Source organism: Opitutaceae bacterium, assembly GCA_041395105.1.
Taxonomy (GTDB): domain Bacteria; phylum Verrucomicrobiota; class Verrucomicrobiia; order Opitutales; family Opitutaceae; genus B12-G4.
Map to the genome: position 1 here is coordinate 1 of JAWLBB010000009.1, position 115,343 is coordinate 115,343.

At 61.1% G+C, this 115,343-nt stretch carries 80 protein-coding genes and 1 tRNA gene (1 of these 81 running past the window's edge); 43 read left to right on the forward strand and 38 right to left on the reverse strand.

The window, feature by feature from the left end; all coding sequences use genetic code 11:
- From R3F07_18580 to R3F07_18605, 6 genes are all read right to left on the reverse strand, one after another.
- On the reverse strand, window positions 1-372 hold a 372-nt coding region (locus tag R3F07_18580; GenBank protein ID MEZ5278395.1), incomplete at its 3' end, for an IPT/TIG domain-containing protein.
- Between the two features lie 96 nt (window positions 373-468).
- Window positions 469-639 carry a hypothetical protein gene (locus tag R3F07_18585; protein MEZ5278396.1) on the reverse strand — a complete coding sequence of 57 codons (171 nt, stop codon included), beginning with the start codon at window positions 637-639 and terminating at the stop codon, window positions 469-471.
- An 81-nt stretch (window positions 640-720) separates the two neighbouring features.
- Window positions 721-2,778 carry an SUMF1/EgtB/PvdO family nonheme iron enzyme gene (locus tag R3F07_18590; protein MEZ5278397.1) on the reverse strand — a complete coding sequence of 686 codons (2,058 nt, stop codon included), beginning with the start codon at window positions 2,776-2,778 and terminating at the stop codon, window positions 721-723.
- 202 nt (window positions 2,779-2,980) lie between these two features.
- Window positions 2,981-3,883 (reverse strand): TIM barrel protein, encoded by a 903-nt coding sequence (locus R3F07_18595; protein ID MEZ5278398.1) that lies wholly within the window; start codon window positions 3,881-3,883, stop codon window positions 2,981-2,983.
- Window positions 3,884-3,912: 29 nt separating this feature from the next.
- On the reverse strand, window positions 3,913-4,983 hold the full coding sequence (locus R3F07_18600; GenBank protein MEZ5278399.1) for a Gfo/Idh/MocA family oxidoreductase: 1,071 nt from the start codon (window positions 4,981-4,983) through the stop codon (window positions 3,913-3,915).
- A 241-nt stretch (window positions 4,984-5,224) separates the two neighbouring features.
- On the reverse strand, window positions 5,225-6,613 hold the full coding sequence (locus tag R3F07_18605; GenBank protein MEZ5278400.1) for a sialidase family protein: 1,389 nt from the start codon (window positions 6,611-6,613) through the stop codon (window positions 5,225-5,227).
- A 159-nt stretch (window positions 6,614-6,772) separates the two neighbouring features.
- On the opposite strand from R3F07_18605, the gene R3F07_18610 reads away from it, so the two are divergent.
- Window positions 6,773-8,056, forward strand: a complete 1,284-nt coding sequence (locus R3F07_18610) for a serine hydrolase domain-containing protein (GenBank protein MEZ5278401.1) — start codon at window positions 6,773-6,775, stop codon at window positions 8,054-8,056.
- A gap of 75 nt (window positions 8,057-8,131) precedes the next feature.
- Here the strand turns inward: R3F07_18610 and R3F07_18615 are convergent, their stop codons facing one another.
- Window positions 8,132-8,968: a patatin-like phospholipase family protein gene (locus R3F07_18615; protein MEZ5278402.1), complete on the reverse strand. Its 837-nt coding sequence runs from the start codon at window positions 8,966-8,968 to the stop codon at window positions 8,132-8,134.
- A 218-nt stretch (window positions 8,969-9,186) separates the two neighbouring features.
- Between R3F07_18615 and R3F07_18620 the strand changes: the two genes are divergently transcribed.
- The 3 genes from R3F07_18620 to R3F07_18630 are packed head-to-tail and all read left to right on the forward strand — an operon-like array spanning window position 9,187 to window position 10,013.
- On the forward strand, window positions 9,187-9,384 hold the full coding sequence (locus tag R3F07_18620; GenBank protein MEZ5278403.1) for a hypothetical protein: 198 nt from the start codon (window positions 9,187-9,189) through the stop codon (window positions 9,382-9,384).
- 30 nt (window positions 9,385-9,414) lie between these two features.
- On the forward strand, window positions 9,415-9,810 hold the full coding sequence (locus R3F07_18625) for a hypothetical protein (GenBank protein ID MEZ5278404.1): 396 nt from the start codon (window positions 9,415-9,417) through the stop codon (window positions 9,808-9,810).
- Complete coding sequence (locus R3F07_18630; protein MEZ5278405.1) at window positions 9,807-10,013, forward strand: helix-turn-helix transcriptional regulator; 207 nt, start codon at window positions 9,807-9,809, stop codon at window positions 10,011-10,013. The genes R3F07_18625 and R3F07_18630 overlap by 4 nt, the downstream gene beginning before the upstream one ends.
- Before the next feature lie 77 nt (window positions 10,014-10,090).
- Here the strand turns inward: R3F07_18630 and R3F07_18635 are convergent, their stop codons facing one another.
- Both R3F07_18635 and R3F07_18640 read right to left on the reverse strand, forming a co-directional pair.
- Window positions 10,091-10,969, reverse strand: a complete 879-nt coding sequence (locus tag R3F07_18635; GenBank protein MEZ5278406.1) for a phytanoyl-CoA dioxygenase family protein — start codon at window positions 10,967-10,969, stop codon at window positions 10,091-10,093.
- A 232-nt stretch (window positions 10,970-11,201) separates the two neighbouring features.
- Window positions 11,202-12,659, reverse strand: coding sequence for a hypothetical protein (locus R3F07_18640; protein ID MEZ5278407.1), 1,458 nt, complete (start codon window positions 12,657-12,659; stop codon window positions 11,202-11,204).
- Between the two features lie 631 nt (window positions 12,660-13,290).
- Here R3F07_18640 and R3F07_18645 point away from each other — a divergent pair.
- Together R3F07_18645 and R3F07_18650 are read left to right on the forward strand one after the other, a co-directional pair.
- Window positions 13,291-13,836, forward strand: a complete 546-nt coding sequence (locus R3F07_18645; protein ID MEZ5278408.1) for a hypothetical protein — start codon at window positions 13,291-13,293, stop codon at window positions 13,834-13,836.
- A 258-nt stretch (window positions 13,837-14,094) separates the two neighbouring features.
- On the forward strand, window positions 14,095-15,147 hold the full coding sequence (locus R3F07_18650) for an alcohol dehydrogenase catalytic domain-containing protein (GenBank protein ID MEZ5278409.1): 1,053 nt from the start codon (window positions 14,095-14,097) through the stop codon (window positions 15,145-15,147).
- A gap of 129 nt (window positions 15,148-15,276) precedes the next feature.
- Here the strand turns inward: R3F07_18650 and R3F07_18655 are convergent, their stop codons facing one another.
- Window positions 15,277-15,519 (reverse strand): hypothetical protein, encoded by a 243-nt coding sequence (locus tag R3F07_18655; GenBank protein ID MEZ5278410.1) that lies wholly within the window; start codon window positions 15,517-15,519, stop codon window positions 15,277-15,279.
- Window positions 15,520-15,720: 201 nt separating this feature from the next.
- Here R3F07_18655 and R3F07_18660 point away from each other — a divergent pair, with 201 nt between their 5' ends.
- The 4 genes from R3F07_18660 to R3F07_18675 all read left to right on the forward strand — a co-directional run bounded on the left by R3F07_18660 (window position 15,721) and on the right by R3F07_18675 (window position 20,642).
- Window positions 15,721-16,770 (forward strand): SMP-30/gluconolactonase/LRE family protein, encoded by a 1,050-nt coding sequence (locus R3F07_18660; protein MEZ5278411.1) that lies wholly within the window; start codon window positions 15,721-15,723, stop codon window positions 16,768-16,770.
- A 65-nt stretch (window positions 16,771-16,835) separates the two neighbouring features.
- The gene (locus R3F07_18665; protein MEZ5278412.1) at window positions 16,836-17,936 is read left to right on the forward strand and encodes an SGNH/GDSL hydrolase family protein; all 1,101 of its coding nucleotides are present in this window, start codon (window positions 16,836-16,838) and stop codon (window positions 17,934-17,936) included.
- Window positions 17,937-18,032: 96 nt separating this feature from the next.
- A complete protein-coding gene (locus R3F07_18670) occupies window positions 18,033-19,490 on the forward strand; it encodes a saccharopine dehydrogenase C-terminal domain-containing protein (GenBank protein ID MEZ5278413.1) in 1,458 nt (485 codons plus the stop codon).
- A gap of 12 nt (window positions 19,491-19,502) precedes the next feature.
- Complete coding sequence (locus R3F07_18675; protein MEZ5278414.1) at window positions 19,503-20,642, forward strand: type III PLP-dependent enzyme; 1,140 nt, start codon at window positions 19,503-19,505, stop codon at window positions 20,640-20,642.
- Window positions 20,643-20,711: 69 nt separating this feature from the next.
- Here the strand turns inward: R3F07_18675 and fdhF are convergent, their stop codons facing one another.
- The gene (gene fdhF, locus R3F07_18680) at window positions 20,712-23,429 is read right to left on the reverse strand and encodes a formate dehydrogenase subunit alpha (protein MEZ5278415.1); all 2,718 of its coding nucleotides are present in this window, start codon (window positions 23,427-23,429) and stop codon (window positions 20,712-20,714) included.
- Window positions 23,422-25,089 carry an NADH-ubiquinone oxidoreductase-F iron-sulfur binding region domain-containing protein gene (locus R3F07_18685; protein MEZ5278416.1) on the reverse strand — a complete coding sequence of 556 codons (1,668 nt, stop codon included), beginning with the start codon at window positions 25,087-25,089 and terminating at the stop codon, window positions 23,422-23,424. The genes fdhF and R3F07_18685 overlap by 8 nt, the downstream gene beginning before the upstream one ends.
- Before the next feature lie 383 nt (window positions 25,090-25,472).
- On the opposite strand from R3F07_18685, the gene R3F07_18690 reads away from it, so the two are divergent.
- Window positions 25,473-26,858 carry a class II fumarate hydratase gene (locus tag R3F07_18690; protein ID MEZ5278417.1) on the forward strand — a complete coding sequence of 462 codons (1,386 nt, stop codon included), beginning with the start codon at window positions 25,473-25,475 and terminating at the stop codon, window positions 26,856-26,858.
- Window positions 26,859-26,972: 114 nt separating this feature from the next.
- On the opposite strand, the gene lpxD is transcribed toward R3F07_18690, so the two are convergent.
- Window positions 26,973-28,001: a UDP-3-O-(3-hydroxymyristoyl)glucosamine N-acyltransferase gene (gene lpxD / locus R3F07_18695; protein ID MEZ5278418.1), complete on the reverse strand. Its 1,029-nt coding sequence runs from the start codon at window positions 27,999-28,001 to the stop codon at window positions 26,973-26,975.
- Between the two features lie 496 nt (window positions 28,002-28,497).
- On the opposite strand from lpxD, the gene R3F07_18700 reads away from it, so the two are divergent.
- Window positions 28,498-28,995 carry a hypothetical protein gene (locus R3F07_18700; GenBank protein MEZ5278419.1) on the forward strand — a complete coding sequence of 166 codons (498 nt, stop codon included), beginning with the start codon at window positions 28,498-28,500 and terminating at the stop codon, window positions 28,993-28,995.
- Between the two features lie 253 nt (window positions 28,996-29,248).
- Here R3F07_18700 and R3F07_18705 read toward each other — a convergent pair whose 3' ends face one another.
- Window positions 29,249-29,980 carry a carbonic anhydrase family protein gene (locus R3F07_18705; protein ID MEZ5278420.1) on the reverse strand — a complete coding sequence of 244 codons (732 nt, stop codon included), beginning with the start codon at window positions 29,978-29,980 and terminating at the stop codon, window positions 29,249-29,251.
- 349 nt (window positions 29,981-30,329) lie between these two features.
- Between R3F07_18705 and R3F07_18710 the strand changes: the two genes are divergently transcribed.
- From R3F07_18710 to katG, 3 genes are all read left to right on the forward strand, one after another.
- A complete protein-coding gene (locus tag R3F07_18710) occupies window positions 30,330-30,848 on the forward strand; it encodes a hypothetical protein (GenBank protein MEZ5278421.1) in 519 nt (172 codons plus the stop codon).
- Between the two features lie 105 nt (window positions 30,849-30,953).
- On the forward strand, window positions 30,954-31,382 hold the full coding sequence (locus R3F07_18715) for a Fur family transcriptional regulator (protein ID MEZ5278422.1): 429 nt from the start codon (window positions 30,954-30,956) through the stop codon (window positions 31,380-31,382).
- Between the two features lie 114 nt (window positions 31,383-31,496).
- Window positions 31,497-33,701, forward strand: coding sequence for a catalase/peroxidase HPI (katG, locus tag R3F07_18720; GenBank protein ID MEZ5278423.1), 2,205 nt, complete (start codon window positions 31,497-31,499; stop codon window positions 33,699-33,701).
- A 178-nt stretch (window positions 33,702-33,879) separates the two neighbouring features.
- Here the strand turns inward: katG and R3F07_18725 are convergent, their stop codons facing one another.
- A complete protein-coding gene (locus R3F07_18725) occupies window positions 33,880-34,488 on the reverse strand; it encodes a DUF1684 domain-containing protein (protein ID MEZ5278424.1) in 609 nt (202 codons plus the stop codon).
- A gap of 417 nt (window positions 34,489-34,905) precedes the next feature.
- On the opposite strand from R3F07_18725, the gene R3F07_18730 reads away from it, so the two are divergent.
- The 3 genes from R3F07_18730 to R3F07_18740 all read left to right on the forward strand — a co-directional run bounded on the left by R3F07_18730 (window position 34,906) and on the right by R3F07_18740 (window position 38,721).
- The gene (locus R3F07_18730; GenBank protein MEZ5278425.1) at window positions 34,906-35,844 is read left to right on the forward strand and encodes a formylglycine-generating enzyme family protein; all 939 of its coding nucleotides are present in this window, start codon (window positions 34,906-34,908) and stop codon (window positions 35,842-35,844) included.
- Between the two features lie 13 nt (window positions 35,845-35,857).
- On the forward strand, window positions 35,858-37,393 hold the full coding sequence (locus R3F07_18735; GenBank protein MEZ5278426.1) for an exo-alpha-sialidase: 1,536 nt from the start codon (window positions 35,858-35,860) through the stop codon (window positions 37,391-37,393).
- 122 nt (window positions 37,394-37,515) lie between these two features.
- The gene (locus R3F07_18740) at window positions 37,516-38,721 is read left to right on the forward strand and encodes an IS481 family transposase (GenBank protein ID MEZ5278427.1); all 1,206 of its coding nucleotides are present in this window, start codon (window positions 37,516-37,518) and stop codon (window positions 38,719-38,721) included.
- A gap of 165 nt (window positions 38,722-38,886) precedes the next feature.
- On the opposite strand, the gene R3F07_18745 is transcribed toward R3F07_18740, so the two are convergent.
- Window positions 38,887-40,728, reverse strand: a complete 1,842-nt coding sequence (locus R3F07_18745) for a sulfatase-like hydrolase/transferase (GenBank protein ID MEZ5278428.1) — start codon at window positions 40,726-40,728, stop codon at window positions 38,887-38,889.
- A gap of 463 nt (window positions 40,729-41,191) precedes the next feature.
- On the opposite strand from R3F07_18745, the gene R3F07_18750 reads away from it, so the two are divergent.
- The 5 genes from R3F07_18750 to R3F07_18770 are packed head-to-tail and all read left to right on the forward strand — an operon-like array spanning window position 41,192 to window position 46,496.
- Complete coding sequence (locus R3F07_18750; GenBank protein ID MEZ5278429.1) at window positions 41,192-42,313, forward strand: DUF6599 family protein; 1,122 nt, start codon at window positions 41,192-41,194, stop codon at window positions 42,311-42,313.
- Between the two features lie 17 nt (window positions 42,314-42,330).
- Window positions 42,331-43,338 carry a DUF362 domain-containing protein gene (locus R3F07_18755; protein ID MEZ5278430.1) on the forward strand — a complete coding sequence of 336 codons (1,008 nt, stop codon included), beginning with the start codon at window positions 42,331-42,333 and terminating at the stop codon, window positions 43,336-43,338.
- Complete coding sequence (locus R3F07_18760) at window positions 43,335-45,065, forward strand: 4Fe-4S dicluster domain-containing protein (protein ID MEZ5278431.1); 1,731 nt, start codon at window positions 43,335-43,337, stop codon at window positions 45,063-45,065. The genes R3F07_18755 and R3F07_18760 overlap by 4 nt, the downstream gene beginning before the upstream one ends.
- Entirely contained in the window at window positions 45,062-45,265 is a 204-nt protein-coding gene (locus tag R3F07_18765) for a hypothetical protein (protein MEZ5278432.1), read from the forward strand. The genes R3F07_18760 and R3F07_18765 overlap by 4 nt, the downstream gene beginning before the upstream one ends.
- A 13-nt stretch (window positions 45,266-45,278) precedes the next feature.
- The gene (locus tag R3F07_18770) at window positions 45,279-46,496 is read left to right on the forward strand and encodes an aldo/keto reductase (protein ID MEZ5278433.1); all 1,218 of its coding nucleotides are present in this window, start codon (window positions 45,279-45,281) and stop codon (window positions 46,494-46,496) included.
- Between the two features lie 47 nt (window positions 46,497-46,543).
- Here the strand turns inward: R3F07_18770 and R3F07_18775 are convergent, their stop codons facing one another.
- Window positions 46,544-48,394, reverse strand: coding sequence for a glycoside hydrolase family 44 protein (locus R3F07_18775; protein MEZ5278434.1), 1,851 nt, complete (start codon window positions 48,392-48,394; stop codon window positions 46,544-46,546).
- 459 nt (window positions 48,395-48,853) lie between these two features.
- Between R3F07_18775 and R3F07_18780 the strand changes: the two genes are divergently transcribed.
- The 5 genes from R3F07_18780 to R3F07_18800 all read left to right on the forward strand — a co-directional run bounded on the left by R3F07_18780 (window position 48,854) and on the right by R3F07_18800 (window position 56,516).
- Window positions 48,854-49,552 (forward strand): hypothetical protein, encoded by a 699-nt coding sequence (locus R3F07_18780; GenBank protein ID MEZ5278435.1) that lies wholly within the window; start codon window positions 48,854-48,856, stop codon window positions 49,550-49,552.
- 97 nt (window positions 49,553-49,649) lie between these two features.
- Window positions 49,650-50,561, forward strand: a complete 912-nt coding sequence (locus R3F07_18785) for a phytanoyl-CoA dioxygenase family protein (GenBank protein MEZ5278436.1) — start codon at window positions 49,650-49,652, stop codon at window positions 50,559-50,561.
- A gap of 840 nt (window positions 50,562-51,401) precedes the next feature.
- Window positions 51,402-52,556: a hypothetical protein gene (locus R3F07_18790; GenBank protein MEZ5278437.1), complete on the forward strand. Its 1,155-nt coding sequence runs from the start codon at window positions 51,402-51,404 to the stop codon at window positions 52,554-52,556.
- Between the two features lie 966 nt (window positions 52,557-53,522).
- Window positions 53,523-54,698, forward strand: a complete 1,176-nt coding sequence (locus R3F07_18795) for a DUF4143 domain-containing protein (GenBank protein ID MEZ5278438.1) — start codon at window positions 53,523-53,525, stop codon at window positions 54,696-54,698.
- 78 nt (window positions 54,699-54,776) lie between these two features.
- Window positions 54,777-56,516: a B12-binding domain-containing radical SAM protein gene (locus R3F07_18800; GenBank protein ID MEZ5278439.1), complete on the forward strand. Its 1,740-nt coding sequence runs from the start codon at window positions 54,777-54,779 to the stop codon at window positions 56,514-56,516.
- Here R3F07_18800 and R3F07_18805 read toward each other — a convergent pair.
- The gene (locus tag R3F07_18805; GenBank protein ID MEZ5278440.1) at window positions 56,495-57,058 is read right to left on the reverse strand and encodes a 2'-5' RNA ligase family protein; all 564 of its coding nucleotides are present in this window, start codon (window positions 57,056-57,058) and stop codon (window positions 56,495-56,497) included. The two genes, R3F07_18800 and R3F07_18805, sit on opposite strands and share 22 nt — an antisense overlap.
- Window positions 57,059-57,117: 59 nt before the next feature.
- Window positions 57,118-58,545 (reverse strand): pyruvate kinase, encoded by a 1,428-nt coding sequence (gene pyk / locus R3F07_18810; protein ID MEZ5278441.1) that lies wholly within the window; start codon window positions 58,543-58,545, stop codon window positions 57,118-57,120.
- A 150-nt stretch (window positions 58,546-58,695) separates the two neighbouring features.
- On the opposite strand from pyk, the gene R3F07_18815 reads away from it, so the two are divergent.
- The 3 genes from R3F07_18815 to R3F07_18825 all read left to right on the forward strand — a co-directional run bounded on the left by R3F07_18815 (window position 58,696) and on the right by R3F07_18825 (window position 62,590).
- On the forward strand, window positions 58,696-60,015 hold the full coding sequence (locus R3F07_18815; GenBank protein ID MEZ5278442.1) for a hypothetical protein: 1,320 nt from the start codon (window positions 58,696-58,698) through the stop codon (window positions 60,013-60,015).
- 65 nt (window positions 60,016-60,080) lie between these two features.
- Window positions 60,081-61,133, forward strand: a complete 1,053-nt coding sequence (locus R3F07_18820) for a fatty acid desaturase (protein ID MEZ5278443.1) — start codon at window positions 60,081-60,083, stop codon at window positions 61,131-61,133.
- 275 nt (window positions 61,134-61,408) lie between these two features.
- On the forward strand, window positions 61,409-62,590 hold the full coding sequence (locus R3F07_18825; protein MEZ5278444.1) for an enolase C-terminal domain-like protein: 1,182 nt from the start codon (window positions 61,409-61,411) through the stop codon (window positions 62,588-62,590).
- Window positions 62,591-62,780: 190 nt separating this feature from the next.
- On the opposite strand, the gene R3F07_18830 is transcribed toward R3F07_18825, so the two are convergent.
- Entirely contained in the window at window positions 62,781-65,912 is a 3,132-nt protein-coding gene (locus tag R3F07_18830; GenBank protein MEZ5278445.1) for a hypothetical protein, read from the reverse strand.
- A 134-nt stretch (window positions 65,913-66,046) separates the two neighbouring features.
- A complete protein-coding gene (locus R3F07_18835; protein MEZ5278446.1) occupies window positions 66,047-68,032 on the reverse strand; it encodes a heparinase II/III family protein in 1,986 nt (661 codons plus the stop codon).
- A gap of 179 nt (window positions 68,033-68,211) precedes the next feature.
- Here R3F07_18835 and R3F07_18840 point away from each other — a divergent pair, with 179 nt between their 5' ends.
- From R3F07_18840 to R3F07_18855, 4 genes are all read left to right on the forward strand, one after another.
- Entirely contained in the window at window positions 68,212-69,087 is an 876-nt protein-coding gene (locus R3F07_18840; GenBank protein ID MEZ5278447.1) for an NAD(P)-dependent oxidoreductase, read from the forward strand.
- A gap of 65 nt (window positions 69,088-69,152) precedes the next feature.
- Complete coding sequence (locus R3F07_18845; GenBank protein MEZ5278448.1) at window positions 69,153-69,731, forward strand: hypothetical protein; 579 nt, start codon at window positions 69,153-69,155, stop codon at window positions 69,729-69,731.
- 10 nt (window positions 69,732-69,741) lie between these two features.
- Window positions 69,742-70,800 carry a hypothetical protein gene (locus R3F07_18850; protein ID MEZ5278449.1) on the forward strand — a complete coding sequence of 353 codons (1,059 nt, stop codon included), beginning with the start codon at window positions 69,742-69,744 and terminating at the stop codon, window positions 70,798-70,800.
- Window positions 70,801-70,815: 15 nt separating this feature from the next.
- On the forward strand, window positions 70,816-72,705 hold the full coding sequence (locus R3F07_18855) for a hypothetical protein (GenBank protein ID MEZ5278450.1): 1,890 nt from the start codon (window positions 70,816-70,818) through the stop codon (window positions 72,703-72,705).
- A 183-nt stretch (window positions 72,706-72,888) separates the two neighbouring features.
- Here the strand turns inward: R3F07_18855 and R3F07_18860 are convergent, their stop codons facing one another.
- The 4 genes from R3F07_18860 to yajC form a co-directional block, all read right to left on the reverse strand.
- On the reverse strand, window positions 72,889-73,032 hold the full coding sequence (locus R3F07_18860) for a hypothetical protein (GenBank protein ID MEZ5278451.1): 144 nt from the start codon (window positions 73,030-73,032) through the stop codon (window positions 72,889-72,891).
- A gap of 146 nt (window positions 73,033-73,178) precedes the next feature.
- Window positions 73,179-74,894 carry a single-stranded-DNA-specific exonuclease RecJ gene (recJ, locus tag R3F07_18865; protein ID MEZ5278452.1) on the reverse strand — a complete coding sequence of 572 codons (1,716 nt, stop codon included), beginning with the start codon at window positions 74,892-74,894 and terminating at the stop codon, window positions 73,179-73,181.
- Between the two features lie 9 nt (window positions 74,895-74,903).
- Window positions 74,904-77,450 (reverse strand): protein translocase subunit SecD, encoded by a 2,547-nt coding sequence (gene secD / locus R3F07_18870; GenBank protein ID MEZ5278453.1) that lies wholly within the window; start codon window positions 77,448-77,450, stop codon window positions 74,904-74,906.
- 81 nt (window positions 77,451-77,531) lie between these two features.
- Window positions 77,532-77,858 (reverse strand): preprotein translocase subunit YajC, encoded by a 327-nt coding sequence (yajC, locus tag R3F07_18875; protein MEZ5278454.1) that lies wholly within the window; start codon window positions 77,856-77,858, stop codon window positions 77,532-77,534.
- A gap of 93 nt (window positions 77,859-77,951) precedes the next feature.
- Here yajC and speA point away from each other — a divergent pair, with 93 nt between their 5' ends.
- Both speA and R3F07_18885 read left to right on the forward strand, forming a co-directional pair.
- Window positions 77,952-79,910: a biosynthetic arginine decarboxylase gene (gene speA / locus R3F07_18880; protein MEZ5278455.1), complete on the forward strand. Its 1,959-nt coding sequence runs from the start codon at window positions 77,952-77,954 to the stop codon at window positions 79,908-79,910.
- A complete protein-coding gene (locus R3F07_18885) occupies window positions 79,907-80,830 on the forward strand; it encodes a PfkB family carbohydrate kinase (protein ID MEZ5278456.1) in 924 nt (307 codons plus the stop codon). The genes speA and R3F07_18885 overlap by 4 nt, the downstream gene beginning before the upstream one ends.
- A 1-nt stretch (window position 80,831) precedes the next feature.
- On the opposite strand, the gene R3F07_18890 is transcribed toward R3F07_18885, so the two are convergent.
- From R3F07_18890 to metK, 3 genes are all read right to left on the reverse strand, one after another.
- Complete coding sequence (locus R3F07_18890; GenBank protein ID MEZ5278457.1) at window positions 80,832-82,505, reverse strand: NADPH-dependent assimilatory sulfite reductase hemoprotein subunit; 1,674 nt, start codon at window positions 82,503-82,505, stop codon at window positions 80,832-80,834.
- Between the two features lie 346 nt (window positions 82,506-82,851).
- A complete protein-coding gene (gene ahcY, locus R3F07_18895; protein ID MEZ5278458.1) occupies window positions 82,852-84,270 on the reverse strand; it encodes an adenosylhomocysteinase in 1,419 nt (472 codons plus the stop codon).
- Between the two features lie 29 nt (window positions 84,271-84,299).
- Window positions 84,300-85,466, reverse strand: a complete 1,167-nt coding sequence (gene metK / locus R3F07_18900) for a methionine adenosyltransferase (GenBank protein ID MEZ5278459.1) — start codon at window positions 85,464-85,466, stop codon at window positions 84,300-84,302.
- Between the two features lie 205 nt (window positions 85,467-85,671).
- Between metK and R3F07_18905 the strand changes: the two genes are divergently transcribed.
- From R3F07_18905 to R3F07_18915, 3 genes are read left to right on the forward strand one after another with little or no spacing between them, the layout of a single operon-like run.
- A complete protein-coding gene (locus tag R3F07_18905) occupies window positions 85,672-86,076 on the forward strand; it encodes a response regulator (protein MEZ5278460.1) in 405 nt (134 codons plus the stop codon).
- A 6-nt stretch (window positions 86,077-86,082) separates the two neighbouring features.
- The gene (locus R3F07_18910) at window positions 86,083-86,289 is read left to right on the forward strand and encodes a hypothetical protein (GenBank protein ID MEZ5278461.1); all 207 of its coding nucleotides are present in this window, start codon (window positions 86,083-86,085) and stop codon (window positions 86,287-86,289) included.
- Between the two features lie 58 nt (window positions 86,290-86,347).
- Window positions 86,348-88,051: a GspE/PulE family protein gene (locus R3F07_18915; protein ID MEZ5278462.1), complete on the forward strand. Its 1,704-nt coding sequence runs from the start codon at window positions 86,348-86,350 to the stop codon at window positions 88,049-88,051.
- Window positions 88,052-88,303: 252 nt separating this feature from the next.
- Here the strand turns inward: R3F07_18915 and R3F07_18920 are convergent, their stop codons facing one another.
- A complete protein-coding gene (locus tag R3F07_18920; GenBank protein ID MEZ5278463.1) occupies window positions 88,304-89,983 on the reverse strand; it encodes a hypothetical protein in 1,680 nt (559 codons plus the stop codon).
- A 276-nt stretch (window positions 89,984-90,259) separates the two neighbouring features.
- Between R3F07_18920 and R3F07_18925 the strand changes: the two genes are divergently transcribed.
- Window positions 90,260-91,330 (forward strand): glycoside hydrolase family 172 protein, encoded by a 1,071-nt coding sequence (locus R3F07_18925; GenBank protein ID MEZ5278464.1) that lies wholly within the window; start codon window positions 90,260-90,262, stop codon window positions 91,328-91,330.
- A gap of 186 nt (window positions 91,331-91,516) precedes the next feature.
- Here the strand turns inward: R3F07_18925 and R3F07_18930 are convergent, their stop codons facing one another.
- Window positions 91,517-91,699 carry a CPXCG motif-containing cysteine-rich protein gene (locus R3F07_18930; GenBank protein ID MEZ5278465.1) on the reverse strand — a complete coding sequence of 61 codons (183 nt, stop codon included), beginning with the start codon at window positions 91,697-91,699 and terminating at the stop codon, window positions 91,517-91,519.
- An 83-nt stretch (window positions 91,700-91,782) separates the two neighbouring features.
- On the opposite strand from R3F07_18930, the gene R3F07_18935 reads away from it, so the two are divergent.
- Window positions 91,783-91,859, forward strand: a tRNA-Arg gene (locus R3F07_18935).
- Window positions 91,860-92,006: 147 nt separating this feature from the next.
- Here the strand turns inward: R3F07_18935 and R3F07_18940 are convergent.
- A complete protein-coding gene (locus tag R3F07_18940) occupies window positions 92,007-92,966 on the reverse strand; it encodes an ABC transporter permease (protein MEZ5278466.1) in 960 nt (319 codons plus the stop codon).
- A gap of 115 nt (window positions 92,967-93,081) precedes the next feature.
- Complete coding sequence (locus R3F07_18945) at window positions 93,082-94,566, reverse strand: sugar ABC transporter ATP-binding protein (GenBank protein MEZ5278467.1); 1,485 nt, start codon at window positions 94,564-94,566, stop codon at window positions 93,082-93,084.
- A 212-nt stretch (window positions 94,567-94,778) separates the two neighbouring features.
- Here R3F07_18945 and R3F07_18950 point away from each other — a divergent pair, with 212 nt between their 5' ends.
- The gene (locus R3F07_18950) at window positions 94,779-95,252 is read left to right on the forward strand and encodes a peptidylprolyl isomerase (GenBank protein ID MEZ5278468.1); all 474 of its coding nucleotides are present in this window, start codon (window positions 94,779-94,781) and stop codon (window positions 95,250-95,252) included.
- A gap of 39 nt (window positions 95,253-95,291) precedes the next feature.
- On the opposite strand, the gene glgB is transcribed toward R3F07_18950, so the two are convergent.
- From glgB to R3F07_18980, 6 genes are all read right to left on the reverse strand, one after another.
- On the reverse strand, window positions 95,292-97,514 hold the full coding sequence (gene glgB / locus R3F07_18955; protein ID MEZ5278469.1) for a 1,4-alpha-glucan branching protein GlgB: 2,223 nt from the start codon (window positions 97,512-97,514) through the stop codon (window positions 95,292-95,294).
- Between the two features lie 121 nt (window positions 97,515-97,635).
- The gene (locus R3F07_18960; protein ID MEZ5278470.1) at window positions 97,636-98,724 is read right to left on the reverse strand and encodes a helix-turn-helix transcriptional regulator; all 1,089 of its coding nucleotides are present in this window, start codon (window positions 98,722-98,724) and stop codon (window positions 97,636-97,638) included.
- 273 nt (window positions 98,725-98,997) lie between these two features.
- Window positions 98,998-109,719 (reverse strand): carboxypeptidase regulatory-like domain-containing protein, encoded by a 10,722-nt coding sequence (locus R3F07_18965; GenBank protein MEZ5278471.1) that lies wholly within the window; start codon window positions 109,717-109,719, stop codon window positions 98,998-99,000.
- A gap of 110 nt (window positions 109,720-109,829) precedes the next feature.
- Window positions 109,830-110,690 (reverse strand): LuxR C-terminal-related transcriptional regulator, encoded by an 861-nt coding sequence (locus tag R3F07_18970; protein MEZ5278472.1) that lies wholly within the window; start codon window positions 110,688-110,690, stop codon window positions 109,830-109,832.
- A gap of 280 nt (window positions 110,691-110,970) precedes the next feature.
- A complete protein-coding gene (locus tag R3F07_18975; GenBank protein MEZ5278473.1) occupies window positions 110,971-113,055 on the reverse strand; it encodes a tetratricopeptide repeat protein in 2,085 nt (694 codons plus the stop codon).
- Between the two features lie 287 nt (window positions 113,056-113,342).
- Window positions 113,343-115,343, reverse strand: the 3' portion of a protein-coding gene (locus R3F07_18980; GenBank protein MEZ5278474.1) for an RHS repeat-associated core domain-containing protein. It continues 10,590 nt past the right edge of the window; only the last 2,001 of its 12,591 coding nucleotides appear in the window; its start codon lies off the right edge, out of view — the gene reads right to left on this strand; it ends in the stop codon at window positions 113,343-113,345.

A 115,343-nucleotide genomic window follows, 5' to 3' on the forward strand; every position in this document is an offset into this window, starting at 1 on the left:
CAGATCGTAGTCCGAAAAGTCCGGCGGCAATTCCGATTCGTAAACAACGGCCATGGGCCGCGTCAGGATGAAAGCGCGTTCGCTGCGGATGGATTGAGTGCCGTCGCCGACCACAAAGAACCCGCTGGTTGCTCCGGTGGGGATAGTCACTTCAATCGCGGTCTCGGTGATGGACGCAACGGTCAACGCGGTGCCGTGCAGAGTAACCGTGTAATCACCCTGCGGGTCGAAGCTGTCGCCCCCTATTGTGACCAGGGTACCGACCGGCCCGTGTTGCGGCTCAAGTGCGACCGGCCCGAATCCGACGGCACTACCAGCGGTCGCGAGAGCCAGAATCGCCAGGAATCCGGATCTTTTGCGTGTTGCGACCATGTCCAATCCGGAAAGCGAACCCGCGGCGATAAAGCGACCCCCCTCTTCCCTTCACCGGACGATGATCGTAAACAGCGGGAGGGCAATCCCAAATTCTCAGCCCTGCGTTTCAGACGGAGGAGGTCCTGACGGACGGGATGCGGCCGGCAGGGACCAGAGCATGATCGCCGTGGCGATGTCGACTTTGTTGGCGGCCTGGCCGTAAAGAGAGAGGGCGGAAAAGCTGCGGCGGAGGTGGAGCTCGGAAAGGACCGGATCGTCTTTCACGATGTCCTTGAACCTCCAGAGAGGTACTGAACGGCCACTCGCGGGCCGCGCTTCCAGATCCCACAGGTGCATTGGCCGGATTCAGGTCTCGATTGTCGGAAGCGTCTCCAGCCACTTGAGGTTGAAGCGATAATGCAGGCAGCTGTTCACCAGGTGAATGACGCCGTCCGGGGTCTGCAGGGTGCAGGTGTAACCTCCCGGTTCAGCGTGGGTGGCATCCATCCGGAAAAAGTGATGGTGCCCACCACCGAACATCCGGCGCCCCGGGCCCCCGGGAGTGATCAGCCTCCGGACCGGCCAGGTTTCGCCTTCGTCGTAGGAGACCGCGGCATAGAGCCCGAAACCCGTGTATTCACGGCCGGAGGCGGCCCGAAAGTTCCAGCCCTTCAGACTGACCGAAACCGGCGTGTCCTCGCCCGCCTCGGAAGGGACCGGGGCAATGCGGCTGTGCCCGGTTTGCGTCTGCTCACTGGTGTAGGATACAAAAAGAAGCGGGCCTTCGCGGAGCCGGAGGAGGGACGGCCGTTGGCCGAACCGGATCTTTGGAAACGGACTGCGCGAGTAAGTCCAGCCGGCACCTCCGTCCCGCGACCGGCTGAAAATCAGGTTTCCGTCAATCTCAGCCCGCCGTCCGACCCCGAGAAATGAGCCGTCCCGAAGCCCGACGGCCACCCCGTGCGGGCCCGCAATGGCACCGGCTGTCATTCCCTCCCGGCCAAGATTTTCCAGGTGGTGATTGATTCGCGTCACTTCCGACCAGGACTCGCCCTCGTCGGAACTGCGGTAAAGCGCCGTTGCCCCGCAGTTGCCGGTCAGCGCCGGGTCCGTTTCCCAGTAATCGGCCGGCTGGTAGATGGCACCGTCCGGACCACGGAACATGATCATGTGGGCGGGCTGTCCCGGCCTCACCGTCGGAAGGACCATCCTCGGCTGCGACCAGCTGCGCCCGTTGTCCTCGCTGAAACTCGCCATGACCGGCGCCGTCGACCAGTCGCCCTGTGGCGCCAGGTTGTTCAACCAGATCAGCCGGCCCCGGCCATTATGCCAGAGTGAGGAGCTGCAGAGCTCGCGGTCCGCCGCCACGAAAAACCGCGAAGGTGGATCGTAACGGTCGGCCCCGGCCCGCAGGCGCGCCGCGAGGATCGCAGTAGTGCGGCAACCGTCCCGCGCGGCACTCCACCAAAGGGTGAGGATGTCACCGTTCGGGCACCAGGCGGCCGTCGGGCAGTGATTGGTGGCGTAGAAAGACAGCCCCGGGCGTTCGCTGAGCGGAGGCGGCGTGGCAAACGACAGAATCTCACCGAACCACGGCTGGTCCGGAGGCGGGCCGCCCGACCAGTCGTGAACAGCCTGGACCACGTCACGCTGCCAGAGCGGCTCAACCATCGTCGTCGGTCGGGTCGCGGGCAGGTCGGCACAGACCACCCGGAACCCGATCCGCTCGTGCCGGAAGGCCGCGACCGTGCTGGTCCGGTTCCCGCAACGCAGGATGGCGGGCGGGTCTTCATCGGATCCCCCTCGGACCACCCGGGTCAGGCTGGTCGACGGCCCGACCGGATCCACCAGATCGCCTCCCGGGTAATCTCCATACCCGTCGAGGCACCATTCCTCGACATTGCCGTGCATGTCGTGGAGCCCCCAGGCATTGGGTGGGCATCGCCCGACCCGGCGGGACCGCCGGTCAAGGGCGTCTTCCGCCAGGTCCTGTCCGCCATGGAAGTGGGTGTTCGACCCGGCCCGGCAGGCGTATTCCCATTCCGCCTCCGTCGGGAGGCGATAAGTCCTCCCCTCCCGCGCACTCAGCCATGCGCAGAATGCCGTCGCTTCATCCCAGCTGACCCCACCGACCGCCGCGTCGTCCTCCGGGTTCCACTCCGTCCGGGGATGATCGGGATCATACTGCGCGTACTGCTGGTTGGTGACCTCCGTGGCGGACATCAGGAATGGCCGGGTGATCGTCACCCGGTGAACGGGAGCTTCGTCGGTTTCGCCGCCGGTCAATGCGGCCATCGGCAGCGTTCCACCGGCCGCACCAAGGACCTGATCATGATACTGCTGCCAGGTTCCATCAAAGACGGCCCCGCGCATGAAGGACCCGGCCGCAACCGGCACCAATTCCATGCCCAGTGAATTCTTCATCTTCGAATCCCGATCGAGGAACTCAGACGGTCGACTTCATCCCCAAGGCAGACGGATAAAAACCCGACCGAACAACCGGGCATCAAACCGCCTGCCTGGTTTCATCAGACCACTCATCAACCCGGCCAGAGTCGGGAACAGGAAAACAGACGGCAACCACAAACGACAAAGCCCGACCCCCTGGCCTTGCCCGACCGACAATTCAGGATTCCACGTAATACGGATTCAGCGCGGGGTTGCGCTGGTAGCGGTCATGAACCTCCCGGATATATTCGATCGAGCGTTTGGCGGTCAGATAGCCATCACCGCCCAGGTCGTAAGCTTGCGAGACGATCGGGCCGGTGTAGCCGCGCGACCAGACGAGGCCGAGCGCGGCGGCGATGTCGATGTTGCCGTCGTCGAGCGGACGGGTGCGGAAGGGTTCGGCGGGCTTAGGCCAGCCGTTGAGCAACGCAAAATAGCCGAGACGCTCCATGCCGGGCTGCGCCATGACGTCGTGCAGGTCGGCTACGCCCGGGTGAAAATGCGAGTGAAAAAGTGCGATACCGGGTCTGATCACTTTCGCGCCGCTTTCCTGAATCGCGCGCAGTTGCGCCGCCGGCGTGTCTATCATGAACCAGATGTGGTTGTAGAGATTGCCGCTGAGCCCGCGCAGGGCGAGATGGTCGTCGACTGCCTTCAACATGCGCGCCGTGCGCTCCCAGTGGCGCGCCTCCGCGCGGGAGGAACCGGCATCCCGGTAGTCGGGAGTCGAGCGACCCACAGGGTTGCTCATGATGGTGAAATTGACGAAGGCCTGCGGGTCAATGAGTGCAAGCCGGTCGATGATGCGCCTGGCGCGACTGACCTCGGCGTCGAACGTCGCGCAGTCCTCGTCGGCAATCCCCTTGGACACGACATACATGCCGGCCCGCTTGAGACCGCTGGCCTTGAACGCAGACGACATCTCGCTCCAGGTCCGGTCGTCGTCGGGCTCGGTGGGGTGGAATTCGAAGCCGTCGTAACCGGTGTCGGCCGCGATGGCCAGGCGGGTGCGTATCGGATACTGTCTCCGATGCATCACGAAGTGATTGTTGAAGAGGATGAGTTGGTTGGGGAGGCTCATGGGATGGTGATCCGGCCGGGGTGTCGAGGCTACTGCGCCACGCGCACCGCCTGCCGGGTGCGGGCGGATTCGATCATCGCGTCGTAGACACCGTGGATGCGGAGGTTGTCGGCCAGTGTGTTTGTCGGCTGGCGGTCCTCGATGATGGCGCGACTGAGATCGCGGATTGAATAGAGCATGGTATCGGTCCAGTTGGGCAGCGTGGCCTCGGGCAGGGTCACCGTCTTCAGGTCCTCCGCTCCTTCGTAGGCGTGGAAATGCAGGCCCTGCTTTGCGCCCAACGGTACAAAGCAGGCGTCAAAACCACCCCGGGTGCCGCGAAACTCGATATTGTGCCGGTCGGGGCCGTGCTCGGAGGCGCGCCGCTCCCAATGAATCGTCAGCCCATCGTCGCAAATGATCTCGACCGCCATCCAGCCGTCCACGTCGAGGCAGGGCGGCACGCGTTCGGCAGTCAGCGGGAAATAGTTTCCCTTGGTGGCGAAGACCACGGTCGGACGGAAGTAACGGTCCAGCACATAGCTCAACCAGGCGAGGTCGTAGACGCCCCAATCGAAGGAGATGCCGCCACCGTTTCTCTTCGGATCGTTGCGCCAGGCCGGGAGGACGGTGCCGGGTTTGGCGGCACCGGTGACCTGCTCGAAATGCACGCGATAGAGCGTGCCCAATCGGCCCTCGGCGACGAGCGCCCTGGCGGTGCGCGCCACGCCGCTCTCGTGAAATCGCGAAGCATTGCAGGTGAATTTGAACTTCGGCACGGTCGCATGCACCGCCATCACCGCGCGCACGTCGGCCTGGGTGATGACAAACGGTTTTTCACAGCACACATGCTTGCCGGCCTGCAGCGCCGCGATGCTCATTTCCCTGTGCAGGAAAGGCGGCGTGGCGATGTAGATGGCATCAATCGCCGGATCGTTCAGCAGTTCGCGCCAGTCGGCGACCACCCTGGGCGCCCCGACTGCCGCAGCGATTTTCCGTGCAGCCTCCAGGTCGATATCGGCCACCGCGGTGGCGACGGCATCGCGGCCCTCGGTGAAGGCGGGCACCATGTAACGGGCAATGGCTCCGGCACCGATGATGCCGTAACAGATGGGTTTCATCTTGGGGAGAAGTGAGTGGCCTCAAGAGTGGTCGAGGGGCTCAATGGTGGTCAATACGCAACCGCAAAATACCATGCCGATCAGCGACAGGAGATCGCAATTGGCGCCCCCGACTCCCCCTGGACCGGCAAAGGAATCGGCCCTCTACCCCGGAACCACCCACGGGTTTGAGCGGGCCGAGCCGGAGGACGATGCCGGGATTCCTGGACCCGCCTCTCTTGCGCCGTCCTGTTTCACCGATTCACGAGAGTCCCAAAGACCAGCGAACCACTGCCGTGGCGATGCCTCCCTTGTTGGCCGCCTGGCCGTAAAGGAACAGGGCCGAGAAACTCCGACGCAAATGCAGCTCCGAGAGGACCGGATCGTCTTTCACGATATCCTTGAAGCGACCCGGATAGGTATCCTGGAGCGATGCCCAATAATCGTATACGTTTTCCTTCAGATACTCCTTCCGATCCGCCAGGGCCAGGATCTCCGGGTCGATCAGCGGGTAGGAAAACGGGGTGATCAATGTGCCGTCGGGCAATCGGATGGTATTGCCGAAAACGCCCGCGTTGCGCATCGAATCGGGGGTACAGTCGTCGATTACGATGACATCGCGGCCGAAATCGAAGTCGAGGGAACCGTCCGCCTGTTCATCCACCACAATTCCCTGCAGACCCACCTTGGGGTGGATGGAGCCCGACCCCTCGGGGGGCGTTTCCCGCACCGTGTAGGTGAGCAGGATGCGGTCTTCATCAAGGCTTGTCATCGACGGGTACATGAGGGCGGGGAAACCCACAGCCCGCACCGGGGACCAGGTGCGCCCTTCATCCGGAGAACTGAACAGAACCTCGCCGTCGAAATTATCCAAACCGGTCCTGCCCTTGTATTCAGTATCGTGAGGCAACGGATCGGCGAAACGGGCAAAATCAAAATCCACCCGCGAGAGCATCATCAGGCGTCCCCGGTTCGAATAGAAAGCGACGGCTTCACAAAAGAACGAACGCAAACATCCAACGTAGGCCGAACCATGAACCACCGCCTCCTCCAACCGCCAGGTACGTCCCAGGTCGGAGGACAGGGCCGCCTTATGCCGGGCACCGAGACCGAGCCCCAGCCAGAGCCTGCCGTCCGACAACCGCAGGATATTCCGTGTGCAATCGATACGCTCGTTCTCCCCCGCCCCGGTGACCGCACGGTCGAGAATCGTCGTCGAGAAGGAAGCTCCGCCGTCTTCGGACCGGGCGACAACGACATAGGCGTGATCCCTCGCCGCATAGGGGTCCGGGAACCAGCCGCTCCCATGAACGGTAATCAGGACGAAGAGCACCCCGCCGATGACCGAAACCGAAGGTTCATGACCACCCATGAGTTCCCTGACATGCCGTCCCCTGCCCCAGGTCTTTCCGTCGTCCGTGGAACGGTACAGAACAACATGGGACGACAGCGATCGAGCGGGTGGCTCGACATTCCGGGAAGTATGGACTTCCTCACTGTGTGAATGAGCCACGAACATGACGATTTCGCCGTTGGGCAGCCGACCGATATGCGGCTTGAAGTTGTAGCGTCCCGGCAGGCGGCTGATCCTTCCCGGAAGGGATGAGGGAAGCCGGGTGGGATTGATTACGGACAATTCGTAGGGTTCCACGGTGGGCCATTCCCGTAGAGTGCCTCACCCGGCAGGGCAACCCGGAAAAGGCCGGACGGACCAATCGACAGACACCAGTCGCGCGGGGAGCCTGAAGGAGTCCGGTGAAAAGGTCGGATTGGGCTTAACACTGACGTTTTTGGGAATTAACCTTCCTGTATGGAAAAGAGGATGCTCTCCGTCCTCGTCCTGGTCCCTGTGTTTCTTTTCTCCTGCTCTCCCCGGGAGGCGGGAAGCCTGGATGAGCGGATGCAGTCAATTCTGGACCGGGGGATCGCCCGATACGGGATCCACGGGGTGTCCGCGACGGTGGTCTTTCCGGACGGCACGATCTGGAACGGGGTCAGCGGGGTATCTCACGACGCCGTGAACATCGCGCCCGACATGGTGTTCGCGGTGGGCAGCATCACGAAGAACGTGGTGGCGGCCCTCACCTTGAAGTTGGTGGAGGACGGCATCCTATCCCTGGAAGACCCCCTGTCCCGGTGGCTCCCGGACTACCCCCATGTGGATGGCCGGATCACCCTACGGCAGCTGCTCAACCACACCAGCGGCATCTACATGTATTGGAATAACCAGGACATCTGGGATGCGTTGATGGCGGATCCGGCCCGGGTCTGGCCCCCTGAGGAGGTCCTCGGCTACATCAAGGAGCCCCACTTCAGGCCCGGGGAGGGCTGGGCCTACTCAAACACCAACTACCTGCTGCTGGCCATGATCCTGGAAAAGGCCACTGCCACTTCCTTGCCGGTCCTCCTGAGGCAGCGCCTCTTTGAGCCTTACGGGGTGGCTCCGATCACCCTTTCCCAAGAGGACAACACCCCGGAAAACCAGGCCCATATATACGGGGATGATCTGATGTTTGGCGACGGGGATAAAGATACCACCTTCGCGCCGCGGGCGGCTCACGAGAGCATCGGATTCGGGTCCAACGGGATTTTCACCACCTCGGAAACCCTGGCCCGCTGGGGCCATCGGCTGTTCGGGGGAAAAATCCTGCAACCGGAATCGCTCCAGGCCATGATGGAGATGGTCACCTTTTCGCCGGTCGCCAACATGCGGGCCTACGGACTGGGCGTGCAGGAGTATGACCGCCAGTTTTCCGCCGGGCAGCGGGCGATCGGGCACGGAGGGGGCAATATCGGAACGTCGTCCCATCTGGTCCACTTCCCCGACTCAAACATCACCATCGTGGTCATGATCAACGCCTTTCCCAACCGCGGTCTTGGAGTGATCACCCGAAAACTCATCCGCGTCGTCCTAAGGGACCTCGATGTCATCGGCCCCTTTCCCTATATCGACCCCGCCCGGCTCAAACTGCCCGCGAGCCTGTTTGCCGTATCACTCTCGATCTTCCTTGCTGCTCACTGGTGGAAATGGAGAAGAAAACGCAGGGAGAAGCCGGGGCTGCAGGTTGGTGAGTCCAGGACGAGTAAATCTTGAAAGACGCCGTCAGGGGGTTGTCGGGAGCGGGTTGAGCGCGGGGACTGGCTCCGTCTTGTGAGAGAATCCCCGGGTTCAACATCCAAGGCGGTCTTTCAATTGCTTTTCGAGCTCGTCAATGGCGGGTTGGGCCTGCTCGAAGACATCGGAGACCTTGTCGAAGTCGAGGATGCGGATCCCCACCAGTTCAGGACGGATGTAGATGTCGGGAGGCTTTTCTTCGAGCCGGATGGTCGTGATCCGGTCCACCATGATGTCGAACATACCGAGGATTGCGTCCACCATGCCGGGCGCTTCGCCATCCGTGCTCTTGCGGGTCGGGGCGACATCGATCGCCACGGTGATCCCGCAGTCATCCGGCAGCAGGTCGAACGGCAGGTTGTTGACGATTCCGCCATCCACGAGAACCCGTCCGTCTCGCTCGACCGGCACGAAGACCCCCGGAATCGACATGCTCGCCTTGAGGGCCGGCAGCAATTCACCCGAATCGAAAACTACCGGTTCCCCTGAAAAAAAATCTGTCGCCACCACGCGGAGCGGGATCTGCAGATCTTCGAACGTCTCGGCCGACATCTCGTCGATCAGACGTTCGATCAATCCGTCCGCCTTGAGCAGACCGCTGCCCTCCCAGGACGGACGAACCCCGCCGATCCATTTGAGCAACGCCACTTTTTTGCTGTACGATTCCTTGATGGAATCGCCCGAATCAGAGAAATTGGCCTTCACGATGGCCCGTATGTCCTTGCCCGAAAGTCCGGCGGCGTAAAGCGCGCCGATCAGGGCGCCCATGCTGGTCCCCGCCACCCCGCACGGCCGGATCCCCAGCGTATCGAGCGTCTCGAGCGCCGGGATATGGGCCAGCCCCCGGACACCGCCCCCACCCAACGCTATGCCGACTTTGGGTTTTTTCACGGTAGGCAATCTGGGCTCCGCAAACTGACGACGCAATTCCTCAGATGAAGTCACCCCAGGGAGGAATGACGCGACCGGTCAGCAGTTCAAAATGGTCGTCGGGCCTGGTCTCCAATTCCGATTCTGGGAAAATGTAAAGTATGCTTTACATGTTAAGGATCCTTTACATGTTAAGGCCCCTTTACACGGAAAATCGTTAACCAGAGAGTTGGAACAAAATGAAAAAGAGAGAACCAGAAGTCAGAAACCATCAGAACAGAAAAGTCGTCATGTTCACGGCAATCGGCGTGGCCGCAGGTGCGGCCCTTGGGGCAATCCTCGGCAATGTCGGCCTTTGGGTCGCGTTGGGGTGCTCCTTCGGCTGTGCACTCGGCTTTATCGCGGTCAAGCAATCAGCCCCTTCTGCGGGAAAATGAGCGCCTGCAGGGTGTGAAAGGTAAACGAATATGGATACGCCGAACGAACAGTGCAAACGCTACCGGAGGCAGATGCTCACCTGGGCCATCACCTATTGTCTGGTGACCTTCGCCTCCGTCTATACGCTGAAGAACGCGGGCATCGAAAATCTCGGCCTGCGGACCCTGATCGCGCTGCTGCCCATGCTGCCCGTGGTCTGGGTGGGGATCATCATCCTGCGGTTCATCCGTTCCCTCGATGAGCTGCAACAGAAGATCCAGCTCGAAGCGGTGGTCTTCGCCGCAGTCACGACCGGCCTGCTCACCGGTGCCTATGGCTTTTTGGAAGGGGTGGGCTATCCCGAGTTGGATACGGTCTGGATCCTGCCGATGTTGATGGTCCTGTGGGTGGGCGGACAGGTGCTGGCGCGGAGGCGCTTCCAGTGAAGAACTCCCTTAAGGAACTTCGAACCAAGGAGGGTTGGTCGCAGGCTGCCTTGGGCGAGAAGCTGGGTGTCTCAAGGCAGACCATCATCGCGCTGGAAAACGGGAAGTACGACCCCAGCCTGAAGCTGGCCTTTTCCCTGGCGCGTGTCTTCAAGCGCCGGATCGAGGACATCTTCACCCATGTTTCCGGCGAGGCAGGTTGATTGTCGGTCAGCGGCCAACCTTCGCCACCCATCCCCCGACCCGAACAAGGGTCGGGCCGGACGGCTTTCCGTCCCCCCTAAACCGGCTCAGGCAGGTAGCGGTTGACATCCTCGCGTGGCTCGCCGCGGAGGTGGAAGACTCCGGGCCAGTTCGGATCGGTGACCTTCGTCGAAGCCGCGATGATGCGGATGACAAGATTAAGCCGCCAGTGGGTCGGGGACTTATTGGCGTTCGAGCCGTGGATGATGTTGGGGTGATGCATGGATACATCGCCGGGTTCGAGTTCAAGGTCCACCGCCTTCGACTCGTCTACCAGCGATTCATCCATGCTCGTTCCGAGCAGGCTCTCCCTGTCCCTGCGCTCCCTCAGTGCCTGCAGATCCATGTGCTGCGTTCCGGGAATGACCCGCATGCAGCCGTTGAAGACCTTGGATTCGGTGATCGCCACCCAAAGCGTGCAGACCTCCATCGGGTCAAGCGGCCAGTAGCTGCCGTCCTGATGCCACAACACCTCCATGCTGCTGCCCGGTGACTTGATGATGTATCCGGTCGCAAACAGGGCCAGGTTCGGCCCGAGCGATTCCGCGGCGATGTCGAGCAACGGCTCCTGCCGAACGAGGCGCAGGTAGAACGGATCCTCAAGGTAGAGAGGAATCTGATGGAGTTTCGCAAAAGACAAACCGGGATGCCGAGCGATGGTCGCGTGGACGTGCTGCTCCGCCTCCTGCATCAACTCGCGACTGACAACATTGCGGACGACGACATAGCCGTCCCGCTCGTAGGCGGATCGGATTCGCTTGAGTTGGGTGATCGAGCTCATGGTGCCGGATTGGAATTGGAGGTGCCTGCCTGTCGGGGTGGCGTCAGAGGTGCCGGCCGCCAGGGGGAGGACAGTGGTGCGCCAACCGACCCGTTGGCTGCCGGACGAAACCAGCGGGCAGCGGAGCCGAAGCATGAAACGAAGCACGACGGTGTCCAGCTCGCTCTCGGCTAAACCCCATGGCTTGGTTCAACCCCGCGATTCCGGTATCTGGTCTAGTCCAATCCTGCCAATATTTCCATCAAATAGAAGAGCAAGCGGGCTCAGGTCACGACGTCTCCAGTCCACATCCATCACCTGGAATTCCACGATGGCGTGAGGAGGCTGTCAGTTCGCGCGTTCAACGCGCTCCCGGAATGGCCCCGGGTCATTGGCCCATCCCGGTTGGTTTTTCCACCAGAGCTATGTTTTCCCTGAGATAGGCATCCGATGAAAGGAGGGGTTTCCTGCCACTGGCGGTCATGACATTCTGAACGGCCAATTCCTCGGTCCGGGCGTAGGGGAAGGGCGACTCGGCCGGGTTGCCGTCTCCCGGACTGCCAAAATAGTAGAGCGCACCCTCATGACCCGAGTCATCAATGTCGAGCCCGTCGATGGTTATCCGCCTCGGCATGAAACAAGGGTAGCCGAAGTCATGCTGACCGTCGTTGCGCATATTGAACATGACCAGGTCCGAACCATCGCCGCCCGAAGGAGTCCAGCGGCTGTTGCGAATCTCGACCTCACCTTCCCAGGTGCTCCCGTAATCGCCCCGGAAGCTGATAAAGGACGAGCCGTGCAAGGTGGAATCCTCGACCTTGAGCAGACCTCTGCCGATGGCGTTCAGTCCCATGTAGCCCAAGGTGGACCGCCGGATCACATACGTGCCGGAAACGCCCATATGCGCATCCATCCGGGACAGGGTGCAATCTTCCAACAGGATGTTTTTGCAGAAATTGGTCGCGATGACGCCCCAGCGGGTACGATCCAGAATGTGGTTCATCGAACAGTTGATCATGGTGAAATTCACCACGCTGTTTGCGATGTAGTCGTATGATCCCATGCTGACCGGCTTTCCCGCGCTGCCAATGGTCTGGTAGATCCGGTGACCCGTGGCGAAGCAGTTGCGCAACGTGACGTTGGCGCAATTCCTGACTGAAAGAAACCCCATGTAAGGATGCCCGACGGACGTCTCGCCCACGACGTAGTGGGTCAAGCCGTCCACCTCCGTATTGGAACGCGTGATCAGGATATTCCTGGCCCAGTAGTTGTAGCCCACATCCTGCTTCATGGCGTTGGCAAAAGTGGTGAAGACACCTCCTCGAATCGTCAGCCTCTCTTCATCAATCGGACGGGCCTCGACATCACTGATCTGATCGTATTCCCAGTCAATCGGGCTTGTGATTGAACCGTCGCGCAGCAGGATGAAGCAATCGCGTTGGGACGTCCCGGAATTCTGGTTGAGACCGCGACGGATATACCGTTTGACCGAATCGTTTGTCACGATGACGTGATAATCGTACTCCGACTGCAGTTCGATCCGCTTCTGATCGCGCGTCAGCCGCTCGATGGGCAGCTTCTCCACCGGCAGCAAGGACCGCACTTCAAACAGGGAACGTTTGTGGTCTTCAACCTCCCGATCATCGATCGTGAACCGGGAAGTACTCCAGTCCGTGTCGGTGGCAATGATCGCGGTCAGCGCACTTCTGCCCAGATGGTAGATGGCGTCGGGCCTGGTTCTGACGGGCAATCCATTGGCATTGGCGTGCTCGTGCGCCCGGCAGATCGCGGGCAGGTCGTCATGCACGCCGTCTCCGATGGCGCCAAAACCCTCGTAAGTGACCATGTCTTGCGCACCAGATGAGAGTGCGGGCAGGAAGATTGCAAGGGTCCACAATAGTATCGGTCTCGTCAAATTCTTGAACATCTGTCTCCGGGAGCGGCGGCTTCAGCCGGAATTGCCTCCACCGCGCGGTTATTTGGCCAGTCAAGGGGCCAACGAGGATGCCTGCGGCCCACATGTCGAATAGCCAGGCAAAGCCGGCGAGGTCAATTCCGGAGTTCCCGCGCCGCCGTGCCTGCCTCAAAACGCAACGTCGGGATCTCGGGCACACGCAAACCCGCGGTCTTGCGGCAGGCTGCACGGCGCGCTTCAAGTCAGAGGATTGCCGAACGTCCGCAAATCGGCCGTCCGGGCAGGATCGGCGCCCGGTTGGGGATTCACTAGGGGGTCATTGCTTGACTCTTGACAGATGCGATACCTGATTTGTCAAGAGTCAAGCAATGACCCCTTATCCTTCCCCCATGTGCGGCAGGTTCTTGCACATGCCGCCGCCAACCCCGGCGGATTGCCGCGGTTCCTCCGGGCCGCCATGGAGAAGCTGAGCTGAGGTTGATATCACGTTCTGCCCCGCATCCCGCGAATTCAGGTTGGACCGGCCGGCGTTTACCCCTTCATGATATCCGGACAAGCGACCATGAATCTCCCGACGTCAGACCAGGCCCGCCGGCTGCTTGATGAACATGTCAGCGACGAATACCAGAAGCACCACGCCCTGATGGTGGCCACCGCCATGGATGGGTATGCCCGTCTTCTCGCCGAGGATCCGCATCTGTGGTGGATCACCGGATACCTGCACGACATCGATTTTGAAAAGCACCCCGATACGCATCCGGGCGAGTCGCTTCGCTGGTTTGCCGCATGGGACTATCCGGGGGATCTGATCCACGCCGTGGAGGCGCACGCCTACGGCTTTAATGGATACACCACGCTACCCCGAACGAATCTCGCCGCCGGCCTTCTCGCCTGCGACGAAATCTGCGGTATCTTCTATGCCTATCGGAAGATGAATCCCGTGCCCTACGGGGAGATGAAGGCGAAATCCATCTGGAAGAAAATCAAGGACAAGTCCTTCGCCGCCAAAGTCGACCGAAACACCATTGACCTCGGCTGTGAACATCTGGGCGTCCCCGTCCAGGGCCACATCCAGAATCTGATCCACTTTTTCGAAAAACTCGGCTAGTGTGAAGTCGGAGAAGCCGCTGCACAGGTACCGCGGCAATCCATGCCTGTCTGCACGAACCGGCCTGCCGGCACCCTTCAGACGAACCAGCCCCAGGATCGGACTTGCGCTCGGCCCAGGCCATCCACAGAGTGACTCAGGATCTGCCAGGGGGTCATTGCTTGACTCTTGACAATAGCGAGGGCTCATCTGTCAAGAGTCAAGCAATGACCCCTTCTCCCTCCCTCACAAGACTCAACCCCAAACCCCACATCCACCATGCGCGCAGCCGTCGTTGAAGAATTCAAAAAGCCACTGAAAATCTGGAAGGATTGGAAGGACCCGGAGGTTGGTCCCGACGACGTTCTGGTCAAGGTCCGGGCCAACGGGATCTGCCGTTCCGACTGGCACCTGTGGCAAGGGGACTGGGCGTGGCTCGGATTCTCCCCGCCACTGCCGGTTGTCCTCGGCCACGAATCGGCCGGTGAGGTCGAGGAGGTTGGAGCAAACGTCCGGAACTTCCGCAAGGGCGACCGGGTTGTCTTCCCCTTCGGGCAGGCCTGCGGGAGTTGCCCCCAGTGTGCCCAGGGTGACCAGCACGTTTGCGAAAACCTGAGCCTGTCGATGTTCCGCGGGGCGGGCGGATTCGGGGAGTACTCGATTGTGTCCCACGGGGACGTGAACCTGGTCCCGCTGCCCGAATCGCTGTCGTTTGTCGAAGGCGCGGCGCTTGGCTGCCGCTTCATGACGGCTTTCCGTGGAGTCGCCGTTCAGGCCAGAATACGCGCAGGCGATTGGGTCGCGGTGTTTGGATGTGGCGGCGTCGGGCTCGCTGCCGTTGATATTGCCAGCGCTCTCGGGGCGAACGTGATCGCCGTCTCACGTGGTCGGGAGAAACTCGACAAGGCCCTTGAACTGGGCGCGGTTCACACCATTACCGCCGGCGAGAACACGGTCCAGGAAATCCAGGAATACACCAAGGGCGGGGTCCACGCCGCCATCGAGTGCCTCGGCACCGCTGCCACCTGGATGCCGTCCATTCTCTCGCTGCGCACCGGCGGTCGTCTCGTCCGGCTTGGCATGACCGGGGAGGACGAGAAGGGAATACTGCCGGTTCCGGCGGACCTGATAGCCCTGAAGGAACTGACCATCGTCGGTTCCATGGGGATGCAGGCCCGTTGCTACCCGGCGATGCTGCGCATGGTCGAATCCGGCCAGATCAAACCGGCCTCGCTTGTCACCACCAAAGTCTCGCTCGACCAGGTCAGCGGTGTTCTCGAGGCGATGTCCAACTTCAACACCCTGGGCTACACGGTGTTGACGATGGACTGAGCGGAAGAAGCCCAACGGATCTCAAGGGGTCATTGCTTGACTCTTGACAGATGAGGCATCGCATCTGTCAAGAGTCAAGCAATGCCTTTGACCTGCACCAATGCCCCCTTCCAACCCTCCCCGGGTTGGTCAGGTCTTGCCCTCGAGCATCTTGGCCAGGGCGGTTTCGTCGACCGTCCCTTTGACCGTGTTGAGGTGGCTGAGGATGGCCATGCGATCACCGGGTCCGCAAGAGGAGATCTCGACCATCCAGTCCTCGGTGGGTTCCGCCTCAACGATCACCTCGTCGGACCAGGCAATGACTTCGGAGGCGTCAACAAAGCCGCCGGTGATTCCGCGGATGAAATACTCAGCTCTGGTGCGATAATCCATGGCACCTTCCAATCAGATCACCCGAGGGTTGCCAAGCGCCCGTGCAACAAAGTGAACGCGTCGGAGAAACCCAAGGGGTCATTGCTTGACTCTTGACAGATGCGATGCCTCATCTGTCAAGAGTCAAGCAATGACCCCATACCAGCCCCCAATGACCCCATACCCCCCCCGGGGGGCAGTGAGCTAGATCCATTCATATCGATGAACTTGTTGAACCCGGGCCTGATAGTCGCTGCACTTGCCGTCATGCCATCTTCAGCCATCCACTCCCCCAAGGGATTCCCCTCCCCACGCCCCCATACCGGGCATCTCGAGAGCCTGAGTCCGGTCTTCGACGCCCTGGTTGATCCGGACGCGAAGATCGAGACATTGGCGGACGGCTTCGACTGGTCGGAAGGTCCGGTCTGGATAGCGGACGGGGGTTATCTCCTCTTTTCCGACATCCCTCCCAACAACATCTGGAAGTGGAGCGAAGTGGACGGACTGTCGCTTTATCTTCATCCTTCGGGATACACCGGAACAACCGGGCGCGGAGGCGAAGTGGGATCCAACGGTCTCACCCTGGATGCCCGGGGACGCCTCGTCCTCTGTCAGCATGGCGATCGGCGGATCGCGCGGATGACCCATCCGGTGTCGCATCCGCAACCCGAATACGAGACCCTGGCCGCGACCTGGCAGGGCAGGCGCTTCAACAGCCCGAACGACCTTGTTTACCACCCGACCGGCGATCTCTACTTCACCGACCCGGCCTACGGCCTGGAGGGACGGATGGAAGACCCCGCCAAGGAGATCGGTTTCCAGGGTGTCTATCGTCTTTCGACCGACGGCGTCGTCACGCTGCTGACCGACGAAATGACCCGTCCGAACGGCCTGGCCTTTTCACCGGATGCCCGGACCCTCTACATTTCCAATTCCGACGGCGGGGACCTCGCAGTCTGGAGGGCCTATGACGTGCAACCGGACGGAACCCTCGCCAACGGCAGGACCTTTGCCTCGGCGGCGGCCCTGAAGCGACCCGGCCGGACTGGTTCTCCGGATGGCTTGAAGGTTGATGTGAGCGGGAACCTTTTCGCTACCGGACCGGGCGGCGTCCTGGTTTTCTCACCCCAGGGTGTGCACCTCGGAACCATCGTGACCGGGCAGCCGACATCGAACTGCGCATGGGGGGATGATGGCCATACCCTCTACATGACTGCAGACATGCTCCTGCTGCGGATCCGGTTGAAGACCAGGGGCCCCGGATTCCGGTAAGACCCGAATCGATCCCTGCGACACACTTCAGCACATTTCAGACAGCATCCTACACGAGTTCATTGATGCCGCCCCCATCCCCTCTTCTTTCCGACCTTGATGAGCGCATGGCGCCATTGACCGGAAGCACGACGCCCCTGTACTGGCACGAGCCCGTCGCCGGTCCCTTCCGGCTTTCGGGTTTTGCGTGGTATCGACACGATCACGTCTACCGCCGTCTGCCCCTGGACAATCGTGAGGCACTGCCGGCGGCGGTCGACCACCTCGCCGATCACACCGCGGGGGGGCAGATTGCCTTTCAGTCCGATTCCCGACAGATTGCCATACGAGTGGACCTGAAGAGCCCGGCCGACATGAATCACATGCCGGCGACCGGCCAGTGCGGCTTCGACCTCTACATCGGACCGTCCTATGCCCGGCGTTTCCATGGCACCACCGTCTACGATCGCCTGCAGACCCGCTACGAAGCGCTGCTCTTTGAGCACACCGAGGCGAGGATGCGGGAATTCGTCCTCAATTATCCACTCTACCAAGGGGTCAAGAGGGTGCAGATCGGCCTGATCCCGAAGGCTTCGATCCGACCTCCGAAGTCCTGGTCCAGGGCCGGGCGGGTCGTATTCTACGGCACCTCGGTGACCCAGGGTGGGTGTGCCTCCCGGCCCGGCATGGCCTACACCAATATTCTCAGCCGTTCCCTGAACGTCGAGGTGGTGAATCTCGGCTTTTCCGGGAGTGGGAAAGGCGAGCCGGAGGTCATCAGGGCGATTGCCACAGTTCCGGATCCGTTGCTGTTCGTGTTGGATTACGAAGCGAACACCCAGGGGGACCTTGCCACGACGCTCCCTGAGGCGATCCGCATTCTTCGCGGCGCACACAAGGATGTTCCCATTCTGGTCATCTCGCGAATCGCATTCGCGAAGGACGCCACCCACGAAGAGAATCTCAGGGCGCGAATCGCCAATCGGGACTTGCAGTCCGAAGTGGTGACGGCGCAGCATGAAGCAGGCGACAACCGGATCCACTTCCTCGACGGGTCCGTCCTGCTGGGCCCGGAAACGGATGAAGGCACGGTCGATGGCACCCACCCCAGCGATCTCGGATTCATGCGCATGGCCCGGAACCTGGAACCGGTCATCCGCGACCTGCTGGGACCGACCGGACAGTGACCCGTGGACTGCTTCCTCTGGGGGACTGCGAGGGGTTCGAAGATCTTCTTGTCACTAAGCGCGTCTCGCGCACAGTGACCGCTTCCTCCTTTAATCATGATCACTTTTAATAAACGTATTCTTTTTGTCGGCTTTGGCGGCGTGGCTGAGTGCACCCTGCCCATTCTGTTCGAACACATCAAAGTCCCGGCGAAGAACGTCACCGTGATGGATTTCGCGGACCGGGCCGGGAAACTGAAAAAGTGGACCGCCCGGGGTGTCCGATTTGTGAATGACCGCGTCACCCAGGAGAACCTCGGCTCATTGCTCGGAAAGTATCTGGGGGCGGGAGATCTGCTGATCGACCTGGCCTGGAACATCGACGCACTGGAGATCCTCAGCTGGTGCCGGGAGCACGGGGTAATGTACATCAACACCTCGACCGAGCTCTGGGACCCTTACGCCGGCGGTCCCAACACCCACCCGACGACCAAGACCCTTTACTGGCGGCACATGAACCTTCGCCGCATGACGGCGGGCTGGAAGACCAAGGGCGCGACCGCCGTGATCGAACACGGGGCGAATCCGGGGCTGATTTCCCATTTCACCAAGCAGGGTCTGATCGATATCGGTGAGAGCCTGATCGCCGACAAGAAACTCAAGCCCCGCGCGGCGGAGAATGTCGCCGAACTCATCCGCACCCAGCAATTCAACCATCTATCGCGTGCCATCGGCGTGAAGGTGATTCACTGCTCCGAGCGCGACACGCAGATCACCAACCGGCCCAAGCAAGTCGACGAATTCGTCAACACCTGGAGCATCGAAGGTTTCCGCGAAGAAGGCACCACCACCGCCGAAATGGGCTGGGGCACGCACGAAAAGACGCTCCCGAAGAATGCCTTCGAGCACAAGAACGGCCCGAAGAACCAGATCTGTCTTGCACAGATGGGCATCAATACCTGGGTGCGCACCTGGGTGCCGGACTACAACATTCTCGGCATGGTTGTTCGTCACGGGGAAGCGTTCACCATCTCCGACAAGCTCACGGTGTGGGAGGGCAGGAAGGCGGTTTACCGCCCGACGATGCACTACGCCTATTGTCCCTGTGATGAAGCCATCGCTTCGCTCAACGAGATGCGCGGCTACAACTACCGACTGAACGAGAACCAGCGGATCATGAACGACGAGATCATCAGCGGCTCCGACATTCTCGGAGCGCTCATCATGGGTCACGGATACAACTCGTGGTGGGTGGGTTCCGATCTTTCGATCGAGGAGTCGCGCCGGCTGGTGCCGCACCAGAATGCCACGACCATGCAGGTCGCCATCTCGGTTGTCGGCGCGTGCATGTGGATGATGGAGAACCCGACCGAGGGAGTCTGCGTGCCTGATGAACTGCCCCACGAGTACATTCTGCAGATCGCCAAGCCCTATCTGGGCCGCTGGATCTCCAAGGCGTCCGACTGGACTCCTCTCAAAGACCGTGACCGGACATTCCAGAAGTACAACAAGCCCGACCTCGACCTGCGTGATCCGTGGCAGTTCAAGAATTTCCTCGTCACCGACGCAGGCTGACCGATCCACCCCATGATTACCAAATCCCGCCTTCAGGCCCTGGCCAGGGAGCACGGCACCCCCCTGTTCATCATTGACCACGCGGCTCTGCGCAAAGCCTACCGCAGTTTCCGCCGTCATCTTCCACGGGTCCAGGTCTACTATGCGGTCAAGGCCAACCCCGATGCCGAGATCGTGCGGACGCTCTTTGAGGAAGGCGCGAGTTTCGACGTAGCCTCGATGCCGGAGTTCATGATCGTCTACCAGAACATCAGGCGCATGCCGGCCAGGGAGCGCCAGCAGTGGATCTGGGACAAAACCATCTACGCCAACCCGACGAAACCGGTCGAGACACTGGAGCAGCTCAACAAATACAAGCCGCTCGTCACGTTCGACAACCAGGAGGAGATTCACAAGATCGCCCGGCATGCGCCCAACGCCGGCCTGGCCCTCCGCTTGAAAGTGCCGAATACCGGCGCGATGGTGGAGCTGTCATCGAAGTTTGGTGCGGCCCCCGGCGAAGCCGTGGATCTCATTCTCGAAGCCGACCGGGTCGGGCTCACCGTCGAGGGCATCAGCTTCCACGTCGGAAGTCAGACCACGAACTTCGACAATTACGTCCAGGCACTCGCGTTGTCGGCCAACATCTTCCAGGAAGCCCGCGACCGGGGCTACACCAAGTTGAACCTGCTCGACATCGGCGGCGGTTTTCCCGCGCCCTATGATGCCTCGGTCCGACCCTTTCCGGAACTCGCCAAGATCATCAACACCGAGTTGGACCGCCTGTTCCCGAAGGACATTCAGATCATCGCGGAACCCGGGCGATTTTTGGCAGCCGTCTGCGGGACCTCCATCGCTTCCGTCATCGGCAAAGCAGTGCGCGACGGCAAGACCAGCTACTACATCAACGACGGGGTTTATCACACCTATTCCGGAGTGATCTTCGATCACTGCAAGTATCCCGTCCACGCCTTCAAGAAGGGCCCGACGAGCATTTGCTCGGTCTTCGGCCCCACCTGCGATGCACTCGACGTGGTTTCAATGTCCGAAAACCTGCCGGACCTTGAGCGCGACGACCTCGTCTACAGCGTGAACATCGGCGCCTACAGCCACGCCTCGGCAACCTACTTCAACGGCTTCCCTCCGGCAAAGGTCGTCCACGAAAACCGGTAACGCGGAACGTTCAGAAAACGGCTTCCTCCCGACGGGCCCTGCTCCGGATCCTCAACGCCGTCTCTCCAGTCACCGCAGGAGGCCGTGGCGGGTCCTGCGTATCCGCACGCTGACTACCTTGTATTCCGGGCACATGGCTTCCGAGTCATGCACGTCGGAAGTGAGGTTGTTCACCATGATTTCCGGAAAGTGAAACGTCGTGCTCACCACGCCCTGCTTGACCTCGTCGGTGATCCGGGCCTTGACATCGACCTTGCCGCGTTCCGAGGCGACGCAGACCATTTCCCCGTCCTCGATTCCGGCCTCGGCGGCATCCAGGGGATGCACCAGCAGCACATCCTCGGTGATGAGGTCCACGTTGTCGGTCCGCCGGGTCTGGGCACCGCAATTGTAGTGCTCGAGGTTCCGGTTGGTGGTCAGAATGAGGGGGAATTGCGCCTTGTTCTCCCTGATCTCACTGCTCTCGCGGAAGGCGTTGAACTGAAACAACCCCTTGCCCCGCTTGAACGTCTCGGTGTGAAGAATCTTGGTATCCTTCCCGTCGGGCGTCACCGGCCACTGCTTGCCGTTGATGCCGAGTTCCTCCCACTTGATTCCCGCGAAGAACGGGACGATCCGTGAGATCTCCTCCAGGACGCCGGCCGCATCGTAGTCAGGCTGCGAATACCCCATCCGGTTCATCAGATCCACGACGATCTGGCCGTCCGGCCGCGTGCCCTCGAGCGGCTCGACCACCTGGTTGACCCGCTGGACCCGCCGTTCCCCGTTGGTGAAGGTCCCGCTCTTTTCGAAGAAGGATGCTCCGGGCAGAATGACATCGGCCAACTTCGCCGTTTCGGTCATGAAGAGTTCCTGCACAACCAGAAAATCGAGCGCTTCAAGGGAGCGTTTCACCTTCTGGGAATTCGGATCGGTCTGGACCACATCCTCACCGATGATCCAGAGGGCCTTCAGCATGCCGTCCCGGGCCGCGTCGAACATCTCGGGGATCTTGTAGCCGATCGACGGAGACACGGGGACCCCGTAGAAGTCCTCGTATCGGCCGATGATCTCGGGATCGGTCACATCGAGATATCCGGCGCCCAGATGCGGCTGGACCCCCATGTCGGCGGCGCCCTGGACGTTGTTCTGTCCCCGCAGCGGATTCACGCCGACCCCGGGCCTCCCGACGTTGCCGGTCATCAGGGCAAGGTCGGAAATCTGGATCACGGTGAAGGTGCCCTGGGAATGCTCGGTCACACCGAGCCCGTGGAAGCTCATCGCATTCCCGGCTGTCGCATAAGTGATGGCCGCCGCCCTGACCTGCTCGCGATCGACCCCGGAAACCCGTTCCATCTCATCGAGATCGAGGGCGAGCAACTGGTCGCGAAACTCCTCGTAACCCTCGGTCCGCTTCTCGATGAAGGACTTGTCCACGAGATCCTCCGCGATGATATAGTGCATCATCATGTTCAGGACGGCGACATTGGTGCCGGGTCTCAGCTGGAGGTGATGGGTGGCGTAGCGGGCCATTTCCGTGCGCCGAGGATCGATGACGATCGATGGATTCCCCTTCATCTGGAACTGCTTGAACTTCGCTCCGGTGACCGGATGGGCCGCCGTGGGATTCGCCCCGATGACCAGGATGCAGTTGGCGTATTCCAGGTCGGCGATCGAATTGGTGGCGGCTCCGGTGCCGAAGGCGCGCTTCATGCCGAGCGCAGTCGGTGAGTGGCAGACCCGGGCGCATCCATCGATATTGTTGGTGCCCACCGCGGCCCGGAAGAACTTCTGCATGAGGTAATTCTCCTCATTGGTGCAGCGCGCCGAGGAAATGCCGGCCACCGAGTCCTTTCCGAATTCCCCGATGTAACTGCGGAATCTCTTCTCGATCAGGTCGTAGGCCTCATCCCAGGTCGCCTCCTCGAAGGATCCGTTGCGCTTGATCAGGGGTGAGCGCAGGCGATCGGGGTGGTTGTAGAATTTGAACGCATAGCGGCCCTTCAGGCAGGTATGACCGGCATTCACCTCGGCATCATAGGGCGCCCGGATGCTGGTGATCGCTCCGTTGGAAGTGGACACCTCCAGATTGCAGCCGACTCCGCAGTAATTGCAGATCGTCCGTGTCTTGGACGTCGCCACGATCGACTTCGAGCTGAACACATCCGAAATCGCGGCCGTCGGACAGGCCTGTGAGCACGCCCCGCAACTCACGCAGGGGCTGTCCTCGAAGCTCTGGTCGAGACCCTTGATGATCCGGTTGTCGAATCCGCGTCCGGCCATGCTCAGGACGAACTCGCCCTGCACCTCATCGCAGGCCCGCACGCATCGGTAGCAGTTGATGCACTTGCTCAGGTCGGACCGCATATAGGGATGACTCAGGTCCTTCGGGCGGTCGAGGTGATCCTCGCCCTTCGGGTAGCGGACCTCGGTGATTCCCACGCGGGCGGCCACTGTCTGCAATTCGCAGTTCCCGTTCACCTCGCAGGTCAGGCAGTCGAGGGGATGATCAGTCAGCACCAGTTCGATGATATTGCGGCGCAGGCGCTGAATATTCCCGGAGTCGGTGGTGATGTATTGCCCTGGACGAACGGGTGTGTGACAGGAGGCGACCGCCTTGGTTTTTCCGCCCTTTTCCAGGGCGACGTCCACGCTGCAGACCCGACAGGACCCGAACGGTTCGAGATTGGGTGCGTCGCACAGGGTGGGAATGACATCCGGCCCGAGCGCACGCCGCGCGAAGTTCAGGATGGTCTCCCCCTCCCGGATCTCAAAGGGCCGGCCGTTCAGATAGGCGGATTCAGGCATGGTTCACCTCCCGTGAAAAATACTCGCTCAACTCTTCGCTGAAATACTGCAGGGCGTTTCTGACCGGGAGGGGAATTCCGCCCCCGTGCATGCAGAGCGAACCGGATTCAAGGGTATGGAGAAGATCCTCAAAGAGAGCGGGATCGATGCGGTATTCGCCTCGATTGGCCAGCTGGAGCATCTCGTGGGCCCGCTTCGTCCCCAGCCGGCAGGGGAAACACTTCCCGCAGCTTTCGACCGAGGCGAATTCCATCAGCTTCTCCAGATACTCCATGATGGGAAAGGACTCCGGAATGGAGACGATCGAGGCATGGCCCAGCATGAAGCCGGCCCCGGCAAAGGATTCGAAATCGACGGTCAGTTCGTCAATCATCCCCGCCGGAACGATGCCGCCCAGCGGCCCGCCGATATGGAGGGCCTTGACCGGTTCCCTGAAGCCGCCTCCAAGATCATGGACCACTTCGGAAAGGGGGGTCCCCATCTCCACTTCGCAGATACCGGGACGATTGAAGAAGCCGTCCAGACTGATCAGCTTGGTTCCGCTGGATTTTGCGGTTCCCAAGGACGCATAGGCTGCCCCGCCATGTCGCATGATATAAGGTACGACCGCCAGGGTTTCGACGTTGTTCACAATGGTCGGCTTGTTGAAAAGGCCCTGCTGAGCCGGAAACGGGGGACGGGTTCGCACTTCGGGACGCTGTCCCTCGATGCTGCTGATCAGGGCCGTCTCCTCCCCGCAGATATAAGCCCCCTGCCCCCGGACGATCTTGAATTCGAAATTGAACCCACGTCCATTGATGTCCCTGCCGAGGAGACCGTGATCCCGGAATTCCTGAATGGCGGCCTCAATGATGGGAAACGATTCGGGGTATTCGGCCCGGATATAAAGCACGCCCCATTCCGCTCCCATGCAATAGCCGGCGATGATCATCCCGAAGAGAACCGAATGGGGCCGCTGTTCGAGCAAGTAGCGGTCCGAGTAGGCGCCCGGATCCCCTTCATCGGCATTGCAGATGATGAATTTCGTTTTGCTCTCTTCCTTTCGAGCGAATTCCCACTTGGCCCCCATCGGAAACCCGGCGCCTCCGCGGCCCCGGACACCCGCCCGTTTGACCTCCTCCAGGACGTCGGCGGAATCCTGCGCCAACCTGGCCTTAAGCAGCCCGGCCATGGCCAACATGCCCTCAAAGGGCGCGGTCAGCACCGACACGCCAAGTGATCTCACCTCGAATTGGTCCCGGTTCAGGGAGTTGTCGCCCTTCAAAACCGAGGCTATCCCGGCCGGGTCCAGGGCGCTGTAGGTCCTGCCGGCATAGTGGAAGGCCCCGTTCTCATGACATCGGCCCAGACAGGTCAGATGACCGATCTCCCCGGGTTTGAGATGCTTCTGCAATTCAGTTTTGACCGCTTCCTGGGTTCCTGCGCAGAGACAGGCCGAACCGTTGCAGACATAGGCCTTCTTGCCCTGGTTTTCGGGGCGAAGCAGATCGTAGAAGGTCGCCGTGCCATAGACAATGGCCGGACCAATCAGAAACTCATCGGCGAGACGTTCCATGTCCTTCCGTGATGGCGTCCCTTCTGCCCTGGCCTCGCCGATCCGTGAAAAGAGGTTGTCGCCAATCCCTTTTCGTCGGGCAAGTTCGCTCAGGTTTCTCGACATGGCGCAGAGGTCTACCCGCCTCGCCCGGTCTTGGAAAGAAAGATCTGCCGGCACGGCCCGATCGCCAAAAGAACGCGGAGGCGGCGGATCGCCGGGCAGAAGATGATTGCCGACCCGAGTCAGCGAGCAAAGGGCAGCGCGAAATGGCGACAAGCCATACTGACCGCATTTCCGAGTTGCTGAATGGAATTGAGCTCTTTCAGGTGTCGACGCGACCTTTTGGAAAGCCGGTCTGGTCAGACTCTGGAGCAAGGCGGACAGTGTGACTCTCTTTGACGATTTCCGCTGCGGGCCAATCGAGCAATAGGGCGCTCATGTATCGAGCCGGGAATTGAAAAAGAGCCGAATGTGACAGAGGATAATTGCCAAACCCAGGAACTGCCATGAACTCGAACATACGCGTCGAAACCGACTCCATGGGGAAAATCAACGTTCCCGCTTCCGCACTTTACGGAGCCTCCACCCAACGGGCGGTTGACAACTTCCCCATCAGCGGCCGATCCCTGCCTCCCCGTTTCATCACCACGTTGGGACTGGTCAAGCGGGCCTGCGCCGAGGCCAATGCCGAATTGGGCCGGCTTGAGCCGGCCCTCGCCGAATCCATCGCCGCCGCCGCCGCCGAGATCGCAGAAGGCCGGCTGCTCGAGCACTTCCCGCTCGATGTGTTCCAGACCGGCTCCGGCACCTCGACCAACATGAACGCCAACGAGGTCATCGCCAACCGATGCTCGCAGATCGCAGGTCAACCCCTTGGTTCCAAGCGTCCGGTGCACCCCAACGATCACGCCAATTGCGGTCAGTCCTCCAACGATGTCATCCCCACCACCCTTCATGTCAGCGCCGCCTTGTCTTTAAGGGAGGACCTCCTCCCCGCCCTGCAAGGCCTGAGGACCGCTCTCGGAGAGAAGGCCACGCAATGGTCGGATACCATCAAGCTGGGCCGCACCCACCTGATGGACGCGACCCCGATCACACTCGGACAGGAGTTCTCCGGCTACGAACGTCAGATCGCCAAGGCCATCGAACGGGTCCATCGCTCCATCGCCGCGCTGGGCGAACTCGCCATCGGCGGCACTGCCGTCGGCACCGGGCTCAACACCGACGCGGCCTTCGGAGCCGCCGTCTGTCGTATCCTTTCATCACATACGGGCATCGCCTTCCGTGAAGCCGAAAATCACTTCGAGGCACAGGGCGGCCGCGACGATGCCGTCGAAGTCGCGGGGCAACTCTGCGCCATCGCCGCCGCCCTGACCAAGGTCGCCAACGACATCCGCCTGCTCGGCACCGGCCCGCGGGCGGGCCTGGGCGAACTCCAGCTACCCCCGACCCAGCCGGGATCCTCCATCATGCCGGGCAAGGTCAATCCGGTCATGTCGGAGATGCTGGTCCAGACCTGTCACTACGCCGTCGGCCTGTGCCAGACGGTGACACGCTGCGGTCAGGACGGTCACCTTGAGCTCAACGCCACCCTGCCCCTGATCGCCCATTGCCTGCTGACCTCGATCCGTTGCCTGGCCAACGCCAGCCGGACCTTCGCCACCCACTGCGTCGAGGGCCTCGGTGCCGACTTTAAGCGGTGCTTCGACTACGCCCACAACGCCCTCGGTCTCGCCACCCTTTTGAATCCCCACATCGGGTATGACCATGCGGCGAAGGTCGCCAAGACCGCGCATACCGACGGCATTTCGATCAAGGCCGCCGCCCTCAAGCTCGGTTTCCTCGACGACGCGTCCCTCGACGAAATTCTCTGGGGAGAGAACAATCGGTGACAGGCGGCGAAACCGGATGATCTTCAGTCACCGGAAGAATCCACGGGTATCACCTTTGCCCCTGTTTTCGACCTCCAGGCCTGGCATCCTCCGGGGCGGCGGTTCGTAACTGCTTTATTCCAGCTTTGCCTGGAGCGCCGCAACCTGCTTCTTCAGCTCACGCAGCTGATTCTGAATCTCGGGCAGACGTTGGACACTGACCCACTGACGCTTGGCCTGGGTGTGCGACACGGCAGGATAGCCGAGCACCGTGTCCTTATCCGGGATATCGCGCATGACGCCGGACTTGCTGCCGATGGTGACCTGCTTGCCGATCTTCAGGTGTCCCGCAACGCCGGACTGAGAAGCGATGACACAGTAATCGCCAAACTCGGTGCTGCCCGCAAATCCGCATTGGCCCAGAATCAGGCAATTCTCACCGAAGATGACGTTGTGCGCAATGTGGACCAGGTTGTCGATTTTCGTACCGGACCCGATGACCGTCGATCCCAGAGCGGCGCGATCAATCGATGTATTGGAGCCGATTTCCACATCGCTACCAATCACCACGTTCCCGACCTGTGGCATTTTGAGGTGTCGCCCTTTGTCAAATACGTAGCCATAGCCGTCTGCACCGATCACGGTTCCGGCGTGGATGATCGTGCGGTCACCGATCTCGGTGTTCGCGTAAAGGACCACGTTAGGATGCAAACGGACGTCGCTGCCGAGTCTGACTCCATGTGCGACATGATTTCCGCCGATCAGCGCGCTACCCGCGCCGATGCGCACGTTTTCGCCGATGACGCAGCCGGGTCCAATATGAGCGCTCGGGTCGATCTCTGCGCTGGCGGCAATACTTGCACTCGGGTGAATGCCTGCTGCGAATTCCTCCGGCGGGAAAAAGAGCGGTATGGCGTGGGCGGCGGCGATACGCGGGTTGGCCACGCGGATCAACACTTTCGAGGTCGATGGGCATTCGCCCGAGACCAGAATGGCGGTGGCCTGGCAGGCATTGGCCGCTGCAAAATAGCTGTCTTTTTCTGCAAACGTCAGATCGCCGGGATGGGCGCGGTCCGCAGTGGCGAAGCCGGAGAGCTCGATGCTGCCGTCACCAATGACTTCGCCGTTCAAATGAAATGCCAGTGCTGCGGCCGTAATCGTCATGCGGTTCCTTCAAGGGGGGTATGGGCGAGGCCTGCGAAAGAAGAAACGCCGACCTGAGGGATCAGAACCGCTGGATGCCGGTCCTGTCAAGGTATCCGGACGCATTGCCCCTCCACCGGACATCGTGCCGTAACTGATTCATCAGGCATGGATCTTCAGGGAGCCGAAAACCGGAGGGGAATGTGCCTGCTTCACTCCGGGGTGGTTCTCAGCTGAACGAGGAACCTCACCGCATCACGGCAAAATCCCCCGTCGAACTCCGGGAACCGACTCCTGATGATCGCAGAGCGGCAGTTGGATTTCCGGTCATTCTTTATCCGTTGCCAGACTGATGCCGAGTCCTCATTTCGGCTGGATGAAGTCATGTTCATGTGCTGGCATTCGCTGTCGGCAGATTTGCGTGGTTTTTCTGCTCAGCACGGTAGTGTTATCCGTCGCCCCGACTTCCGGCTGGAGCGCCGACCTCACGGAGCTTCTGTCCGGGAATTCAACTCCGTTGAGTCTTAAGTTGGGCGAACTTGGTTCGGACTGGAGGCGCTTCACCATTCACACAGCCGGCAACGCCAACAGCAACGTCTCGGTCAGCGTCACAGGCAGCGGCGGTAGCTCCGCTTCTTCGCAAAACAATGTCGCCGACATCACCGGCAGCCGAAGCTACTATACAAAGGGACAGACCGAGACGGTTGCCGGTCGGATTTACCTGGTCGCGTACCGGCTGCCTGGAAACGCCCTCGACCTTTCCGGATTGATCCAGGCCCTCGCAGCAAAAAAGCCGCCTATTCCGGCGGTACTCACCTCCGGGACCATGCTGTCGCTCTGTCTGCTCGACCTGAACACCCTCGGCAACCTCGAGGAGATTCGGGCGTTCGATCTGAAAGGTGAGATCGCCGAAAGCGAACGGCTCGCCCGGACCATCACCGCAGCGTTGAGCGCAGCCGGAGGCGGGGACAAGGGGACAGCCCAGCCAACCCCAGCGGCAGGCAAAGACAAATAGGTCATCGAGCCCGGGCCACCCACAGGCTGGTCGCCATCTCCGAGCCGGGCTAATGCCGCCAGTTCGGAACTTGGGAAGCACCTTGCAGGTTCCAACTGCACCAAGGCGGCTGGGGCAAGTGACGGCCGGAAGGGCAACACGTCACGATTCGCAGGTTGGGCCCCGGCCGGGAAAGGATCCGACACGGAGACTCACTTGATGAACTCCGGCGCCGGCATGGACGGGACGCCTGCCGAACCAATGGCGAGCGGGCTCAATCGAAGAAGGTCACTTTGCCCGAATCCAGGTCATACATGCCACCGGCAAGAATGACCCGACCCTCTGCGACGAGGCCGGCTATCACTTCGCTCTCCTTCAGGATATGGTCCATCACGTTGCGCACATTCTCAGCGGTCACTTCATCGACAAACGCCGAGTTTCCGGAGGTGCGCAACTCGCCCGGCGCCGTCGAGACTTCCTCGACCGCGGGATCAATCTGGGCGAGGAGACTGGTCAGATTGCCCATCTCCACCCGATCGATCGCGCCCTTGACCGCACCACAGGCCGTGTGCCCGACAACCAGGATAGCCTTGGCCCCGGCCGCAGCGGTTGCAAACTCCATGCTCCCGATGACGTCCTCACGGGTCACGTTGCCGGCGACCCGGGCCACAAAAGCATCGCCAATACCGAGGTCAAAGACCGTCTCCAGCGGAACCCGGCTGTCCACGCACCCCAGAATGATGGCCAGCGGATATTGTCCTTTGGCCGTCGCTTTCGCCTGTGCAAGATAGTCCCGATTGCTGCTCAGTCCCGACGCAAACCGCGCATTGCCGTCCTTCAGAAGCTGGATGGCTTCCTCAGGGGTTGCGGCCGCCTGCGATTCCCGCGTCTCGGTACCGGCCCAGGATTTCTGGGTTGTGGCAGCGTGGGAATGACCGTCGCCGGCGACGAGAGCCGTGCCGGCGAAGATGGCGCTGAAAGAGACGAGTGATCGAAGTGCAGACATTTTCATGGTGTATGGGTGTTGGCTGAGGATGCGGTATGAACATGAGTCAAACTGTAATACGTTAACTGTTTCGTGAAATACATAACGCATTTTAAAGCCTTCCGCAAGCTCAACTCATCGATTTCAAGACGAATTTCCCTGGCTTCTCCTCAAGCCATCAGCCGGGAAGAAGCGGCGGTCCACCACGGACCATCCCCGGAAAGGTTCCGGGCGGTGGAGGCTCCATTGGCAACTGTCCCTCGATCTATGCCGTCGGGCGCAGGACAATCGCGTCTGCAATGGTCGCCAAAACGTGACTCAAGAGCGGGATCTCGAGACCGAATCCTAATGGACAGACGTCGATCGGCTCATGATGAACTCCATCCCAGGCATCCACCGGATCCGAGCGGCAGCGCTTGCCGCATCGCTTGCCCTTTCGTTCACCGCCTGCGGCAAACAAAGTGCCACACGAAGCGATCCGGAGGATAGGATTACCTTCGAGTTGCCGGCCGGATGGACCGAGGTTCCAGCCAGCGGAGGCACCCGTTTCCGGCCAGGCGGGTCTCCCCATGCCGGAGAGATCCAGGTGAATACGGTGGACTACAATCCGCGTCACACAATCGAGGAAGAACGGACGGTCTGGTTGGATTTCCAACGCAAGAGCGGTCAGAAAGTCATTTCCGAATCGACCTGGGACCGAAACGGGTTTCACGCCGTGGAGTTCACTCACACAGCGGCGGGCGTCAGCGGCAACACCATCTGGCACCAGGTGATCCTCCAGCGGGGAGATTATAAAGTGGCAGCCTATTTGATGACGCCGGCGGATCAGCATGAAACGCTTGATCCCGTCTTCAAGAAGGTCATCGATTCGATCCGGCCAATCCCATAGAGGAAAGGTTCAGGTCACTCCGAATCCAAACCATTCGGGCCGGCCTAAGGGGTTGGAATCATTCCAATTCTTGACAGAGTCCAGAACTTGGAGAGAAATGGAACAGTGCCCGACTTGGATCACCTGCTTCGCAAAAATGGGATCGCCGTGACGGCCCAGCGCCTGGCTGTCTTGCGGGCGGTGTCGGTTCGGCCCCATGGAACGGCGGATGAGATTGCCGAGGACGTTCGCGCCGAAATCGGGGTCATTTCGCGCCAGGCGGTTTACAATACCCTCGGTGTCCTGGCCGAGAAAGGCCTTCTCCGGCGGATCCAGCCCTCCGGATCACCGGCCCGCTATGAGAATCGGATCGGTGACAACCATCATCACCTGGTCTGCCGCACCTGTGGTGAAATGGTCGACGTCGACTGCGCCGTCGGCCACGCTCCCTGTTTGACCGCGTCCAGCGACTCGGGATTCCAGATCGATGAAGCTGAAGTTGTCTATTGGGGCATCTGTCCCAAGTGTCTCGAGAAAACACAGGGCTCGACCTGAAAAGAGACCGCCCCCGGGAGCCCCGCTCTGCCGAAGGATGATCAACGAATAACCCGGCATAATTTTCCAGAACCCAAACTCAACAACCTTCCCCATCAACCAAAGAAAGTCACTATGTCAGACAATATAAGCAAGTGCCCTGTGATGGGCGGAACTCAAGCCCGCCCCGCTCCGACGACCATGTCGAACCAACACTGGTGGCCCGACCAGTTGAACCTGAAAATACTCCATCAGAGATCCGCCCTGTCCGACCCGATGGGAGAGGAATTCAACTACGCCGAGGAGTTCAAGACCATTGACCTGAACGCTCTCAAGGCGGACCTCGAGGCGCTCATGACCACCTCACAGGACTGGTGGCCCGCCGACTACGGGCACTACGGTCCGCTATTCATCCGCATGGCCTGGCACAGTGCCGGCACTTACCGCATCCATGACGGTCGCGGCGGCGCCGGAAACGGCACACAACGTTTCGCGCCACTCAACAGCTGGCCGGATAACGCCAACCTCGACAAAGCGCGTCGGTTGCTCTGGCCGATCAAGCAGAAGTACGGGCGGAAACTCTCATGGGCGGACCTTATGGTCTTCGCCGGCAACTGCGCCCTGGAGTCGATGGGCTTGAAGACAGTCGGATTCGGCGGTGGTCGCGAGGACGTCTGGGAGCCCGAGGAGGACATTTACTGGGGGCCGGAAACCGAGTGGCTGGGAGACAAACGCTACACCGGAGACCGGGAACTCGAGAATCCCCTCGGAGCCGTGCAGATGGGCCTGATCTACGTGAACCCCGAGGGACCGAACGGCAACCCGGATCCCAAACTGGCGGCGAAGGACATTCGGGAGACGTTCCTGCGCATGGCCATGAACGACGAAGAGACGGTCGCACTCATCGCCGGCGGACACACCTTCGGCAAGACGCACGGCGCGGCGGACCCGGTCAAGTATGTCGGCCGCGAGCCCGAGGGCGCGCCCATCGAGGAACAGGGTCTTGGCTGGAAGAATTCGTTCGGCACCGGCAATGCCGGTGACACCATCACCAGTGGATTGGAGGGGGCCTGGACAACGGAACCCGCAAAGTGGGACAACAACTTCTTTGAAAACCTGTTTGGCTACGATTGGGTGCTGACCAGGAGCCCGGCCGGCGCCCAGCAATGGACCCCGAAGCAGAAGTCGGCCAATGGCACGGTTCCCGATGCCCATGACCCGGCAAAGAGGCACGCCCCCATGATGCTCACGACGGATCTGGCGCTGAAGGAAGACCCGGCCTACGCCAAGATCTCCAGGCGTTTTCACAAGAACCCGGACCAGTTCGCCAAGGCCTTTGCCAAGGCGTGGTTCAAACTCACCCACCGCGACATGGGACCCGTCAGCCGCTATGTCGGATCAATGGTTCCCAGGAAGCAGGAGATCTGGCAGGATCCTGTTCCCGCGGTCGACCACAAGCTGATCGGGAAGAAGGACATCGCCACGCTCAAGAAGACACTTCTCGCATCGGGAGTCTCCGTCTCACAGCTGGTCACGACCGCCTGGGCCTCGGCAGCAACATTCCGCGGCACTGACAAGCGCGGTGGTGCCAACGGAGCCCGCATCCGTCTTGCACCCCAGAAGGACTGGGAGGTCAATCAACCCGAGGAACTGGCGAAGGTGCTGAAGAAGCTGAAGCGGATCCAGACCGACTTCAACCGCTCGCAATCCGGCGGCAAGAAGATCTCGCTGGCGGACCTGATCGTGCTGGGCGGATGCGCCGCCGTCGAGAAGGCGGCGAAGGATGCCGGACACAAAGTGGACGTGCCGTTCACGCCGGGCCGGACGGACGCGACCCAGAGCCAGACGGATGTCGAATCCTTCGCCGTGCTCGAGCCGGTCGCCGATGGTTTCCGCAACTACGTGAAGCCGGAGCTGGCGAAGCAATCGGAGGCGCTGCTGGTCGAGAAGGCGCAACTGCTGACCCTGACAGCCCCCGAGATGACGGTCCTCGTCGGCGGTCTCCGTGTTCTGAATACCAACGTCGGTCAGTCCCAGCTCGGTGTCTTCACCAAGCGACCCGGGAAACTGACCAACGATTTCTTCGTGAACCTGCTCGCCATGGACACCGAGTGGAAAAAGTCCGCGCGCTGTGAATACTTCTACGAAGGCAGTGAACGCGGATCCGGCGAGGTGAAGTGGATGGGCTCGGCCGTCGACCTCATATTCGGCTCAAACTCCCAACTGCGCGCCCTTGCGGAAGTCTATGCCTGTGACGACTCGCAGGGGAAGTTTGTGCAGGACTTCGTGGCGGCCTGGAACAAGGTCATGAATCTCGATCGATTCGATCTCAAGGCCTGATCCCGGCCGATTGATCGGCTCGACGACACAACCGTGAGCACAAGACCCTTCCGAAGCACCGCTTCGGAAGGGTCTTTTTGTGCATCGTTCAAGAGTGGCTGGAGCGTCTTGGTCGAATCAACCCGGGATTCCTGTGGTCCAATGTCGCTCAACGAGAATCAACCGGTGAGAAACTGCCTCAATCGTGCCACTTCTTCTCCCCTGCTTCGATGGCCAGGTTGAGGAAGTCTACTTTGCGCGGAATGGCGCAGCCATAGGCCGGTGAATAGGCGCACCAGGGATTGTAGGCCATGTTGAAATCCAGAGTATAGACATGGTCCGTATCTTCCGACAATTCGAAGTCGAGGTAACGGCCCACTTCGTAGGTCGATTTGCCCGTGGTCTGGTCGGTGAACCAGATCGAATAATGATACCCATCCCTCGACTCCATTCGATAGACGTGCACCTTGTGCATGAGGCCGTCTTTGACGAAGCTGAGATGTCCGAAGAGGTGTCCTTTCCTCTCACGACCCTTGGTGTCGTAGATCGTGACGGCTTCCGGCTCGGCGTAAACCTCGAGCCGGCTCTCAAAGACCCAGTCGGCCTTCGGCTCATAATACCTCAGCGGCGAGAACGCGACCGGGTGCTTTTCATAGTTGAACGGAGATGTCGGATCATCCCGCATGTGGGTATCCTTTTCAGCCCTTGCCGTGATGGTTGCATCAACTGAAAAGGCGCCCTCCAGGCACCCCACAATCCCCGAACTCATGAAAAAGGCCACGGCCCAGATCCACGACTGCTTTGGCATGAAACCGAGCATTGCTGCCCGTCGCCGTCCGTCAACAGACATCCGCCCAGTGCCACCCACGAGGGGGTCATTGCTTGACTCTTGACAGATGCGAGAGCTCATCTGTCAAGAGTCAAGCAATGACCCCTTATTTCCCCTCCCAGTCCTCAGTTCCCGATCCCGGCCAGGTCCCTCTGGGCTTTTTCAAAGACTGATTTCTGGCCGAGGACAGCGTCAGCCCGGTTGCCCCCCCTGTTGTCTTCCGCCCTCCCTCTCGCGGCGTGATCCATTCGGAATTGAACATCAAGCTGTGATACCTTGGCTTCGCTCCACCCCTTTTGCCAGACTCCAACCAACTCAAAGCCTGGGCTCCAGCCAAGCGCGCTGTTCCACCGCGAACGGGGCCGGGTGAATCACAGGGAGACTGAATACGACACCATGAGCCTATACCGAGCCCTTTCCCGAAACCTACCGTTCATCACCGCGCTCTGTGCGGTCGCCACACTCCAGGCACAATCACAGGACGCCGGGCTCCCGGAGAGCTTTGTCACCAACAATGGGGTCAAGATGATCCTCATCCATGCCGGCACCTTCACCATGGGCAATGAGCTTGCCACCGACGCCAACGCACTTGGCCAGCAAGGGAGGGTATTCACACACGGCGGCGAGGACGAGCGGCCGACACACCGGGTCTCCCTCACCTACGACTTCTACATCTCCGAGACCGAGGTGCTCGCAAGCCAGATCACCAAGTATCAGGAGGATCACGAGGACACGGGACTCTTTCATCCGTTCGCAACCGGGATCAGCTGGGAAGACGCGGTCGGTTTCACGCAATGGATGAACCGGAAGGAAGACGGGGCCTATCAAGACGAGGTCAATGAGCTCATTCCGGCCCCGGCCCCGGAACCCGGCGCGGCGAAGAACCTGTTCTTCCGGTTGCCGACCGAGGCCGAGTGGGAATACGTCGCGCGCGCCGGCTCGACGGACCATTTCTCGGCGGGATCCCTCCCCCCGGAAAGCGGTGAACCCAACGCCTGGGGAGTAAAGAACATGCACACCGACGCGATGGAGTGGGTCCTCGACTGGTATGGCGACTATCCGGACTCCCACCAGACCGACCCGGTCGGACCCGCTGCGGGAGTTGTGCGCGTGGTGCGCGGCGGCGGGTTGAACATGCCCTTTCACGGCGGTTCATCGAAGTATAGAAACGACGGTCGGATGCCGTTCTACCGACGGTCGGCGAGCCGTGCGGGCACCCAGGGTTGGCGCGGCCGCCACAATATCGGCTTCAGGATCGTGGGCGGCACCTCTTCCCTCGACACCGCCGCGCGCGGTGGAACCGAAGTCACCCTTGCAGTTTGTGCGACAGGATAACCCGTGGGTTTCAGTGGGGCCTGATCCTCTCAAACCTTGGTATCGCAATCGGGATGCGCTGCCGATCCCGCCCGCCAACACCGTGAACCCGGAGATCGCCGCCGCAGGGCTGCATCATACCGTGCACGGCAAGAATCACAATCCCGCTCTCGTCACGCTGCCCAACGGCGATCTGCTCGCGACATGGTTCTCCGCATCGGCTCCCGAATTTGAGGACCTGACCGACGTTTCCATCATCGGCACGCGCCTGCGCTTCGGCGCCGATCAGTGGGATCTGCCGGGGCCGTTCTCCGACATTCCGGGCGCGAAGGACATCGGCCCGGTGCTGACGCTCGACGGCACGCGGATCCTCTTTGCTTCCGGTGGCGGCGGACTCGACGGGATCGTGTTCCGCTGGCAGTTGTCAGACGACAACGGCGCGACGTGGAGCCCCATGCACCTGCCTGTCGTCATCGGGCCGCGCGGCGACTACTACCCACAACCGATCAGCAATTTTCTTCGGGGCGTCGACGGCACGCTCTACCTGCCGACCGACGGCTCTGGCGGAAGCTCGTTTCTCTGGGCCAGCCGTGACGAAGGCGTCACCTGGCGCGACACCGGCGGACGCACGGGCGGTCGCCACACGGTGTTCGTCAACCTGAAGGATGGCACGATCCTCGGCATGGGTGGGAAGGCGACCAACATCGACGGCTACATGCCGCAGTCCGTCTCGCACGACGGAGGCCGCACGTGGAAAGTGAGCAAGACGGGTTTTCCCTGGCAGGGACCCAGCCAGCAGAAGCCCTCGATCATCCGCCTGGCCAGCGGCCGGCTGTTCTTTGCGGCGGATTGGCTCAACGCCGCGGGCGAACAACCACCCGGCATCAATCGCACCGGTGCCTACGTCGCCCTCTCCGACGATGAAGGCGAGACCTGGACCATCAAAGACCTGCCCGACCTCCCGCCGCACGATCGCTGGCTCTTCCGCGACATGCCCGGCGCCCGGTCGAGTCCACTCAAGGACGGTACGATCGGCTACAGTATCGCCGCGCAGGCTCCGAACGGAATCATTCACCTGCTGGGCAGCGCCACACAGCCACCGCAGCACTATGAAATGAACGAGGCGTGGATCCTGGATCCGACGGCCGGAGCCTCAGACGCAACTGCGGCGATCCCGCCGGACGCCGCCGTGCAAACCTCACGGGACTACCACCCGGATGGCGCGATGAAGGCCCTTTGGAGCGTCCGCCGCGACAGGTCCGGGCGAATGCTTCTGCACGGTACCGAGACGCATTGGTATCCCTCGGGAAGCAAGGAATACGAGGTTACCTGGACCGACGGCCGCAAGAGCGGCCCTGAAACGCATTGGAACGAACAAGGCAACGTGGTCTGGCAGCGCGATCACCGCTCAAACGGCATCACCGTATGGACGCAGTATTGGTCCAGCGGCGCGAGGCACCGCGAGTCCAGTTGGCGCGGCATGCGCGCCGACGGTCCCGCCCGTGAGTGGGACCGCGACGGCAATCTCGTCTCCGAAACCCTCTTCAAGGACGGCGCGGTGCAGCGATAGTCAGGTTGCGAGCGGGGAGCCTTCAGTTTCCTGGTATGAACCGGAGAGATCGGTAACAGATAGTCCAAAGACATCGGTAACACTCCGAAAAGGGCGTTATGCCCTGGAAAGAAGTAGAACCGATGGACGAGAAACTGAAGTTTGTGACCCTGGCTCGGACGGGTCGCTTTACGCTGAGCGAGTTGTGCCGGGACCATGGCATCAGTCGCAAGACCGGGCACAAGTATCTGGCGCGTTACGCCGAGTCGGGTGCGACTGGGCTGCAGGAGCGCAGTCGGCGTCCGAAGAGTTCGCCTGCCTCGACCGACGCGGCGGTGGAGGCGTTGATTGTGAAGGAGAGGCGAGGGCATCCGAGCTGGGGTCCGAAGAAGCTGTGGGTGATCCTGCAACGCGATCACGGCATCGAACAACCGCCGGCGCGCAGCACGATTGGGTTGATCCTCAAGCGGCATGGGTTGAGCCAACCGCGCGGCCGTGCGCCCGGGCTTTACCGGGTCGCCTGCGAGCATCTTACCGAGCCGACCCGGCCCAATGAGGTGTGGACGGTGGACTTCAAGGGATGGTTCCTGTGCGGTGACCGGCAGCGGTGTGATCCGCTTACCGTGTGCGATCGGTTCAGCCGCTACGTGATCGCCTGCCATGCCTGTCCCAACCAGCAGTATGCCCGCACCCGGCGCGTCTTCGCCCAAATGCAGCGCTACCACGGTCTGCCCGATATCATCCGGGTGGACAATGGCGCGCCGTTCGCCTCGGTGGCTTGGGGAGGGCTCTCGCGTTTGAGCGTGTGGTGGATTGAACACGGCATCGAGGTGGAGTTCCTCACCCCGTCCAGCCCTCAGGAAAACGGCTCGCACGAGCGCATGCATCGCGATCTGAAGGCCGAGGCAACTCGTCCGCCTTCGGCCAATCTGAGCGCCCAACAGAAACGCTTCCAGCGCTGGCGATACGAATACAACCATATCCGTCCACACGAGGCACTGGACATGCTCACACCCGCCGATGTCTACCGCCCCAGCGCCCGACGCCTGGGTGAAAAGGTCAAAATCACCTATCCGCACGACTACGTCGTGAAGACGGTCAGCGACTCCGGCCATATCAGCCATGAAGGGCACGCCTATTACCTGGGCGATATCTTTGCCGGCTGCCGCGTCGGGTTGTTTATCAACGAAGAAGAAGTGATACAACTGCACTACGCGAACCTTCATCTGGGCAACCTCACCCTCAACGATGGGGCGGATCCATTCCGGCCTGCGGCCTACATTACTCCGCCCCATCGAAAACCCTCGACTCCCCCCAAATCCAAGAAGAGAACAACAAGGAAAGTGTAACCTATGTCCTTGGACGATGTGTTACCGATGTCCGTGTCGTACACCTCGTGAAAGGTGACAGCGCGAAGGGGTCATTGCTTGACTCTTGACAGATGTGCTGTCGCATCTGTCAAGAGTCAAGCAATGACCCCTTATCATGTGACCCCTATTTCCGGATCCTCGGGATCAATCCATCGACAGCCGGTTGGCGATTCGGCGAACGTATTCGTACGGGTGGCTTCTCGCCTCAATGATTGCACTGTGGGCCGGTTGCGCGGCCTCGCCCATCGACTCCAGCGCTCGAATGGCATAGAGTCCCACCAGGAGATTGTAGTTGCGGATCTCCTCCGCCAGCAACTCCGCCGCGTCAACAGCTTCACCCAACTGGTGCAAAGCCAATGCCACGGCAATGCGGACGGTCGGGTCCGGATCTGTGACCCTTGCCTTCAGTTCATCGACGCAGTCGACGTTTCCAACAAGTCCAAGCCAGGTCGCGGCCCAATAACAGACTGACGGCCGCGGTGATTCAAGAGCGGTCAACAGTTCGTCCCGCCTACCCTTCTCACCGTCCTCAATCACGTCGATCAACTGGCTTACCAGGTCCTGATTTTCCCGGGCTCCGAGAATGAATGCCTTGTTTCCGTAGTCCCGGCCAAGATCTTCCAGAATCGGTTCCGGGATAAGTCCCAGATCCCCGGACTCCTCCATCCAGGCGTAGAGCTCCCCGCGGAACGCCTGAAGCGTCCCTGCGAATTCCTCGTCATCGGCCAGGTTGACTGTTTCATGGGGATCCACCTGCAGATCATAGAGTTCCTCGACCGGACGGACGGGGTTGAAGATCCTGCCCTGCAATTCCGTGAATTGACCCGAACGATCCATCTCGCGCATGGTGATCAGGATGTCCTGGTGATCCATCGCCTCGTTCGGCTGCATATGTGAACGGAAGGACATGAAGTTGCGGATATACTTGAAGCGATCCGTCCGGATACATCGGATGATATCGACGGTCTCGTCACAGCGGTCACGAGCGCAGAAGACGCTGCTTCGTGGCTCATAGTCGGGCCCGAAGAGGTTCCGGCCGTCCATGAAGGATGGCACCGGGATCCCCGCCAGGCCAAGTGAGGACGCAGCGACATCGATATGCAGGACGAGGTCGTCCCTGACGCTGCCGGCAGAGCGGCCCTGGTCAAGCCGGACAAGAAGCGGAATCCGGATACCTTGATCATAGAGGAACCGTTTTCCACGCGCATGGACCGGGCCGTGATCCGTGAGAAAGAATACAATCGTATCGTCCGCCACGCCAGCCTCTTCCAGATCATCGAGAATCCGGCCAACCTGATTATCCATCCTCACCCAGGAATCAAGATAGGCCGCCCAACGCTTGCGCACGACCGGATGGTCGGGATGGTCGGGTGACAGTTCAACCCTGGTCGGATCCGTCTTCAGCTCGACCTGGCTCCACTCCTTTCCCCCCTGCAACATGATCTGGGCGAAGAAGGGACGGTCGGACGGGCAGAGTCGCCAGTCGGCGCCATCGTAGACGGACGGATCAAAGATGAAGTTGTAGTCGGTTTTTCCCAGTTCGCTGCAATCGGGGCCGGCACCCAGGCTGGTGAAATACCCGGCCTCCTGGAAGAGTGCGGGGACCAGCTGGATCGAATCCGGCAACTCATAGCTGCCGTAATAGAAGGTATTCCCGCCCCCCTTGACCACGGTCTGCTGGCTCCGGTGATTCTGCGCGCCCAAGGTGGTCTGATACATTCCAGTGATCAGCGCCGAGCGACTTGGAGAACAGACCGGACCCGTGGCGAATGCTTTGGCGAATCGCACGCCCTGCGATGCCATCCGATCGAGGTTGGGCGTCTGGATGACCGTTTGGCCATAGCAGCCAATGTCCGGAGCCGCATCCTCGCCGACGATCCACATGATGTTCGGACGTTTCTGTTCCCCGGCGGGCAGAATACCGGAAAGAAGGATCCCCAAGTATGACAAGGTCAGGAAACGACGGAGACTCAAGATGAAGTTCATGCCCGGGAGAGTCTGGGCCTTTCTGTCAGTAGGCTCAATCACCATGTCAGCCACCCGGCCGACCGGATCCGGCTTTTCGACGCCGACATGATGAGACCAAGGGGTCAACCGTGGATCCTGAATCCACTTCACCGGCTGGCGATTGGCAACGGATGTCTGCCACGGATGGCGGAGGTGCGCGGCGGAGTTGAGGCCATGGGCCTCAGAGTTGGCCTTACCACCCGGGAGTTCCCTGCAGAAAAGCAGCGAGGCCGATGAATTGTCGTCCGGGAAGACAGCGCGAAGGGGTCATTGCTTGACTCTTGACAGATGAGGCATCGCATCTGTCAAGAGTCAAGCAATGACCCCTTTCCACGTCATGTACCGACACGCGTAATCCGGGAGCACTCACGCGTATCTTTCCGCGACCGGGCGGGGTGATTCTTCATTGCGCACGACGAGGCTTCCGTGCTAGCTCTCTTCCATGCCGACATCGGCAAAGCGGACGGGGTTCTACCGGGTTGAGATCGGGAGGACCGAGAAAACGATCGGAGGAATCATTCTCCTCCTGCTGATCGGCATTGCCGTTGCCATTCTGTTCAAAGGGCGCGACTACGATCCGATCCGATTCACCGGAGATGTGGAGGCGCTCGAATTCACCCGGGCGGCGGTATCAGGAAAGGCGGCCACCCTTCGGGACGAGGGTGATCTACGGGCCAACGAAATTTCGGTTGCCGGCGCGGGATTGAACGGCAATTCGAATCGCGAAATCCCGGTCCTGGTTCAAAACCTGGTGCCGATGGGTGCCACGGAGTTCTACACGGTGGACACGTTGTATGAGAAGATCAACGGCCGCGCCCCTGCCTACTTCGAATACAATTTCCAGGAACTGCGCAGTCGTTCATTCACCCTGGCGAGCAACGAAAGCGAATTCGTCGATGTCTACCTGTTCCGTATGGATTCGCCCCTGAACGCCTTCGGAATCTTCTCGGCGGAAAGGGACGCCTCAAGTCCTCCCCTGGACTTTGCGGCTGATGGCTACAAGAGCGGAACGGGAAGCTTCATGCGCCTGGGCAATGTCTATGCCCAGGTGTTGGCCTCATCGACCGATCCCGAGATCATGCAGGCGGCCGACCAGCTTACCCGCGGGCTTGTCGCGGAACTTCCCGAAGACGATTCCGGCATGGAAGGCCGGGCCCTGTTGCCAAGGGCAGATCAGGTCCCCGGCAGTCTCACCTACATCAACGACAACGCCTACGGGCAGGCGGTCCTGAACGCCGTTTTCGAGGCCACTTACCGGGTCGGCGACGTGGGCCTGACGGTTTTTGCGCAGAAATCGACCGACACGGAAACGGCGCAGGCCAAATTCAACGCCTTGCGCGATTTCTACAGCAGCTATGGGACGCTTGACCCGGGCGTCCAGGTGGATGGAGCCGAAGTTTTTGCGGCGGAAGTCTTCGGACAATGGAACGTCATTCACACTCAGGATAATGCCATCATCGGGGTGGTCAATGCGACGGACCGGGAAGCGGCCGTTGCCTTTGTCCTGAGCCTGATTGAAGACCGCCCGGAACAAACCGGCGACGCCGAAGACTATCCCTACTGACGACCCCTGCAAGGACGATGCCCCGACCTCCAGTCACTCCCGAGCCCAAAGGCGTCAACCGGCGCCAGTTCATCCAACACCTCGCCAAGACGGGACTTTTTTCCGGTGGGGCGCTGGCCACGGCGTTTCTGCTCTGGGAACGCCGCCACTTCGTTCCCGGATTCGGCGAAAAGACCGGCGTGGTTCTGCCGAGCTTTTCCACCGGGGTGAAGAAGATCCAGACAGCCATGGCGGTGGCCCACGGCACGGACCGGATCCAGACGACCCGGGCTGCGGTCGATGCGCTCGGCGGCATGAAAAGATTCATCCAGAAAGGTGACGTCGTCCTGCTGAAGCCGAACGTCGCCTTCGACCGACCGCCGGCCCTGGCGGCCACCACCCACCCCGACAGTCTCAGGGCCGTTGCGCAGATGGTGCTCGAGGCCGGGGCGAAGAAAGTGATCGTGGCGGACAACCCGATCAACAGCCCGGCGGGTTGCTTCCTCAAAAGCGGGCTCAAATCGGTCGCGGACGAGCTCGACCTCGAGCTCATGTATCCCGAACAGAGCGCGTTTTCCGATCTCCAACTCGAAGGCGAGATCCTGCGCCACTGGCCTCTTTTTTTCCGTCCATTCGAGACGGCCGACAAGGTCATCGGCGTCGCCCCCTGCAAGGACCACAACCTCTGCAACGCGTCGATGTCCATGAAAAACTGGTACGGCCTGCTCGGAGGCCGCCGCAACCAGTTCCACCAGCATATCCACAGCATCATCTCGGATTTCGCCCTGATGATCCGCCCCACCCTCATCGTTCTGGACGGGATGCAGGTCCTGATGAGCAACGGCCCAACCGGCGGCCGCCTCTCCGACGTCAAGCAGGTCGGTTCGGTCGTGGCCGGCACGGACATGGTCGCGATCGACAGCTATGGATGCACCCACCTACTGGGCCGCGACGTGGCAAACCTTGATTACCTGTTCAAGGCGCATGAACGGGGTCTGGGCAATATGAACTGGCAGGAAACCGCATGGAAGGAGGTCCGGGCATGAGTTGCGATGGCCAGAACTGCGGCTGTGGCGGGAAGCCGGAGGAAAGCGCGCCGGAGACTCCGGTGACGCAGTATATCCGCGAGGCATCCAGGACGCCTTCACCTGCTCCGATGCCACGGTCGGGATTGATCGGGCGCTTCGCAGGCTGGTTCATCCATTCGGTCATGGGCGACCTGCGGATCACCCGGGTTCGCGTCATCGCCCAGGCGTTTTTTTTCCTGCTTTTCCTGGCCTTCGTCATCCTCACCGACCTGCGTTACCTCAAGGGCTACCCGGTCTCGCTTTTCCTGGAGATCGACCCTCTGGTCGGCTTTGCCACCTCCCTGACCACCTGGACCCTCTACAAGTCGCTTATTCTCGGGCTTGTTCTCCTGCTGCCCACCCTTTTTCTGGGTCGTTTCTTCTGCAACTGGATCTGCCCCTACGGGACTCTCCATCAGTTCACCCGTTTTCTCTTCGGCAGCCGGGATGAGCAGCGGAGCATCGACTCGAACCGCTTCCGCAACCTGCAGCAGCTGAAATACCTCATCCTGCTGGCCATGGTCGTGGCGGCCCTGTTCGGCAGCCTTCAGATCGGACTGCTTGACCCCATCTGCCTCTTTCATCGGTCCATGACCACGGCCATCCTGCCGGGCATCAATCTGCTGCTTCCCGACACCTTTTACGTGAAGCAGTTTTACCACGCGGGTGCGTGGCTGATCGGGCTGATCCTCCTTTTCTTTGTCGGGATGAACGTGATCATCCCGCGGTTCTTCTGCCGTGCCGTCTGCCCACTGGGTGCTTTCCTGGGTTACCTTTCGCGCTTCTCCATGTGGCGGATCGAGCGTGATCCGAACCGCTGCATCGATTGCGACGCCTGCCTGAAGAACTGCCAGGGCGCCAGCGATCCGCATACCCAACTGCGGAAGAGCGAGTGCTTTGTCTGCTTCAACTGCATCGATGACTGCCCGGTCGATGCGATTTCCTTCAGCTTCATGCCGAACCGGGATCATGAAGTCACCGGAGTTCCCCTGCCCGGCCGCCGCGCGGCACTCGCCTCCGTGCTGGGTGTCGCCGGCTACGCGGTCGCCCGGGCCTCCGGTGCCAGCGACTCCAACTTCAATAAGATGGTCATCCGGCCGCCGGGTTCGGTCGAGGAGGACGGCTTCCTGGAACGCTGCATCAAGTGCGACCAATGCATCCGGGCCTGTCCGACCAATGTGCTGCAGCCGACCCTGCTCGAGGCGGGCCTCGAAGGCATCTGGACGCCGATCCTCAACATGAAGATCGGCTATTGCGAACTCAACTGCACCCTCTGCGGCCAGGTCTGCCCGACCGGGGCCATCCAGCGGATATCGATCGAGGAAAAGACCGGCCGGGGAGATTTCGAGGAGCAGGGTCCGGTCAAGCTGGGCACCGCCTTTTACGATCATGGCCGCTGCCTGCCATGGTCGATGGAAACCCCCTGTGTGGTCTGCGAGGAGGTCTGCCCGACTTCGCCCAAGGCGATCTATTCGCGCGAGGTGACCATTCGCAGGCGCGACGGCGGCAACATCACCCTGCGCCGACCCTATGTGGACCCTGCGCTCTGCATCGGCTGCGGAATCTGCGAACACGAATGCCCGGTCAAGGACTATGCCGCGATCCGCGTGACCGCCATCGGCGAGACACGTTCGCCGGAGCGGCGTTTGCTCATGGACGGGGGCGATCCGTCCAACCTGCTCAATCTCGGCACCCGTGATCGATGAAGAAGGAACTGAAAGTTCAACCGGCGACCCGCGACAAGACCTGCCAGGTCTGCGGCACCGTCTATGTCTATCCCGAGAAAGGCAGCCGGGCCACCCGCTTCCACTGCGAAACCTGCGCCCCGCTGCCCGCGCCTCTACTCAAAGTCCTGACCCGTCTCGGCAAGCGCATCCAGACGCTCGAAAGAAAACCCAAAACCTGAAACCCGACAACCCATGACAAGCCCACGCCACACTTCCCGTCGTGATTTCCTGAAGTCCGCCGTCGTCCTGCCCGCCGCGGTGGCCGCCCTGCCCGCAACCGTGTCCGGAGCCGGAGGCAAGGCACCGGACAGCCCGGCCGCCCTGCCGATGCGCCGGCTCGGCGCCAAGGGCCCCGAGGTCACCATGCTCAACATCGGCGGCATGATGAGCGCCCACAACCCCCAGTATCTCGACCTGGCCTGGAACATGGGTATCCGTTATTTCGATACCGCAGACTGCTACATCAAGGGAAAATCCGAACAGAACGTGGGCGCCTGGGTCCGGCGCTATCCCGAGCGGCGCAAGGATGTCTTTATCGTGACCAAGGATCACCCGCATAAGGGACCGGAAGAGCTGCTCACCATGATCGATCGCCGTCTCGAGAACCTCGGCATCGACTACGTGGACCTTTTCTTCATCCACGGCATCAGCCCCCGGGAATACGGAGAGGAGTCGCTCCAATGGCCGAAGAGCGACCGGCTGAGGAAAGTCTTTGATCAGCTCAAGGCTTCGGGAAAGGTCAAGTACTGCGGTTTCTCCTGCCACGACAAACTCCTGGTCGATTATCTGAACGCCGCGGCGGAAGGCGGGTTCATCGACGCCATCATGCTCAAGTATGATCCCCTCCTGACCAAGGGAGAGCCCCTCGACCGGGCCCTCGACGCCTGCCATGAAGCCGGGATCGGCCTGGTGGCGATGAAGGAGATGCAGGCCTTCAAGAAGGCGCCGGTCAGCCATCCGGGTCTGGAGGAGACCGGGCTGACCACCCACCAGATTGTGCTCCAGACGGTATGGAGTGATCCGCGGATCGCCTCGATCTGCTCGTCGATTGAGAACGTCCAGCAGATGGAGCAGAACACGATGGCGGCGCGGGTCTTCAAGGATCCGGTCTCACCCGGGTCGATCAAGGCCCTCGGGCAGATCGCCTCGCTCACCACTGCCCCCATGTGTCCCGGTTGTCCCAGCTGCGAAGCCTGGGCCCGGAAGACTCATTATGCGTTCCAGGACATCTCGCGTTATGTGAACTACTACGAGTCGGACGGGAATCTCGAAGCGCGGGGTTTCTACCGCAACCTGGGAGAGAACGAGCGTACACTCGATGGCGTCGATCTTGCCCGGATCCGCGACGATTGCCGCTATGGGGTGGACTACCCCGAGATCGCCCGACGTTCTCAGTTCTACTTCGTGTGACCTGAAGCGCCATCTGCGCTACGCTTCGGCACTTCGAGGACAGACTCTCAGTCGTTCGGGCTCAGACGCCAGAATTGCCGGCTGGTCCGGGAGGCGAACTCACGGATCAGGTGGACCTGGCCATCGCCGGCGATGATGAATGCCAAGTCATCCCAAACGACCAGATTCTGGCTCTTTTCGAGCAGGTAGCCACTGCCGCAGTCCGGGCGAAAGACGAAGTCCACTCCATCCCGGCTCCCGTTGACTTTCATTTCGACGTGACCCGGCTTGAAGGCAGGGGGTTCAAGAACATAGTGAACGGCCGATCGCGCCGGCAGGTCCACGGTGAAACGTCCGCCCAGCGATTCTTCCGATATATTGAACGCCGTCATTTCGGGCCCGGTGGCCTCACTGAAGCCATAGGCCCGCATCCCCGCGAAAAGCAGGGTCTCATCGTCGAAATCGATGACGGCTTTCTCGGCCTGTTGGGTCTTGTTGATCAGAACAAGGTGAACGGTCTGACTGGTGCGATCGATTGAAGCGTAGATGGAGTAGGCCGCGGCGTCCGGACCGACAGCCGGCACGCTGATGTCACCGAAAGTGCCTCCATTCCCGTCGTAGTCGCGGAAGAGTTGGAAAGCCGGGATGATGAAGCCATCGACTTCGCCCCAATAACAGGCCGCAAAAACGCCGTAGCTGCCGAAAATGCCAAGAACGTCGGCCTGGGCCAGACCACCGCTGTAGTTCTGCCTGCCGCCGAAATCGTATTCCGAAATGCTGAGCCCCGTATCGGGATAATGGGTGTTGATCGAACCAAACACCCGAGGAAGCAACTGAATGGGTCCCTGTGTCCGCCATTGAGTAATCCAGCTTTCCTCGGTGTAACCGGGATCCCAGAGTGAGCGCGGAGCCTGCAGTCGCGCCTGAGTCAGCGGCTCAAAATCGCTCTGATGATCGGTCACGCGAGTGTAGACGTCGCCTCCACTCCCGTCGGTTCCGCTCACCACGGAGGCTTCCGGGTAATAGTGGATATCGAGGACGTCGAGAAGCCGGCGGCCGGCGGCGACCGATCGCTGGTTCATTTCACCAAGGTAGGCACTGATGAACCAGTCGTAGGTATCGCTGAATGTGGACCAGTCCGGAGCGGACTGAAAATCTTCGAAAGCCCCCCAACCATAGAGCGCCGGACCGAAGATCAGGGCGTCCGGATCAAGTTCCTTCACCATGGCCGCACAATCCGCGCCGATGTCGACGATCTCCTTCACCGTCGGCGTCTGAGGGTGAATCCGTGGATGCGTGTGCGGCCAGAGGGCGGGTTCGTTGTCCAGACTGTAGGCGAAGACGCCGCCTTCGGATGCCGTACCGTAGGTGTGCACCAGGAAATTCACCTCCTCATCCAGGTAAACGAAATCGTCGGCCAGGTCCGGTTGAAGCATCAAGGGACCGCCTTTGGTGATGCGCACCGATTTCCACCGGTCGCCTGGAGCTGTCTGGGCCTCGCTGACCGTTCCGGCTCCATCCGCCGCCACATAGCCGGCCAGTTGGAGCGTGATGAGACTGGGCCGATTCCCCCCCCGAGCGTGATTGACGCTCAGCATGACGGCCTCACCGGGTCTGGCCTGATCAACCGCGCTCCGGTCATTGACCAGGAGGTTGTCGCTGTGATGGATATAGTCACTTCCGGCATTGGAAAAGTTGTTCTCCCAATTGTAGCCTGTCATCCGATTTCCTCCCATCCGCTCGAGGGTGAAGCCGGTCGACTCCGAGGTGGCGTTGCGTGACCAGTCATTCAGGCCGTAGACCAGCGGACTGATCGGGGTCTGGGGACCTGACAGGTTGACGTAGAACAAGACCTCCGCCCGGGCCTGCAGTGCCGCCAGAAAAAGGAAACTCAGAAACAGGATTCTTTTGTGAGTCATCAGTGATGAACAGGGTATCAGATGCGAACGATCACTGTCCAGCAACTCGATCCGTTCCATTCGTGGATCACCCGGACTTTGGCGCGGGTCTGGGCAAGGCGAGTGCGGTGGATAAGGACTTGGGCTTTGATGGACGGCCCGGCGGTCCGTCCCTACCCGATCGACCCGAGAGCAGGGCGTGACCGCTGGGTGCGCCGTCGAAGCACTGACAACTTTCGCGATTACACCGGTTCGGAAAGGTCACCTCGGGCAGTTCGACGAGCTCACTGCAAACAGGCCCTTTGACGGTTCGGCAGGCTCAGGGCAGGCCGCGTGCAGGCTCCCCAGCTGGGGAGCGTTGATTGAAGTGAGGGCGATGGAGGAAGGCCGCACCCGGAAGACGAGAGAGAAGCGCTTGGCGGTTCCTGAATAAGATCGCGGGCAGGTCTCCCTGCCCTCTCAATTGCGATGACTTCATTGATGGCTGATTTGGAAAGCGATCCTATCCGGATGGTTCACGATTTGAACGAGCTCGTTGCGACACCGTTTCGGGACCGGGTGAATGCGCTTTGCTGGCCGCGGGCGCTGCCCGGTGATTTCGGAGAAATCGTGGCGAAGCTGGAAGTGGGCGAAGGGATTACCACCATCGATGATGCGCGACTCCTGGCATTGGATCTGAGCCAGGCGGGCCGGGTTGCCCGGGATGTCCTGCTGCGCGATCTGAAACGGTTGCGCGAACACGACCTCGCGCCGCAGATCGACTGCATCAACGGCTACCCACACGAAACAGAAGCCGATCCCTTCCCAACCCATGTCCAGTCCTTTCACGTCGATAGCGCGACCGCGGCGGCCGACACCTTTCTCTGCACCTATTTCGGACCGCCGACCGAAGGCTTGCGCAATGAGGAGGCGATCCGGCGCGTGGATATCCCGGCAGCACGGGCCCGGTTGCTCGACCTGTATGGCGGGAAGGACGACGAAGATTTCCTCGTTTACCTGAACGAGAATTTCCATGATCTGCACTACGTTCCGCTTCCCGGAGCCCGGCCCTATTCGTTCGGGATCGGCCACCTCTGGCGCATCGCCTGTGCCTGGCCCGGCAGTCCGGTCCCTCCCTGCATTCATCGTGCCCCCGCGACCATTGCCGGAGGGCCGCCGCGGTTGTTGCTGATCAGTTGAGAACGGCATCGGGACAGGCTTTTGCGGCTGATCCAAGAAACTGGTCGACAGCCTTGCCTTGAGCCACCGCCGTCCCAGAATCCAGCCGATTTCTGTCATGAGCACCCATACCCCCAATATCTACCCCACCCTGCCGAACCGTCCGGATGCCGACATGGTCGCCCGCTACCGTGAGGACGGTTACCTGGCATTCCTGAGTGTCCTGTCCCCTGAGGAGATCCAGGCGGCATCAAATGGCATCAACGAGTTGGTTCGCAAGTATGCTTTCAACGAGGAACTGACCGAACATGTCGGCGGGGCTCACGGTAACAAAATGAAGAACGGACGGGGTACGCTCTTCAAGTCCCGCACCTCGGATTTTCATTTTCAGGTGGAGGGTGACTACGAGCCGAAACCGGACCGGCTTGACGAACTGGCCGACAATATCCGCAAGTTCCAGTCCTACACCAACGAACTGCCCATTTACGATTATATTGCCAATCAACACCCCAGACTCCGGGCCCTGCTGGGGGCGGTGCTCGGTGAGGATTATGCGCCGTATTCCAGCATGGCCCTGTGCAAACCCGCTGGGATCGGGGCCGAAAAGCCCTGGCATCAGGACCTTGCCTACTTCGCGGTCAATCGCTTTGACGGCGTGGCGGGCGTCTGGATCGCCCTGGATCGGGCGACGGTCGAAAACGGTTGCATGCACGTCATCCCGGGAGGACATCGCACCGGGCCGCGGGAACATTACTGGTCCAAGGTCGACTGTGAGATCACGACGGAGAAGGTGGATCCCGGCGAAGCGGTTCCGATCGAGTTGCCGCCGGGTGGCCTGATGATTTTCGACGGCCTCCTGCCGCATGAGACGCCTGCCAATCGCTCGACCCTGCGCCGCCGTGCCCTGCAATTCCACTACCGCAGTGCCGCCACCCAGGTGGTGCCGCGGGAGGAATACATGAAGAAATTCACGGGGCCCGATGGCATCTTCATCGGATGCGATTATTCGAAACTCGAGACGGTGAAGTAGGTCGGTGACCCACGGACCTGACATCATACTTCCTCTCGAACCGTCCCCTTCCGAGAAAGGGATCCCTATGATGCCAACATTGAACGATGATCCCTTTGTCGGACCCTCGTAGAGCATCTTGACCGTGATAAATTGCCTCTTGCCGAGTCCGGTCAATCCGGAGCGCTCCGCTGCGGCATTCGAGTATGACCCGAATGGCACTAAGATAAGGAGTATTCAGGAGGTTTGATGAATTGTAGCAGTGGCAGTCTCTTGCCGCGAATCCACGTCGAAGCGCCCCAAGAGACTGGGGCGGCTACACCCAACACAGGGACGAGCAGGAAACGACCGTTCGCAGCCCGGGAATCGACCTATCTTAGCGCCATTCGAGTATGACCCCTGCTATCTTCTGATCCGGCGCCACTTCAGCAAAGACGGGTTTGTGCGCTTTTTGAAAACAAAACGTAGTGCACTAGAATGGCGCTTAGTTAAGGGTGTTGATCGATGAGTCCACCATTGGCTGTCAGAACGGCGCGCCCAGCGGTCACGCCCTACCTGATGAGACCGATCTGGCGGTAGGGCGTGACCGCTGGGCGCGCCGTCGACCTGTCCCGGCCCATCCCGATGGTGTCGGGAAGCACAACCGAGACCCGAGATGTTTCCCTCAACGTCCGCTAACTAAGTGCCATTCTAGTGCACTACGTTTTGTTGGGTTTGTCATCGTCTCGCGATCAGAGGCCCGACTCCGCGGGAGGGGCACGAGCCCCGAAACCTCGCGAAGTCCCGCCCCCATTGGAATTCCCCAATTGGAATTCCCCGATGGCGCTCGCCAGCGCCTAGCTCGAACGTCAACCTTCGCCAGTGAACAGTGTCGATCCTCAACTCGTCCGAGAACGCACTTCCTATCCACGTCCCGTCATTAATTCGCCCCCTCCGCTGGTTTCGGCCTACGAGTGGAAGCTGACAGACAAACACGGTAACAAGCTTGGTCGTTGGCTTTACCGGGCCAGTCCTTCGCCCGAGACCGGGGCCAATGATGCTCCATGGACCGATATTTTTGGGCGCGACGTCCATCAATCGGAATTCCTCGCCGGGCGAGACTTCGCTGTCACGGCGATCGCCGACGATGAGGCGTTCAGCATTCACCTTGTCACGCCGCCAGGACCGCCCGTGGAGTTGTTCCGACAGCCCGAAAAACTCAGCGTGCGCGCCCTCAGCGCCGATGGACGCTACATCCTGGTGCAATCGGCACAGCACGGAAACTGGTATCGGCCGGAGCTGCTGGTCTTGGACATGGAAGGCCAGGTACGCGCCCGACTCGGGTCGGTCGATGGCACTGTTGGCTGCCGCGCAGACCAACTCGCCTGGGCACCCTCCCCCGGAGACCTTCGCATCGCAATCCTCCACGAAGCAAGCGGTTTTTCCCAACCCGCGATCTGGTTCCCGTTTGAAGATCGCGTCGAAACCATCATCACCGGACTGGCGGGTGATCTTGGCGGCTTTTCCTCCGATCAATGTGGCATAACCTGGGACCGCACTGGCAACGAGCTCATCCTCTTGCGTAGCTTGGATGGACGCACCGATCTCCATCGTTATCACCTCGCCACCCGAAAACGGGAAACTCTGCAACCGCGCGATGGCACCGTGTTTCGTCACGAACTCGACGCCAACAACCGCGTCATCGGAGTCTGGGCGGCAAACCACGAATACGCCAAACGCTTTTGTGAAACTGAGCGTTTCGGTACGCCCGGATTTCAGCCCTCACGGCCCCTGCATCGCTGGCATTTCCGCCGCATCGCCGGTGTTCCCTGCTTCGTCGTGGGGCAGCAAAACAACGCCCATGGGCCTCAATGGACGCTGTTCGACGGCTACGGTATGCCAGGGTATCATCATGCCGACGGTTATAGCTCAAACATCGCCCTCTGGGTGGATCACGGTTTTCAGGTCGTGCTGGCGAACACCCGAGGCAGCAGCGGTTTCGGCCGGGCATGGCGGGAGTCCACGTTGACCAATTAGGGATTCACCGAGCTCGAGGACATGCAACGCGTCAGAGCGGCGCTAATCGCCGAGGGCACTGTGGACGACAGTCGCACCATTATCAGCGGGGCCTCGTGGGGTGGTCTGATGACGTTGCCGGCAATGGGTACACAGCCCGAACTTTGGGCGATGGGCTTGGCTATGGCCCCAGTCGGCGATTACGAAACATGCCACTGGGAGGCCAGTCCGCTCATCCGCGCCGTGAACCGGACAATGTTCGGCGGCAACGCTCAAACCCACGCTGCATCATATCGAAGAGTCTCGCCATTGACCTACATCAATCACGTTCGTCGACCCATCTTGATTTCGACCGGCCGCGACGATCTGCTCTGCCCCCTTCAGCAGAATCTCAACTACGTTAATGCGTTACGATCCCGCGGCGTCACGTGCGAATTGTCTATCTACGACGGCGGTCACGGGCCCGCGAGCCGGGACGAGATGGAAAAGCACATTACCCGGCAGCTCGAATTCGCTCTCGTGCATTGCCGAAGAGTAGACGAAGCGGAGCAAGAGGGTCGGTCCAAAGGAACTCGGCAATAAAGGGTGGTCCGCTTGTGGCCATCCGAGGGGTTCGAACTGTAGGAGTTCAGTCCGATTGTCCATCAATGGGAGGCCGCTCTTCCCGATCGCCGCCGGTTCAAGATAGCCGAATGGCCCCACTACTCCGGAGGCCCGCGGACCTTCACCTACAGCTACCTGCCGGGAACCGACCTGATTGATTCGGTCAGCAGCGGTTACTATGAACGCTCGACATATTGGCAGACATTCCGCAGGCTGGAGGACGCAGTGGAAACCACCTGGAACGGCTCTTTGCGGGTAAGTTACCTCTGCGGCCACGACCTTGAGAACCGTGCCTGTTCGGACAACCGACTCATGATGTGATGGTTCCGAGAGTCCGGGAAGCGTTTGACTTCCGGCAATCATTCCGCCATTTTGCGTCACATTATGGCATTTGTCAGGCGTTTTCTCCAGCCACCCCGGGCTCATTTTTTCCTGCTGGGACCGCGGGGAACGGGCAAGACTTTGTGGACGCGGGAGCAGCATCCGGAGGCGCTGGTGGTCGACCTGCTGGATCCCGCCACGCACCGGGAACTGGTGGCGCGTCCGGAGCGACTGGCGGAACTGGTGGCGGGGAATGCGGAGCGCAAACAGGTGATCATCGACGACGTCCAGAAAGCACCTGAACTGCTGGAAGTCGTGCATGGTCTGATCGAGAAGAAAAGCGGGCAGCAGTTCATCCTGACCGGATCCAGTGCGCGGAAGCTGAGGCGGGCCGGAGTGAACCTGTTGGGAGGACGGGCGCTACACCTGTCGATGCATCCCTACATGGCCGCCGAACTTGGAAAGCAATTCGACCTTGGAGAAGCGCTCAGGATCGGGATGTTGCCGCTTGTCTGGGCCTCAAAGGAACGGGCAGGGACGCTGGCAGCCTACAACGGCTTGTATCTGCGCGAGGAAGTGCAGCAGGAGGGATTGGTTCGCGACGTCGGTTCCTTCGCCCGATTTCTGGAAGCGATGAGTTTCTCCCACGCGGCAGTGCTGAACCTGAGCAATGTGGCACGGGAGTGCCAGGTGAAGCGCAAAACCTGCGAAGGCTACCTGCAGATTCTGGAAGATCTGCTGCTGGGATTCAGGATAGAGGTTTTTGCCAAGCGGGCCAAACGGCAACTGACCACCCATCCGAAGTTTTACTACTTCGACACCGGGGTCTACCGCTCCAACCGGCCGAGCGGACCGCTGGACGCACCGGAGGCAATCGAAGGCGCGGCCCTGGAGGGGTTGATTGCCCAACATCTCCGCGCCTGGTGCAATTACTCCGAAGGCAGCCACAGATTGTATTACTGGCAAACGCGCTCACAAGTGGAAGTGGACTTTGTTGTCTACGGAGATTCCGGCATTCATGCCATCGAGGTCAAACACTCGGCACGCATCCGCCCAGAAGACCTGCGAGCCTTGAAGGCCTTCGGAGAGGACTATCCCCAGAGCCGAAGAATCCTCCTCTATCGTGGCAAGGAACGGGTCTTGCGGGAGAACATCCTGTGCCTTCCCGCCCAGGAATTCCTCCTCCAACTCAAGCCGGGAAGCCCTCTCCTATCGGCTACACCGATGTCTTCCAGGTGACCCCATACTTGCTCTCCGGGTAAACATTGCCATCGGCCCGGATCGGTGGTAGAGACGTTCACGATTCTTACGTTTCCCATGTCGTCCACGGATGTGCTCGTGATATCCCCTCCTGTCGCGAATTTCGGACAGGCCACTTCCGGAATATCGGTCCTGGTTGCCTATCTCCGGCACAAGGGATGGACCGCCCGGCAATGGGACCTGGCCATCGACGCCTTCCACCACTTTCACTCACCCGCCTATCTGGGCGGGTGCGCAGAGATCATCCTGAGGGAATCCAGGGACCCATCCCTTCGCGACGCCTGCGTCCGTGTAGTCGCCGAAATTGAAGCGGCGAAGAATGCCCTGCGCACGCCGGGCATCGAACTGGACCGCGATCGCATGAAATGGGCGTTTGAAACGATCAACGACGCCGGAATCGTCATGACGGCTGCATCGCGGGGGCGTTATGAACATGATTTCCGCCATTTCGGAGTCAACGGCGCCTTCCGTTCGTTCCCTCACCTCGAGGCATCGCTCGCGGATTCCGAGCAGAACCCGTATCTGGACTACATCGAGACCTGCGTAATCCCGCGACTGCGGCGGGAACGTCCGCGAGCCATCGGAGTCAGTCTGACCTATTTCTCACAGATCATGCCGGGCTTCACCCTTGTCCGGTTGATCCGGAGGCACTTTCCGGAAATGCCCATTGTGGTCGGCGGCGCTTACCTGACCGCAGTCGAGCACGATGTCGGGCGCATTCCCACCTCTCTCCTGCCGGCGGATGCGATCATTCTCCACGATGGTGAGGAAGCCCTCGATCTCTGGCTGGAGGCGGTCCTGAACGAAGAAGGATCCCCTGAAGACATCCCCAATTGCCATCTGGCGGACGGGACCTTCATCCGTGGCCGGGGGCAAAAGCACACCCACACTGATCTTGATTCGGTTCCGGTGCCGATGTGGACGGCGGACGGGCTGGAGCTCGGTCGCTATCTCGTACCCAAATACCCGATACCCATTCCCCTCGCCCGCGGGTGCTATTGGGGACGTTGCTCCTACTGCAACATTTCCTGCCAGACTTCAGCCACCTACCGGACGCGACCAATCCCCAAGGCGCTGGAAGATCTCCACGCGGCGATGGCGGAGACCGGATCGAACTGGTTTGACCTGCCGGTGGACTCCTATCGCCCTCGGGAGCTTCACCAGTTGGCCACGGCCATCATTGATTCGGGACTCGAGGTCGAATGGGGGGCCGAGGTTCTTCTCGACCCCGCCTTCAAGGACGACGTCATCGCCGACCTAGCGCGGTCCGGGTGCCGCACCCTGCGTTTCGGCCTGGAGAGCGCGTCGGTGAATACCCTGAAGGCCATGAACAAGCCGTCCCGTCCCGACACCGCCCGGCGTATCTTGGAGGCCTGCAAACGAAACGGCATCCAGACCGCGGCCATGTTGATCGCCGGGTTCCCGACCGAGAGTCAGGCTGAGCTCAACCTGACCTTTGATTACCTATGCGAGAACCGGGATGTCATCGATTTCCTGACCATCCACCAGTACTGCCTGGTCCCGGGGTCTCCCATGGCAAGAGACCCGTCACGGTTCGGGATCTATGTCCTGAAACCCGAGGCCGTCCTCTGGACCAGCCTTCCCTTCGTGAACACCAATCCCATCGGGATGCGAAACGAGGACCTTCCGCGGGTGATCGCGTCGATGAAGGACGGACTTCGCCCATTCTACCAGGACCTCGGTGAGCTCTGGACTGTCGCCATCGGTGGATGGATGACCTTCCCGGCCTGCTGCGGCAGGCGGGAGGAACTCGTTCACCCGATTGCGGGCGGGTGATGCGCCGACCGGTTCGGGCCGAGGTCGAAGGCGCGCCGGCGTTTCCAGCCATCACCACGGTAATCGAGCAGCCACACCCTGGACACGGTTGTGGAGACGGGCAGGCTTGGGGCTGCCTCCCGGTCAAAGCGATCGGCAATTGACCTGAGGTCCTCCGATCCCATGCCGTAAGCCACCGTGAGATGGGGCAGCGGATCCCATTCCGGTTTATTGTAGGGCGGATAGTCGGGATAGAGTCGGGTGATCGCGTTGATCAACGTGATGATCGGCTCCGGAGGCTCGGGGGCGAGAAAAAGTGTCCGACTTGAAAAACCCTTCCGGCTGAACTGAAGATCAAAGGTGGAAAACCCGCGGAAAAACACCTCCAGCTGCTGCAGTGTCTCATCGCTGATCGCATCGGGGGGCATGAAGGGCCAGAGGATGGTGACATGGGGCGGGAATCCGTGTCCGGCCGACGGGTCGTAGAGGGATCGGAACCGGCCCACGACCGGATCGAGCTCAGGGAAGAGCAGCGCCAATGACGTCTGCGGCGGATGGATCATACGCAACGGAAGACTGCCCCCATCGACTGATTGGTGTCAACGGGCGTGCGAACGCCTTCTCAACTGACCTGACGAAGCTGGAGGGTGTCGATGATCTTCTCGCGCGCCAGGGCGTTGGTGATGACAACAAGCCAATTCCCGGGTTTCACCCACCCCTTGCTTTTCAGGACTGCCTTGGCATTGCGGATGGTCTGTTCCGGGTCGTCGGAAAACTCCATGAAAAAGGGCTCCACCCCCCAGGGCAGCAGCAATTGTCGAAAGATGGATTCGATGTCGGTGAAGGCGAAAATGGGAACCCCGCGCACCCGGAGGGCGCCAAGAACATAAGCCAGGTGGCCGCTGCGGGTGAAGACCAGGATGGCTGATCCGGGGAGTTCCTGGGCCAGCATGCCGGCCGACCGCAGCATCTTGGATTTGGGCTCGTGGAGAGTGATCCTCTGGTTCAGGTTCCCGCTCACGGAAGGCTCGATGCTCTCAATGATGTTTTTCATCACCTGCACGGATTCGAGAGGATAGGCCCCGATGGTGGTCTCGCCGGAGAGCATCACGGCGTCGGCTTTTTCGCGGATGGCATTGGAAACATCGGAGATCTCGGCCCGGGTCGGCATCGGCGAGGAAATCATCGTTTCCAGCAGATGGGTCGCAATGATGACGGGCTTTCCTTCAGCCTCACAGGCGGCGACCAGTTCGGTCTGCACCAGCGGCAGACGGTGGTAATCGATTTCAATCCCCAGATCACCGCGCGCGACCATGATCCCGTCGGCCTCGCGGATGATCTCCACCATATTGCGGACTCCGGCCTGGTCCTCGATCTTGGCGATGATCTTCGCGGATGATCCCAGGCCTTCAAGGTAGCGTCGAAGCGTCCGGATGTCTTCCGCCTGGCGGACAAACGACAGGGCAACGAAATCGATGCCCGCCCTAACTCCGGCTTTGAGGTCGTCTTCGTCTTTGCTGGTCAGACAAGGCAGATTGACATAGACACCGGGCAGATTGAGATGGCGCTTCGATCCGATTGATCCCGGCGTGAGCACTTCGCACCGGATATGACCTGCATCCTTTGCGATGACCCGCATTCGGATCAGTCCGCTGTCAACCAGAACCGTTGTGCCGACCTCCAGATCTCCGGGCAGACCGGGGTAATTGACCGAGACGGCGGATATGTCGCCGGTCGGCTCAACCCCTTCGATGTGGAACTCAAAGTGGTCGCCAATCTTCAGATTGATCGGGGAAGGAACATTTCCGGTCCGGATCTCCGGACCCTTCACATCCATCATCACGCCCACATGGCGGTCGACCTCGACCGAAGCCTCACGGATGAACCACATGGCGTCATCGACCCATTGATGCGAGGCGTGGGCCATATTGAGGCGAAGGATGTCCACTCCCGCGATGATGAGCTTTGCCAGCATTTCCTTGGACTGGGTGGCCGGACCGAGGGTGGCGATGATCTTGGTGTGCCGGTAATAGGAGGAAGTCGGACGCATGGTCACCATAAAGCAGGAAGAGGGCCATCTTCCAAGGACCGAGATGACCGCCGGTTCTTGACCGTCCAGCAAAAGGAGCCGCCAGCCCCCTTGTCCCGGGGATCGTGAGGCCGGGCGGTGCCGGGTTGTGAAAGTTCCATTGTTGCGGAGATGGCCGTTGGACTCCCAGATTCGGTCATTGATGAATTCCTGGATTTCCTGGAGGGTAAACTCGTCGCGGGGTCCATTGAGCCCAATGTCGCTCCCGGGACGGCGTTATCGATGACTGCGCCGGCGAAGGCACAAAACCTCATGAAGTATCCGATCCGTTTCCCTTTCCTTCTGTCGTTCATTCTCCTGCCCCTGACCTTGGGCGGCCGTGCCGAGGACAGCCGTGCGGGCGGCTACAGATCCGTGGCCGACCGCATCGCCAACCGATCCTATCCGTCGATCTTCCAGGCCTGGAACCCCGCCGATAATCTGGCGGACGAAGATCCGCTGGTCACGGCGGCCCGGCATGACCTGATCTTCCACGGGGCCAGTTTCTACGGCCTCGTTTGGGACAATGCGAACGAAGGCCTGGCCACCGGCTTCACCCCGGAAAGCCTGGCCGATGCGCCCGCGCGAAGGGATGCGCTGATGCGGCTCAATCCCAACCTGATCCTCATCATGGAAATCCGCTATCGGGATGCGCGGGAGGATTTTCTTGGAGCGGGTCATGGATGGTGGCGGCGGGATGAGAACGACGAATTGGTCATGGGGTGGGAGGAAGGCGGGTTCATCCAGATGGATTATTCGAATCCGGATTTTCGGGGTCACGTGGCCCGACGGGCGGCCGCGGCGATCGCAAGCGGCGCAGTCGACGGGATCATGCTCGATTGGTGGGACGAAGATGAAGACCGCCTGGCCCTCGTCCGGACCATCCGCGAACAGATCGGCAGCGACGCCCTTATCCTGGTCAACGCCAATGATCGTGAGATCCCGATGACAGCCGCCTACATCAACGGTCTCTTCATGGAATGCTACCGCAGCGGCAGCGCCGCCGAGTGGAGCCGGATCGAGAACACCCTGATCTGGGCGGAGGCACACCTCCGGGCGCCCCGTATCAATTGCCTGGAGACGTGGTTCCATCATTCGCGCAGCGACTTGGATCTGATGCGTGCCACCACCACCCTGGTTCTGACCCGATCGGAAGGCTATGCGCTTTTTTCCGACCCCAATCCCCTTCCGAAACCCGACCATCTTCACGACTGGTACGATTTCTGGGATGCCGATGCCGGCGTGCCGGTTGCGGCCGGTGAAACCTGGCCCGACGGCTCCGTGCGGCGGTCTTTCTCCAATGGCATGGTCGTCTACAATCGGATGGGCAACCCGCCGGTCGCGGTCCGTTTTGAGCGGCCCATGTTCAGTGTTGCCACCGGGCAGACCTCCGTCGAACACGAGGTCCCGTCTTCTGATGGGGATATTTTCCTGAAATCGACCGACAATTGATCCGCGGGAAGGTCGTTCCAAGTCCTTGACGCCGGTCTCGATCGGGGCGACTGTTACCCATATTCATGGCTTCGGACATTCCGCTTTCAGACAAACCGAGCCATCGTGAATCCATCGCCAGATGGAAGGGGATTGTTGCCGAGTTTCAGCGGCCGGATTTCCTGCGGGCCAGCTGGCAGATCGTCAACACGATCGGCGCCTACGTCGCGCTCTGGATTCTGATGTATCTGAGCCTGTCGGTATCGTGGTGGCTCACCCTCCCGCTGGCCATTCTGGCCGGGGGATTCCTCATCCGGATCTTCATCATCTTTCACGACTGCGGCCACGGATCCTTCTTCAAATCCCCAAGGGCCAACGCCTTCTGGGGATTCGTCACAGGGGTTCTGACCTTCACACCCTATTACCATTGGAGGTGGGAGCACTCGCTGCACCACGCGACGGCGGGCGACCTCGACCGCAGGGGAGTGGGCGATGTCTGGACCATGACGGTCGAAGAGTACCTTAATGCTTCCCGTTGGAAGAAGCTTTCCTACCGCCTGGCGCGCAATCCGTTCATCCTTTTCGTGGTCGCGCCCCTGTTCATCTTTCTCATTTACCAACGCCGCCCCTCGCCCACCGCCAGCGCGCGCGAGAAAAAGTCCGTCTGGGCGATGAACTTCGCCCTCGCCATCGTCGCGGCCGGGTTGATCTACATCTATGGTTTCCTCCCCTGGATTATCATCCAGTTCACGACAATGGCGGTGGCCGGATCCTGCGGCGTCTGGTTGTTCTATGTGCAGCACCAGTTCGAGGACGTCTACTGGGAGCGGGGTGACGATTGGGATTACACGACTGCGGCGATGGCGGGAAGTTCCTTCTACAAACTTCCGCGGATCCTTCAGTGGTTCTCGGGCAATATAGGATTCCACCACATCCACCACCTGAGTCCCCGGATACCGAACTACAATCTGGAACGCTGCCATCGGGCCGATCCGATGTTCTCCGACGTCAAGCCCCTGACCTTGTTCTCCAGTCTGAAGTCGCTGACTTTCCGCCTCTGGGACGAAAAGGCGGGCAGGCTCATCAGCTTCCGGCATCTGCGGAAACATCACGGCCATGACCAGGGCACCGGGAAGTAGGCTGGCGGACGCGAATGGCGTCAGGCCGATTCGTCGGCTCAGAGTTGGGTTCTTCAGGTCGTTCGGTTGTCTGGTGTAGTCGCCCCAGCTGTGGTGAGCCTGCCGAACCCAGTCTCTTGGTGCGTGGCGACGTGGATTCGCGGCAAGAGACTGCCGCGGCTACATCTCATGATCCGTCCTGAACACCCGTTATCCTGGAGGCCGTTGCTGTTTGATCGGCCTCGAGGGTGTTTGCAGCTCGATCTTGCGGCGAACTCCAACAAAATGGCCGAACCATGAAGATCCGGAAGATCGAAGTGAACACCCTGACCGGGACGGCGGCTGAGCCGAATCTGGGCGACGGCCAGTGGCAGTGCCAGCCGCTGCACCAGTATCCGGATTTCCTCCCGCGTCACTCCCCGAAGGCCTCCCCGGCCGGACGCAAGCTGGAGGGGATCTTCGTGGAGATCGTCGGTGAGGACGGCAACACCGGCCGCTATGGCCCGCTCTATCGGGTTCAGGGACAACTGATCCGGGATCAGCTTGGACCATTTCTGGTGGGGCGCGATGCCCTGGCGATTGAAACCCTGCACGACCAGATGCTTCGCCTCGACCGGCATGGGCGTAACGGCTATTTAATGACAGCGATCAGCGCCCTGGACTGCGCCCTCTGGGACCTCAAGGGCAAGGTTCTCGGCCAGCCTGTCTACCGGCTTCTCGGCGGTCCCTCCCGGACCCGCCTGCCGGTCTACGCAAGCATGCTTGGATTCTCCGTCGAACCGGAAGCGGCCGCCTCCACCGCGAACCGGATAAAGGCCGAGGGCTTCGCCGCCCAGAAGTGGTTCTTCGCCCACGGGCCCGGCGAGGGTGAAGCGGGCCTGCGCCGGAACCTCGACCTCGCCCGGGCGCTGCGCGCAACCGTCGGCGCCGACTATCCTCTCATGTTCGATGCCTTCATGGGTTGGGATCTGCCCTACGCGGACCGCATGTTGAGCGGACTTGAGGAGGTGCATCCGGCCTGGGTGGAAGAACCGGTTCCTCCGGAGCACCTCGAGAGTTTTCGACGCCTGAAACAAGCCCATCCCGGGATACCCCTGGCGACCGGCGAGCACGTCTACGGGAGGTGGCAGACCTCGGAGTTGCTGGCGACCCGATCGATCGACGTCCTGCAGAACGATCCCGACTGGACGGGGGGCATCACCGAGCAGGTCCACATCTGTTCACTCGCATCCGCGGCCTCGGTGCCGGTGGTGGCCCACGGTCATTCGGTGCTTCCCGCCCTGCACATCGCCGCGGCCAGACCTCCGGCGACCGTTCCCTACGTGGAATTCCTGCTCTCCTTCCAGAAGGAAAAGCAACATTTCCAGGCCCGGCGCCTCTGGCCGGAGAACGGAACCCTCCCCCTCCCCGATGCGCCCGGGCTCGGCATGGAATTGGACGAAGACCGCATCGAGAGCCGACAGGAATTCACCGGTTAAGGTCGAGGTCGGTTGGCGTCCCGGCGTGGCCAATCAACGGAAGACGCAGGCGGAATGGAGCCGCTTCTTTGGCTAAGAGCCTGCCTAACTCAGTCTCTTGGGGCGTATCGACGTGGATTCGCGGCAAGAGACTGCCGCCGCTACATCTCATTATGCATCCTGAACTGCCTTTTTCTCGGTGACTGACAGGCTACAGGTCGGGATGGATCGGCACACGGAGCGTGGTGCAATTGAGCGCCCTGATCTCGATCGCGGCATCTGCGGGCAAGACTCCCTCAACCTTGAGGGATACCCCGACCGTTTCGCCGGGATGGAGGGCGGAGAACGCGCCTTCGTCGAAGACAAAGCGGGCCTCCCCTTCATTGACGAGGTCGAGAACCACGAACGCGATGCTGGTGCGACCGGGGTTGTGTAATCGGACTTCGTGGATGCCGGCTTTCGCCCCCGGTTCGATCGACACCTGAAGCCGTCCCTGGGGCCCCTCGACGATGGACCGGAAGAATTCCTTCCTCCGGTCGTAGTCCGCCATGTGTGCCTGAAGGGCGGCGGGAGTGGCTTTGCGGAGATGGATCATCCGGGTCAGGCCGAAGCGCTTGTCGGTGTGAGGGGCCAGCCGGCGGCCGGTCAGTCGGACCTCGAGCTCATTCCCCGTTTCGCGGATCAATCCGGCCGGGATGGGATAGTGTCGGCTGGGAAGATGCGGCCAACGGAGAGGGTCTGCCTCGTAGTTCCATTCCTTGTCCAGATCAAACAGGCCCGAACCAACGGTCTCGCCATTGAGGATCACGGTGTCATCTCCGGACAAGCCGGGAAGGTAAACCTCCAGGGATAGACCTTTCAGGTGGTCGGGCAGATCGAAGGTGGATGAATAAGTGGCGTCGAGTTCATCCCGGGCGGCATGCTTCTGGATCTTGTCGTGTTCGGTGGGCTCATCGACGATCTCGGCCAGGGTGTAGTAGTGAGGCGCGCTCACCTCCGTCACTTTGCCCATGTAGTGCAGTTTGAGCTTTTCACCGATGGCCACGCCGGTCTGATGGATGGTATCCGGCGAAACCGCCACGTAGTAGGTATTCCGATGCACCACCCTGCCATCAACTGTCGTCTCGAGGGCGAGGTAGAACGCCTGACCGGCGAGTCCCTCGGGAATGCGCCAATCAACCCGTCCGATAACGACACGCTCATCCGCCGGGATTTCCAACATATGCACGGACTCGTACTGACGCACGCCATCGATCGTGAAGATGCGCACGGTCGCCTCGATCCCAACCGGCTCGTGAGTGTCGTTGACGGCGACGAGTTCGGGATTGAGGCACTCACCGGGATGCCAGACAAACCGCTCGAAATCGGCGAGCGTGATGACCGGTTTGCAGGCGTTTTTGTACCAGTAATAGACGGGTTTCGGGTCGCCGTACCAATCGACGTGTTCCCGATGAAACGAGGGCCAGGACGCATTGATCTGCCAGGTCCAGCAACCGGAGCTCTCGTATTTGCTGGCACGGGCGTACTCCATGTTGAGACGGCTGTCGATACAGTGGAAAACAGAAGCATGGACAAGCGCCTGCTCCCAGGTCGAGGCGTCGCCAAAGGGTCTGGAGACCTCCTCCCACTCAGGCCGCTGGGCATGGTGATTCTGGTAAACGGTCCAATCAATCGGCCAGATGGCATCCTCCGGGACGAACTTCCGGATGTTGCCGGGACGGGCCGGTGAACGTCCCACCGCGCATTCACTGCGCAGGAGGACAAGGCGACGACGGCCCGGCAGGAGATCCCGGTATTTGTTCGTGGTGTAGTGGGGCGTGGACACCAGCCCCCCGTGCCGGTCGCCCCTGTAGGGTGAACCGCGTCGAAACTCACGGGTCCCGTCAACCCGGGCCACCAGCTCCGCGATCAGGTCGATGATCGGCCGGTTCTCGTGGTTGTCGGGATTGAATTCGTTGCCTCCGCCCCAGAGGGCGATGGAGGTCCGTTCGCGCAGCCGCTTCAATTCGGACTCCGCATTTTCAAGAAAGACGCGATAGTCCATGGCGGGAGCGGATCCGCAGGCGAACCAGAACTCCTGCAGGCAAAGCAACCCGAGTTCATCGCAACGGTCGTAGAAGGAATCGGACTCAGTCAACCCGCCGCCCCAGACCCGGATGAAGACGTAATGGGCATCGCGGGCCAGTTCGAGCAGGCGATTCACATGGGCATCGCGGTTTCGGTAGAGGTTGTCGACCGGGCACCAGTTTGTGCCCTTGGAGAAGATGCGCAGTCCGTTGACCAACATGGTCCAGGGATAGGGTTTCCCGACGATCGACCACATGCGGTTGGTCTGGCCGCTGGTTGCCTGGACCTCGAGATCGTTGGTGTTCGGGATGAACTCGACCCGGCGAAACCCGGCCCGGCGCTCGCGTTGGTCAAGAACTTCGCCCTTCCGGTTGACCAGTCGCGCTTCGATCCGGTGCAGGGGTTGCTTCCCGAACCCATTGGGAAACCACAGATCGGGACTGGAGAGGTTCAGGGAGAGATCGACCGGCAATGATTCACCTCCGGCCACAGAATCGAGGGCCTGACGGGCCTCGACCTTCGAACCGTCCGGCCGGTGCGCCGTCAACTCGACGGCCAGTCCGGAAGCGGAGGCGCCCAATCCCTCCACCATCCCGGTAAAGCAGACCGAACCGCTCTGGAGATCGGTCGACAGATCGGTCCGGATACGCGTCTCGCCGAAACGGGCCGAATCCATCCACTCGAGGACGACAGGGCGCCAGATTCCCACCGCAATAAGGTGGGGCGACCAGTTCCACCCGTAGGCGAATTGCGGGGTCGGACGTTGCGTCCGTATATGGGCGGAACTGTTCTGGAAGCCGCGCGAACTCGGTTGGGTGCCATCCTCCCAGGCCCGCTCCTGGGCGCGAACCCGCACCGCCAGGCGGTTGCCCCCGGCCAGCAGAAGAGCCGGATCCAGATCGATTGAATGCGTGAGGAAGCTGCCCTCCCAGACGCCGATCTGAACATCGTTCAACCAGGCCTCCGCGCGGTAGTTGATCCCCTGGAAGGTGAGCCGATAACGGCCATCGAGCCGGTCGAGATCGAAGTCCTTCAGATACCACCACTCCTTCTGCTCCATCCAGAGAATGTCGCGACTGTTCATTCCGACATATGGATCGGCGATGCGGCCGGCCTCGAGAAAGGCGGCGGGCGCGGTGGCCGGCACCGTGGTGACCACGGCATCCTCCGGTTTGTAGCCGCGCTGATAGGCGCGGCCCTTGTGGCCGAGGAGGCCTTGATCGAGGTCCAGATGGAAGAGGCGCCAGCCGGCGGATATGTCGATTGTCTGATGCATCGGGAATCGGTTGAAGTCGGAAGTCAGAGGGGGCACGCTACCAGGTCGGCCTCTCGCCGTGAGTCCCGTTGGATCCAGCCCACGGGAACGGCGCGGCTGCGGTTATTTTCCGGGTGGGTGATCATTCGTCTGGGTCAAGAAAGGGACAATCCCTGTGGATCGGCTGTTTCGGGGAGCGACCAGTCGCCGTCCAGCGGGGCGTGCACCCGGAACTCGAGACTGTCGTGTCGCACGGAGTACTCGCCATTTGAATACGAAAACCGGGGAGGGGCGGACACCCGTCCGCCGACCGGCAGGAGCAGGGTGTGGATGACAATCCTTTCCTCGCCCCGGACGGTGCAGCGCAGTTCGGGAGCCGGCCGCAGCTGATCGTAATAGGGGCAATGCCAACCCGCGAAGAACGGCGACCTTTGTCCCTCGTAGACCTGTGCGGAAGTTTCTCCCTCAGTCAGCGACTGCACGATCAGGTTGCTGTCCGGGAAGTCCGTCGCCCAGGCGGCGGCGGATTCATCGAGGGCGCGCACCGGCCCCTCGAAGAAATGCCAGAGCTGGTCAACCCGGGTGACCCCCGGTCCCTCGATCGTGTCCCGGACAATCCAACCGTGCGGTTTGGCAAAGAAGACCTGCCGGCGGTGGGTCACCCCGGGAAGACGGTTCTCCATCCGGGTGGAAAGACCTCGTTCGCGGAAGAGCGTCTCGTCACGGCCGGGCACCTCTTCCCCGAATCCCGCCTTGAAGATGCCGTCTGCATAGTCAAAGCGATCCGTCGTGACCATGCGGCCATCGGCATCCCCGAAGACCTGGCCGTATCCATTGACGAGGACGCAGTTGTAGGAAGCGGTCGCCTTGAAATACCTGGCCAGGGGCATCCAGTCGGCATGAGGATCGGAGGTGGTGTAGCGCCACTTGCCTCCGTTGATCAGGAAGTGACGACCGAGAGCCGACACTTCGATCGAAAGCTGATCCTGGTTCATGTGGTTGTCGCCCCACGGCCCCATGTCGAAATAGAGGTAGCGCGCCCGGGGACTCCAATCGCTGCGCATGATGCCGACCCGTGAATCCGGGTAGAACCAGGAGGTTGTCGACGGCGAATCATCCGCCCCGCTCCCGCGGAGGAAGAAGCCCACCTCCGGAAGATCAAAGAGCCGGTGGATCCGCTCCAGTTGGGGCCGGCGGTTGATCGAGCTGCTCGAATCATTGCTGACCGGTGTCGAACCGTCGGGCTTGTCCTGATAGAGTTCGGCGTAGCTGTTGCGGATGAGCCGCTCGCGAAAACGGTCAGGGAAGAGCCCGGCAAAGCCGTTCGTGCAGGCCACTTCATAAAAGCTGAAGAAACTGCGCATGGCCACCCAGTGGTAGCTTCCGGACATCTCGCGGGAGTATCCGTCTTCGGCGAAGAGTTCCGGCCACATCCCGTCGAGGAAATCGACCGCGTAATGCAGCCACGAATCCCGCTCCCGGAACTCCTGGTAGAACACGGCGATGATGCCGAGAGCGGCGACCTCAAGGGTGGCGTGGTTGCCGGTCTTCCAGTGTTCCTTTCGGAGAAATACGGCGTGTTCGTGGATCGAGATGAGAATCCGCGCCCATGCCTCCGGCGTCATGGCCGGGCTGTTGATGATCGCGGCGAGGGCTTCCGGCCAGGTCTCGGCGGCACGTCCGGCTGCTTCAAACGGGCGCCAGGTCGACTTCTTGTAATCAAGGTAGGGTTTTCCCGCCGGGTCGAACGGCGGAACGTTCTCAATGTAGTGGAGCATGTGCTCCACGATCGTCTCGGCGTAGATCTCGCTCCCGGTTTTCCGATAGGCTCCGGCCAGAAGCATGAAGTAGCCATGACGGACCAGTCCGCCGTTCCACTCGAGGTCTCCGGTCGCGGTGGCATACCAATCGAGCCCCGCAGACATATCGAGCGTCCCCTCCCCCAGGTGAAAGATCTTCCGGACAAAAAGATCGGCCTCCCCCTCGGCATCATGGTGATAAACGGGTCCAACCTCCTCCTGATGGTAGTCGCCCACCCGCTTCGGGAGAACCTCACGGTAGTGGGCGAGGCAGGCATCGAGGGAGGCAAAAGGCGATTCGAGAAGTGCGTTGAGGCGCTGCTCAAGGGATCGGGTGGGCATGGGACGGATGAGGAAGGATGGGTAAGGGAGGCCTTCCGCGGCGCTCAAGACGGATCATCGGGAAGGATTTCCCAATCTGCAATTTATATTTATAAATCAACCCCGGGAAAATCCCGTCAACCCCGTATTGTTCGACGCTCTGGGTTGCCAACGCATCCGGACGAGGCAGGATGGGGCCCATGAGCACCAGGAGAATCATCGTAACGGGCGGCAGCGGCATGGCGGGCCACTGGATCCTCAAGCACTTTCTCGATTCGGGCTACGAGGTGGTGAACGTCGATTCCCGCCGGCCGGCCGAGGAACTTTGCCGTTCCATTCAGACCGACCTGACCGATTCGGGGCAGGTCATCAACGCCTTCTCGCCCTTCGGAACCGGAAACCGCAGGCCCTATGACGGTGTGGTCCACTTTGCCGCCATCCCCAACGCGCACCGTTGGCCCAATGACGAGGTATTCCGGGTCAACACCCTGTCGACCTACAATGTGCTGGAGGCCTGTGCGATCCACGGGATAGGAAAAGTGGTCCTGGCCTCGAGCGAATCCTCCTACGGGATCTGTTTTGCGTCGGAGTTCTTCCCGCCTGATTATCTCCCGATCGATGAGGCGCATCCGCAGAAGCCCGAGGACAGCTACGGTCTCACAAAAGTGGTGAACGAAGTGACGGCGGCGGCGTTTCACCGCCGCACCGGGATGCAGGTAGTCTCGTTTCGACTCGGCAATATCCTCACTCCCGAGACCCACGACCGCATACGCGCCCGTTTCCCGCATCCGGAGGATCGGCTGCGCATCCTGTGGTCCTATATCGACGCGCGGGACGTCGCCATTGCCTGTCGTCTTGCGATTGAGAAGGACGGGCTGGGATGCCAGCCGATGATCCTTGCTGCAGACGACACCTCTTCAAACCTCCCCTCGGCCGAGCTCATCGCAAGGTTCCTGCCCGGAGTCACCGATCTGCGACAAGCCTTCAAGGGGCGTGAGGCCCTCATCTCAAACCGGCGGGCCCGCGAGGCCCTCGGCTGGACGCAGCAGTTCTTCCTCCAGGACACGCATCGCTGACGCCACCGTTGTCGGAACCGAATCCCAGTCACTTGACAACAGCCCGCAACCTGTCGAATTGGCCCGTGGGGAATCCTCATCCGGCGCTTTTCCGGAGACTCTCCACTGCCGCCCTGCTGCTCATGATCCTGCCCGGTAGTCCAAACGCTTTTGCGGATACACCTCCACCGCCGGCCCTTGGGAAAGTGATCATCGATCGGAACGCCGCGGACTGGGAATCGCAGCAGATCTTCACCTCGACGCCCGGCGCCTACTATGAATGGCACCAGGTCTCAAAGGTCGGCGACACCTATGTCCTCTCGATCGAAGTCGGAGTGGATGCCGGCAAACGCTGGCGCCCGGTGATCGCGGTCAGCACGGACCCCGTCTCCGGTTGGGCACAACTCGATGTCGACACGGTGCTCCAGACCAGGTGGGCGGGGCTTTACAGCGATGAGACGATCTACCATGTCGCGACACCGGCCTTTTACCGGATCGAGGACAGCTGGTATCTCTACGTGCAGGCCTGCCCTCTTCCGGCGAACCGCAATTACATCGACGGACACTGGGATCTCTGGTGTTTTGCCTGCGACCGGAAAATCCCGACACTTCCGGGTTGCCCGAGTCTTTTCATTCCCGGCCCAACCCATCCTGATGAACCATGACGCGATTCCCATGCCTGCCCCAATGAACCTGCTCAGACCATCACTCCAGAGGATCCGCGCAGGCGTGATCCCCTGCCTCTTTCTCCTGTCCGCGGCCGGGGTGTCGGCTGAACCGGCCGCTTCGCATTACGACTTCTACATCTGCGCCAACGTCAACCGGAATTATGTGATCGGGTCCACGATCGAGACCCTGAACGGACTCTTCCGGCTCGGTGACGATGGCCGGTGGGCGCATCTCGGCGTCAACGACACCACGATCACCGGATTGGCGGTCGATCCTCGCAATCGTGATGTCCTTTATACCACGACCCTGAATGGACTCTGGAGCAGCCGGGACGGCGGGACGAGCTGGCGATTTGCCAACAGCTGGGACATGACGGAAGGGCAGGACGTCGCCGTAGATCCCCACAGCCCCGAGACCGTCTTCCTCGCGCTGCCCGACGGCATCGCCGTTTCCACGGACGGAGCGATGACCCTGGCCCGTCGGGAGAACGGCCTGCCGGAAAGGGGCAAGTACACCCAGGCCCTCGCCGTGGACCGGACAACCGCAGGCCGTGTTCTGGCGGGCACCGCAAGCGGCATCTACCTGACCGAGAACCAGGCAATCGACTGGCGGCGGGTGTTGCCCACGGAAACCACGGTCAATGACATTCAGCAGTCACCCCACGATCCGACCCATTGGCTGGCGGTGACCGATACCCAGGGCGCCTGGGAGTCCAGCGACGGCGGTTTGAGTTGGCATCAAGTCGATGGGCTTCCCTCGGGAGAGGCCCTCTACAACGTGACGTTTGACGCGACGGACCCGATGCGGCTCGCGGTGGGAAGTTGGACCTACGGCATCTGGACAAGCGAGGACGGCGGCGGAAAATGGGTCGAACGCAACGCCGGATTGCCTGATCCGCACCGGGTGATGCGGGTCGGCGTCGATCCGAATTCCGGGCGGCTTTTCGCCAGTGTGTTCAAGGAAACGCTCTACTTCTCGGACGACTTTGGTCGGAGCTGGTCGCCGGACGCCCTCGAAGGTTCTGTGGTCAGGAAGTTCATCATCGTTCCCCGAGTGACTCGCTAACCCCATCCCGCAGCCATGCGCCATTTCATCACCACAGCTCTTCTCCTCGGGATCGTTCCGGGGCAAATTCATGCATCGCAGCCCTCCTTTGAACGACCAAAGCCACCCACTGTCGTCCTCACCAGGAAGGACGAGTACCGGGCGGCCTACCTCGAGCGTATCGCCGAGGTCCAGAACTGGGTCGTTGATCGCATAGATCCGAACGACCTGCAGAAAACCATGGGGACGGCGGCCATCGTCGTCAAACTGGTCAAGGGAGAAGACATCGAACTCTGCAACCAGCGGACGATCGAATTGATGAAGGAACCCGGCACGGGTCCTTTCTGGATGTTCCCCATCACCATGGTGGCCTTTGCCGGTCGGGATCAATTGTCGGAAGAGGCCCGAGGATCGATCCGCGAAGCCTGGCGAACCACCCGGCAGCTTCGCGGGGATACCGAGAACCACTGGGTGATGTACTACACCTCGCTTTACCTGATGTCGGAACTCTATCCGGATGAACCGGGCGAAACCTGGTATACCGGACGCAGCTCGAGCGAGAATCTCGAGGAGGCGCGCGGCTGGCTGCTCGACTGGATGAACATCACGACGACAATCGGACAGGGTGAATACAACACCAGTCACTATATCGGCGAATACTCCATCCCGATGCTCATGCTCGCGACCTGGGCGGAGGATCCCGCCATGCGCCAGCGCGCCCACATGATGCAGGACTGGATCTTCGCCGAACTGGCCACCGTCACGCTGGACGGTGTGATGCGCGGCCCGAACGCCCGGACCGATGAAACCTCGGTGGTTGAGCGGTGGAACGCACTGGCCTCCTTCTTCAGCTGGATCCTCTTCGGCAATACGCCGCCGACGGTCAACTACGGTGGCTGGGGCATGTTCTTTGGCGCGATCGGCCAGAATTACGAGTTGCCGGAAGTGATCTACCAGATCGCGGTGAACCGAACCGGTGACGTCCTGCAGCATGACCGGGCGCGGACCCGCCGCATCTGGCGCTACAGCGACCGGCTTTCACCGCCGATCCTCAAGACCCAGTATCTGCGAGAGGACTACGCGGTGGGATCGTATCAGGGAGGCATCAGCGACCCGATCCAGACCCATGTCTGGGATGTGACCTGGAGGGTTCCGGATCCGCGTGGGGCCCACCCCACCCTGTTCTCCCTTCACCCCCACTCATCCGGCCGGGTCATGCAGATGTTTTTCTGCACCTATCCGGATCCCATGCCGGAAGGAGTCACCCTCGAGGGCAAGCCATCCTACAACTCACCGGACAAGGTGCTGGGATGTTCGCCCTACGAACAGGTCTTTCAGGATCTGGATACAGTGATCGCGCTCTACGACATCGCACCGGGAGAACGATTTCCCCAGGTCAACGGCTTCTTTTCCAAGGATCTGGAGGACCTCAGCGAGGACGCGTCCGGATGGATCTTCGCCCGGGGCGGCCGCGCTTACCTGGCCTATCGCCCGTTGGCTCCGTACGAGTGGATGCCCTATCGCCATTATGCCTCGGCCTGGAACAGGTCCACGGAAGACGTCGGGGGAAAGCTCCTCGTGAGTCCGCATCTCAGGAATGGAACCATCGTCCAGGCGGCCAGCGTCGACGAATTCGGGAATTTCGAGGACTTTCAGGCGGCGATTCGCGCCTTGCCCCTGACGTTCGTCCTGGATCCGGTTCCCTCGGTCACGATGACAACCCTGAGGGGAAAGACGGTCGAGGTCACCTATGGGCAAGCGCCACGGGTTGCCGGTGAGATCCTCGATTATTCCAAGTGGAAGTTGTTCGAGGGCCCCCATCTCAACGCGGAGGTCGGCGGTCGAAGGCTGACCATCACCCACGGCCAACTTGAGCGGGTCCTCGACTTCAACACCCTGTCGATCATCGACCGGGTTGTTCCCTGACCGGGCGCTTTACCCGCATCCGCCGGTGCTGAAAGAGGCGGCTCCGATATTCCGTTTCGGCCAGACTCCTGCGCTGGATCCTTTTTGAAACCACAGACGCAGGACCACCCCGAGTTCTACAGCCGGCGTTCGAAACCGGGTGACTGCTCCATCGACCGGATGGAGCAGTCGTCCCTCACGGGATCACTTTTTCTTCGCCCCTGCCAGTTTGGCCTTGGTGGCCTGCTGCGAGGTGATGAGGTCCTGTTTCTTCTTGCTGGAAGCATTGTTCTTCAACTGCTTCTGCGCATTCTTCTTCTGCGTCGACTTGGGGGATTTGTCGCCCATGTTGGGGTTCCTTCGAGTTGAGTTTACTCGGCTTCGAAAGAGTGGTTCTCGCGAAGACGTGCCGGATTATTCGCCCGGATCGCGGTCCGTAGCAAGCACTCTCCCCAGGTATTCGGCGTCTCCTGACAGGACGCACCGGACGGCGCTTAGGACTGGGACGGGCGCCAGGCGGCCAGTTCCAGCTGGAGGGTTCGGCGGCCGTTGTAGTGATTCCAGGCCATCTGGTAGGCGATATCGAGCCTGGGCCCGACCGGCGGCAGATGTTCCGCCATTTTCCAGGCGACCCCGCTGAGGCGCCGCCCCGTTGAATCGTTCAAGGCAAACCGGAAATGCTGTTGCTTGAATACCTCGGGGCGGGAGGAAAAGACAACTTCCCGAGAAGCGAAGATCGGCTCCGGATTGGCCATCCCGAAGGGGTGGAGGCGGTCGAGTTCGTCGAGCAATTCCTCGTTGACCCGCTCAAGTTCCAGCCAGGCGGCCACCTCGAGGATGCGCTCGACCTCCCTGCCCTCGCCGGCCACCTCGACGGCGCGATCAAAACGGGCTTGAAACTCGGGAACGTTCTCGACCGGAAGGGAAACCCCGACCGCCATGGGGTGACCTCCCCAATCGGTCAGCAGATCGCTGCAGGCGCCCAGGACCTCGATCAGGTTGATTCCGCCCACACTTCGCCCGGAGCCTTTGGCCAGATGGCCTTCGCGTCCGAGAACAAGGCAGGGCCGGTGAAAGTGCCGGGTCAGGCGGCTGGCCACGATTCCGACCACCCCGGGATGCCAGTTGTCCCCATAGACAACCATCCCCCTGGGCTCACCGCTGCGGGCCTCCACCTGGGCAAAGGCTTCATCGGTGATCAGGCGTTCGATTTCCTGCCGTTCCCGGTTGAAGCCGTCGAGCTGATAAGCCGTTTCGAGACAGAAATCGGGGTCCCGGTTCAGGATCAACTCGACGGAAAGTGAAGCATCGGCCAGACGTCCGCTCGCATTGATCCGCGGTGCCAGTCGGAAGGAAACATCGACGGGACGCACGTCCACCCCGTTCTTCATCCCGGAGACCTTCATCAGGCTGCGCAGACCCGGCCGTTTCGTCTTCTTGAGCATGCGCAGGCCGTGACGGGCGAGCACCCGGTTCTCGTCGACCAGGGGCACCATGTCGGCCACCGTGCCCATGGCGACGAGGTCGAGGTATTCGCGAAGCTGGATCTGAAAGGCCCGGGGATCATTCTGCTCACGACGGAGCTTGACCAGCCCGTGGACCAGTTTGAAGACAAGACCGACTGTGCAGAGGTCGCGGACAATCGTCTTGTCCTCGTCGAAGACATGCGGATTGACAAGAAGGCAATCATCAGGCGTGGCCTCCTTTGACCGGTGGTGATCAACGATGAGGACGTCGACCCCTTTGCTCCGCAGATAGGCGACGACCTCGACCGAATTGGTGCCGCAATCCAGGGCGACAAAAAGGCCGGGGTGTTCGAGATCCACGGCCCGATCCACCGCTTCCCGGCTGAGGCCGTAGCCTTCCTCCAGGCGCAACGGCACCACAAAATGGGGCACGAGCCCGAAACGGCGAAGGATGCCGACGAGCAGAGCGGTGCTGGTGACTCCGTCGACATCGTAATCCCCGAAAACGGTGATCACCTCGTCACGATCGATCGCCCGGGAGAGCCGTTCGGCGGCGGGTGCCAGATTGGTGATGACAAAGGGGTCGCCCAGATCGGCCAGCCGCGGATTCAGAAAGCGGCGGGCGGCTTCGATGTCCGGCAGGCCCAACCGGCTGACCAATTCGGCCAGAACCGGTCCGACTCCGAGTTCATCCTGTAGGTGCTGCCTGGTCTCGTGACTGCAGGGAGAATAGGACCAAAGCATCAGCCGAACCTACTTGGACGCCTTGCTCGATGCAACCCAATCGTATTTCGGCGTGATATCGTGCGACGCTTCGACGTGCCGCCGGTCACCCTTGTGCCACCAGTAGAAGACCGGGCTGGCGATGAAGACGGACGAGAAGGTGCCGGTGATGATGCCGATGATGAAAGTGAAGGCGATATCGTTAATCACACCGACGCCAAAGATCAGGAGCGAAAAGGCGGCGAGCAGGGTCGTGAAACTGGTCAGCAAGGAGCGCGACAAGACCCGATTGATGGCCAGATTGACGATCTTGCCGAGCGGCGCGTCCGGATCGAGGGTCAACTCTTCGCGGATACGGTCGAAGACGACGATGGTATCATTGATTGAGTAACCGGCGATGAGGAGAATGGCCGCGACCATCGGCGCGTTGAACTGGTGGTCGAAGAGGACAAAGATTCCGATGGTCAGAAGGATATCGTGGATGGTCGCGACGACTGCCCCGATCCCGTAGCCCATCTCAAAGCGGAAAGCCACATAGAGCAGAATGCCGATGAGGGAAACGCCGATCGCGAGGAAGGCGTTGAACTGGATCTCCCGACCGACCGAGGCTCCAATCGTGTTTTCACCGATCAGGTCGAAACCGGCATCCGGAAAGGTTTTCTGCAGGAGCGCGGCCACTTCCTTGCCCTTGTCGATCTCGGTCTGGACCTTGAGGACTTCCAGGTCGGTGCCCATCTGACTCTGATAGAGCGGGTTGACCTCACCCAGCTGGGCTGCGGCGGCCGCATCGCGGATCTGAGCGGCATCGACCCGCTGGTTGAAGGACAGGGCGATCTCGTCGCCTCCGACGAAGTCGATGCCGTAAATGGTGTCGCGTTTCACAAAGACCCCGACGATCCCGATCAGTACAATAATCCACGATGCGGTGAAGGCGGGCTTCCGAAACTTCAGGAAATCGTAATTCGGGTTGTTCAGGATGGACAGCATGGGCAGCTTCTTGATCCATCCGCGTCCGACCAGCAGGTCCAGGAGCATGCGGGTGATGATCAGCGCGCTGAAGACCGTGGCAAACACGCCGACCGCCAGGGTGATGCCGAAGCCCTTGACCGGTCCGGTTCCCAACCAGATCATCACGCCGGAGGTGATCAGGGTGGTCAGGTTGGCGTCAACGATGGTCGAAAAGACTTTGTCAAACCCTCCCGAAACTGCGGCCGGCAGACTCTTGCCCGCCCGCAATTCCTCCCGGATGCGCTCAAAAATGAGAATGTTGGCGTCGACGGCCATGCCGATGGTCAGGACGATACCGGCGATGCCCGGCAAGGTGACGGTGGCCCCGAAACTGGCGAGAACGCCGAGCACGATGGTCACATTGACGGCAAGGGTGATCAGGGCGACGAAGCCACCGATCGTGAAATAGACGATCATGAACCCGACCACGAGTGAACCGCCGATGATGGCGGCGCGGACACCGCTTGAAATGGCGTCCTCGGCCAGCGAAGGACCGACTTCATTCATTTCGACCACCTCGAGAGGCAGATCGAGCGGGTTGTTCAGGACGTTGGCCAGGTCGACCGCTTCGCGCTGAGTGAACGAACCGGTGATTTCGGCGCTGCCACCACGGATCTCCTGCTTGACGGTCGGAGCGGAGAAAAGCTTTCCATCAAGCACGATCGCGAGCTGGCCGATCCGCCCGGTCCTCTGGTTGTTTTCCTCGATCGTGCGGGTGACGTCGGCAAAGCGATCCGCGCCCTTGCTGGTGAACTTGAGCAGGACCCGGTAGCTTCCGTACTGATCGACCGAGGGATAAGCCTCTGAGATGGCTTCGCCGGTCATTTCCGGGATCCGCTTGATAAAAAGCTCCTGCTCAATCATCTGCCCCCTGCGCTCCTGCTCGAGGACCATGACTTCGTAGCCGGGGGGAGCCACCTCACCAGCCATTCCGGTCGGCGTCGCCGTCGGGTGGACCAGGCGGAAGTCCAACCGGGCCGGCTTCTTGAGATTGTCGACCACCTCCGGGTTGTCCTTGGTCGAGAGGCCCGCCAGCTGGACCTCGATCCGGTTGTTTCCGATCGGGCGGATGACCGGCTCGGAGACACCAAAGGCATTGACGCGGTCGCCGATGATCTCGATCGCCTTCGCCAGGTCTTCCTCGCGCTGGCGGGTTTCGGCTTCGACTCCGGGCTGCTCGGTCACCTGCAGGGTGAAGGCCACCCCGCCCTTCAGATCGAGCCCCAACTGGAGGCGACCCTTCGAGCGGCGCAGAAGTTCATCAAGGAGCAGGGCATTGCGCTTGCGGATATTGACGAGGCTGTCTTCCAGGCGGATCTCGGGAAAGAACTGGGAGAGATCGATCTGTTCGCCGTTGGCGATTTCCCGAAGGGCGATGTAGAGACTGGGATAGGTGCCCGAATCGACACTCTCGGTTGCGCGGGCAAGCAGATCGTCGAATCCCGCTGCGGTGGTGTGATCCTCAAGGTAGGTCGCGAACGGCGTGTCGCGAACCGGGACAAGATTGAGGACAGCCCAGCCGACGACGACAAGGGCCACGATGAATTTCCAGAGGATCTTTCCGGACATTGAAGGGAGATGGGTTTGAGCGTGGAGCGGTGCTGCGTAAAGTATCGGGGAAGGCCCCGTATCGGGGCGGAAAGGGTCGGTTCAGCCTTTCTTTTCGATCGTGCTGATGAAGCCCTTTCCGATCTCGACCTTGGTGTTTTCCGCGATCCTGACGACAAAGCGATCTTCCTTCACATTCGTGATGACCCCATGGAGCCCACCGGTCGTGATCACGGCATCCCCGGTGGTCAAGGCCGCGATCATCTTCTGGTGCTCCTTCTGCTTCTTGCGCTGGGGGGCGATGAGGAGGAACCACATGGCCAGAAAAAAGAGGCCAAAGAAGAGGACTTGCCCGATTACGGCATTGGATCCGGGGCCCTGCTGTGCGAAGATCACGGCTAAAGTGTCAAAGAGGCTTACGTTCTGCATTGCGTTGCGGAGGGTTTTGAAAATTAAAAGGGGTCAATCAATCCACGGCATTTCCAAAATGCAAGCCATTACCGTCAGGAGCAATCGACCGAATTGAAGAGTCCAAACGACATCCCCTGGTCCCCGGCGAAATCCGAGGAACTCTATGGATTCCGGCGCTGGGGGAATCCTCACTTCGCGGTCGACGACACCGGGAAGGTGACCGTCGACCCACTGGCGGACGGTCGCCCGATCCGGATTCTCGATGTGATCGAGGAAGCCCGTTCCAAGGGCCTGCAGGCGCCGATGGTCATCCGCTTCCAGGACCTCCTGCACCAGCGGGTGGTCGCCCTGAACAACGCCTTTATCAACGCCATCCGGTCCGAGGGCTACCCCGGGACCTACCGGGGGGTCTTTCCGATCAAGGTCAATCAACTGCGCGAAGTGGTCGAGGAGATCCTCTGGGCCGGCCGCAAGTTCAGTTACGGACTTGAGGCGGGCAGCAAGCCGGAGCTGATCGCCGCCCTCGCCATGCACGAGTCGAATGACCGGCTTCTGATCTGCAATGGCTATAAGGACGACGACTACATCCGGCTGGCCCTGCTGGGCCGAAAACTCGGCCGCAAGATCATCCTGGTCGTCGAACAGGCTTCGGAAATACCTCGAATCATCGCTCTGTCGAAGGAGACCGGGGTCAAGCCGTGGATCGGGATCCGGGCCAAGCTCAACACGCGCGGAGAAGGCAAATGGGCGCTCTCCACCGGCGACAATGCCAAGTTCGGCCTGAGTACCACCGAGATCCTCGCGGCGGCCAACCAGCTCCGAAAGGCCAAGCTGATCCGCAGCCTCCGCCTGCTCCATTTCCATATCGGCTCCCAGGTCCCCAATATCATCACCATCAAGAATGCGGTCACGGAGGCCGCCCGCTACTATGTCCAGCTGGTCCGGATGGGGTTCCCGATGGGCTATCTGGATGTCGGAGGCGGTCTCGGCATTGATTATGACGGGAGCCGGACCAACTTCGAGAGCTCGATGAACTACTCGATGGAGGAGTATGCCCGCGATGTCGTCTTCAACGTCCGCGATGTCTGCGAATCCTCCGACGTGACCCCGCCGACGATCGTCTCGGAAAGCGGCCGAGCGGTCACCGCCCCCCACTCCCTGCTCGTGCTTGAGGTCTTTGAGCGCATCTCAAAGATGCAGGCCCTCCCGGAACTGCCCGATCCCGACAATCCGCCTAAGGTGGTCGTGGACCTGCAGCGCATCCTCGATGAACCGGCCCATTACAGCCGCCTCGAGCGGTTTCACGACGCCCTGGCCAAGAAGGAAGAAGCCTTCTCCCTCTTCAACCTCGGTTTTCTCGATCTGGCCGGCCGTGCCCTGGCCGAGTCGATCTTCTGGCGGATCTGCCGGCAGATCGACAAGGACAGCAGCAGCGGTTACCAGCCGGAGGAATTGATCAGGCTCAAGCAGATGCTCTCGGACCAGTATGTCTGCAATTTCTCGGTCTTCCAGTCGCTCCTTGATCATTGGGCTCTGGATCAGCTCTTCCCCATCGCCCCTCTTCACCGGCTCGACGAAAAGCCGACGGTCAACGCCACCCTCGTGGACATCACCTGCGACAGTGACGGCAAGATCTCACGCTTCATCGACCTCGAAGACGTCCGCGATTACCTGCCCCTCCATCCGCTCAATGGCCAGCCCTACTACCTCGGTGTTTTCATGGTCGGGGCCTACCAGGATATCATGGGGGACATTCACAATCTGTTCGGCCGTGTCAGTGAAGCCCATGTCTTTCTGGAGGAGGACGAGGAGGACGGCTTCTATATCGAGGAGACAATCAGCGGAAATCTCATCTCGGAGGTGCTCCAGGGGGTGCAGTACAGCACGCAGGATCTCAGCCAGCGGATGAAGAAGCAGGTCAACAAGGCGATCCGGGCCAACCTGGTGAAACCGCGGGAGGGAGTCCGCCTGACCGAATTCTTCGACGCCCAGCTGACGAGCAAGACGTACCTGAATATCAACTACGAAAGGGAACCGGAACCTCCTCCGGTTCAACGCCGGAAGAAGTGAACGGGAAGATCCTCACCCTGACGACCAACCTCCTGGCCGAGACCACCCTCGACTTTCCGAACTGGCAGGTCGGGCGGACCCATCGGGCCACCGGGGAATCATTCCAGGTCGGCGGGAAAGGCATCAACGTCGTCCGGATGCTGGCCCGTCTTCAGGCTCCCGCCACCGCCCTCTGTTTTCCGGGCGGCCAGATCGGCCACAAATGTGAGGACTGGCTGAGTTCCACCGGCGTGGATTTCCAGGCCTTCCCCACCCCGCTCGACACCCGGATCGGCACGGTCGTCCGGACACCGGGACAGCCCGAGACCACCTTTCTGGGAATGGATTGCCGGATTTCTCCGGCCAGCGTCCGGACATGTTGCGATTACCTGTCGGCCCAACCAACCGGCACCCGGCTGGCGCTCTGCGGCAGCATCCAGGCCTGGGACAGTCCCCTCTGGGACCCACTCCGGGAGGAATTGCGCCTCTGGCAGGGGCACCAGTTCCTGGCGGCCGACACCTACGGACCGCCCCTGCGTTGGCTGGCCGAGCTGGGGCTGCCCCTGATCAAGCTCAACCGGGTTGAATTCTCCACCCTCATGGGATCCGGACAGCTGGACCCCAAAGCCGTGCCCGATGCCCTCAGGACCGCCGGCCGCGACTTCCAGGTCGGCTGCTGGGTGGTCAGTGACGGAAGCGGGCCCCTCTGGTTCATGGAACGCGGCGGCGAACCCGAATCCCTTCAGCCTGAAATGATCGAAGAGATCTCGCCGACCGGGTCGGGTGATCTCCTCTTCGCGGGGATTCTCGATGGATTGCTCAACCGTGGCTTCGGCCTGCGTCAATCCGTCGCCCTGGGCTGCCGACTGGCCACGGCAAGCGCCGCCCGTCCCGGCATCGCCGATTTCCCGGACACGGTCATCGCAGACGCGCTGAAATGAGTCAGGCGGCCGGGGCCACCGCGCCGACGCGGTGACAGAAATCGCCAAAACGCTCGCCGCTGGTCCGCTCCTCCGCGTAGCGTTTGAGCAGTCCGGAAAGTCTCTCGATGATTTCCGCCGGGGTGAGCGCAACCGCCACCTCCGTGTTCAAGCGGGCGCCGAGGTAATCGGCACCAAGGTAAAGGTTGTATTTCCCCGGTGCCTTGCCGACGAGGCCGATCTCGGCGAGGTAAGGCCGCGCACATCCATTCGGGCAACCCGTAGAGCGGATGCTGATCGGATCGTTCTCCAGACCGTTTGCGACCAGAACCGCGTCGAGAGCGTTGAGGAATTCGGGCAACTGGCGCTCACTCTCAGCCAGGGCCAACCCACATGTCGGAAGAGCCGGGCAGGCCATCGAATTGAGCCGGAGCCCCGTCAACCCACGGCTTCCGGTGAGCTCGTGCGACGCCAGGATGGACTCGACCCTGCCCCTGGTTTCATCATCGAGTCCGCAGATGGCGAGATTCTGGCTCGGGGTGAGGCGGATGTCGCCCTGACCGAGGTCGGCCACCTCTCGAATGGCCCGTTTGGCCGCCCCGGCGATCCGTCCGCTCTGGATGAAGTGAATGTAGGACCAACGACCGTCCTCGCCCCGAGTCCACCCGTAGTCATCGGCAATCCGCCCGAACCTGAAGTCCCGCGAAGGGTCCAGGGTGACGCCTGAACGCCTCTCGACCTCCTGCTTGAAGACCTCGAGTCCCATGTCCTCGATCGTGTACTTGAGACGGGCGTGCTTGCGGTCCACCCGGTCACCGTGATCCCGCTGGGTGGTGACGATGGCCTCGGCGACGGCGTTAACCTGATCGGGCCGGCAGAAGCCGATGGGCTGCGCCAGCTTCGGGTAGGTCAATGCGTTGCCGTGACTCATGCCAAGGCCGCCGCCGATCAGCAGATTGAAGCCGCTCAGTTTTCCATCAGCGATAATCGCGATAAGCCCGAGATCCTGGGAATAGACATCGACATCGTTGCTCGGCGGAATGGCCACGCCGATCTTGAATTTCCGCGGCAGATAGGTCTTGCCGTAGATCGGTTCCTCCTCGGGTTCGCCGCCGGCGACCTTTTCACTCTCCAGCCAGATCTCATGATAGGCCCTCGACCGTGGAAGCAGATGCTCGGCCAAGGCGCAGGAAACCTCATAGACTTCCCGATGTACGGCGGACCGCTCGGGATGGACGTGGCACATCACGTTTCGATTGATATCGCCGCAGGCCCCGATCGAGTTCATCAGCGCCTCGTCCATCTCCCGGATCAACGGGCGAAGATTGCCCTTGAGGATGCCGTGCATCTGAAATGCCTGTCGCGTGGTCAACCGGATGGTGCCGTTGCCGTAGCGGTCGGCGAGGTCGTCGATGACCGTATATTGGGCCGGTGTGCAGATGCCTCCGGAAACCCGGACCCGGATCATAAAGGAAAACGCGCGCTCAAGCTTCTGACGCCGCCGCTCGATCCGGACATCCCGGTCGTCCTGAAGATAAAGACCGTGGAATTTCGTCAGTTGCGAATCATCGGCGCTGATCCCGCCCGTCGACAGATCGGCCAATCCCTCCGCAATGGTACCGCGGAGGTTGCGACTGTTGGCCTTGATGGCCTCGTTGGCGTGCAATGGCTTGGGCGCTTCGCTGTTGGAACTCATAACCAGCCGAGCAAACTAGGAACGCTCATGGAAACATCAAGAGATATCCTGACTATTCCGGGTAAATTGGTAAAGATAAGTGGATAACGCGGGAGCCGAGAAGGCATGGATCACGGGCCCGCCCTGGATCCTACCCCGAAACCAGGTAGCCCTGACCGGCAACACACAAATTGCTTCGTTCAGGAAGAAACTGGGCTGTTTCCCGAGGGTTGTCGCCGCGGCGATCTCTCGCCGCGTATCCATGTCGACACGCCCCAATAGACTGGGTTCGGCAGGCTCACCACAGGTGGGGTGACTACACCTGAGAACCGAATGAACAGGGTCGGAGACGTGACCGTCCCCCGGCTCAATACCGATAGTGCGCCGGCTTGTAGGGTCCCTCGACCGGGACACCCAGATAGTCGGCCTGTTCCGGGGTGAGCTTGGTCAACTTGACACCGATCTTCTCCAGATGGAGTCGGGCCACCTCTTCATCGAGATGCTGAGGCAATCGATAGACACCGGGTTTGTAGACCTTACGATTCGTCCAGAGGTCGATCTGCGCCAGCGTCTGATTGGCAAATGAGTTCGACATGACGAACGATGGGTGACCGGTTGCACATCCGAGGTTGACCAGGCGTCCCTCGGCCAGAACGAAGATCGACCGGTCGTCGGAGAAGAAGTACTGGTCGACCTGCGGCTTGATATTGAGTTTGCGCACCCCCGGGGTGGCCTCGAGACGGTCAATCTGGATCTCGTTGTCGAAGTGTCCGATATTACAAACGATGGCCTGGTCCTTCATCTTGGCCATATGCTCGACCTTGATGATGTCCTTGTTTCCAGTCGTGGTGACGTAGATGTCGGCGCGTCCGAGGGTATCCTCGAGCGTGGTGACCTCGTAACCCGCCATGGCTGCCTGCAGTGCGCAGATGGGATCGATTTCAGTCACTATGATACGTGCACCGAAGCCGGCCAGGGATTGAGCGGAACCTTTCCCGACGTCGCCAAAGCCACAGACGACCGCCACCTTGCCCGCGATCATCACATCGGTCGCCCGCTTGATGCCATCGGCCAGTGATTCGCGACAGCCGTAAAGATTGTCGAATTTCGACTTGGTGACCGAATCGTTGACGTTGATCGCCGGGACGAGGAGCTGTCCCTTGGTCTGCATATGGTAAAGCCGGTGAACACCGGTGGTGGTCTCTTCGGAGACTCCCTTCCACTCGGCGACGACGGAATGCCAGCGGGTCGGATCCCCGGCATGGACCCGCTTGAGAAGATCCTTGATCACTCCCTCTTCGCGGCTGCCGGCCGGCTGTTCAACCCAGTCGCTCCCGTTCTCAAGCTCGTAGCCCTTGTGAATCAGGAGGGTGGCGTCGCCGCCGTCGTCCACGATGAGCTGCGGACCGAGCCCATCCGGGAAGGACAGCGCCTGATCGGTACACCACCAGTATTCCTCAAGGGTCTCGCCCTTCCAGGCGAAGACCGGAATACCGGCCGCGGCGATGGCCGCGGCGGCGTGGTCCTGGGTGGAGAAAATATTGCAGCTGGCCCAGCGGACATCGGCCCCGAGAGCCGTCAGGGTCTCGATCAGCACCGCGGTCTGCACGGTCATGTGGAGCGAGCCGGTGATACGGACCCCCTGGAGCGGCTTGGCCGCGGCGTGCTTGCGCCGGATAGCCATCAGGCCGGGCATTTCCTTTTCCGCAATCGTGATCTCCTTGCGGCCGAACTCGGCCAGGGAGAGGTCTCTGACCTTGAAGTCAGTCGTTTGTAGAGTCGTCATGATTTCATCCTGAGGTCGGTTCTGGGAATTCAGCGGACCGCCTTGGCGAGTGCAGCGGCCTTGTTGGTCTGCTCCCACGGCAGTCCGGCCTTGCCGAAGTGTCCGTAGTTGGTGGTGTTGCGGTAGATCGGGCGCAGAAGATCGAGTTGTTTGACGATCTCGGCCGGCTTGAACTTGAAGACCTTCTGCACGGCGGCGGCGATCTTCTCGTCGCTGACCGTTCCGGTTCCGAAACTGTCGATGGTGATGCTGACCGGATTGGGGTAGCCGATGGCGTAGGCGATCTGCAACTCGACGATGGAGGCGAGGCCTGCGGCCACGATGTTCTTGGCGACCCAACGGCACATATAGGCGGCGGAACGGTCCACCTTCGAGGGATCCTTCCCCGAGAAGGCGCCGCCCCCGTGCCGCCCCCACCCGCCGTAGGTATCCACAATGATCTTGCGACCGGTCAGTCCGGCGTCCCCTTCAGGACCTCCCGTCACGAATCGACCGGTCGGGTTGATCAGATACTTGGTCCGGGGCGTCAGCATCCTGGCGGGCAGGATCTTCTTGATCACCTTGTCGATCATGAAGGCTCGGATCTCCCGGTGGGAGACATCGGCCGAATGCTGGGTGGAAATGACGACCGCGGTGATGTGGTCGGGCTTGCCGTCCTTGTAGGCGATCGAGACCTGCGATTTGCAGTCCGGCCGCAGCCAGGCGACCTTGCCCGATTTGCGCTGGCGGGCGATTTCCCGGCCAAGATGGTGGGCATACATGATGGCCGAAGGCATCAATTCCTTCGTTTCCGTGCAGGCGTAGCCGAACATGATACCCTGGTCGCCCGCGCCCTGTTCGTCGGTGGCCTTGCCCTTGACCCGGCGGGCGTCCACGCCCTGGGCGATGTCCGGCGATTGCCGGGTCAGCGCATTGGTGATGAAGACGCGGTCGGCGTGAAAAACATCGTCCCCGTTGACGTAGCCGATCTCGCGGATGGCCGAGCGAACGATGGCCTCATAGTCGAGCTTTGCCTTCGTGGTGACCTCTCCGGCCAGGAAGACGCAGTTGCTCTTGACCAGGGTTTCGCAGGCCACGCGGCTCAATCGATCCTGTTTCAAACAGGCATCCAGGACGGAGTCCGAGATGAAGTCGGCGACTTTGTCCGGGTGCCCTTCCCCAACGGACTCAGATGAAAATACGAAGTTTTTCGGCATGGAAACCCGAGCGAATAGGGAAGAAGGCCGGAAGCAAGCCAAATATCATCATATTCGAATTTCTTGATATGACTTCCTGGAGCAGGAAACACCCACCCTTGGCCGGGATTACCCTCCCCCATCCTGTCTATTTGCGCGGCGTCCGTAATTTTCGGGTAAAGAAAGGACCGATGACGGACGAATTCCAAAGCAGCAACGTTGTCTCATGGCCTATAACATCTCAGCCCTAATCGTCGACGACGACGATCACGTCCGCGGTTTTCTAGTCGTTCTCATCCGGCGATTGCTGGAGGGAGCCGTCCTGGAAGCGCGCAACGGGAAGGAAGCCGTTGAGATCTACGAACGCGAGCGGCCGGACCTCGTGCTGCTCGATGTCAACATGCCGCATATGAACGGCATGGATGCCCTCCTAAAAATCCGGGCGATCAATCCCAAGGCGGTCATCATCATGATCACATCGTTGGCCACCCGGCGTATCGTGGAAGATGCCGCCCAGGGTGGCGCCTCCAATTTCATCCGCAAGGACACACCGAAAAGCCAGATTCTGGACGTGATCATCACCACGATCGAGGAACACCTGGTCAAACCGGTCGATGTAGCCAAAGACTGATCCGACATGAAAGGAGACGAGGATGCATCTCTGGTGATCAACGCCGCACTGATGGAGATCCAGGAGGTGCGTTACTCCCTGCCCGAACTTCTGAAGGAGCTGGAATCGGAACGAACTTCGTCGGTCTTCTCCAAGGAGATTCTCGACCAGACTGAGATCAGCAAGATCTTCACCCAAAAGAAGCGCGCCCGTGAAAAGCATAAAGATTCCTAAAGCGCCCTCTCCGCCCGAGGCCACGGCTGAGCGAACGGTGCGGACGATTCCCGCACCCATGGCGCCGAACCATGCCTTCATGGAGCTGCTCAAAGCACCTCCCTACCAGGTCAGCGTCGACCTGCTCGAGCCTCTTCTGGAAGAGCACGACGCCGGCACGATGGATCTGCTCGAGGCCATTATTGAGGCCAAGCTGCTGACCAAGGACCAGGCCACCCAAGCGTGGAGTGATTCCATCGGGATCGCCTATATCGAGCCCCATACCACGATCATCAACCGTGAGGCGCTCGACCTTATTCCCCTGGAAATCGCCCAGAAGGTTCACGTCCTGCCGCTTTACATCTTCGACACCGTCCTGACGGTCGCGATGGTCAATCCGACCGATCGCGAACTGGTCAACCGCCTGAGCCAGATCGCCAAGACCCAGGTCACGGCAGTATTCAGCCTGCGCAGTGAGATCGAGGCCGCCATTTCCATCCACTACCAGACGGAAAAGGGAATCAAGGAAGCCCTCGCCGACCTGCGCTCACTTGACCTTCGGCTGACCGACGACATGTCGGCTGAACGGATGACGGAATTGACGGAGAACGTCTCGCTCATCCAGATAGTCAACTCGCTGGTCTATTTCGCGATTCGCGAGCGGGCGTCCGACATCCATATTGAGCCGACGGAGACCTCGACCAAGGTCCGTTTCCGGGTCGACGGCATTCTCCGCGAGATGTTGACCTTCCCGCGCAAGACCCACGCGGCGATCGTCGCACGCCTGAAGATACTCTGCAATCTGAACATCACGGAAAGCCGCTTTCCACAGGACGGGCGATTCTCGCTCAACCTCGGGACCAACCGGGCCGACTTCCGGCTCTCCTTTCTGCCGACCGTGCTCGGTGAAAAGGTGGTGGTCCGCATCCTCGCCTCCGCGAGCAAGCGTGACTTTCTCGAATTGGACAGGATGCTCATTTCCCACAATATCCTGACCCCGTTTCGCCGCCTGATTCAAAACCCCAACGGGATCATTTTCGTGACCGGGCCGACCGGCTCAGGAAAAACGACCACCCTTTACGCCGCGCTCCAGGAACTGAACACACCCGGTGTCAATATCGTGACCATTGAGGACCCGGTCGAGCTTCAGCTAGAAGGGATCAGCCAGTCTCAGGTCAACAGCCACATCGACCTGACCTTCAGCCTCCTCCTGCGCTCCATCCTGCGCCAGGATCCCGATATCATCCTGGTCGGAGAAATCCGCGATCTGGAGACGGCCAAGATCGCAACGGAGGCGGCCCTGACCGGACACCTTGTCTTCGCCACCCTTCACACCAACAACGCGCTCCAGGCCATCACCCGGCTGGTCGAGATCGGGGTGGAGCCCCATCAGGTGTCGCCCTCGATCATCGGGGTCATCGCGCAGCGTCTGGCGGCCCGGATCTGCCAGCGGTGCAAGGAAGCCTACTACCCGTCGCTCAATGAGCTGCGGCGCTACTTTCTGGATGAGGGGCTGACCGAGGTACCGTTCTATCGGGGCCGGGGATGCCCGGATTGCAGCTTTACCGGTTACCGTGGCCGGATCGCGTTTCATGAGCTCGTTCTGATTACCGAAGAAATGCGCTCGATCATTGCCAAGGAGGGGAGCACCGAAGACTTGCAGAAAGCCGCCCGCAAGGTCGGCTACCGGCCGCTTCGATACGACGGGCTCAAGAAGGTCCTACTCGGCCTGACGACGATCGACGAGATCGAGCAGAACACCTCTTTCGAGTGGGCCTATTGAGGTCCATCCGGTTCTGCCTTCTGCGGATTACAGGGCAGAGTTAACCGGAGTTCCGATTGAGCCATTCGGACTCTGGGTGCCCGGAGCCACGCGACCGCCAACCTCTCGAGGAACGGTTTGCTTTCACCGGCAACACCGAACTGGAAGATTCCCTTCCGAATGCAGCAGCCGCGCCAGGCCGCGGCTCTCCGAGTCGGACCAAGACGCCGCGGAAAGCTTCGCAGATGCAGCGCCGCTTTGCGATGGCCCTGTTCAGATCCCGGGCTGGCAGAAGCAGGAACTCTCGATGGCAACGTCCGCTTTTGCCCAGACGTGTGAGAACTCCGCCATCACCTCGGCCGATTCCGTCCGGCGATCCTGCTGAAAGAGAGATTCCGCCAAGCCGAAGAGCGACCAGCCGTTCGAGGGAAGGCGTTCGAGGTCATCCCGATACACCTGCTCCGCCTCTTTGTAGCGGCCATTCGCCATCAGGGTCGCCCCGAGAGAGTGCCGCACCGGCAGGATCCAGCCAGGAGGCTCATCATAAGCGAGGGCATCCTCCGCCGCGACGGCGTCACGCAGGGCGGCAAGGCCCTTGTCGAGGTGCCCTTCTCGAATCAGGATCTCCCCTTCGAGCATCGGGGTGATCACGGCGAGAATCGCGGTCGCCTTGTTGTTGCCAAAGGTCTCTTCCTCGGGCACGAGACCGGCGCGTTCGACATACTTCAGCTGCTCGATCCGCGCTGCCGCCGGGTCGCCCTTCGCCGCAAGGGCAATGCCGCGGGCGGCATGTCGAAAGGCTTTGGTCAGGGCCATGTAGTCGGGGAACTCATCCGACTGTTCAAGGATATCGTCCCATCGACCAAATCGGACAAGCACCTCGTCGGGCATGGCGGCAAATCCTTCCGCAACGGTGGCCCATTCCTCGAAGAACTCCGCCGGGATTTCGTCGACCATCTCGCGGATCTCGCTGATCGCCAGCTCGCTCTGGCCGGTCATCATGGCGGCATAGGCGAGCATGTGCCGGTTGTGTGCGGCGTACAGTATGATGAAACCCTGCGGGGGACCTGCCGCCGCCCGGCGACGGTCGTCGGCCGCGACCGCCTTCACGTTCATGTCGACCGCATCCTGCCACCGGCCCACGCGGATGTAGACATGTGAGGGCATGTGGACATTGTGAGCCAAACCGGGTTGCAGACCTCCCAGCCGGTCCGCCATGGGAAGCGCACGTTCGGGATTGGGCGACGCCTCGACCGCGTGGATGTAAAGGTGGTTGGCGAACGGGTGATTGACGTTCAATTCCAGGACCGCATCGAGCGTGGCGAGGATCTCATCCGTTCCCGGCTCCGGCAGGCCCTCAGGAGTCCATTGGTCCCACGGCCGAAGGTCCATCAACGCCTCGGCGTAGAAGGCGCCGACATCGGCATCATCGGGATAGGCCTCCCAAACCTTCCGCATGGCGTCGGCGTAGGCGAGATCCAGGGCGGTGCGGTCCTCCGGTTGCGGGTAGGCGTAGCGGTGACTGAGCGCCTCAATCAACGCCTGTTCCACCGGGGTGGCCTGCGGCGCATATTTGAGGGCCAGCTGAAGCTCCGCCCAGGCTTCCTCGACCATCGGCGGGAACATCAGGGGAAGATTGATGTGGGGCCCATTGGCCAGGGCGATGCCCCAATGGGCCATGGCGCACCCGGGATCCAGACGGGCCGCTTCCTTGAAGGCGCGGATCGCGGCGCCGTGGTTGAAGCCAAAGAGAAGGTTCATCCCCTGGTCAAAGAAATCCTGGGCTTCGGGGGAATCCGTCGTGATCGGCCGGGAAAAATCCCCGAGACCATCGAATCGGATGGCCGGGGCGCCGATGGCGACGGGACCGGCGGTCAGGAGGATGACGGCGGCGCCGATCCTGAGGACGGCCTGTCGGATCGGCGCCAGTGGGAGAAGAGCAGTTTCTGGCAAGGCGTTTACCATATCGGTTGGGGTTTGACCTGCCGCCGTGGAACTCCTCGCCTGCGGGGAACCGAAGTGTCCCGGAGCGAACAAGAGATCGAATCTCGGAATCGGGGCTGACAGGGGGTGGGGGCACAAGACAGCGGACGATCCCAAGATGGGACCACGACCCGATGCTGTCAACGACGGTCCAACAGGCCACGGTCTGGGAAATGGGGATGGCTGTCGACCGGGAAACCCCTACCATGTCGGGAATTCTTCATCTCCCGTCCCATCCCTTCACTCATGACATCACCAGAATCGCTCAACCACGGACTCGGCGGACTTCCCTTCGTCGGCAATGCCCGCACCCGATCCGTTTCGCCGGAGAACCCGACCGGCGGAAAGGGCAAAGGCGGCATGGCCATTCCCGATCCGACGAAATACCCCTTCAGTGACGCGGCTTCCGATCTCGGTCAGGGCTGGAAGGTGAATCCGTTCGTGAAGGTGAAATCCGGGCAGACAGTCACGGTCATGGATGTCGAGGGCCCCGGCCTGATCCAGCACATCTGGCTCGTTGCCGATCCGGCCAGGGGCCGGTCCCACATCATCCGATTCTACTGGGACGGCGAGCAGACGCCGTCGATCGAAGTGCCGGTTTCGGACTTCTTCGCGGTGGGTCACAACCTGTTTGCCCCGGTCAATTCCCTGGCCGTCATCGCCAATCCCAAGTCGGCCTTCAACTGCTACTGGCCGATGCCCTTCCGCTCGCGGGCGAGGATCACCTTCACCAATGAGGACCCGCAGGATCTTGAGATCCTGACCTACCAGATAACCTATGCGGAGACCGAGGTGCCGGAAAACGCCGGCACCTTCCACGCCCAGTGGCGGCGGGCGACGACGGACCGGGCGAATCCCGATTACGTCATCGTGGACGGGATACAGGGAAAGGGGAAATACGCGGGTACTTTTCTCGCCTGGACCCAGCTCTCCGATGGATGGTTCGGCGAGGGCGAGATCAAATTCTTCATCGATGACGACGCGACCTTCCCGACCATCTGCGGGACCGGAACGGAGGACTATTTCTGCGGCAGTTACGGTTTTCCGGAGACCTACAGCACGGCCTACGTCGGAAACGTGCTCAAGCATTCCGGCGGGAACGGTCCGCCGAAGTGGAGCCTCTACCGCTGGCATATCATGGACCCGGTCTGCTTCGGTACGAACCTCCGGGTGACCATCCAGGCCCTCGGCTGGTGGCCGACCCGCAAGTATCAGCCGCTGGCCGACGATATCGCCTCGGTGGCCTATTGGTACCAGGCGGAGCCGCATGCTCCCTTTCCGAAATTGCCTTCTCTCAGGGAGCGATGGCCGCGGTGAATCCCCGGGCCTGGAGTCGGCTCACCCCACGATTGGCGAATCTGCAGGAGAGGCTTTACGCCTCGACCAACCGCCGGATCGAGGCGTAAAGCCTCTCCTGCGCGGAACACCGGGAATCCAAACGGATGAATCCGGGGGCATCGAAGCTCTCCAGCGCCACGCGACGATCCATCCTCGGATCACGGTTCAGTCCCCGAGTCCCCGGGCCTCTGCGAAAATGAAACCGTCGTCCTCCCGAACATCGATCTCCATCGGCCGGCAGCAGACCTCGCAGTCGTAATCGAGTACGGCCGGCAGTTCCTCCGGATTCGGGGCGGCAATCTCAAAGCTCTCGAAACACGAGGGACAGGTGACTTCGATGAATTCCACCGTCTCAGAATTCCCTTGATGCGCCGATGAAGCAAGCTTAGCTCAATTTCTTCGATCGATCGCAATGCGACCGATCCCGAGATGCGCCAGTAGCTCAGCCGGATAGAGCAGCAGATTTCTAATCTGCGGGTCGGGGGTTCAAGTCCCTCCTGGCGTGCCACCGGCAGGAGGGACGAAGAACCCCGGGGTTCGACGGAGCGAAGCGGAGATGGGGTCCCGATCGCGTCAGCGCATCGGGAAGTGCAAAGCACCATCTTGCAAAGACGCCAATCCCTCCTGGCGTGCCACCGGCAGGCTGGACCTGCATTCACTGCTTCCTGGCCTGGCGGACGCGGTCGAGGGCGACGGCGAGGATGATGACGGCGCCGATGATGATCTCCTGAATATAGGTCGGCCAGCCCATCTGCTGGGAACCATTGCGCAGGACGGACATGATGAGGGCGCCGATGATGGAGCCCATCACCGTCCCGGTGCCGCCGCTCAGGCTGGCTCCACCGATGACGACGGCGGCAATGATGTCGAGCTCGACTCCGACAGCGACGGTGGGATCGCCCTGCCTTAGCCGCGTCATCTGCATCACACCGGCCAAACCAAAGTAGAGACCGGCCAGGGTGTAGATGAAAATCTTCAATCGACCGACCGGCAGTCCGCAGAGGCGGGCCGTCGCTTCGTTGGAGCCCAAGGCAAAGATATGCCGCCCGAAGACCGTCTGCCGAAGCATGATGGCCGTCAGGATGGCCAGGACGACCGCCACCCAGACACCCGGAGGCGGCAGGCTGCTCAGGGGATCGGCCGACGCCATGAGTCCGTTGAGTGGAGAATCCGGATACTGGATGGTCTGGTTGTCGCCCAGCCATTTGGCCATACCGCGGGCGATACCGAGCATGCCAAGGGTGACGACGAAGGGCATGATCCGCAGGCCGGCGATGAGGCTTCCGTTGAGAGCCCCGATCAAGCCGCCGGTGAGAATGGCGGCCGCCACCGCCATGAAAGCGCCCTGCCCTTCCCGCAGGACGAGCGCACCGACCACCCCGGTCAGGGCGACGACCGAGCCTACGGAGAGATCGATCCCGCCGCTGACAATGATCAGGGTCATCCCCAAGGCACCGACCGCCACGATGACCGTCTGAGTGAGGATTATCTTGAAGTTGTAGGTGGTGAGGAAATACGACCGGACCTCGGGATCAATCGAGAACAGCCCGATGACCAGGATCAATCCCAGGAAGGGTCCGGCGGCTGAGAGAAGGTTTCGGAGGCTGGGTTTCATCGGGATAGGTAGAGGGAGTCGCGATGCAACGGAGGTGGGAGATGGGAGACGGGGACTGCGGAAAGAACAGAAGGGAAAAGTGATGGAGAGGTCAGAGGTCAGAGCAGAAAGGCGCTCATCCTGTTCCGCCGGCGGCGATGCGGATGATTTCGTGCTCGGTCCAGTCAGCGGTCGGTCGGATCTGCGCGAGCCGGCCGCGGTGCATGACACCGATCCGATCGCAGACACCGAGCAATTCCGGAAGGTAGGAACTGACGAAGAGGATGGCGCACCCCTTTGAGGCCAGGTCACCGATCAACCGGTAGATTTCGATCTTGCTGCCGACATCGACTCCGCGGGTCGGTTCGTCCAGCAGGAGGATGTCTGCCTCCTGGTGAAGAAGGCGCGCCAGCAGGACTTTCTGCTGGTTTCCGCCGGAGAGATCGCCCACCGGCTGCCGGGAGTCCCGGACCACGATCCCAAGTCGGTCGACCCATTGGTCGGCGACCCGTTTGAGTTTCCCGGATGAGAGAAACCCGCCTGCGCTGACCAGCCGGAAATCGGACAGAACCAGATTGTCGGCCACGCTCTGACGCCCCATCAGTCCCTCCCCTTTCCGGTCTTCGCTGAGGAAGCCCACCCCACGGCGGATCTGGCTGCGGGGCTCGGGGCGAGCGACGATCACGCCCTTGAGATTCAATCGGCCCGATTTCAGGCGATCGAGCCCGAAGAGAGTCCGAACGGTCTCCGTCCGTCCCGCGCCCACCAATCCCGCCAGGCCGAGAATCTCGCCCCGGGCCAGTGCAAAAGAAACGCCGTCGGGCTTGGCCGATCCCGACAATTCATCGACCGTGAGAATGGCCGGTCCGCTCCGGGACTGGCGTCGGGGATAGACCTCGGACACTTCGCGACCGACCATCAGCTTGATGATGGATGGCAGGTCCGTCTCCGCAATGGAGCCGGTCCCGACGGTCCGACCGTCGCGAAGGACGGTGTAGCGGTCGGCGATCTCCCGGCATTCCTCGAGAAAGTGGCTGATATAGACAATGCTGACACCCTGATCGCGAAGTCGGCGAAGGACCTCAAAAAGGCGGACTGTGTCCGTCCGGGTCAGGCTGCTGGTCGGTTCGTCGAGAATGAGGACGCGGGGCCGACCGACCAACGCGCGCGCGATCTCGACAATCTGCTGCTCAGCCACGGTCAGCTGCCCGACCGGCACCCTCAGGGGGAGGGATTCATGACCGAGTTGGGCGAGCGCTTTCCTCGCGATTTCCCGACGGGACGATCCACTGATCCATCCGAGAACCGCCGGCTCCCGCCCGAGCAGGATATTTTCGTCGGCGCTGAGGTACGGGGCCAGCATCAACTCCTGGTAAATCATGGAGACCCCGGCTCGACGCCCGGCGTCCGGACTCGTCGGAGTATAGCTTTTCCCATCCAGGACCATGGATCCGGCGTCCGCTCGAAGGACGCCGCTGAGGACGCGCATCAACGTGCTCTTGCCGGCTCCGTTTTCTCCGATCAGGGCGTGGATCTCTCCCCCGCCCACCTGGAAATCGACCCCGGCGAGTGCCAGGGTCGGACCGAAGCGTTTGCGGATACCTTTGAGTTCAAACGGCATGCAGAAGAGGTTCGCGGCAGGCTGTGAAGAGATTGGTGGCGAGAGGAGCGGTCTCCGGGGTGGTGCACCGGGGCCTGAAGACAGAGGACGGCGACAGGATAGGAAGGAATGAAAGCCGGGAGCAAACCAAACGGTGGCGAAGAAGCTGCCAATCCGGGGGAGCGACAGGGTTTTTCCTTGCCAGAGGGGAATCGTGTCGAAACGGTCGCGGGATGGAAGAAACCATCGTCACCCTGGAGACCAACCAAGGCTCCATCACGCTCAAGCTTTTCCCGAAAATCGCCCCGAAGGCCTGTGAGAATTTCGTCGGCCTGATCAAGAAGGGCTATTACGACGGAATCATTTTCCATCGGATCATTCCGGATTTCATGCTGCAGTGCGGCGATCCGACCGGCACGGGCCGGGGCGGCTCCTCAATCTGGGGCAAATCCTTTCAGGATGAATGCACCCCTGAACTGCGCTTCGACAAGGTGGGTCTGCTCGCCATGGCCAATGCCGGTCCGAATACCAACGGAAGCCAGTTCTTCATCACCACCGCGAAGACTCCGTGGCTGAACATGAAACACACCATCTTCGGCGAAGTGACCAGTGGCTACGAGGTGGTCCAGAAAATCGAAGCCGTGCCGACCGATGGGGGCGACAAGCCGATCGATACCCAGAAGATCGTCAAGGCCAGCGTGGCTTGACCTGTCCATTGAACCGGGGTGCGAGAAACGCGCCTCCGCTCAACCCTCACGCACCCACTTGAAAATGCTGGTGGAGAGCGGCGGCAGGGTGAGCTCGGCCGAATGGGGAAATCCGTCGTGCGGGCGGTCATCGGCGTGGATTCCGCCGGCGTTGCCGGCATTGCCGCCGCCGTAGAATTCGGAGTCGGTGTTGATGACCTCCTGCCAGAATCCCGCACGGGGAAGACCCAAACGGTAGCGGGTTCGAAGGACCGGTGTGTAGTGGCCGATCACGGCAAAGCAGTCCCCGGTCAGCGGGTCCATCCGCACAAACGAAATGATGCTTGAGTTGGCATCCGTGCAGCTGATCCAGCGGAAGGACTCGGAATTGAGATCATTGGAGGAAAGCGCGGTCTCTGTCCGGTAGAGATGGTTTAGATCCTTGACCAGTCGGCGCACGCCTTCGTGGTCCATGTACTGAAGGAGATGCCAGTCGATGCTTGAATCGTGATTCCACTCCGATGATTGCCCGAACTCGGATCCCATGAAGAGAAGCTTCTTGCCCGGGTAGGCCCACATATAGGCATAGAGCGACCTGAGGTTGCGGGATTTGTCGGGAATATGCCCGGCCCCCATCTTGAAGAGCATCGAGCCTTTGCCGTGGGTCACTTCATCGTGGGAAAAGACGGAGATGAAGTTTTCGGCATACTGGTAGAGCATGCCGAAGGTCAGATCGTTCTGATGCCATTTGCGGTAGAGAGGGTCCTTGGCGAAGTAACGCAGGGTATCGTGCATCCAACCCATATTCCACTTGAAATCGAATCCGAGTCCGCCCTCGGTGGTCGGTCGGGATACACCGCCGAAGGAGGTCGATTCCTCGGCGATCATCAGGCTGCCCGGGTAATAATGGTGGACGAGGTCGTTGACCTGCCGGAGGAATCCGATCGCTTCGATATTCTCACGGCCGCCGTATTGATTCGGGACCCACTCGCCCTCCTTCCGGGAATAATCGAGGTAGAGCATGGAAGCGACGGCATCGACACGCAGCCCGTCGATATGGTAGCGGTCGATCCAGGCGAGGGCATTGGCGATGAGGAAGCCCCGGACCTCGTTGCGGCCATAGTTGAAGATGAGGGTGCCCCAGTCCTGGTGGGCCCCCTGCCGGGGGTCCTCATGCTCGTAAAGGTGGGTCCCGTCAAACTCGGCCAGGGCAAACTGGTCCCTGGGGAAATGGGCCGGCACCCAGTCGAGGATGACGCCGATTCCGCGCTGATGGAGGTGGTCGACAAAGAACTTGAAATCGTCGGGCTCGCCAAATCGGTGGGTCGGGGCGAAGAATCCGGTGACCTGATAGCCCCAGGACCCGCTGAAGGGATGCTCGGCCACGGGAAGAAGCTCGACGTGGGTAAACTCCATCTCGATCAGGTAGTCGGCCAGGATGGGCGCCATCTCCCGATAGGTCAGCGGCCGGTTATTGTCCTCTAGCAGCCGGCGCCAGGATCCGAAATGAAGCTCGTAAATCGAAATCGGCCGGTCGACCGTCTTCGCCGCCGCCCGCCGATCGACCCATTCGCCGTCGCCCCAGGAATAGGAATCGTTGTTGTAGACAATCGAGGCATTGTTCGGCGGGGCCTCGAAGTAGCTGCCGTAGGGGTCCGTCTTGAGCAGGATGGTATCCTTCTGGGTCAGCAGCTCGTATTTGTAGAGCTGGCCCTCGTCGAGTCCGGGAACGAAGAGTTCCCAGACACCGGACCGGTCGAGCGCCCGCATGGGGTGGTAGCGGCCGTCCCAGTGGTTGAAGTTGCCGACGACTGAGACCCGTTTGGCATTGGGCGCCCAGACGGCGAAGGAAACCCCGGGGACTCCGTCCACCGTGCGAAGATGGGCTCCCAGCTTGGTGTAGACCCGGTGTTCATTGCCCTCGTTGAAGAGATAAAGGTCCTGGTCTCCGAGGGTGGGTGGAAATCCATACGGATCGAAAAACTGGCGGATTTCCCTCGAATAGGTCTCGATCCGCAACCGATAGGGAAACGGCTCGGTCCTTCCGGAGATAAACACCTCATAGAAACCTTCCGGACAGAGCCGCTTCATCGGGAACGTCTTTCGGGCCTTTGCTGTCAGGTCGACGACTTCGCAGGATTCGGCATTCTGGAGGAAGGCCCGGACGACCAGCCCCGGCTTCCCCTTGACCGTGCACGGGTGCATGCCGAGAAAGTCGTGCGGCCGGGCATTGTTCGCCTTGAGGAAGGACTGGAGTTCCGTTTTTGAAATGATGGAGGCCATGTTATTAGGGTCGGGCAAGGAATCCCTGACACACCAAGGTCTAGCGGGGCACTTCCGGCGGGTCTAGCCCGAATGTGTCCAGCGGCTGCTCACCTCCGCGACGACCGTGAATCCGGAGTCGTCACCCGACCCTCGGAATGATCGTGTCCTGGCCGATCAATTCCCTGGCCCGGGCAAGGGCGGCAACGCGATTCTCGGCATGGAGCCTGTTCATCAGATTCTGAACGTGCTTCTGGACCGTCCGGCTGCTTGAGCCGAGGATGGCTGCGATTTCCTTATCGGATTTCCCTTCAGCAACCCATCCCAGAACCTCGATTTCCTTGCGAGTCAGACCATGTTTGCGCAGAAGCGATGTCGCATCGGAACCTCGCTCCTGGATCAGGATCGCCCAGCCCTCGACGAGGCGGGCGGGTCGCAGAATCAGAGGCTCTGTCTTGCCCGGACCAGCCAATTCCAAGGGCGTATACCCGGATTGACCCCGAACGGCGGCCTTATCCAGATGATCGCGGACCTGAACCGGAAGGCGATGAGCAGAGAATTCAGTACCGATAAATGCATCGAGAAGGGAATATGCCTGGTGGTTTATGGTCCGGATAAATCCGTCGTCACCTGCGATGACCACGCCACAGTCGGTCGGGCCCGTAAACGACGTCGCGGTCCGGGCCAACGATTCCGCCCGAACGATGGAGGCCCGGTAGTGAACCGCCAGTTGCGGCTGGAGAACGGTCAGGATCTGTCGATCGCGTTCACTGAAGTCCCTGTCCTGTCGCGACAGGACAAAACTGCAATTGATGTTTCGCGGCGACGGGAGCATGAAGGTCATCATCCCATGGGTATAGCCACGGTAACATTCGTTGTAGAGCGGAGTCCTTTCGAAGTTGGACCGGCTCATGAAGTCGGTGAACTGCAGGGGTGGTCCTTTCCCTGTCTTCTTCGAATACGCGAGCATCGGATGATCATCGACATACCGCGGCAGCAGAGCCCGGCGGCTTTTCGGCATGAGGAAACCACGATAAGCAAAGTAGGAACCACGTCCGGAGCGGTGGTCGATCAATCCCAGGTTGATCGTATCTGCGGGTACCAGGCGCAGGATGATTTCCATCATGGCACGAGCCAGGGAATCAAAGGTGGCTCCTTCGGCATCCAATGCCGCCAATTCACCCAAGCCGGTGACGACCCCGCGAAGGTCCGCTGCCCGAATATCACGCATCCCAGAAAACTGATGCGCGGATTTTCGATTAGGGCAAGCCCAGGACCCTAGTGCCGGTCCCTTATAAGACCCTCAGGGCGAAATAGGAATGGTGAGTTAAGAATGAGGAATGATGAACTCTGAGTTTCTCCAAGCGCACGGCGATAGCGCCAATCCAACATACACCCCGCCATTTCTTGCAGAGCGGACCGAACGCCTATCCCGGCAACACCATCTCCCATTTGCCATCTCCCTTCTCCCATCTCCGCGCGTCCGGGGATCGCCCGGACGCGCTCAATCACCGACTTCATAGACTTCGACCAGGGCGACGCCTTCGGTGCCTCCGGCGCCAGAGACCTTGACCGTGTAGCTGCCCGGCTCCAGGGTGACCAGGACGGCGGCGTCCTTGCTGCCGGCATCCAGGGCAAAAGCCCCGACCGTATCGGCGGCCGCGGCCAGTTCCGCCGCGTTGGCCGCATCGCTCCAATTGTCGTTGGTCAGTAGCGGCGTGGCCTCGCCGGCGCGGAAGAGCCGCAGGGTCGGATCCTCCAACACCCCGGTCACGTTGTAGTCGGCCAGTTTCGGGCCCACCCCGCGGATCAGGACCGTCTTGGCGCTCTCACCGCCGATGACAAAGCCGGGAATCATGATGGCCGCACCGACCCCGACTTCGCCCCGGTTGGAGATATTGACCAGCTTTGCGCCGGGATTGGCCGAGTCGTCCACATCGTAGACTTCGACCAGGGCCACACCGGTGGTCTGCCCCACCCCGGAGGCCTTGACCGTGTAGCTGCCGGGCACAAGGTCCAGCAGCGCAGCCGCGTCCTTCGAGCCGTCCTTAAGCGGGAAGGCGCCGACCTGGTTGGCCACCGTGGCAATCTCCGCCGCATTGGCCGCATCGGACCAATCGTCATTGGCCGCAACAACCGTGCCCCCTGAGACCACCCGCAGTTCCGGATCCTCGAGGAAGCCGGTGACGCTGTAGGTCTCCAGTTCCGGACCGACCGCCCGCACCAGAACCTTCTTGGTCCCGGTGCCGTTGATGACGAAGCCCGGTATCATGATGTTGGGTCCGGTCCCCACTCCGCCGCGATTGGCGATGTTCACCAGGAAAGAGACCCCGGCGATGGTCTGGGCCTGCGCCGTCGGCGCCACCGGATTGGCAAAGCCAAGCGCATCCGTCGCGTGGACGTAGAAGGCGTAGGAGGAGCCCGGCGTGCCCTGGTAGTCGGCACTGGTTTCAGTCGTGCCTTCCTGCCACAGGGTCCACTCCCCGCCATTGACCGAGACATAGACATCGTAGTACGCCACCCCGGCCCCGCCGGCGTCTTCGCCCGTCCAACTTACCGCGAAGCTTCGCCCGGAACTCGCTGCCAGGGCGGCCACCGAGGATGTCGGGGCCTTCGAGTCGATCGTGTTGACCGTCTCATTGGTCACGATCGGGTCGTTCACATCGAAAACGATTTCGGCCGAGTTCAGGATTTCGGTTCCGTCGACCAGACCGGCCTTCGGCTCGATCAGGAAGCTGACGTAACCTTCGCCCCGCCCCGTCTCGTCGTTGGGCGGCAGGAATCCGGCAAAGGCATCCTCCGGATAGTCGCCGGTCTCCGGATCGAACGACTTCATCGACCACAGTGCCGTGCCGGAGTCGTCATCGAAGAGGAAACTGACCTGTACCGGGTAGGGATCGCTCTCCACTTCGGCCGTCCCTTCGTACTGGCTCAACCCGGACGGAATCTCGACTACCGTGCCGTTGAAACCGATCTCGAGGAGTTCGAGCGTCGACCAGTCCAGGTCCATGTCGAGAATATCGGTGATCGTCACCAGCTGGGCCGCGGCTGTCGCCGTGGAAACATTCTCGAACCGTATCGTGAAAACGATGACCGAGTCAGGCGCAATATAACCCCCGGCGCCCACTCCTATCGTGGACTTGTCATTGGGATCGATCGCCTCGACGCCATTCGTCGATCCGGGAGGACGGTTCTTCGGCCCCGGAGGCGGAGGAGGTGGTGGACAGCGGTTCCCTCGCTTTTTGCAGCAGTCTTCGGGGGGAACGCAGCAGTTTCTGAAACAGCCGACAATCAATGAACCGATCGTGTTGTAGACCGCATCGCGCTGGGCGAGCATGTTCTCGTAGTTGTCCTTTGCGCGTTGGACCTGGCCGATTGCGCCGGCGGCTGACTTGGCGACTTCGGCCGCAGCCAACACCGGTTTCAGGACGTCGGTGATCGGCCCAAGCTTGTCGAGGACTTTCCCGAGACCGAACTTGGCGAGCTTTGGATTGTCATTAAGCGCGCCAAGTAGGTTTACGGCGGAGGTGGTTGCTCCAAGAACTCCGCTGACGTTGCTGACGAAGTCGTTCAGATTGGTTGTGAAGGTCAGGAACCCGCCTTTGGTGCTGAAGGTCGAGGGATTCGTGATCGCATCCCAGATTCCGTTGACATTGCCGGCAGGCCCCCCAATTCCGACGGCCGATTGCGCGGCGCCTGCAATGGAGCCGCGGTTGTCGAACAGGGCCATGGCAAGGTTCTTTGCCCGATTGACGCCCTCGATTGCCTCCAAGAGCTCATTCAGACTCAACTGATCCAGGTTCTTGCCTGCGCGGACCGCAGTCTCGAGTTTGGACAAGAACTCGGCGGCCTCTTTGACGTCCGCAATGGCCTCGGGTGCCTTGTAGGAACTCGCGAGGAGCGAGCCGGCCAGTTCCCCGAGACGGACTCCAAAGATCCCCACATCGGCCGCGACCTGGTCCCAGCCTGAAATCCATTGGTTGTTCCAGTCGTTCCAGTAGACATCGGCCGCCCGTTGAAGACGCTGCACCTTTTCCCATGCGGCGATCGCTTCCGGACAGGGACAGACATCGTTGTAGGTGTTCGGCACCTCGCTGAGTGGGCTCTGCCGCTCCGGTGGTTCCCCCATTTCCGCTCGGATCCACCCCAGCATAGTGCCAATGACGGATGACTGGCTGAACGCACCCGCCGGTCGTGCGAAACCCTCGTAGGCTACCGGTCGACTATCCCCGGAGTTCGGCTCGTTCTCCAGCCGGTAATACCATCCGCCCACCCAATCCGCGGCAAGTGGAAGGTCGACCACGCCATTGACTGCCGTCGTGGATACCGGCGGCACGAGATAATGGTGCATTTGTCCGTCGATCGAATAGCTTCCCGGGTCGGGGCGCGGCAGTCGATACCCGCCGTCCGAATCAATCGAAGACACGGCCAGCAATCTTCCCTCTGCATCCCGCAATTCTACCGAACCCGACAGGGGCCGCGAACCGTCGGCAGTCGAGACCACGCCCTCGAAACCGACGGTATCCACAACAAGCGTCACATCGAGGTCCGTTGACGTGCCTGAGGAGACCGTCACATCGGCAACGATCTTCGGGGAGATCAGGGTCTCGAGCCCGTCAAAGAGGGTCGCGCCATAAACCAACGTATAGGTCCCTGGTGGAAGGAAATCGACGGAATACTCCCCATCGTTGTCAGTGAAGAATTGCCTCGGCGGCTCTTCGCTGCCATCCCTATAAGCGGCAACCTCGATCAACGCAAGGCCCGTATCGAGGGGATCAGCGACCCGTCCTGACACCGACCCGGACGTGGCCACCCTCAATTCCAGGTCGATCGGTTCGGACTCCACGTCAATTGGAACAGGTTCGCTCGATTTGTCCGGCAGGAGGGCATCAAGCCAGTAGCGTGCGGGTGCCAGGCCATTCACAATCACGGTTCCGTTCGCATCCAGAGCCAACAACTGCTCGAATCCCGATTCTGGCCGCGATACCCTGAGGAGGGCTCCCGGTGCCGGATCCTCGCTGGCATCATCGACTACCCGGATCGTCGCATCGACTGAGCCCGGAGCAATTGTGTCGATCACGGCCGTTTCGTTGGCAGACACCGTGATTGATGCGATTGAAGGAAACGACAGAGTCGAGTGTGCGAAATCGATCGAGTAGTCGCCGGTCGCAAGGTAGTCGAAGGCATAGGAGCCCGGGTTGGCGACAGCCTGTTCGAGTACAACCGCACCCGATCTCTTCACCTTCATAACCACCGGCTCGTCGAGGTCTCCTGGAAAGTCGAGATCGCCCCGGAGTGCTCCGCGATCGATGGAAAAATCAACGGAATCCGGTTGTTGACCGTCGACGACGGTGAACTGACTGGCCTGGGATCCGTCATAAAGGCTGATCGTGTAAGCTCCCGGTTCGAGACGTCCGAACCGATAGGCACCAGATTCGTCGGTCACCGCAAAGGTGACGGAGTCGTCGGGACGCACGAGACGCAAACCGACGGCATCGGCAGCCCCGCCGTCGCCCGAAGCATCCACCTGCCCGGCCAGAACCTCCGACTCCACCAGATTGATCTCGAGCGAGACCGGAACCGCCGGATCCGTCACCGTCACCATGCCGCTGGCGAGCTCAAAGGCCGGATCGTCTGCTGTAACGGTCCAGTCACCCACGAATGCGTTGAAAAAGGTGAAACGGCCTTCGGAATCCGATACCTGCCCAAGGAGCGGCTCGTCTCCTGAGACGGCCGAAACAGGCACCCCGGGCACACCCTCGCCACTTGACAGGACGCGGCCATTGATCGTGCCGGCGACCGCAAGCATGATGGGATCAAGCGCCGTGACGGTTCCGCTCTCGACCGCAACACCGCCCAATTCGACGCGCTTGTACCCTTCGGTTGCCACGATGACCGAAAACGTGCCTGTCCCCAATCCCGAAACAGAAAAGTCTCCAGATTCCCCGGTCAGGCTGGCCGCACTGGAATCTGCCCCAATCGCGATTACGGTGGCTCCAGCCAGCGGGTTGTCTTCCGCATCCCAAACCTCACCGGCGATCGATCCTCCGGCACCAAGCGAAAATTCCGGCCCAGGCGTGTAAACGGCCTCGCTGACGGATACGGACACCGGCCCATCGGCCACCAAACCAGGCCCACCGGCCCGCAGTTCATAGCGACCATCCGGCAGCCCGCCGAAGCGGTATCGTCCCAACTCGGAAACTTTTACGCTGTAGGACTCGTCGCCCTCCGCTCGCTGAGCGCCAACCACGACCAGGTCTCCGCTCACGCCGACCGGCAATCGGACCGATCCTTCAAGAATACTTCCCGCACTGACGGCAATCTCCAGCCCTGCCAGCGGATCCTTTCCATCCCACTCCAGTTCAGCCGAGCCTTCGAGCACGAGGTACTCATCGACTCTGACTTCATAAGTGCCGACAGCCGGCAACAGAAGATGGAAGCTTCCATCGCGCGCGGTGGTGGCCGCAACCCTTTCCGATGTCACCGTATGGACAAGCGAAACCGATGCCCCGGCCACCGCCTGACCTGAACCGGTATTAACCACGCGTCCCGAAAGATCGGATACAAGTTCATCGCGAACCCCGAAAACCAGGTATTGCAGAGGTTCACGAAGCGAGTCTGAGGCGATCCCCGTCTCGCGGTGGTAGCGGCTGATGGCGTCGCCGACCATTCGGGCGTAGTCGCCTGCCGTCGAGCCGTATTCCTCGACCAGCAGCGACCAGATGTCGTCCCAGCCGTCGGGTGGATCATCCGGCCTGATGGCCGCGCCAACTTCCGACCAGTTCATTGCATCGGTTGTCGCTGTCGTGGTCGTCGTTGACTCCAGCACGTTGCGTCCACTGACCGCCTTGAAAACGACGGCGAGGCGGCCCCGGTATCCGGGCGGCAGGATCCATGGCGTGTCTGTGTCCGAGATGGCCGCCAGGGAGAGCGCATCGTGGATGACCGCGTCCTCGTCCCGGGTCAGGCCGAGCTTGACGCCGTCAACGCCGTAAACGCCGATGACCGGCGCCATCAGGTCGGTTCCGCCCACGTTCTGGTATTCCAGCCATGCCGTGTAGAGACGGCCGGAACGAACTGCATCCGGCAGGAGAAAGCGGGTCATCAGTCGCCCGGGATTCCCGGTACCGACCTGGAAGGCATTCTCGAGAGTGTCTTCGTTTTCACCCTGACGGACCACGACATCGAAGGCCCCGACCGAAAGGCCAGCCAAGTCGAAGGTCGCGGAGAGGCGTCCGGAGTCGAAGACCGTTCCGACCGCGTCCCGCTCGCCGCCCGAACCGTCGGAGAGGACCACTTCGGCATCGGGTCGGAGTCCGGTTCCGTCAAGGGCAAGCGTGACGGGGCCCGGCAGCGAACCCGAGGACGGGTGCACGCCGAGGAGTTCGAAGCCGACTTCGCTGACCGCGATGCTAAAGGGTAAATCCCCGTCGGGGTTCCTCTCGGCCACGCCAAGGATGTACCAGGTGTCCGCGTCCGGTCCCGAGAGGTTGATCAGCGAATCGGGCTCGCCCGGAAGACCCGATTCCGAGGCGTCGACTGGGCCGGCCAGTCGTCCCCTGTTCGCGTAGAGCCGCGTCCTCCCGCTTTCCCCTTCTGCATCGAGCACGATCAACCAGTCACTACCCCCCGACGCCCTGAACTTGAAGGCAAACCGGTCGCTTTCGACGTCAAACACGCCGGAAAGCAACTGCTCCGTCGTCAATTCGGGTATCCCGACAAAGGTGGCCTTGTCCGATGTAACCAGGTTGTTCACCCGATTGGCACCCTCGAACGGCGTGTTCGCGACGTTGACATCCACCACCCAGAGGTAACCGCCCTCGGGAACGAAGGGGACATGGAGGGCCGTCTCTTCGGTCAGTTCCGCGCCCGTGCTGAAGGTTCCGGAAATCTCTGTGACCGACTCGCCGACGAGGATTCTTTCGGACCCGGGGCTCGCGGCGGCCACCAGGTAGATCCGGCTCTTCCAGATTGCGCCCTCCAGTGGGATTCCGATGTTCGAAACCGTCCATTCCAAGGTCACCGCAGCGCCGGTCATCACCGATTCCGGCCCGGAAAGGTTCACCGCCTTCAAATCCACTTCCGTCGGCGCGTTCTCGTAGAACTCATAGGCACCCATATCCGGAACGACCCCGTTCTTTGCGATGCCGGTATCGGCGGCGGACAGTTCGTCCCTGCGTTCACGGCCCCGCTTGTCCCGCTCCGGTGCAAGGTTGCCGTCGGCCGCGTCAATGGCCGGCGAACCTTCAGACAACCCCAGCCCGAAAACTGGATCACGGGTACCGAAGAGCGGATCCTCGTTCACGTTTCCGTCCGATGTGATCGTGAAGCTGAACTGGCCCAACGATCCGGTCCCGTAGACCGAAACGACATCGCCCTTGGTTGCCTCGGGATTCCAGAACAGCGTATGAGAAACCTTGATATCGGAGGCGGAGCCGCTGTCCTGATAGATCCCGTATTCCAGGGAATTTGCGATGATGGAGTTGCGGATGCGGAATTCTCCGGGGGCATGCTGGAAGAGTGCCATCCGATTGTTGTCGAAGGTGCAATTGACCACGTCCACATCCGCAAAGGCAAAACGTGCAAGGCCGCGGTCTGCACCCGCGATGACCGTGTTTTCAACCCGGATGGTGCCCTGGCGACAGGAGATCGCATCATAAAACGCGTCCGCGACCACGCTGTTCCGGATGGTTAGTATAGACTCCGCGCCGCCCGCATTGCCGATCGACCCGTAGGTATTGCCGTCGCCGCCGTAGAGGATGTGCGTGTTGTCGACGAGGTTGACGCCGATGTTCGTTTCGATCTTGCCCCAGTCGCCAGGTGCCGGTGACGTTTCGTCGCCATCTCCGTTGGTGTCGCCCCCGATGGCGTCGTCCAGGATCGAGGTTATGACAACCGGCCGGGCCGGGGTTCCCCGCGACTCCAGGACGGTGTTCGGGTCGAAGACGAGATCGGCGCCGTCTGCCATCTTCACGATCGCACCCGGCTCGATGAAGAGCTTGGTCCACTCGCCCACGGCGAGGTTGCCGGTCACCCGGTGGACCGCCCCGCCGACCAGATGGGTGGTGCCTTCGAGTTCACCCTGCCACGTCTGGCGGGAGTAGCGAACTGGTGAATACGCGGAGAGTTCAAGCAGGGAACCGTAGTCGAGCAGGAAGCCATTCCAGTCGTTCACTGCGGGCGCGGTCGTGTCTCCGTCGGCGTTGGTGTCGCCGCCGGCGGTATCGTCCATCCAGGAAGTGATCACAGTCGGACTGCCGGCCGTTCCCTCGGCGAGAAAGGCCCCGTCGAAGCGTAGTGAAACCAGTACCCCCGGCATGACCTTGACCACCGCGCCCGCCTCGACTGTCACGCTCGCGCCCTTGCCGATCAACAGGTCGTCCTCGATCACGTGGACTGTGCCGGCCGCCCAGATTTCATCCCCAGAGACCTCGCCTGAGTGCCAGTTGATGTCATTGCGGATTGAATGACCGGTCACGAGTTCACGTACGACGGAACCACCGGAGCCGATGACCTGCAGCTTCAGATCGGCCAGGCCGTTCGAAACCGCACCGAATTCCGCCGTCGAGAATCCCACGGGGTCATCGGATGTCAGGATCGTGTTGTCCGTTCCATCCTGGCGCGCGATCAGACGAACACTCTGCCCGGACGCCAGAGCCCCGGCATACCAGCTGACTGAACGCGACCCGTGCAGGACGGTCGGAAGCTCGTCCAGCCAGAACATGTCACCACTTTCCTCAAGGACCACGGTGCCGTCCTCGGCCTCACCCTGCCCGGCGGCTTCGATGTTCTCGGACGGCAACCCGATCGCGCTTGAGCTGTAGATCGCGACCCGTCCTCCACCGCTGTCGCCATTGGCGGCCACCGTTCCGCTTTCGGCCGCGTTCGCCTGGATCGTGCCCGTACCCGTCAGCGACGGCGTCGTGATCCAGATCGACCCTCCGGTCGCGCCGGACTGGCTGGTGCCCTGGGCGACCCCGTCTGCCGTAATGCTGCCGTCGAGAACAATCGATTCGGACGTCGTGATGCGAAGGGCCCCGCCACCCGCCGTGTAGCCGGTGATGCCCGCACCGCCCCCGGAGCCCGGGGTCAGCGGGCGGACCGCCGTGCCGTATACCGGTTCGGTCTGACCGGATGCGAGTCCGCCGTGACTCGCCCCGAGGTTGACCCACTGCCGCAGAAACGATCCGGGCCCCTCGAGATAACCCTGCCCGTCGGCCGAGACGGAAGCACCCTCCGGCAGGTTGAGGGTCCCTGCCATCAGGTGACTACCCTCACCCTCCCACTCGTCACGAAACGATTTCAGGAGTCCCTTGGACCGGAAGACGATCCGTCCGCCAGCGGCCACATCGACCGCTCCGTTCACCTGCAGGGTCGCCCCCCCGAAGATTTCGAGCAGTCCTGTATCCAGAATGCTGATTGACTCGAGGGTCTCGAAAGCGTCTTCCGGGATGGCCACCCGTCCGGTCACGATGAGGTCGCCGGCTCCGTTGTCGACGTCGAGGAGAAAGACCGTTCCGTCCTCGCTCGCGTCATCGGTGCCGCCGCTCCGTGCCTCGATCGTTTTCAAGTCGTCGAAGCCGGATGCGTCCGAGTAGTAGACCGCGATGCGGCCGCCTCCGCTGTGGCGATTGGCCGTGGTCGTTCCTTTCGGGGAGGCATTGGCCTGGACGGAGCCCGATCCAGCGAGGTTTTCCGTGGTGATCCAGATCGATCCGCCGGTGGCGCCGAGGTGATTCGTCCCATCGGCCAGGCCGTTGGCCGAAAGCCGTCCGTCGACCGTGAGCGTATCCAAAACGGTCAGGTGAATGGCGCCTCCGCCATAGGTTCGCGAGGTGTATCCATACGACGACGAGCCGAGATCCGTGGGCTCAAGCAGGGATCCATAGGCAGCGGGCGGAGCAACCAACTGTGCGCTCGAGGCGCCACTTCCTCCGTAGCTGGCGCCGTAGGTGGACACCGCCGACCCACCGGGACCAGTGCCGAGATTGTGGTAGAAGTTACTGGCATCCACCTGGTAACCCTGGCCATCGGCATGAAAGACACCGCCCTCCTCAATCGTGAGCACGGGGACGGTCACGTGAATCCCTTCACCCAGCCAGACTCCGCCGACTCTCTCAGTGTTGTTCTTGCCCTCCGCACGGACGGTGCCTCCGTCCATCACCAGGATCGACTCCGCAACCGACAGATCGATCCCACCAGGAAGTTCCAGGGATCCCCCATCCTCCACGACGATCGAGTCCAGTTCCTCGGTCTCAAAACCATCCAGATCAACCCGCCCCACCACTGTGAGGTGGCGCTTTCCGCCGGACGTCTGCTCCAGCCAGACCGTACCATCCTCGCTCGCATCGGTGTCGCTGCCACTTGCGGAGCGAATATTCGTCAGAGACGCAAATCCCGAAGCACTGTTGTAGTAGACCGCGACACGACCACCTCCGCTTCCACGGTTCGTGCTGGCCGCGCCCTTGCCCGAAGCATTGGCCCGAATCAACCCAGAACCCGTCAGGGTCGCCGTCGTGATCCAGATAGACCCGCCCGTCGCTCCGGAGTGGTTGGTCCCCTGAGCTGTTCCGTCGGCCGAAATCCGGCCGTTCACGGTCAAAGTGCCCGAGACGATCAGGCGGATCGCTCCACCGCCCTGCATCGGCGATGCATAGCCAAAAGAGGACGATCCCAATTCGGTGGGTTCCAGCATCGATCCATAAACCGGGCCAATCGGATCTGTAGCAGGGGCCGTCCCGGTTCCTTTGCCACCGTGACTGGCGGAGTAGTTTCCCTGAATAGATCCGCTGCCCTGGTAGCCGCCCGGACCCGTCCCCAGATTGTACAACCCCAGCAGACCCGAACGATAGCCCTGACCGTCTGCATGAATCGCGCTGCCCGAGTCAATCGTCACCGACGCAGCGGTCAGGCTGGACCCTTCACCCTGCCATTGTTCATTGACCTTCGCATCGATGTTCTTGCCGGCAAAGACGATTTCAGAGTTGCCCGAGACGGTCACCGCGCCCGTCACCGTGATGTCCGACCCGCCTCCGATCGTCAGTATCGCGCCGCCGCTGACCGCGATGCTGTCGTAGCTGGCCACGGTGTCCTCGGGCAGTTCCGTGTTCGAGCTGATGTTCAACGGAGCGCCCGTCAGGTTGATCGTAAGGGCGGTGAAGAACGCTACGGAACTGGCAACAGATCCGATTCGGCTGATCGAGAGGAAGGACGTAAACTCGGACATTCGCATGAAGGGCGGAGGGTGTGTTGGAGCGCGGCGACACTGTTCCCGCAGGGATTCAAGATTATAGGGGGCACGTATGATTTTCCGCCATGCGTAGAATTACCCGTTTTTCAGGCGGTGCCCCTGGGGCCGTTGGGCCTTCCGGTCCAGACGCAATACCCGGCGGCGACCCGATTCTCGACATTGAGCTTTTCCAGCAGGGAATCGACGTGACCTTCGATGGTCCTTACGCTGTTGCCCAGAATGGTGGCGATCTCATCATTGGTCTTGCCCTGTGCCACCCAGCTGAGGACCTCCGTCTGGCGACGGGTCAGCCCGGCTTGTTCGGCAATCCGGGCCAGGAAGGGCAGCTCGGTGACTGCGGTCGACTGGTCAGTGAGCTGGAAGTCCACCTCCATATGGGTCCCGGCTCTCCTTTCCCAGGCAATCTCCCGCAGCAGGATCGGCCTGACCTGGCTCGAAAACAGGTCAAATACGGCTGTTTCACAATCCGAAAAAGGACCCCCGGCGCGAGTCAGGCAGAAGGAGATATTGGGGTAGCCGAGCTGCGTGGGCAGCCGGAATGGCACGATGGCGGGTTCCCTGGACCCGGTCTTCTTTACCCGAACGGCGGGAACCGGGATCACAATGCCGAGCATCTGGAGGATGCCCAAGGGGCGGAAAAACTCCTGGAAAATCGCCATCTCCCTCAGATCCCGCCGAGGGACAAGCTCATCAAATTGAACGGAATGCCCACCGACGGCCCGGGTGAAGTGACGCATCAGCGGGTGTTCTTCACGATACGCTTCATAGGCATCCATCCGCTCCGCCAGGTTCTCACGGTCCGGGGTCACCACGCAGAACCCTGAGTCCTCATCGGAATACAGGTGCGAGAAGACGACTCTGTCTCCGTCAATCAATTGCTTCAACTGCTCGATCAGGACGAGTGACAAGGTCAGGAAACCACAGGGCGCTTCCCCGACGACAGACACGGAATGCCTGACCTTTGCAATCTGGTCCGAGCTCAGGCATCGATAGTCCACGTTCTTTATGTCAAGGGTGGGGCGGAAGCTCCATGGACCCGCAGAAGAACCCTCCACGCGACCAGAGCCCCGCAATCCTATCCCCATCCCCTTGATGTGGAAGCACTTTCACCTAAGGGATTCCACTATTAGCGATCGCAAATCCCCTATAGCTTCAGTATCAGATCTGCGAATCGAAGCAGACCCGCCGATCGGCTCCTGGCCGGACCGCTTTGCCAAAAGGGCCTTCCTACATTTTCGCTTTCGGTCGGCGGCCTGAGGAGGCCGCCGGGGAAAACTGCGATTCGTTCCGTCTCCAGTCACCGGAGGATGGCGGACGGTACTTGCGGGTTTCCCGTTCCCACCAGTGGACCTGGGACTCATCGTTCTGGCGTCGGAATACCTCATAGGCCGCCTGGGCCACCTGATGCGATTTCCAGACCGTATCGCTCAGGTAGCGCCCCGCCTTGATGCCGGCCGCTGACATGCGCCTTTCGTAATCCCGCAGCATGCGGAAGAGCTCCCCTGCTTCGAGCCATTTGCCCTCCTTGTAGAACTGATATCCGGCGAGGGCGCGACTGGTTCGCATGTATTCGCCCCACCGGGGCACGCGCGGCCGGGTGTTCGGATCGGCACCCGCAACCGGCAGGAGCGCGCTGTAGAGATCGGCATCCAGCGCCCGGTCATTGATCTTCTCCTCCAGGAAATAGACGGCCTGGTATTGAGTGAGGGCGTCACCGGGGTTGCCTTCGTCTTCCGACAGCAGGGCCAACCGCATTCGCAGATCGATCGCCAACCCCAAATCGTTCGGGTACCAACGACCGGATCCGTTGATGTAGGACGCCCCGCGCTGCCGCGCGTGCGACTCCTCAAGGGCAAAGGCCGCCTTGAAATAGGACTTCGCCCTAATCCGATCGCCCCGCGCTTCAGCCATGACGCCGCGAAACGCCAGGGTCCGGGTGTCACCGGCATCGACTTTGACCGCCTCGTCAAGCGCAGCTTCGGCCTCGTCCCAGCGCTGCACGTTGATCTTCTCCCAGGCCCAGCGCAGGTAGTGCGCGGCGGAGGTGAACCGGCCGTTCGTCCAGGTTTCGGTCGCCTGGCGCAGGTAGTCGTCCACCCGGTTCTGGCGGGCATAGACCTCGGCGAGGGAATAGGAGACCTGATGGTTGCCGGGGTCCATCCGCAAGGCCGTCTCCCAAGCCAGCGCCGCGGTTTCATAGTCGTTGGACTGACGTGCCAACAGCGCGATATAGTCATGGGTCCGGGCATCGTCGGAATGCAGATCCAGAACGGCGTTTCGGTAATCCACCGCGGTCTGGATCCCACGGTTGGCTGCCTGATCGTGCAGGCGGGCCTGCCGGAGTCCCTCTGCCGTGGGGCTTTTCGTGTATTTGTAGATGGTCCCCCCACGACGCTCTTCCCAGCTGATGGTCTGCGTCAAACCCCAGGAAATGACCATGTGCTGCCCGGCCCCCGCCGCCGCGATGCTGCGCATCATATAGAGAACCTCCGGATCCGGTTGGCCCGCGGACATGGCCCGGCGCAGGTAGGATTCCGCATTGGCAAATTGCTTGAGTCGCAACTCAAGACGACCCATCCCGATAAGCGCACCCACGTGATCCGGATTAATCTGCAGGGCCCGTTGCAGATAAATGCGAGCCCGCTCGATTTCGGCCGCCCACAACTGGCGCCCCTGCATACGATATGAATCGGGATTCGCGGCAGACCCCACCGCATGTGCCTGCACCTCCAGCTCGTCGAGGAGAAAGCGGCCGAAACGAAAGAGGCGGTCCGGATCGTCGGGCGATTCGGCCAGGTGCCAGTCCAGCCTTCGGCAGTTCTCCGAATAGGTTTCATCTCCGACCAGGCGACTTCGGTTCGAGGCCAACAGAAGCTCATCCGCCATCGATTGCAGCGTCCCGTATGGTTCGCCCCTCTCGGCGGCCTTGACCAGGTCTTTGCTCAGGGCGGCTGGATTCCCGGCGACTCGTTTCCCCCGTGCCTCCCTGATCAGACCTTCCGCCCAGTCCTGCACCCCGTTGGAGTCCTTGGGATCGAGTTTCCGCGCGTGCTCCATGTCGGCGTCCGCTCGTTGCAGATCTCCCATTCTGGCGGCGCAAACGGCTCGCTTGGGATAGGCGTCCGCCAACCGTGGGCGCCAGGCGATAACCAGGGACAGATGATTCCGCGCGCGCTCGTAGTCGCCGAGCATGACCAATGCCGACCCGTAAATAAAACGCGCGACAAGATCTGTGGGATCAGCCTCGACCAATGTGGCGCTCTGATCGGCGGCGCCACGGTAGTCGGACTGCCGGAACAATTGGATCGCCACAGTCGATCGGGGGCTGTCTTCAGGCTTTAGGACCTCGTAAGCCGGAGTTCTCGGGTTCGTCGGAATCCCGGGATCACTCGGTTCCGACGAACCGCAGCCGACCAGGAAAAACCCGGCCAAAAAGGATGTGAAGACAATACGGGGCAGGACCATCGCCAGGATCACCCACAGGCAACAGGGTTCAGCAATCAATCCTGACGGTAACCGGGGTGTCAACGTTCGAACGTGACGCGGAACCCCATCTCCCGTCTCCTCTCTCCGCGCGTCCGGGGATCACCCGGACGCGCTCAATCGCCAACTTCATAGACTTCGACCAGGGCCACGCCCTCGGTGCCTCCGGCGCCCGAGACCTTGACCGTGTAGCTGCCCGGCTCCAGGGTGACCAGGACGGCGGCGTCCTTGCTGCCGGCATCCAGGGCAAAAGCCCCGACCGTCTCGGCGGCCGCGGCCAGTTCCGCCGCGTTGGCCGCATCGCTCCAATTGTCGTTGGTCAGCAGCGGCGTGGCCTCGCCGGCGCGGAAGAGCCGCAGGGTGGGATCCTCCAGCACCCCGGTCACGTTGTAGTCGGCCAGTTTCGGGCCCACCCCGCGGATCAGGACCGTCTTGGCGCTCTCACCGCCGATGACAAAGCCGGGAATCATGATGGCCGCACCGACTCCGACTTCGCCCCGGTTGGAGATATTGACCAGCTTTGCGCCGGGATTGGCCGAGTCGTCCACATCGTAGACTTCGACCAGGGCCACACCGGTGGTCTGCCCCACCCCGGAGGCCTTGACCGTGTAGCTGCCGGGCACAAGGTCCAGCAGCGCAGCCGCGTCCTTCGAGCCGTCCTTAAGCGGAAAGGCCCCGACCTGGTTGGCCACCGTGGCAATCTCCACCGCATTGGCCGCATCCGACCAGTCGTCATTGGCTGCAACAACCGTGCCCCCTGAGACCACCCGCAGTTCCGGATCCTCGAGGAAGCCGGTGACGCTGTAGGTCTCCAGTTCCGGACCGACCGCGCGCACCAGAACCTTCTTGGTCCCGGTGCCGTTGATCACGAAGCCCGGAATCATGATGTTGGGTCCGGTCCCCACCCCACCGCGATTGGCGATGTTCACCAGGAAAGAGACCCCGGCGATGGTCTGGGCCTGGGCCGTCGGCGCCACCGGATTGGCAAAGCCAAGCGCATCCGTCGCGTGGACGTAGAAGGCGTAGGAGGAACCCGGCGTTCCCTCGTAGTCGGCACTGGTTTCAGTCGTGCCTTCCTGCCACAGGGTCCACTCCCCGCCGTCCACCGAGACATAGACATCGAAGCGCTCGACGCCCGAACCGCCCGCGTCGTCACCCGACCAGGACACACTGAATCTTGGCGCGGAACGTTCGCCCAAGGCGGCAACCAAGGCTGTCGGCGCCATCGTATCGATCGTATTGACCGCCACGTTGGTGATGATCGGCTCGTTTTCGTCGAAGACGATGGAGGCCTGGTTCTCGATCACTGTGCCGTCCTCCAGACCCGGCATCGGCCAGATGGAGAAGCGCAGGTAGCCTTCCCCGCGGCCGGTCTCGTCGTTGGGCGGCAGGAACCCGGCAAACGGATCCGTCGGCCAGTCGCCGGTCTCCTCGTCAAACGAACGCAGGTCCACCGTCAGCTCACCGGTCGCCGGGTCGAGGTGGATCTCGCACTGCACCGGGTTCGGGTCCGCCGATACCCGGGCCACTCCGGAATATCCCGTGGCGCCTTCCGGTGGCACAATCACCGCGTCATTGAGGCCAAACTCGAGCAGCTCAAGGGTCGACCAGTCCAGCTTCACATCGAGGAAATCGGAGATGCGCACCTGCTGCGCGGCCGCCGAGGCCGTCGGCAGGTTCTCAAAGCGGATCCGGTACTCGATCGGACCCTGACCGTCGATGTAGCCGCCCTCGCCCACCCCGGTCGACGCCTTGTCGTTGGGATCATAGGACGAGACCACGCGGGAGTTCAGGCTCCGGCGGCCTCCCCGCGGCGTCATTCCGGGTCCGAAGGGATCGTCCGGTGTGTACCACCAGTTGGCCAGAAGAACCCAGTTTTCACGCGTGGCCGCGTCGAGCGAGGAATTCATGAACGAACCGGCCGTCCCAAGACCCGGAACGTAGCCCAAGCCGTCATTAGCCAGCAGAGCCCAGCCGCGTACAGTCTCCGCCAAAGTCGTTTCCCCGTTGTTGTAGCGCATCTGGGTCTCAACGGCGTTGCCGGTTGTGACCACCGTTCCCGCCACCTGGAGACCTTTCAGGAACTTTCCGAAATTGTTCTTTGTGGTGAAGTTCTT

What these genes read in the sequence shown, in the direction of transcription:
- R3F07_18590 (MEZ5278397.1), bottom strand. Translation starts at nt 2,778, where the DNA reads ATGAAGAATTCACTGGGCATGGAATTGGTGCCGGTTGCGGCCGGGTCC.
- R3F07_18595 (MEZ5278398.1), bottom strand. Translation starts at nt 3,883, where the DNA reads ATGAGCCTCCCCAACCAACTCATCCTCTTCAACAATCACTTCGTGATG.
- R3F07_18600 (MEZ5278399.1), bottom strand. Translation starts at nt 4,983, where the DNA reads ATGAAACCCATCTGTTACGGCATCATCGGTGCCGGAGCCATTGCCCGT.
- R3F07_18610 (MEZ5278401.1), top strand. Translation starts at nt 6,773, where the DNA reads ATGGAAAAGAGGATGCTCTCCGTCCTCGTCCTGGTCCCTGTGTTTCTT.
- R3F07_18620 (MEZ5278403.1), top strand. Translation starts at nt 9,187, where the DNA reads ATGAAAAAGAGAGAACCAGAAGTCAGAAACCATCAGAACAGAAAAGTC.
- R3F07_18625 (MEZ5278404.1), top strand. Translation starts at nt 9,415, where the DNA reads ATGGATACGCCGAACGAACAGTGCAAACGCTACCGGAGGCAGATGCTC.
- R3F07_18635 (MEZ5278406.1), bottom strand. Translation starts at nt 10,969, where the DNA reads ATGCTTCGGCTCCGCTGCCCGCTGGTTTCGTCCGGCAGCCAACGGGTC.
- R3F07_18640 (MEZ5278407.1), bottom strand. Translation starts at nt 12,659, where the DNA reads ATGGTCACTTACGAGGGTTTTGGCGCCATCGGAGACGGCGTGCATGAC.
- R3F07_18645 (MEZ5278408.1), top strand. Translation starts at nt 13,291, where the DNA reads ATGAATCTCCCGACGTCAGACCAGGCCCGCCGGCTGCTTGATGAACAT.
- R3F07_18650 (MEZ5278409.1), top strand. Translation starts at nt 14,095, where the DNA reads ATGCGCGCAGCCGTCGTTGAAGAATTCAAAAAGCCACTGAAAATCTGG.
- R3F07_18655 (MEZ5278410.1), bottom strand. Translation starts at nt 15,519, where the DNA reads ATGGATTATCGCACCAGAGCTGAGTATTTCATCCGCGGAATCACCGGC.
- R3F07_18660 (MEZ5278411.1), top strand. Translation starts at nt 15,721, where the DNA reads ATGAACTTGTTGAACCCGGGCCTGATAGTCGCTGCACTTGCCGTCATG.
- R3F07_18665 (MEZ5278412.1), top strand. Translation starts at nt 16,836, where the DNA reads ATGCCGCCCCCATCCCCTCTTCTTTCCGACCTTGATGAGCGCATGGCG.
- R3F07_18670 (MEZ5278413.1), top strand. Translation starts at nt 18,033, where the DNA reads ATGATCACTTTTAATAAACGTATTCTTTTTGTCGGCTTTGGCGGCGTG.
- R3F07_18675 (MEZ5278414.1), top strand. Translation starts at nt 19,503, where the DNA reads ATGATTACCAAATCCCGCCTTCAGGCCCTGGCCAGGGAGCACGGCACC.
- fdhF (MEZ5278415.1), bottom strand. Translation starts at nt 23,429, where the DNA reads ATGCCTGAATCCGCCTATCTGAACGGCCGGCCCTTTGAGATCCGGGAG.
- R3F07_18685 (MEZ5278416.1), bottom strand. Translation starts at nt 25,089, where the DNA reads ATGTCGAGAAACCTGAGCGAACTTGCCCGACGAAAAGGGATTGGCGAC.
- R3F07_18690 (MEZ5278417.1), top strand. Translation starts at nt 25,473, where the DNA reads ATGAACTCGAACATACGCGTCGAAACCGACTCCATGGGGAAAATCAAC.
- lpxD (MEZ5278418.1), bottom strand. Translation starts at nt 28,001, where the DNA reads ATGACGATTACGGCCGCAGCACTGGCATTTCATTTGAACGGCGAAGTC.
- R3F07_18705 (MEZ5278420.1), bottom strand. Translation starts at nt 29,980, where the DNA reads ATGTCTGCACTTCGATCACTCGTCTCTTTCAGCGCCATCTTCGCCGGC.
- R3F07_18710 (MEZ5278421.1), top strand. Translation starts at nt 30,330, where the DNA reads ATGATGAACTCCATCCCAGGCATCCACCGGATCCGAGCGGCAGCGCTT.
- katG (MEZ5278423.1), top strand. Translation starts at nt 31,497, where the DNA reads ATGTCAGACAATATAAGCAAGTGCCCTGTGATGGGCGGAACTCAAGCC.
- R3F07_18725 (MEZ5278424.1), bottom strand. Translation starts at nt 34,488, where the DNA reads ATGCCAAAGCAGTCGTGGATCTGGGCCGTGGCCTTTTTCATGAGTTCG.
- R3F07_18730 (MEZ5278425.1), top strand. Translation starts at nt 34,906, where the DNA reads ATGAGCCTATACCGAGCCCTTTCCCGAAACCTACCGTTCATCACCGCG.
- R3F07_18740 (MEZ5278427.1), top strand. Translation starts at nt 37,516, where the DNA reads ATGGACGAGAAACTGAAGTTTGTGACCCTGGCTCGGACGGGTCGCTTT.
- R3F07_18745 (MEZ5278428.1), bottom strand. Translation starts at nt 40,728, where the DNA reads ATGAACTTCATCTTGAGTCTCCGTCGTTTCCTGACCTTGTCATACTTG.
- R3F07_18750 (MEZ5278429.1), top strand. Translation starts at nt 41,192, where the DNA reads ATGCCGACATCGGCAAAGCGGACGGGGTTCTACCGGGTTGAGATCGGG.
- R3F07_18755 (MEZ5278430.1), top strand. Translation starts at nt 42,331, where the DNA reads ATGCCCCGACCTCCAGTCACTCCCGAGCCCAAAGGCGTCAACCGGCGC.
- R3F07_18760 (MEZ5278431.1), top strand. Translation starts at nt 43,335, where the DNA reads ATGAGTTGCGATGGCCAGAACTGCGGCTGTGGCGGGAAGCCGGAGGAA.
- R3F07_18765 (MEZ5278432.1), top strand. Translation starts at nt 45,062, where the DNA reads ATGAAGAAGGAACTGAAAGTTCAACCGGCGACCCGCGACAAGACCTGC.
- R3F07_18770 (MEZ5278433.1), top strand. Translation starts at nt 45,279, where the DNA reads ATGACAAGCCCACGCCACACTTCCCGTCGTGATTTCCTGAAGTCCGCC.
- R3F07_18775 (MEZ5278434.1), bottom strand. Translation starts at nt 48,394, where the DNA reads ATGACTCACAAAAGAATCCTGTTTCTGAGTTTCCTTTTTCTGGCGGCA.
- R3F07_18780 (MEZ5278435.1), top strand. Translation starts at nt 48,854, where the DNA reads ATGGCTGATTTGGAAAGCGATCCTATCCGGATGGTTCACGATTTGAAC.
- R3F07_18785 (MEZ5278436.1), top strand. Translation starts at nt 49,650, where the DNA reads ATGAGCACCCATACCCCCAATATCTACCCCACCCTGCCGAACCGTCCG.
- R3F07_18795 (MEZ5278438.1), top strand. Translation starts at nt 53,523, where the DNA reads ATGGCATTTGTCAGGCGTTTTCTCCAGCCACCCCGGGCTCATTTTTTC.
- R3F07_18800 (MEZ5278439.1), top strand. Translation starts at nt 54,777, where the DNA reads ATGTCGTCCACGGATGTGCTCGTGATATCCCCTCCTGTCGCGAATTTC.
- R3F07_18805 (MEZ5278440.1), bottom strand. Translation starts at nt 57,058, where the DNA reads ATGATCCATCCGCCGCAGACGTCATTGGCGCTGCTCTTCCCTGAGCTC.
- pyk (MEZ5278441.1), bottom strand. Translation starts at nt 58,545, where the DNA reads ATGCGTCCGACTTCCTCCTATTACCGGCACACCAAGATCATCGCCACC.
- R3F07_18815 (MEZ5278442.1), top strand. Translation starts at nt 58,696, where the DNA reads ATGGCCGTTGGACTCCCAGATTCGGTCATTGATGAATTCCTGGATTTC.
- R3F07_18820 (MEZ5278443.1), top strand. Translation starts at nt 60,081, where the DNA reads ATGGCTTCGGACATTCCGCTTTCAGACAAACCGAGCCATCGTGAATCC.
- R3F07_18825 (MEZ5278444.1), top strand. Translation starts at nt 61,409, where the DNA reads ATGAAGATCCGGAAGATCGAAGTGAACACCCTGACCGGGACGGCGGCT.
- R3F07_18830 (MEZ5278445.1), bottom strand. Translation starts at nt 65,912, where the DNA reads ATGCATCAGACAATCGACATATCCGCCGGCTGGCGCCTCTTCCATCTG.
- R3F07_18835 (MEZ5278446.1), bottom strand. Translation starts at nt 68,032, where the DNA reads ATGCCCACCCGATCCCTTGAGCAGCGCCTCAACGCACTTCTCGAATCG.
- R3F07_18840 (MEZ5278447.1), top strand. Translation starts at nt 68,212, where the DNA reads ATGAGCACCAGGAGAATCATCGTAACGGGCGGCAGCGGCATGGCGGGC.
- R3F07_18850 (MEZ5278449.1), top strand. Translation starts at nt 69,742, where the DNA reads ATGCCTGCCCCAATGAACCTGCTCAGACCATCACTCCAGAGGATCCGC.
- R3F07_18855 (MEZ5278450.1), top strand. Translation starts at nt 70,816, where the DNA reads ATGCGCCATTTCATCACCACAGCTCTTCTCCTCGGGATCGTTCCGGGG.
- R3F07_18860 (MEZ5278451.1), bottom strand. Translation starts at nt 73,032, where the DNA reads ATGGGCGACAAATCCCCCAAGTCGACGCAGAAGAAGAATGCGCAGAAG.
- recJ (MEZ5278452.1), bottom strand. Translation starts at nt 74,894, where the DNA reads ATGCTTTGGTCCTATTCTCCCTGCAGTCACGAGACCAGGCAGCACCTA.
- secD (MEZ5278453.1), bottom strand. Translation starts at nt 77,450, where the DNA reads ATGTCCGGAAAGATCCTCTGGAAATTCATCGTGGCCCTTGTCGTCGTC.
- yajC (MEZ5278454.1), bottom strand. Translation starts at nt 77,858, where the DNA reads ATGCAGAACGTAAGCCTCTTTGACACTTTAGCCGTGATCTTCGCACAG.
- R3F07_18890 (MEZ5278457.1), bottom strand. Translation starts at nt 82,505, where the DNA reads ATGAGTTCCAACAGCGAAGCGCCCAAGCCATTGCACGCCAACGAGGCC.
- ahcY (MEZ5278458.1), bottom strand. Translation starts at nt 84,270, where the DNA reads ATGACGACTCTACAAACGACTGACTTCAAGGTCAGAGACCTCTCCCTG.
- metK (MEZ5278459.1), bottom strand. Translation starts at nt 85,466, where the DNA reads ATGCCGAAAAACTTCGTATTTTCATCTGAGTCCGTTGGGGAAGGGCAC.
- R3F07_18905 (MEZ5278460.1), top strand. Translation starts at nt 85,672, where the DNA reads ATGGCCTATAACATCTCAGCCCTAATCGTCGACGACGACGATCACGTC.
- R3F07_18910 (MEZ5278461.1), top strand. Translation starts at nt 86,083, where the DNA reads ATGAAAGGAGACGAGGATGCATCTCTGGTGATCAACGCCGCACTGATG.
- R3F07_18915 (MEZ5278462.1), top strand. Translation starts at nt 86,348, where the DNA reads ATGGCGCCGAACCATGCCTTCATGGAGCTGCTCAAAGCACCTCCCTAC.
- R3F07_18925 (MEZ5278464.1), top strand. Translation starts at nt 90,260, where the DNA reads ATGACATCACCAGAATCGCTCAACCACGGACTCGGCGGACTTCCCTTC.
- R3F07_18940 (MEZ5278466.1), bottom strand. Translation starts at nt 92,966, where the DNA reads ATGAAACCCAGCCTCCGAAACCTTCTCTCAGCCGCCGGACCCTTCCTG.
- R3F07_18945 (MEZ5278467.1), bottom strand. Translation starts at nt 94,566, where the DNA reads ATGCCGTTTGAACTCAAAGGTATCCGCAAACGCTTCGGTCCGACCCTG.
- R3F07_18950 (MEZ5278468.1), top strand. Translation starts at nt 94,779, where the DNA reads ATGGAAGAAACCATCGTCACCCTGGAGACCAACCAAGGCTCCATCACG.
- glgB (MEZ5278469.1), bottom strand. Translation starts at nt 97,514, where the DNA reads ATGGCCTCCATCATTTCAAAAACGGAACTCCAGTCCTTCCTCAAGGCG.
- R3F07_18960 (MEZ5278470.1), bottom strand. Translation starts at nt 98,724, where the DNA reads ATGCGTGATATTCGGGCAGCGGACCTTCGCGGGGTCGTCACCGGCTTG.
- R3F07_18965 (MEZ5278471.1), bottom strand. Translation starts at nt 109,719, where the DNA reads ATGTCCGAGTTTACGTCCTTCCTCTCGATCAGCCGAATCGGATCTGTT.